The sequence below is a fragment of the Hyphobacterium sp. genome, assembly GCF_965228115.1.
GTDB lineage: Bacteria > Pseudomonadota > Alphaproteobacteria > Caulobacterales > Maricaulaceae > Hyphobacterium.
Map to the genome: position 1 here is coordinate 1,588,907 of NZ_OZ245794.1, position 113,375 is coordinate 1,702,281.

The following is a 113,375-nucleotide window of genomic DNA, read 5'->3' on the forward strand; positions in this document are numbered from 1 at the left end:
GCAACGGGATACGCAGCGAGCGTACATCGGGCATGCCATTGTCGGATTCAATAGCACCCGTCTCGGCCGCATTCTTGATCGGCGAGAGTGGCGGCACATACCAGACCATGGGCAGTGTCCGGTATTCCGGGTGCAGCGGGAACGCCACCTTCCAGTCAATCGCCATCTTGTAGACCGGCGATTGCTTGGCCTCCTCGATCCAGGCCTCGGGTACACCATCCTTGCGCGCCTGCTCCTGGATTTCGGGATCGTTCGGATCCAGGAAGATGTCGAGCTGGGCCTGATACAGGTCCTGCTCGTCCTCGGCAGAGGCCGCTTCCTCGATACGGTCGGCGTCATAGAGCATCACGCCGAGATAGCGGATGCGGCCGACACAGGTTTCCGAACAAACTGTCGGCTGGCCGACTTCGATCCGCGGATAGCAAAAGGTGCATTTCTCGGATTTGCCGCTGGACCAGTTGTAATAGATCTTCTTGTACGGGCAGCCGGACACGCACATACGCCAGCCGCGGCATTTCTCCTGGTCGATCAGGACAATGCCGTCCTCATCCCGCTTGTAGATCGCGCCCGACGGACAGGCCGCGGCACAGGTCGGGTTGAGGCAATGCTCGCACAGGCGCGGCAGATACATCATAAAGGTGTTTTCGAACTGGCCGTAAATCTCCTTCTGGACGCCCTCGAAATTGTAGTCTTCCGAGCGCTTGGAGAATTCACCGCCCAGGATCTCTTCCCAGTTCGGACCCCATTCGATCTTTTCCATCCGTTCGCCGGAAATAAGCGATCGCGGACGTGCCGTCGGGAAGGCCTTTGATTCCGGCGCACTTTGCAAATGCCCGTAGTCGAAAGTGAAAGGCTCGTAGTAATCGTCTATCTGCGGCAGGTCCGGATTGGCGAAAATCTTCGCCAGAATCCGCCATTTCGACCCCATTTTCGGGTGAAGGCTGCCATTCTTCGAGCGTTTCCAGCCACCATTCCAGCGGCCCTGGTTTTCCCAGTCCTTCGGATAGCCGACGCCGGGTTTTGTCTCGACATTGTTGAACCAGGCGTATTCAACGCCTTCGCGGCTGGTCCACACATTCTTGCAGGTTACCGAGCAGGTGTGACAGCCAATGCATTTGTCGAGGTTCAGGACTTTTCCGATTTGTGCGCGGATCTTCATTCTGCCGCCTCCATTGCATCGGCAGCCGGCCCTTCCAGCCAGTCGACCTTGTCCATCTTGCGGACGATCACGAACTCATCGCGGTTCGAACCGACCGTGCCGTAATAGTTGAAACCATAAGATTGCTGGGCGTAGCCGCCGATCATGTGGGTCGGCTTCAGCGTCGCCCGGGTCACCGAATTGTGGATGCCGCCGCGTTGCCCGGTCAGTTCCGAGCCCGGAACATTCACGATCTTTTCCTGGGCGTGGTACATGAACAGCGTACCCGGCTTGATGCGCTGGGACACCACAGCCCGAGCCACCAGGGCACCGTTGGAATTATACGCCTCGACCCAGTCATTATCGACAATGCCCGCGGCTTTCGCGTCATCTTCCGACAACCAGACAATCGGCCCGCCCCGCGACAGCGTCAGCATCAGAAGATTGTCGGTATAGGTGGAGTGGATGCCCCATTTCTGGTGCGGCGTGATGAAGTTCAGCACGACCTGCTGATTGCCATTCGGTTTGGAATCGATGACCGGGGCCACCGTCGCCGTATCAATCGGCGGCCGGTAGACACACAGCCCCTCCCCGAAAGCCAACATCCATTTATGGTCCTGGTAGAGCTGTTGGCGGCCTGTCAGGGTTCGCCAGGGAATGCGCTCATGCACATTCGTATAGCCAGCATTGTAGCAGACCTTCTCGCTCTCCAACCCGGACCAGGTCGGCGAGGAGATGATCTTGCGCGGTTGCGACACAACATCGTGGAAGCGGATTTTCTCGTCTTCCTTGGGCAAGGCGAGATGGGTGTGATCGCGGCCGGTATTCTTCGACAGCGCATCCCACGCCTTGACAGCCACTTCGCCATTTGTCTCTGGCGCAAGCATGAGAATCGTCTCGGCTGCATCGATCGCTGTCTCGATCTTCGGTCGGCCTTTCGACACGCCTTCCTCCAGCACCACACCATTCAGCGCGGCCAGGTTTTCGACCTCGTGTTCGGTGTTCCAGCTGATGCCCTTGCCGCCATTGCCCAGCGAATTCATCAGCGGGCCGAGTGAGGTGAATTTTCGGTAGAGGTCGGCATAATTTCGCTTGACCACCGTTATATTCGGCATGGTCTTGCCGGGCATTGCTTCGGTCTCGCCCTTGCGCCAGTCCTTTACATCAAACGGCTGGGCTATCTCGCCCGGCGTGTCATGCAGGATCGGCGTCAGGACGATATCGGTTTCTTCGCCCATTTCCTCGGGCGCGATATCCGACAGCTTCTTCGCCAGCCCCTTGAAGATGTCCCAGTCGCTGCGCGCTTCCCAGGCCGGGTCTACAGCCGCCGTCAGCGGATGGATGAAGGGGTGCATGTCCGATGTGTTGAGGTCGTTCTTCTCGTACCAGGTAGCGGTCGGCAGAACGATGTCGGAATAGACGCACGTCGTCGACATGCGGAAATCAATCGTCACCAGCAGGTCCAGCTTTCCTTCCGGCGCCTCTTCATGCCAGTCGACCTCGGACGGACGATGGTCAGCATCGGCTTCCTCGCTCATCACGCCATGGCGGGCACCGACAAGGTGTTTGAGGAAATATTCGTGCCCCTTGCCGGAAGAACCCAGCAGATTGGAGCGCCAGACAAACAGATTGCGTGGCCAGTTAGACGGATTATCAGGGTTCTCGCAGGACATGCGCAGATCGCCATTGATCAGGCTATCGACGACATATTCCTTGGGGTCCTTGCCGGCCGCTTCGGCAGCCTTTGTAATCTCGAACGGATTGGTCTGCAGCTGGGGCGCGGACGGCAGCCAGCCCATACGCTCGGCGCGGACATTCCAGTCGATCATCGCCCCCGACCAGTCACCTTCCGGTGCGGTGGGCGAGACGATCTCGGCCACATCCAGTGTCTCATAGCGCCACTGATCTGTGTGCGCATACCAGCAGGAGGTCGAGTTCTGGTGACGCGGCGGCCGGTTCCAGTCGAGCGCGAAGGCCAGCGGTTGCCAGCCGGTTTGCGGCCGCAGTTTTTCCTGTCCGACATAGTGCGCCCAGCCGCCACCGGACTGCCCAATACACCCGCACATCACCAGCAGATTGATGATGCCGCGATAGTTCATGTCCATGTGGTACCAATGGTTCAGACCGGCCCCGAGAATGACCATGGACTTGCCCTCGGTCTTCTCGGCATTGGTGGCGAAGGCCCGTGCCGTCGAGATAATTTTCTGACGGTCGACACCGGTGATCTGCTCAGCCCAGGCCGGCGTGTAGGGCTCGACCTCGTCATAGCTCTTGGCCAGATGATCACCGCCCAGGCCGCGGTCGAGGCCGTAATTGGCGCATAGAAGGTCGAACACGGTCACGACCAGCGCCTCGCCATCGGCCAGCTTCACCCGCCGGGCGGGCAGTTTGCGGCTCAGCAGATCCGGATGATCCGTGCCGGCAAAATGGTCATGGTGCTTGTTGCCGAAATACGGGAAGGCGACATCCACCGCCTCGTCATGGCGATCGTCCAGGATGAAGGAGAGCTCCAGCTCGACCTCGTCTCCCTTGCCATCCTTCTGCTCGAGATTCCACTTGCCGCTTTCACCCCAGCGGAAGCCGACCGAGCCTTGCGGCGCCACATAGCGTCCGCTCTTGCGGTCATAGGCAATTGTTTTCCATTCCGGATTATTGTCCTCGCCCAGCGCACCATCGAAATCCGACGCGCGCAGCAGCCGACCCGGCACCAGACGTCCGTCCTTTTCCTCCAGGCGGACAAGGTTGGGCATGTCGGTATTTTCGCGCGCATAACGTTCGAAATACGGGGCCTGCCGGTCAAGATGATATTCGCGCAGGATCACATGGCCCATTGCCATGGCCAGCGCGGCATCCGTGCCCTGTTTTGGGTTGAGCCAGATATCGCCGAACTTGGCGGCTTCCGAATAATCCGGGCAGATCACCGCGCTTTTCGTCCCGCGATAGCGCGCCTCGGTATAGAAGTGCGCGTCCGGCGTGCGGGTTTGCGGGACATTCGAGCCCCAGATCAGCAGAAATCCGGAATTATACCAGTCCGCTGATTCCGGAACGTCGGTCTGCTCGCCCCAGGTCTGCGGGCTGGCCGGCGGCAAATCGCAATACCAGTCATAGAATGACATGCAGACCCCGCCCAGCAGCGACAGATAGCGCGAACCGGCGGCATAGGAGACCATCGACATGGCCGGGATGGGCGAGAAACCGAATACCCGGTCCGGGCCATATTCCTTGGCGGTATAGGCATTCGCCGCAGCAATGATCTCATTGACCTCGTCCCAGGTCGCGCGGACGAAGCCGCCCGACCCGCGCTTTGAGACATAAGAGGCCCGCACTTTCGGGTCGGACTGGATGGACCGCCAGGCGGCCATCGGTGCCAGCGTTTCGCGTGCCTTGCGCCAAGCCTTCAGAAGGCGCGAACGGATCAGCGGGTATTTCAGGCGATTGCCCGAATACATGTACCAGGAATAGCTGGCCCCGCGCGAGCAGCCGCGCGGCTCGTGGTTAGGCAGGTCAGGCCGGGTCCGCGGATAATCCGTCTGCTGGGTTTCCCAAGTGACCAGCCCACCCTTCACATAGATCTTCCAACTGCAGGATCCGGTACAATTCACACCATGCGTCGAGCGGACAATTTTGTCGTGCTGCCAGCGCTTGCGGTAGGAGTCCTCCCATTGCCGGTCCTCGGTCGTGGTGATGCCATGCCCGTCGGAAAAGGTGTTGGTCTTACGCGTGAAAAACGTCAGGCGGTCAAGGAGGTGGCTCATAATATCAATCCTTTATGGGTTTTTCACATCGGCGCCGGGACGCAGGTAGAACCACCAGTTGATGGCGATGCAGATGGCGTAGAAAACAGCGAAACCGATCAGCGCGTATTCGGGCGTAGTGGCTCGGATCTGCTCGCCGAAAACCTGTGGAATAATGAAGGCGCCATAGGCAGCGACCGCTGAGGTCCAGCCCAGGACCGGGCCCGCCTGCTCACGGTCAAAAACGACGGCGATGGTGCGGAAAGTGGAGCCATTTCCGATGCCGGTCGCGGCAAACAGGATCAGGAAAAGGATCAGGAAAGGTGTGAAGTATTCTTCCGGCGTTGCTGAGCCATAGGCCTGTTTCATGAACCAGGCGACACCCAGTGCACATATGACCATGACGACCGAGATGATTTGCGTAACCAGTGCACCGCCGAATCGGTCAGCCAGCTTGCCGCCTATCGGGCGGATCAGCGCCCCGATAAACGGGCCTGTCCACGCGAACATCAACGCGCTCGGCCCGTTAGAGTTTACCGTGTCGTGGGTCATCACGCCATCGACTATCAGGTGCTGGAAGCCGAAGATGACTTTGATGGCGAGACCGAAGGCCGCAGCATATCCAATGAAGGATCCGAAGGTCATCGTATAGATCACCGTCATCGCCCAGGTGTGGTTGTTCCGGAAGATTTTGTACTGGTGATTGAGGCTTTTACGGATGGCGCCGGGAATAGCCTTCAGGGCGAAAACGGTGGCCGCGATCACAGCGGGTAAAACCAGCCATTTCGACACGCCCCAACCCGAACCACCGGTCTCGGCCGGCAGCATCAGCCACAGGCCAGCCGCTGCCGTGATCAGGCCGATGGCCAACATGCCGAGAATTTTGGCAAAAGCGGCTGGCGGCGAGCCGATATCCGGCGAGACATGCTCATCGCGGATATTGTTCATCCCGAACCACGCCGCGATCACAATCGGCACCAGGATCACCACCCAGATAAAGCCTGCATTGTGCAAGTAGGTTTCCGTGCCTGCGGGAATCCGCCCGATCAGCGTGCCGGACATATTCTCCAGCACCATTGGCGCGCCGCCGAAAATGCCAGCCGTCATCACCAACGGGATCAATATCTGCATGGTGGTGACGCCGAAATTTCCGAGACCGGCATTCATGCCGAGCGAATAGCCCTGAATCTTCTTCGGGAAAAAGAAGCTGATATTCGACATCGAGCTGGCAAAATTGCCCCCGCCAAAGCCGGACAGAAGTGCCATCAACTGAAACTTCCAGAGCGGTGTTTCTGGATCCAGTAGGAAGAATCCCGTGCCCGCTGCCGGAATGATCAATAGAGCTGTTGTCAGGAAGATGGTGTTCCGCCCGCCCGCCATCCGGATGAAGAAAGTAGACGGGATACGCAAGGTCGCGCCGGAAAGGCCAGCGATTGCGGCCAGGGTAAACAGTTCAGACTGGGTGAAATCAAAACCCAGATTGATCATCTGAACCGTAATTATCCCCCAATAGAGCCAGACCGCGAAACCGCAGAGCAGCGCCGGGATGGATATCCATAGGTTCCGGTTAGCAATTTTCTTGCCGGTGGATTCCCATTGCTCCGAATCTTCAGGGTTCCAGTCGTAGAGGTCTTTAGCCATTTTGGTTTCCTTGTATTTCAGGTGTGCCGTGGTAGCGCTGGCAGGGGATGACAGACCACCACGGCCCTGGCTCAGCTGGCCTTCGGCGCGGGGAGAGGCGCGTCAGGCACGTCGCTGAGATGGGTTTCATCAGCCAGTTGCGGGAATTTGCGGCGTTCCATCCGCCGAATGGCAACATGCATCCAGAGCGTGGAAACCAGCACGATGAGGAACATCAGCATGAAACAGCTGGTCCACACACCGGTGAGATCATTCATGATGCCGAAGCTGATCGGCAGCACGAAACCGCCCAACCCGCCAATCATGCCCACCAGACCGCCCACCGCGCCGACATGGTGCGGGTAATAGACCGGGATGTGCTTGTAGACGGCCGCCTTGCCAAGCGACATGACAAAGCCGAGACCAATAGTCAGAACGGCGAACGCAGTAACACCGATGCCAAAGCTAAATTCGATTGGTCCATCAATACCGCTGACGATGTAGCGTGTTTCCGGATAGCTGAGCACGAACAGGCAGATCAGAGAAATGATGAAGGTGAGGTACATCACGAAACGTGCCCCCCACTTGTCGGACATCCAGCCGCCGAGCGCGCGGAAAATGGAGGCCGGCAGAGAATAGGCTGCGGCCAGCATACCCGCCGACTGGAGGCTGAGATCATAGGCGCCGACATAATAGCGCGGCAGCCAAGAGGCGAGCGCCACAAACGCGCCGAAGACAAAGAAGTAATAGGTTGCGAAGCGCCAGACTTGCGGGTTTTTCAGCGGCTCCAGCTGCATCAGCGCTGAGGCGGGTTTGGCACCGGACTTCCGTTGCGCGACCAGAACCGGGTCATCCTTGGTAAAGACCCAGAAAATGATCGCCATAAGCACCAATACGCCGGCATATATTTGAGCCGTCATCTGCCAGCCAAACGCGACCACCAGAAATGGCGCGCCGAAATTGGTTACAGCCGCCCCCATATTGCCGACACCAAATATACCTAGCGCCGTTCCTTGGGATTTTGCTTCATACCATCGGGAGACGTAAGCGATACCGATGATGAAAGATCCGCCTGCCAAGCCGACGCCCAACGCTGCCAGAAGAAACAACGGGTAGCTGTCGGCCATGGACAGCAGAAACGCGGCAACAGCCGTTGTCACCATCTGGATCGGGAACATGATCCGACCGCCATATTGCTCGGTTAAGATGCCAAGAAATATGCGGCTGATGGATCCGGTCAGAACCGGGGTGGCGACCAGCAGGCCGAATTGCGTCTCGGAGAGTCCAAGTTCCTGTTTGATACGAACGCCGATAATTGAGAAGATCGTCCAAACCGCAAAGCAGACGGTAAAAGCCAGAAGGCTCATTCCCAGAGCCTGTCTTTGCCGACCGGGTGTGACGCCGTCGAGTGTGTGCATGATTGCCCCCAGATCGATACTGCTCACTTGAGCGAGTTGATAGGGGATTTATAGAAACCTTACTCAAGACAGGGAATTGCAATACTTGTCGCGCGTCAATGCAGCGCACATACAATTGTTGAATGGGAAAATTTTTATTTTCAATTTTCTACAAATCAATAAAGTATAGATAATTTATCAACACCTCACTTGATACAAATCAATTCGCGCGTTAACGGTGGAGGCATCATATTCTTGATGGGGCCAGAATTCCTTTATGCGCGATTCTGATAGAGACCTTGTTCGCAACCTACCGCTCTTCATGTCACTCGACGAAGCTGTTTTGGATGAGCTGCTGAAAGCGTCTTACGCACAACAATTTCCTTCCCATGTAGATCTGATCCGCGAGGGCGACCCGGCCGATTTTCTCCATATCGTTGTGGAGGGCAGTGTGGAGCTGTTCTCATCAAGCCATGACCGGGAAACATCAATGGCTATCGTATCGCCTGTCTCCACTTTCATTCTGGCAGCAACCATCAAGGACGCGCCATTCCTGATGTCTGCGCGAACGATCCAACCGTCCAAACTCGTGCTGATTCCGTCTGGCAATATCCGGCGTATTTTCGATAAAGACCCGGCTTTCGCACGGGCGATCGTTACCGAACTGGCGACCTGCTATCGGGGTGTCGTCAAATCCATGAAGAATCTCAAGCTGCGTACCTCGGTCGAGCGGGTCGGCAATTACATTCTACGCCTGCAGGACAAATCGGCGGGCAAGGAGCTGGTTGAACTGCCTTATGGAAAACGCAATCTTGCTTCCATTCTGGGCATGACACCGGAAAACCTCTCGCGCGCATTCGGAGCCTTACAATCTCACGGGATCCTGATGGATGGCGCGCGGATCGAGATTATCGATCGAAGCGCATTGGAAGCCATCGCAAAGCCGAACCGGTTAATTGATGACCCGGCCAGCTGATAAGCCATGGCTTGCCGGCATCATCCTGGCTGGAGGTCAATCCCGCCGCATGGGCGCCGATAAGGTTGAACTGGAATTTGATGGCCGCCGCTTGATCGACATCGCCCGATCGCTCTCGAGCAAAGCAGGGTGTGATGCGGTCTTTGTCAGTGGCCGGCCACAGGCGGAAAATGCGATTCCCGACAGCCAGTCCGGCAGCGGCCCGGCCCAGGCCATGCTGGACTGTCTGGACTTTCTGGGAAGCGCTTTCGAAGGTGCCCTCTTCCTGCCGGTCGACATGCCGCTGCTGCAGGCGGCCGATTTGACGGAATTGCTGGCCGGTCAGTCCGGGCATTGCCGGGCCTGGGAAAACCACCCCCTGCCGGTTTACATGCCGGCCGGGCTGTCCCTGCCGCCGCGGGACAAGGTGCATTCCATACGATCGCTGCTGGCGGCTCTGCCGGTGCAATGGCGAGATCTTCCGGAAGACCGGCTGGCCCGCTTCGCCAATCTCAATACCGCTGAGGAATTGACCGCAGCCCTCAAACTGCGTTGACCTGCGACCTCGCGTCGCTTGGCAAATGAACGGAATTGATGTTTGTCAAGCAAAGCAGCTTGGCGAGGAGTCCGTCATGGACCGCAATGTAGGGGTCAACCCCGCGCCCCCTTTGATCGACCGGTTCGGCCGGCAGATAACCTATCTCCGCCTGTCGGTGACGGATCGCTGCGATCTGCGCTGCGTCTATTGCATGAAAGCGCGGCCGGACTTCCTCCCGAAGGCCGATCTCCTCTCGCTCGAGGAGCTAACCATCCTCTGCGATGCCTTCATCGCCCGCGGCGTGACCAAGATCCGGCTGACCGGCGGCGAGCCGCTGGTGCGCAAGGATGTCCTGTCCCTGATCGAAAATCTGGGCACGCGGATCGGTCGGGCCGGGCTGAAGGAACTCTGCCTGACGACCAATGCAACCCAGCTGCCGCGCTTCGCAGATCGGCTCGCCGCCGCTGGCATCCAGCGCCTTAACATTTCGCTCGATACGCTGGATTCGGACGTCTACCGGCGACTGACCCGCGGCGGGGATGTCAATAACGCGCTGGCCGGTATCGCGGCCGCGAAAGCTGCCGGGCTGCAGGTCAAGATCAACGCCGTGGCCATGGCCAGCATCAATGAGGTCCACCTGCCCGAGCTGATCCGATGGGCCCATGGCGAGGGCCATGACGTGTCGCTGATCGAGGTGATGCCGGTGGGAGAAATCGGCGCTGACCGCTCGGCACAATTCCTCTCGCTGCGGGATGTGTGCGCGACCCTTTCCGACCGATGGACGCTGACCGATCTGCCCGACAATACCGGCGGACCAGCCCGCTATGTCAGGGTGGAAGACACGGGCGGCCGGCTCGGCTTCATCTCGCCGCTGACCGGCAATTTCTGTGACAGCTGCAATCGTGTCCGCGTGACCTGTACGGGGGAGCTTTTCACCTGCCTTGGCAAGAGCGGCCGCATCGACTTGCGTCACGCCCTTCGCAACGGAGGGCCGGCCGCGCTCGAGCACGCACTGGACGATGCCATGGCCGAGAAACCCTGGGGGCATGACTTTGATGTCTCGCCGGGGGCTGGCGCCGCCGTCGATCGCGACATGGCACGAACCGGGGGCTAGCGCATGCGGATTGAGCTCAAATTCTATGGCCCGATCCAGGACCGGATGGGCGGAGCGGGGCGCAGTGTCCAGATCGCGGAGCCGCCGGCGACCCTGGCCGATCTCATCCAACAGCTGGCGCAAACCTTTGAAGACAGCGCGATCCTGCAGGCGGATTACCTTCGGATCGCGGTCAATGACCAGCTTGTGAGCCGCCATGACAGGCTCGATCTCGCCGACGGCGACCGTATCGCTTTTCTCTCACCTTTTTCGGGTGGCTGATGGCGAATCTCCATGTGCATCTGACGGGCGAACGCCTCGATATTCCTGCACTCGACAGAGCGCTGCCGGACAATCTGTCCGTTGGCGGCATCGCCAGCTTTACCGGCCGGGTCCGCAAGTCTGAGGATCTGACCGCGTTGGAACTCCAGCATCACCCGGTCATGACCGAGCCAGCGCTCCGAAGCATTGGCGAATCCGCCCTCGACCGCTTCTCTTTGACCGCTCTGCTGATCGCGCACCGCCACGGGCGAATGCCGCCCGGAGAACCGATCGTACACATCATCGCGCAAGCCCCGCATCGCCGTGCCGCGCTGGATGCGGTGGCGTTCACGATCGACGTGCTCAAGACCGAAGCCCCGTTCTGGAAACGGGAATGGCGCGGTGACAGCGCCGTCTGGATCGAGCCGACATCCACCGATCATCGCGAGGCAAACCAATGGCTGGAGACGGGAACATGACCACCATTCCGGAATCGGTCGGGTTTGCGGTGATGACCGTATCCGACACGCGCGACACCCGGACCGACAAGACCGGCCCCTGGCTGCGCGAACAGATAGAGGCCGAGGGCCACACCGTTATCGATCATGCGATCGTCCATGACGAAGTCCCCGACATCCAGGCAAAGCTCAAGGACTGGATCGCGCAACCCGCCATTCATGCTATCATCACAACCGGTGGCACCGGCCTGACCGGCCGCGATGTAACGCCGGAAGCCGTGCGGCCACTGTTCGACAAGGAGATGGACGGGTTTGCTGCGGTTTTCCACCAAGTGAGCTTCAAGTCGGTGGGCGTCTCCACCATCCAGTCCCGCGCCATCGCCGGCATCGGCGGCGGCACCTATGTGTTCGCGATTCCGGGCTCCTCGGGCGGTTGCCGCGACGCCTGGAATTATATCCTGCGCGACGAGTTCGACCGCACCCACCGGCCCTGCAATCTGGTCGAGCTCCTCCCGCGACTGACGGAGACCTAGATGTCGAAAAAATTGACGCATCAGGACGAGCAGGGCCGGGTTCGCATGGTCGATGTCGGCGAAAAGGCCTCAACCGAAAGGCAGGCGACTGCCGGCGCTCATATCGCGATGTCGCCCGCGGCCTTCGAGGCCATCCGCAGCGGCCAGGGCCCGAAGGGCAATGCCATTCACACCGCCGAACTGGCGGGCATCATGGCCGCGAAGCGGACCACTTCGCTGATCCCCTTGTGCCACCCCCTGCCGCTAAGCTCGGTCCGGGTCAGCATCGAACCGGATTCCGCCGGGACCGGGTTCGATATCCGGGCGGCGGTCCGATGCAGTGGAAAAACGGGCGTCGAGATGGAGGCGTTGACGGCTGCATCCATTGCCGCTCTGACGCTCTACGACATGACCAAAGCCATCGACAAGGCGATGACAATTTCGCGGCTTGAATTGCTTAAAAAAACCGGCGGTACGTCCGGCGACTACCGGCGAAAGGACGCGAGCAGATGATATCGCTTGACGAAGCCTTGGAAATAATCGCTGCGAAGGTCCGCCCGCTGACCAGTGAGAGTATCGACATCATTGGCGCGCGCGAACGCATTCTGCACAATCCCGTTAAAGCACTGCGGACTCAACCTCCTTTTAATGCTTCTGCCATGGACGGTTACGCTGTGCGATCGGCCGATCTAACTGGCAAACCCGTGACTCTTTCCATCACGGGTGAATCGGCAGCCGGTCATGCTAGCCAGCGGCCGATCGAGAAGGACGAATGTTCGCGGATTTCGACCGGAGCGGTCATGCCGGACGGCGCCGACCAAGTGGTCATTCAGGAAAACTGTACGCGCAACGGCAACTCGATAATGACCGCACAGGCAGCAGAACCCGGAAAGCACATCCGTGTCGCCGGTATCGATTTCGAAGCGGGGTCAGAGTTACTTGCAAAAGGTATGCGGCTAACACCCGCAGCAATCTCTCTCGCGGTAAGCGCCGGCATTGGCCAGATTTTGGTCAGTAAACAGCCACGCGTCGGCATCCTTTCGTCCGGCAATGAACTGGTTGAGCCCGGCGCAAAGACCGCACCCGGACAGATTATCAATTCACTGGGTCCCGGCCTGTCAGCCCTCGTGGAACAGTGGGGCGGCATCCCGGTCTATCTGGGTATCGCACGTGACGATGCGGAAGATGTCCGTGCCAAGCTAGCGCAAGCAACGGATGTCGATCTCCTCGTCACGATTGGGGGTGCATCGGTTGGCGATCATGACCATCTCCGGCGTGTATTTGGTGAAATGGGCGGAAAATTATGGTTTGAGAAAATTGCCATCAAACCGGGGAAGCCAACCTGGTTCGGCGCGCTTAGCGAAACACGTGTGCTTGGCCTGCCGGGCAATCCGGTATCCGCCATGGTAATGGCACAGCTCTGCCTGAAACCGCTCTTGAATGGAATGCTGGGCCGCTCGAGCTGCGTATCATTCCACAGCGCCGCATTAGCCACAAACCTGCCACCGAATGGACCGCGCGAGAATATGTTACGTGCACGGTTGGACGAAAAATCGAAGACGATACGCGCGGTGAGCAATCAGGATTCATCCGCCCTGTCCGGCCTGGCATCCGCGAACGCGCTGATCCGTCGCTTGCCGAATGCGGTCGCGGCGGCAGTCGGTGATCAAGTCTCGTATTTGTGCCTGGATGATATGTGATGCCGGTCCTGGGGGTGCTGTCAGACGAAAGCGAAGCGGTCTGGGTTTTCCAGCACAGGCGTCTTTAGGCAGCCAGACCCCGCCATTCTTCCGGAACGGCTTGCCGGTTCTCCTTGAACCGGTCGCGGCAATCAACGTCGACTGAAGGATAGTGGCGGTGGATGGGAAACGAAAATCGAAATGACGGTAAGAATGCAATGTTAACCTGGTTGATCGTGTCATCAGTTCAGTGTCCGCAAGACCAATTTTTCACCGGCCGACTATTGAATTTCTCGCAAGAGAAGCGCCACGTGTGATGAAGTCCCGGTCGCAGCGCTCAACCAATTTCCTGGAAACGGTCCAACATTCGCCCACGCATGGATATTTTCAAACGCACTTTCGGGCGTCCCCTTCTATGAATATAGTCGGTCAACAGGGCCGAGATCTTGAACAGCGACCGATGCATGGTTACGGTTAGAACAAATCACGCTGCAATGCTGTCAGGCGAACGATAAATAGTCCCGCATGACAGGGGCTTTTCTTATCAAGCGACGAGTTGAAGCTACAAAGAGGTCAAAGGGCAATTATATATAACTCTCTCATTGCATAGAAAGTATACGTTTCAGATTGAACCGCTATCCAATCGATCGATTATTAGAAAAAAATAGATTAATTGAAATTGTTTTCCTGAAATCACCGTACGCCTACAAAAAATGGTGAAGCGCTATTCCTTTACTGCCCACAACATACATTGCTTTCTTGGATTGGTGGACACGGGACTGTTCCATAGGAGCAGAAGACGCAGCAATCGCCTGACTTCGGCTTCAGAAGCGTGTCGCACGACGGACAGTCTAAAAAGAACTGGCAGGCGTTGGTCGGCATCTCCAGGTCGGCGTGCACATAGCCACATTGCGGACAGGTGAGCGTTGATTTGATTTGGATATCAGCCATTGGATTTAAAGGAACGCTCCCGTCGATCGATTGAGCCAATCGGTCCTGGACACTCGTGATCGCGGATACCACACCCGGCGATACGTCCGATCAAGATCGGTATTGCGCGCATCTCGCAGCCGGGGGTTCCGAAGGCGGCAGCCAGGAGGAAGGACCCTCCGAAATGCAGATAGACATACAAGTTGAGCCAAAAGACGCTCGACCAAAGAGTAGAGTTCACCCGCTCGCCGGTTGACTGCAAGCCGACAACCGCGGCGCCGCTGCCAAGCTGCTGGACAGCAATATCGAAACGATCCGGTATTATGAAAACATCGGCCTAGTTGCCGCGTCCACGCGCTCGAAAGCAGGTCACCGGCTCTATACGCAGGCCGACATTGAACGCTTGCGGTTTGCTTTTCGGCTGCGACAGCTGGGCTTTGCACTCGCGGAAGTGAGGGAGCTGCTGACCATGACTGAAAGCCAATCATATTCCTGCAAACAGGTCGCGGAAATTGCAGAAAACCACCTGTTTCACATCCACCAAAAGATCGACGACCTAAAGTAGCTCGCTACATCTCTGGAAGAAATCACGGGCCAGTGCGAGCGAACAGACAAGCCAGATTGCGCGTTGGTTTTGTCGCTGAAGTCGTCAAAAACCGCACTAAACTAACTCGCCTGGAAACGCTCTACTCCATCGGCGAACCAATCTGAGCGAATACGCACCCAGCGGCACGATCCAGTGGTTCGCGTTGGACTACCAGTATCTCCGCACAGTTTCAGTGTATTGCTCGAACCTATCTCCGAAGGTTCGGCTCATGTGAGGCTCTTCGACCCAGGTGATGAACACATGGATGATTATCAAGAACGAGATTGCCGACAGAAGCGCGAATGTTGATCCGGCGGCCACCGCGCTGCCGACGAACATGGCCCCATAGCCCACATACTGAGGGTTGCGAGTGTGTTGATAGATCCCGTGTTGGATTAGTTCGTCTTCGAGCAGACCATAAACGCGCTCCTGAGAACCATAGGCGTAGCGTCCGAGAAAGATGACAATTGCGCCGCCAAGAAAGAGTGCGCTGCCCAGTGCAAGCGAGATCAGGTTCGGTTGGAACAAGCTGCCGCGATCGAGCCATGCGAGAGCAATCGTCGCGAGAAAATGCCCATGCATAATGAGGCCAGAGAAAAACGCTGTTGGCCGAGACCATTTCCCGAGGCGTTGAAAGTCTGCACGGGCTTGCAACGTGAACGGCACGGCGAGCACGGCGTTGATGATGACATACCCCACGACGATCATAAGCATTGGTGACATCTACGCGTCTCCGGCTTCAGCGATAGCGTGGTTGTGGCTTCGCAGCTCAGCGAGCGCCTGAGTGCAGATCAACCAAGCCGAGCGCGTGAAGAGCGCAGCCAATGCGAAGGCCAGAACAAGATCGGGCCATGCACTTCCGGTGAGGGCGACAAGGCCACCAGCGATCATGACACCGATATTGCCAATCGCGTCGTTGCGGGAGCAAAGCCACACCGAACGCACGTTCGCGTCTCCATCCCTCCATTTCAGGAGGATCAGGACGCTGGCGACATTGGCCAGAAGGGCAACGAATCCGACGATGCCCATGGTTTCGGCAATCGGCGGCTCGCCGGACAGGGTGCGCATCAAGGTCATGCCGAGTACGGAGATCGCAATAACGACCAAGAGGCCGCCTTTGAACAGCGCGGCCCGAGCACGCAGCGCCAGGCTCGAACCGATCACCAGTAGGCTGATGGTATAAGTCATTGTGTCACCGGCGAAGTCGAGGGCGTCGGCTTTAAGGGCTTGTGAGCCGGAGGCGAACCCAGCTGTAATCTCGACGGCAAACATCACCAGATTGATGAAAATGACGGCCCAGAGGGCGCGACGATACGCAACTGATGCGCCGTCGAATTTTTGGTCGTTTGAGCGGCAACTCATTTTCTTGACTCCTACCTTTGATTTGGAGTCTAATTTCTACAGTGACTGTAGAAGCAAGCGAAAAATGACAATTGAATTCAGTATCGGCAGAGCAGCGGAAATATCCGGCGTCAAAGTGACGACTATCCGCTATTATGAGAGCGTTGGACTGATGCCGGAACCCATGCGGGTAGAAAGCGGTCGCCGGGTTTACGATCAAACGTCAGTAGATTTACTTGGGTTTATCCGGCATGCGCGTGACCTCGGTTTTTCGATCGAGGCGATACGTGACCTGATCGATCTGCAGGAGAATCCAGGCACCGATTGTGCCCGAGCCGATGAGTTGGCTCGCCGGCACCTTGCGGCGACACAGAAGCGGATCGAACAGCTGCGCATTCTCGAACGAGAACTAAAACGCATGATCGACGGGTGTGCAGGCGGCAGAGTGGGCAGCTGCGAGGTCGTCACGAGCCTGTTCGATCATTCGCGGTGCCTGTCCGGGCACAAAGTTGGCCTGAATTGACGGCGACCGAGGCCGCCGTCATTTCATCTCGCTAGCGTCTAGGCGCGAACCATTTGTACACAGCAGGAATCACAAGCAACGTCAAAATGGTTGAGGTTGCCAGCCCGCCAATAACCACAGCGGCCAAGGGACGCTGAACCTCAGGCCCGATACCGGAAGCAAAGAGCAACGGCATCAGGCCAAGCCCAGTCGTCGTTGCCGTCATTAGAACTGGTTGGGCCCGTCGCGCTGCTGCCTCGACGCTGAAAACGTCGATGTCAGTGCGCTCTCTGGCGAAACGATCCAGAAAGGATACGAGCACCATCCCGTTCCCAAGAGCAATTCCGAACAGAGCGATGAAGCCAACCGATGCTGGCACTGACAGATTTTGTCCTGTCAGCCAAAGGGCAATGACGCCGCCTACCAGTGCGAGCGGAATATTGGCCAAAATCAAGAGTGCGCTTTTCAGCCTTCCGAAGCTGAACAAGAGCAAGAGGAAAACGATGCCCAGCGTCACCGGGATGACGATTGCGAATCGTGCGTTAGCCTGTTGTTGCAACTCAAATTGACCACCCCATTCAACGAAATACCCTGGTGGAAGCTCAATTTGAGACGCCACGGCATCCTGCCCCTCACGAACGAAAGTACCAATGTCGCGATCACGCACATTGGTTTGAACGGTGATGTAACGCTGACCGTTTTCACGTGTGATCTGCCGCGGTCCTTCAATGCGTTCGACGGCTGCCACCTGGCTTAGGGGGATCACCTCTCCACCCGGCCCGTTGATGATGATTCGGCTGATACGCTCTGCATTGAGTCGGTCAGCTTCACGGTAGCGGACGATGATGTCGAAGCGACGAACCCCTTCGAACACCTGCCCGGCTTCGCTACCTCCCACCGCCGTGCGGACCACTGACAACACGTCCTCAACATTGAGGCCGAAACGACTGATCGCTTCGCGATCAACGGTGATCCGCATTTGAGGTGCACCCGTCATTTGATCGGTTTGTACGTCAGCGGCTCCGTCAATTGAGCGAATGACTTCGGCGATCTCGCCGGCATAGGCCTCGAGAACGTTTGCATCTTCGCCGAACAGTTTGATCGCGAGATCAGCCTTGGTTCCGGTCAGCAGCTCGTCTGTTGCCGCGGCAATGGGCTGAGTGAAGTTAAAGCGAGCGCCCGCGAAGTCTTCAAAATGCTCGCTCATCAGGGATAGCAAATCGGCTTGGTTGGATGCGGACGTCCATTGGCTTCGCGGACGAAGGGCAACAAATGCTTCGGCACTGTTAACCGGGTCAGCATGGGCTCCGACTTCGCCACGGCCAACACGCGTAACGACGCGTTCAACTTCGGGAAAATCGTTCAACAATTGCTGTTCGAAGCGGGTCACGGTTTCTCTGGCCTCGGGCAAAGCAATGGACGGCGCCATTGTAAGCCTGACCAGGAGGTCACCCTCATTCATTCGCGGTGTGAACTCCGAGCCGAGACGCGGAAAGACGATGGCTCCAGCGAGCAGTATTGCTGCCGCCAATCCGAGCGCTATTGACCTGTGCTCCACGAAGTACCGTACGACGGGGCCAAATCTACTTTCGTAGAACCCGGTCGTGTCATTTTCGCGGTCGTTTTTCGCGGCATTGGCGCGCAATCCAGCAGCAGATGCAGCAGGGGCCAAGAACACAGCAAATACTAGCGAGCCCATCATGGCAAAAACGACCGCAAAGGCCAGCGGTCTGAATGTACGTCCCTCCACGCCTTGAAGCGTAAGGATGGGGACGAACACGACCATGACAATCAGAATGGCGAAGATCAGCGGTTGGAGAACCTCGGCGCAGGCTATAGCTACGACTCGGAGCTTGCTGTCGTCGCCGTTTGCAGCGGCAAGCGCTCGGTTCGCATTTTCGACGATCACCACAGCACCGTCGACCATCATGCCGATGGCAATGGCAATGCCACCCAGCGACATCAGATTTGCTGAGACCCCGAACAATTGCATCGCGACCAGAGCGAACGCGACCGAAAACGGAATGGACGCGACAACGATCAAGCTCGGCCTCCACCCTCTAAGGAAGAGAAAGAGGACGACGGCAACGAGTAGCGCGCCCTGCCATAGCGCTGTTGTCATTGTCGAGACCGCCGCATTGACCAGCTCCGACTGGTCATAATACGGCACCGCACGCACGCCGGGCGGCAGGGCGGCGTTGATACGCTCCATGCGTTCGTGCACCAACGAAATGACTTCGTTGGTATTGGCACCCATGAGCTTGAGAACCAGACCGGCGACGATTTCGCCTGTGCCGTTCATCGTTGCCAAGCCTTGTCGGGGAGCCCCTCCAATCTCAACATTGGCGACATCACGAATGCGGATAGGAATGGAATCTTCAACGGCGACGACGATGTCAGCAAGGTCGTGAACACCGCTGGCGAGTCCGACCGCGCGGACCGTGTATTGTTCGCTATTCTCGACGAGGAATTGAGCGCCGGCGTTGGCATTATTGGTTTCTACCGCGGAGATGATGTCCGCGATCGAAAGCTGATATCGGAGCAACGCTTCGGGCAGCACGTTGATCTGATATTGTTGTTCATACCCTCCAAGCGAGAGGATTTCCGTCACGCCTCTTACGGTCTGCAGGTCGAATTTTACTTGCCAATCCTGCAACGTCCTGAGCGCAACGCCATCAAGCGTTTCGTCGCTTGTTTCGAGAAAATAGAACAGGATCTGTCCCAATCCGGTCGTGATCGGCCCCATTTGCGGATCACCGAACCCGCCGGGTATTTCCTCGCGCGCCAACTGCAGGCGTTCGCCAACAAGCTGGCGTGCCCAATAGATGTCCACACCGTCCTCGAAGTAGATATTCACCACGGAGAGGCCGAAATTCGAGGTAGACCGGACTTCTCGGAGGCGAGGAAGGCCGTTCATTGAGGTTTCGATCGGGAAGGTCACATAACGTTCAACTTCTTCAGGCGCGAGACCTTCTGTCTCGGTGAAAACTTGAACCAGTGTCGGCGTCACGTCCGGGAAAGCATCGACAGGCATCGAACGGAAAGTCCAAACCCCTGCGACGACGACGAGCACGAACGCCAAGGCAGCCAATAGTTTGCCGCCGGATACACGTTTGAGAAACAGGGACATGGCCGAAGACGGGTTCGATTGATTAGTGGGCGTGACCATCATCAAACTCCTCTTTTTGTAGTTCCGCTTTCAGTGTGAAGGTGCCGCTGACGGCAATGGGTTCACCGTGCTGGAGGCCGGATAGAATTTCCGCGTACGTATCAGTGCGCTCGCCGATGCTGACCGTGCGGACGTCAAAGCCCTCATCGGTGCGAACAAACACCACCTGCTCGCCATCAATCGTCTGAAGCGCGGAAACCGGCACACGGAGTACAGGCCGCGTGTTTGCCGCAGCCGCCTCTACGGTCACAAAGGTTCCAGGTCGTAACCTGTCGCCAATGTCATCGACGATGATGCGTGCTCGCCCGGTTCTCGTCCGCTCGCCAAGCTGCGGACTTATGAAAGCAATTGTTGAATCAATCGGCAGCCCACCATCGGAAGGAGCGATCGTTACCGCGGCTCCAGCGCGCAGCCTGCCAAGGTCTGCGCCGTAGACTGCAGCGTCGATCCACACCGAACGGGTGTCGGCGATGATGAAGGCGGGTGGCTGCGAACCTTCTTCAACCACCTCACCCAGGACGGCGTGGCGTTCGATGATTGTCCCGGAAATCGGTGCCGTCACTTCATACTGCGTGAGCGGTCGATCCGTTGGCGTGCCAAGATTGGCACGTTGAGTATGGGAAATTCCCAGAGCATCGAGCTGTTGGCTGATATTGCGTACAAGTATGCGCGCTTCTTCGAGCGCTTGTTGCGCTTGCAGGAAGTCCTGTTCCGCGGAAATCTGACGCTCCCAGAGTCGTTCTTCGCGATCAAAGGACCGCTGCGCGAGATTGAGCCGAGTGCGAGCCGCCAGATAATCAGCGATTGTATTCGCCAGTTCCCGACTATCGAGCACAGCAAGGATATCACCCGCTTGAACGAGATCGCCTTCGGTGACTTCGACTGAACGTACGATGCCGGAAACGCGCGGCGTCACGTGTGCCAACCGGTCACGGTTAAAGCCGACTTCTCCTGGAAGTTCGATGATGCCTGCTACGACGCCCAGATCGGTCGGCTCGACAGAGATTCCAAGCTCGTCGATCTGCGCTTGGGTCAGGTGAAGCGATGCGGTTTCGGCATGCTCGTCATGACCGTCTCCCCCGCCTTCATGTGTGTCAGCTTCGGATGGTTGCACCGCCGCGGCGTTTTCCGACGCCGCGTCGTCTCCCGGAAGGCACCCGGATAGGAATATGGAGATCAGGCCGATTGCAAGAATTGCTTTGAGTGAATGTCTCATGATTAGCCCTCCTCACCATTTGCGGACGCCAATGCGTGCAGCATCGGTGCGCCGGCGAGCAGATCGATATCGATCGCGGCTTCGGCCAGTTCGGTTTGAGCTGAGATCACATCGATACGGACGTCGAAATAGGTGCGTTGGATGTCGAGCAGGTCGAGAATATCTATGGCACCTTCGCCATAGGCCTCTTGGGCTGCGACAAATGCCGAATTCGAAGCCGGAAGCACACTTTCTTCAAGCTGAACTAGAGAAGTTTGTGCTCTGGCCAATCGCGCGGCTGCACGTGCATAGCTGCCCAGAATCGTGCGTCTGGCAGCTTCCTCATCTAGTCGCGCGCCGTTCTCGCGGGAGAGCGCCGCCCTGATGCCGTCACGGTTTTGATTAAGAACGGGGATCGGTAGCTCGATGGTTGCCAGATAGGCGACTTCATCGCTCCCGCCGAAGCGGCGTATACCGGTTCCGATTGTGACATCAGGGATGGATTCCGCTTGCTCCCGGCGAACCTGGTAGCGGCTTGCTGTCGAAAGGGCTCGAAGCTGGCGAAGCTGAAGATTCGTTGCCAAGACACCGTCAGCGGTCATCGCTGAGACCTCGGTCAAGTTCAGCTCTTCTAGTGGTGAGACAAAATTGCCTACAAGAGCTGTCTCTGCCCATAGTGCCGCCAGATTTTGGATCGCTCCGGTTTGGGCCTGTCGGGCTTCTTCAAGAGCGATGGATGCTCTCGCCACCAATATTTCGGCGCGCCGTCGTTCAATGGGCGAAGCTCTGCCGGCATCGACGCGTGCATTGATGGCATTCCCCGTACGCTGGGCGGTCTCAAGTAATTCCTGTCTGACCACGAGTGTCTGTGAGGCGGAGTAGGCTGCAACGAATGCGCGCGCCGTGTCGGCCAACAGCGCAGCGCGAGCCTGCGCTGCCTCTATCGTCGCGGCGTCAGCCCTCGCGTTCTGGGCGCGGTAAGCCCATTGCCGGTCGCCTCCGAGTGGCACCGTCTGGCTAATTGAAAGCGTCGTATCCGCTTCGCTCAGCCCGCTTCTATCGCCGCCGAAGTCTTCGATTTCAGCGCCAAGCGTAGGATTATCCCAACGTCGTGCGAAGGCCGCCTCAGATTGCAGTGCATCGGCTTCCGCTAATGATGCAGCCACGACCGGGTTGTCGTGCACAGCTCTTTCGAGCACGTCAGATAGATAGATTGTTCGGTTCGGTGCAGTCTGCGCGAACGCCACATCGATTGGAGCGATGACAAGAAGTATCAAAGCCAAAGCTCCGCAGCCCGGCTGAGCATTCGGGTAATGTCTCATAATTTGGGATTCCGATTGTTGTTTTCAGTTCAGCTTTACGTTCAGGCTGAAACAAAAATCGGAGGGGTAAAGGGCGGTTCAGGCGGCCGGGAATTCATTCGATCATCAAACCGCTCGAAACGTACAGGAAGCTGCTGCTGATATGGCGATGAAATCGCAAGTCCAAAGCCTATCGCGTGATGGCACACACCGCAGCCATGAAGAGCGTGACGACCATGTTCTGAGTTCTCGTTTTTCTCAGGACGGTCCGAGGTGCCGCTCGAGGTGGAGCTATCGGCTTGGTCGTAAAGCCCCGACTCGACCACATGATGATCGTGTCCCGGCGTGACGGCCGAGGCCGTCTCAAACCCGAACCCAATCAAAAAGGCCAGAAATATGAATGATTTGAGAAATTTCATCTTGGCTAGTCTAGACATGATTCTCTAGTAAGTCGATGCGACTACTTGTCATGCTTTATTCTCGCGACATCTCTGGGCGTTCGCATTCGTGGATCGGACAAGCAACAACCAAGAGCACTTGGGACATCTCTCATATATTTTTGACCGGTCATCTAGCTGTTCCGAAAATTTTCTCTTTATCGATAGCACCGGCTCCTCGAAGTAGCTCATATACAGGGCCAAGATAGCAAAACTGATTGGCCGCGACCCAAGTCATACATGCATCAGCGCAGAATTACCGACAGGGTTGCCTGGTCGCTATGATAGTTGCCGCCCTGTTCGTCAGGCAGTGTGATCCAGACCGCCGAAATCAGGATCGCACCTGACCAATCGGCGTTGACCTCCAGCAATCCGTCCGAATTGGTCCTCACGCGTTCATGCTCACCGCCTGCGCTGTAGATGTCGACATCATGCATTGGGAGGGATTCGCCCTGCCAAAGTAGGCGGAAGGTCCGGTCACTCTGTGGCGAAGCTACAAACTCCAGTGCCTGGCCGACCGGCTCAGCGGCGAACGTGGCGCCCAGTTCGCAGGTTTCGACACACAGGAAAATCTTGGCGTGTTTCGTGTAACTGCGCATCATGGCAGGGTCGCCGGGCAAGGCGTCGAATGCGGCGCGCACATCCATGCCGGCTCCGATCTCTTCGAAATATTCCGACACATCTTCCGGCGCGATTTCGCCGGAATTTGGGTGGGTACTTAGTGACACTGTCGCGAATCCGACCGCTTGCGGTACGAACATTATCTGCAAAGCGGTAGGCGTTTCCGCATAGGCTATATCCTCAATCACGTCCTGACCGACCCTCACCAACGCGAACGCTATCCGGTCACGGGAGGGGCCACTCTCGATATACGGAAATTCAAGCGCGCTGGTCAGCGACACCGTGACGTTGGCGCCGGCGTCCCAAACCGTCTGATCGGAAGCAAGAAAGGTTTTGTGGCCATACGCTGAAGACGGCCAAAGTAGAAAAACCAGTAGGCCTGCGATCACCGTTCTTTTGCTATGGGCGACGGAATGAAACAATGGCGTAACTCCTGCAAATGGTTAGGGCAGATCCTACTCGATATCGGATTGGATTTCACGGATCTCCGCCGGCCACTGGCTTTTGATGAAAGCGAGCGTGGCGATGATTTCCTCATCGCTCATCACATCGCCAAACCCGATCATATCAGTCTCATAGCCGTCAGGCGCAAAGGCCGCAGTCCCGTATTTGGTGATGTTGAAGAGCGTCTCGTCGGAATGATGCCATGTGTGGCCGGTTGCATCATGCGGCGGCGCCGGCAGTCGGCCATTGTCGCGGCGTTGCCGCCAATTCTCTTCCCCCTCGAGATTGGAGCCGTGACAGGAAGCGCAATGCGCCGCATAGAGTCCCCGACCCTGCGCCACCAGGACATTGTTGCCGGCGTCGATCCGACTTGGATCGGTAGCGGCCTCCGGCTGCGAGCAGGCCGCGACTAAAAGCGGCGTCAGCGACATCATCATCCGAATTTTCATCTCAAAGCCCGTCTCCGTTCTTCCGGTTACCTATACCCGCGAGCCAGCGGCCCAGGGCGGCTTTCCGCGTCAGGCTCGGTTGCTCGATTAGATGCCAGGACAATGCGGCTACTAGGAGTGTCAATGGCACACCAAACGCGACCAGGAGGAGTTCTGACCGGGCAACGGCCATGGCCCAGAGGATCTGAAAGATCGGGTAATGCCAGATATATATGCCGTACGACCAATCGGGCATTCGCGAGAATGTCGGCAATCCACCGAGCTTTGAGAACGCCAACCAGAACAGGATTGAGGCAAGCGCCAGGTTGAGAAAAGTTTCGGCCAATGGCGACGATCCGAGGAGATACCAAGCGGGCAGAGCGAGCAGCGCTACAATCGGCAGCAGTGGTATTCTGTGCCGGGCTGAATAGATCAGCATTCCGAGTAGGAAGGCCGCACCCAGCCGCAGTGTGAGCGCAATGATTGCCGGGCTGTCTGGCCAATAGGCTTCAATGGCGAGATACCCAACCGTTGCCGCGACCAGAAGAACCAGATGGGCGAGCCAGCCGCGTCCAATCCCTGAAAAGAACAAAATGGCCGCGCCAATGTAGGCCAGGACTTCATAGCGCAATGTCCAAAGTGTTGCCGAGAACTCGCCCGGTGCAGGGTTGTTTCCGAACACACCTAGCGGCCCCTGCGATGTGTCGAGAAACAGCATGACATTGATCGGATAAAGCCAAGTCTGCGGGCTGGCCCAATAGTCCCGCACGGATGCCGTTGTAACCAATGGTCCAATCACCAGCACGGAAGCAATGGCAAGAACAATCAGCGCAGGAAAAATCCGAAGCGCTCGGGAAGCCGAATAGCTTGCGAGGTTCGCGCGATGTTCGAGACTTCCTGCTATCAGGAAGCCACTGAGAATAAAAAACCCGCTGACGGCGGCATAGCCTATCGACCAGCCATTGATGGCAACGGCTGGCCCATCAGCAATACCTCGCGGAACGACAAATATGTGTTCCACCATGACCGCCGAGGCGAGAAACAAGCGAATGAGTGTGAGTCGATTATCGCGCCCGGTGAAGGCGTCTCCGATTGTGTTCCAGTTTATGGCCTCGCCTCCCAGCCTGCCCTTTCAGGCATCTACGTGCGCGGCAATGCCATCCCTCATTTTCTAGAGAAACAAAATTGAGGGAGCCGGCCAATCGATTCGTAGATTTGAGTGATCATGAACACGAGGGAGGACGCCATGTCAGAAACAAACAACACACGCCTGCGGATTATTCCGCTGGGTCTGACCTTGTCGACATTCCTGTTGCTCACATACCTGATCTGTATTGTGTTCGGGATATTTGCTCCGGAACAATTCCACATGCACGAAGCATGGGCACCGCTTTTGCCCGGGTTTGAATGGTTGACACCAGCCGGCTTCGTGTTTGGCGCGCTAGGCGCATTTGCCTATGGCTGGTTCATTGCAGTTGTTTTTGTGCCGCTACACCAGTTTTTTCATCGCTAACTCAAGTGCTTCTTCGGGCGCGGCGCTTTCCGATTGGCCAGCGCCATCCGAAGTAGCCGCTGCATCCTCAGGATCAACAGCACGAATCCGGCAAAAACCGTCACCAGCGCGAAAAGTGCAGCGGTAATCACCAGTGGATTGTTGAAGTTCTCGCGCTCTTGGTAGTCCATGATGTGGAGCATCCAGAAGAAGTCATAGAGCCGCCAGGCGTCATTTCTGCGGGCGACGACCAGCCCTGACGTTTCCGAAACGTAGATCCGCGTGCCTTCGCCATCATTAAAATTGATCCGCCAGGTCGGCCCCGGGCGCCGCGATTCCCAGGTAGGTTCCTCGAAATACTCGACAGCGGATATTTCAGGGTCGCCGGCATAATCGGCAACCGCGATTTCGATCGCGCGATCGCGGCTGATCGGCGTGATGACCTCTCCTGTGACAGCATCCACCAACCGGCTGCGCCCTTCTTCCACGACGACATTCCAGACCGGCCGCCCTTGCCAGAGCTGAAGGTGCGCGGTGCGCACCGGGAGGCCCGGAAATGCTGCCTCTGCGGCCTGGCCGATGGCAATCACCGTGGCCGGATCAATCGGCGCACTGGCAGGCTCGGCGATATTGTGCTCACCGCGAACGCGTTCGATGGGGATGACACTCATCACGACGCCGCCAGTCACCCAGAGAATGATTTGGACGCCTACGATCAGCGCAAGCCACTTATGAATACGAATTGTCCAGCGCAGCAATGTCGTCATCGCCTTCCCCCCCTTTGCCAGTCCGCCGCGCAACCCAAGCCGGGTGCGCGGCGGTGCAGGCGCTCAATTCGTCTGAGCCGGTCAGTCGTGACCTTGATGAGTGCCGCTGTGACCCTCACCGCCGTCGCCATGATGCTCCTCGTGCATGGCTTGCATCATTTCGTGGCAAGCTTCGGCGCGTGCACGCTCTTCATCGGTCAAGCTCGCCATGATCGTGTCATGGTCCTCACCTGCCTCGTGGCGGGCCATCATGGCTTCGTGCATTTCCATGCAGGCCGAGCGATCCGGATTGTCGTTGGCGGCGTGATCACCGTGCTGGTCGGCGAGCGCCGATCCGCTGGTCAGAAGGAAGACAGCGCTTCCGAACGCGAGAGTAAGGTTGGCCATTACAAGGTACTCCTTTGGATTGAGAGACTTCAGAACCAGATACGAAGACCGGCCACGATCGCTGTGGATTCCGGGTCGGCGCCTGCAGCACGGGTGTAGTCAGCGGTCTCACCCAGCTGTCTCGTCCATTCAATCCCCACATAGGGAGCGAACTGCCTGACAAATTCATAACGCAGGCGTAGCCCGGCCTGGAGGCTGGTGAGTCCCGCCCCGGTCTCCAGTGACGGAATGTCTTCAGCCGACCAAGCCAGTTCGGCGCGCGGTTGAAGGATCAGTCTCTGGGTCAGCAGCAGCTCGTACTCGGCTTCAGCAATGCCGGTCAGCTCCCCGCGATCGGAGAGGTAGGCCCGCGAACTGAGCTCGAACCAGTAGGGCGCGAGTCCCTGAACGGCTGCGACGGCATGGGTGCGCTCGCTTCCCGAAGCAAAATCCTGAGCCACACCGGCTTGGACATCGAAATAGGGAGAGATCGCACGCGACCACAGTGCTTCCACGCGCAACTCTTCGAAAGCACCCGCGTCGAGGCTGTAATCGGCTTCGCTTCGAAGCCACATGCGGTTGAGCCGACCTCCGTACCAAGCGTTGATATCCCACAAACCCGCTTCCGATCCGTTGGCAGACCGATACTCAATGCGGTTCGCGATGAAAGAAAACTGGCGTTGTCCGCCGGTTTCGTGGCGCAACTCGTCCAGCGAGCGCTCCATCTCCTCAGGCGGATAGAATTGGTGCGCGTAATCCTGCGCGTGAGCAATGTTCACGGTGGCGAGCACTGCAACGGTACCAAAAAGGATCGCGCGCATCAGTGATCTCCGTGCTGCATGTGATGACCGGAATGTGCTGGCGGGGCCTCGCCAGCTCGCACCGAAACCACCTGAAACATGCCCGCATGCATATGGTAGAGCAGGTGGCAGTGGAAAGCCCAGTCGCCGAGATGCTCGGGCGTTACATCGACCGATAGCTTCTCGCCCGGCTTTACGTTGATCGTGTGTTTGCGCGGCTTGTGGGACGTTTCGCCGTTCACCACCTCGAAGAACATGCCGTGAAGATGGATCGGGTGAACCATCATCGTGTCATTGACCATCGTCAGGCGAAGACGCTCGCCCTGAATGAACTCGATCGGCTCGACGACCTCGCTGAAACGGGTGCCGTCGAACGACCACATATAGCGTTCCATATTGCTGGTCAGATGCACCTCGATCTCACGGGCCGGAGCGCGTTGATCCGGATTGCGGTCCAGACTGCGCAACTGGGTGTATGCGAGCGCCCGGTGCGGCACGTCCTCCAGACCCGCACCCGGCTCATGCAGGCGGCTGACCGGTTGCATGGCAACATTCGCCACGCCCGGACCGCGGCGATGGTCGTGGCGTTGCGGCCCGGAGTCCACGCCGCCCATGTCATGGCCCATTGCGACATGATCGGTTGGTGATTGCGGCGCAGTGCCGTGCCCCATGGCAACATGATCCATTTCGGGCGCCGCAGGTTCGGCCATGTCCACGCTACCATGGTTCATACCTGTCATAGCGCCGTGGTCCATGCCCATATCGCGCATCGTTGTCGTCGGGCGCGGACGCAAGGCCGGCACCGGTGCAACCATGCCCAAACGCGGGGCAAGCGTGCCGCGCACATAACCGCTGCGGTCGATCGTCTCGCACATCAGCGTATAGGCCCGGTCTCCACGCGGCTGTACGACCACATCATAGGTTTCAGCCACACCGATCTGGAATTCATCGGTTTCAACCGGCTGGACGTCCAGACCGTCGGCCTGAACCACCGTCATGGGCAGACCGGGGATGCGCACATTGAAGAACGTCATCGCCGAGGCGTTGATAAAGCGCAGGCGAACGCGCTCACCAGGCTCAAACAGACCGGTCCAGTTGTCGTCGAGACCATGCCCGTTCATCAAGAAATCAAGTGTCGCTCCCGTTACATCGGAGATGTCGGTCGGACTCATGCGCATCTGTCCCCACATCAAACGGTCGCGCAGTGCGGACCTGAACCCGTTCTGCGATGCATCGCGGAAGAAATCCGGAACGGTGCGCTGCTGAAAATTGTAGGTGTCGCTCGACACCATCAGGCGCTGGAAGACGCGATGCGGCCCCTCGAAGGTGTAATCGGACAGCACGATGATATATTCGCGGTCAAACCCTACCGGATCTGCGCCGCGCGGCTCGATGATGATGGGGCCGTAATGCCCCAGCTGTTCCTGCAGCCCGGAGTGGGAGTGATACCAATACGTGCCCGACTGCCGCAGCGGGAATCGGTAGGTAAAGGTTTCTCCCGGCCGGATGCCGGGGAAGGTCACGCCAGGAACGCCGTCCATCTCGTTCGGCAATAGAATACCGTGCCAATGGATCGACGTGTCCGTGTCAAGTGTGTTGTGAACGCGAAGAGTGATTTCATCACCTTCGCGCCAGCGCAATAGCGGCGCCGGCACTTGGCCGTTCACGGTGATCGCCGGACCTGTTCGTCCATCAATCGCCAGCTGGGACCGGCCGATCGTCAGGTCGAATACGGTTCCGGAAAGCGGTTGCAAACCGGACAAGTTGGCGGCGCCGGCGCCCTGCGCCCATGCTGGGGCGATATCGCCGACAAGGAGTGTGCTGCCGAGTGCTGCAGAGGTTTGCAAGAAATGTCGTCTGGAAAACAAGATTCGCTCCTAATGACCTGTGCGAGCGTTTGCGCCTGGGATACGGTTCGATCCAAGGGGGAGGGAGGAAACCGAAAACTCCAGCAGGCGCAAACTGTGTCTGAATACGTGGGGACTAATCAGCCCCCTCATCGTTTGCTGTAGTGGAATCTCGTAGCCTGGACCTTGCCCGATATATCCGCACTTCAACTGCTTTGGCCGTCAGGCCCATGACCGTGCCGATTTCCGCATGCGTCAGCCCCTCGATGGCCGACAGGAGCAAGGGTGTTTTCAGTCCCTCCGGCATTTCCCGGATTGCACCTTCGACTTGCTCGAGCGTCTGCCGGTCGGCGACTTCGATATCCGGTGCAGGTGCCGTGCTTGCATACTGCTCCATTGAATCTTCACCGCCCAGCCAGCGCATGGCCGTTCGCTTTCTCAAGGCGTCACGCCCCTTGTTGCGCGCCATGTGAAATAGCCACGCCACGAAAGACAAGCTTGGGTCGAAACGATGCAAATTGCGATGCAGGGCGACAAAAGTCTCCTGAGCCGCGTCATGGGCGTCATCCACGTTCCCGAGAAGGCGCGTCAAATACCGCACGACCATGGGTGAGTGACGCCGCATCAGCAGGTTGAACGCCTGATCCCTCCCTTTGCGGGCCTGAGCGACGAGATCAGCATCAGCAGCATTGTCATCGGACGCAGACGCATTACTGCCCGGCATCAAATGCGTCTGCCAGTCGGACATCGAAGGATGCGCGTTGATCGTCAGTAAGAACGGCCCGCATCGCCAGAATGTGGCTCAGCGTCTCGACTTGGAGCTCGCCCATCGCAGTGTGGATCGCCTGGGCATGCATGGAGACCCCTTCGGAAAGCTCTTGATCTTCCAGCAATGCCTCACCCATGGCTTGACGCGCCGCCGCCATCTGTGCCTCCAGCTCGTTTCGGCGAATGGCAAAAGCCGTTTCCAGCTCCTCAATCAAAGCGTCCTGCTCAGGTGAAAGGTGTAATTCGTGATGGACCATAGCGTGCAGGCTGGGCGTTTCGTCCTGATCGGACGCAAACAGCGTGATACCCATCCAGACCCCCGCAAGCCCGCCGAGAACGCCCAGGGCAACGGCAACGATACCGGCCCGCAGCATCAAGACCCCGCCTTGGGTAAATCTGCCAGAGCCGAAATCGAATAAGGCGCATGGCTTGTGAACACAGCAAGGTCGTCGACATCGCGATCAGTTGCCAGAGCCGCGCCGGATACACTGCCGACGACAAGTGCCATGGCCGCTGGGGCGGCCCGCCATGCGACACCGGGGCTGACGGATTTGAGTCCGTCCACAAATTCGCGCCATCGTTTCGGGCGGTGGTGAATGCGTTGCCAGACCGAAGCAGCAAAGGCTGGTTCGTCAATCTCTGGCGTCGTCACGGCCATTTTCTCGAGCTGTCGATCAACCGGATCAATCGTCATGTTTCAAAACTCCTCAGGATGTATGGAGATGGCGCAGCCGCCAGCCATTGTCAGTCCGCGTCAGGATTGCCGTGCCATGCGCGTCGCGTTCACGCGCCTCGCCATGCGACACATATTCCATCCGGATGGTGAATGTCGCAACCGCGAGGTCGCCATCAATCGCGATGTCGTAGCTGTGCCAGTCATAGACATCGATATCAAAACCTTCAGCGGCAAACTCTGGTGCCAGATGATGGTCGCGGTAGTCGGCCCAGCCGATATTGGTGCCCGAGCCTTCAAAGATCGTGAAGTCTTCACCCTCGGCCAGGACCCAGGCTTCGGCTTCTGTTACGTCTTCTGCAGCAAGCGCACCGGAATAGGCCTCGAGTGCCGCTTCGATATCATGTTCTTCGTGGGCGAATGCAGGTGCCGAGGCGAGAAGGCTTCCGGTGAAGGTCAATACAACAAATTTGATCATTTCAGTCTCCTTTGGAGCGCGCGACTGATTTCGCGCGATGGTTTGTGAGCCACGCATCGCCCCAGCGGCGGATGGCACGTCTTGATGGTTTTTCAAGCCATTCATAGGTGGCACTCGACGCTGCCAGCATGGCCACGATCATTGCCAAAAGGACGAGGGTCGAGATGGTGGCCCCGATCAGGCCAAACACGTCCTGCAGGAGATTGAAGGCGATCATGAAAAACGGAACATGGAGCATGTAGATCGCATACGATATCTCGCCGAGATAGCGTATCGGATCCCACTCCGGACCCCGAACGGAGTGGCGATCAAGCTCGGCAAGGAAATAGATCAGCGGCGCGCCGAGAAGTGCAATAATGCGGTCATCCCAAGCCCAATGCGCAGACAGCAAATATATGGTAGCATTCGCCCAAAAGGCCGCGAGCGCAGCATGCCTGCCAAGTCGGTAACGACATCCGATCTGGTACAGCGCGACCCCGATCAGAAATTCCGGAATGATTCTCAGAACGCCAAATCTTTCAGTCGCCATGGGCAGGCTCTCGGCGAACAAGGCCATGTGAAGCCGATCAAGCACAAGAAAAAATGCGATCGCGAGCACCAGTAGGCTTATGGGCCGGCGCGATAGCGCCAAGGCGATCATCAGATAGGCCGGAAAGGCAAGATAAGCGAACCATTCAGCGCTGATCGACCATGACGGGCCATTCCAGCCAGGATTGGGGGCAAAGCCCCACGCATGAACCATCAGGATATTGGCCGGCAAGTCAGCAAGCGGAAAGTCTTGCGGACTAAATGGGACGCCCGCGAACCAAGCGCCCAGCACCGCCAGCGCCAGTAGTGCTATTGTTGCAATGTGTAGTGGATAAATGCGGGCGAACCGGGCAAGAATGAAACGGGGAAAATCAAATCGCCCCTCCTCACGCGCTGTCAAATAGACATGTGCCAGCACGAACCCTGACAGGATGAAGAACAGGTCAACGCCGAACCGGCCCATCGCGAAAAAAGAGGTCACGGCGTCGACATCGACCGACCAGGGTTCACGCCAATGATAGAAGACCACCCACAGCGCGGCAAAGAAGCGGAGCCGGGTCAGTGATGGCAGATCGGCGGGATAGACAGACATTTTCGCCTAACCACCCATCAGATGCGCCAGTCCGCCATGCGCCAGCGATCCGCCGAGAAAAGCGTTTGTGAGAACGGCCAGAACGGCCAAGAACAAAATCAAGTTCATGGTCCAAAAAGCAACCGCGTTTTGGGTGCGCCGGTGCCACTCGACGCTGCCGGCTAAAGCGAATAGGCCGACCGCTAAACCACTGCCCAACCAGCGGTGAATCGACATGATACCTGTCTCTGTCGACGCGGCAGGTCCCGCATGAGCCCAACCCAGCACGCCTGCAGCGAAGCCTCCAAAGGCGGCTGTCCAGACAAGGAATCGAACGGTTTCAGCATATCCGGGGCGCCCCGTTGTCAGGCCTATCGCATGTGCCAGGGCCGCCACCAGAACAAGGGCTATAGGAAAGTGGACAGCAACCGAATGTAGCGCGCCCGCCTTGGCGATCGCTCTTTCGAGATCTGTTTGTGGACCATGATCACCCCAATGCGCATGCCCGCCGGCGACGTCTGCAGCAGCTTGTCCGTTCTGCACCTCATGGGCGCTAGGGTGATCTTGACGGTCGTCGTCTGGAGAGGCGGGGTGGTGAGCGTTTCGAGATTCAGGCTCGGACTGAGCTTCGCTCGACTCGCCGACTGCATTCTCGGTTTCGCGATGCTCGGCGGGAGGATGAGCCAGTACCGAAACCGGCACCAGGAAAAGGATCAACGCCAGCGCAAGGCCGGACAGAAGTCTTGTTGCAGTCACAGGGTCACTCCACACATTTAGAGGAAATGTTTACGCACTCATGACGGTATTCCCTCATTTCCAGGGCTTGAATCCGTCAGCTTTCGCCGTTCCTAAATGAGCGGGGGTATGAAAACTGCGCCTAATCCGCGTGTTCGCTTGGATGGGAATCGGTTCTGTTCCGCCAACGCGACAAATACAGCTTTTCAAACGTGAAGATTCCCGCAATCGCGCTAACCGAAATCAAGATGATCAGGGGGTCGCTCATGGCTTTCATGACCAGAAACGCACCCAGGGCAACAAGATCAAATAAAATGGCGCAAACCAGCACAGCCGGGTTCGCGCCGACATCCGCCCGCATCCGTCGCAAGACACCCCAGTGGATGATCACATCCATGACGAGATAGAAAATCGCGCCCATGGATGCGATTCGGCCGAGGTCGAAAAAGACGGCCAACACACTTGCCGCGACCACAGTGTAGACCAGCGTATGCGTCTGGATGTTGCCAGGCATTCCAAAATGCCTGTGTGGTATGAGATCCATGTCTGTCAGCATGGCAATCATCCGCGAGACAGCGAAAATGCTCGCAATGACACCGGAAGCTGTAGCAATGATTGCGATAATGACCGTGAACCAGACGCCGGCATCACCGAATGCCGGCCGAGCCGCTTCGGCGAGCGAATAGTCCCGGGCTTGAGAGATTTCCTCGATCGAGAGAGTCGAGCCAACGGCGAATGCCACAACCAGGTACACAACCAGACAAATCGCCAGCGAAATCGAGATCGCCCGACCTACATTCCGCTCCGGGTTTTTCACCTCATCGCCGCTATTGGTGATTGTTGTGAAGCCCTTGAAGGCAAGTATGGCGAGAGCGACGCCCGCCAGAAAACCTGTAACCGATGTGGTCGCGCCGCTGTCGGTACTTGCGGGCTGAAAGCTGAAACCGGCCGCCCAAAGCACAAGAATTCCGAACAGCAATATGCCGCCAATTTTCGCGACGGCGGCCACCTTCGAGATGCCACCAATGATCTGGTTGCCTGCTATATTCACGAGAAACGCAAATACAATGAGCCCCAGCGCCAGCAACGGAACTAACGCCTCCGTGCCGTCAAGATCAAACAGCCGAAGCGTGTAGGTTGCGAACGTCCGCGCTACGAGGCTTTCATTGATGATCATCGAGAATGCCATCAACAAGGCCGCGCCGCCGGTGACTGTGGCCGGCCCATAAGCCTTTTTCAGGATCATCGCGATCCCGCCGGCAGATGGGTATTTGTTCGATACCTTTATATAGGTGTAGGCACTAAATCCGCTGATAATTGCCGCCAGCAGGAATGCGAGCGGAAAAAACGGTCCCGACAGCTCGGCAACTTGGCCGGTCAGGGCGAATATCCCGGCGCCAATCATGACGCCCGTTCCCATGGCAATTGTCCCCGCGAGACTTAAGCTGCCAGCCGTATACGATGTCGGCACGTGACAATCCTTCCTTGCGGCTAGTCGTTCTTCAGTACAGCGCGGTAAAGTGAAATGGAACCGGTCGGTGTCGAAACAACCCGCGGAATGGTGACACTCAGCCCTGCCTCACACATCAAATCCAGCAAAACGCCGTCAGCATTGGGCTGCGTATCCCTGACACCATCCAACAACTGAACGGTCATGCGAAACAAGACGCGCATCAGAGCGTTTTGCGGCGTCCCGTAGTCCGCGATATGAATCTCGCCGCCTGTCGCAAGCAGGCTACACATGGCGCGAATTAGCTCTCGCTTGGTTTCCAATGGTGTTTGGTGAAACACAAGGCTGGAAACGATCGTAGTGGGTCTCCAGTGTGGCGGGAGAATGTTTCGCGACAAAAAGCCGTGGACGAACCGCAATGACGGGCTTTTACCATCTGCCTTGGTAACCGCACGCATAAGCGCGCGTTCATCGGGATCTATTCCGATAATCTCGGCCTGTGGCATCTGCTGCTTTAGCGCGATCGCTAACGAGCCAGTGCCGCATCCAACATCTAGAATCCTGTCGCCCGGTGAAGTGGCAATCTGTTCAATGAACGACGATCGCCAAACACGTTCACGCGTCAAACCGCGAATGGCCGCGTCGTAGAAAGGCGTTAGCCAAGCATGGCCAAGCGGTGGCGTGTAACTACCACCCCTGTCGGTCATATCCGCGCACTCCGCAACCGCAATGCGTTGACCACGACCGAAATCGATGATGCGCTCATCGCAAACGCAGCGAACATCGGACTGATGAGAATGCCGAAAAATGGGAACAGCAGGCCCGCGGCAACCGGCACGCCGGATGCATTGTAGACAAGTGCAAAGAACAGATTCTGTCGGATATTGCGCATTGTTGCGCGCGCCAGTCGTCGAGCCCGGACAATCCCGTCGAGATTACCTTTTACAAGTGTAATTCCGGCGCTTTCAATGGCAACATCTGCGCCTGTGCCCATCGCGATTCCGACATCGGCTTGGGCGAGGGCGGGCGCGTCGTTGACCCCGTCGCCTGCCATAGCGACTTTGCGGCCTTCGGACTGAAGATCGCGGATAATCGACGCCTTGTCCGCCGGCATGACGTCTGCCCGGATCTCGTCGATCCCGAGGCGCGCGCCGATGGCCTTCGCCGTGCGCTCGTTATCGCCTGTCGCCATGATGATACGAAGGCCGAGCGCATGGAGATTCTCTAGAGCCGACGGGGTCGTTTCCTTGATCGGGTCCGCCACGCTAACGAGGCCTGCGATCAACCCGTCCACAACAACGAACATGACCGTCTCGCCGTCGTCTCGGCGTGCATTGGCCGTCTCGACCAGCCTTGAGCTCTCAAGGCCCATATCCGACATCAGGCGGGCATTACCGAGCGCGACTTCGCGGCCCTCGACGACTCCCTTGACGCCCTTGCCGGTGATCGCCTGGAAATCATCAGCCTTGGCGATTGAAATACCGCGCTCTTCGGCACCCCGAACGATGGCTTCGGCCAGCGGATGTTCTGATCCGCGCTCCAGCGACGCAGCCAGACGCAAGACCTCCGCTTCATCATTTCGCGCTTCGGGCAGAATCGCGACGAGTTTCGGCTTGCCTTCCGTGAGCGTGCCGGTCTTGTCGACAATCAGCGTGTCGACTCTCTCGAACCGTTCGAGCGCTTCGGCATTCTTGATTAGGACACCGGCCTGTGCGCCGCGTCCTGTCGCCGTCATGATTGACATCGGCGTCGCCAGTCCTAGCGCGCAGGGACAAGCAATGATCAGAACAGCGACCGCCGATATCAATGCATAGGAGAGCGCGGGCGCAGGTCCCCAGATCGCCCACGCAACAAAGGCGATAAGCGCAATGATGATGACCGCCGGGACAAAAAATCCGGCGACCTGATCCGCATATTTCTGAATCGGTGCGCGGGAGCGCTGGGCATTGGCGACCATTTCCACGATCTGGGACAACATTGTGTCGGCACCAATGCGCGTAGCCTCCACAACCAAGCTGCCAGTGCCGTTGATCGTAGCTCCGGTCACTGTGTCGCCAGTGGTTTTCTCGACTGGCAACGGCTCGCCGGAGATCATGCTCTCATCAATTGATGAGCGCCCTTCAACGACCCTGCCGTCCACGGGCACTTTGTCACCGGGCCGAACCCGCAAATGGTCGCCCAACTGAACGTCTTCGAGCGGGATTTCGGCTTCTGAACCATCCGGACGAATGACGAACGCCGTCTTGGCGGACATATCCATCAAAGCCCGAATGGCCTTGCCGGTACCCTCGCGAGCACGCAGCTCCATCACCTGACCCAGCAAGACCAGGACAACGATGACCGCAGCGGCCTCAAAATAGACGCCGACATGACCGTCCGCGCTGCGGAAACCGTCAGGAAAAATGTCCGGCACTAGCACAGCAACCACGCTGAATATCCATGCCGCCGATACGCCCATCGCGATGAGCGAAAACATGTTGAGATTCATCGTTCGGAATGAATTCCAGCCTCGCTCAAGAAACGGCCATCCGCACCAGAGGACAACCGGAGTGCCCAGAACCAGCTCGATCCAGAGCGTGGCGCGTTCGCCGAAAATCTCGCGAACGCCGGGAAAGCCGGCCAATGGCCCCATGGTCAGGACAAGGAGTGGTAGGGTCAGGAATGTGCCGATCCAGAAGCGCCGCGTTAAATCGACCAGTTCCGGATTGGGCCCGTCTTCATCCATAGTGGCTGATTCCAGTTCCAGCCCCATACCGCAAAGGGGGCAAGAGCCTGGCTGGATTTGGCGGACCTCCGGATGCATCGGACATGTATAGACAGCGCCTTGATGCCCGGAAGGGACGGTATCGTACCGTCCGCCCTCGCCGCCCGTCGAATTGCCGGCGGCGGGTGTACACGCCGAATGATCGTGGCCTTGCGGCTTTGAGCTGCCGGCGGAGCCCGCGTTTTCCTGGCCGCCGCAGCATTGATGTGCCTGTTTGTCCTTGCTTGACATGACCCGTCCGCTCCTGGGTTTGAAACGAAAAAGCTTGCGTTACCGCTTGCTGATCCGCGGACCCTGCACCTTCCAGTAGCTGGAAGGTCAAGCCGATATTCTCAATTCACGAATCGTGTCGCCACGGGAACCGGATCACGCCTTCGCGCGATCGCCGGACAGGCTGTCCATAATCGGACAATCAGGACGGTGGTCGCCTTCGCAGGCGCTCACAAGTTCCGACAGAACGCGGCGGATTTCCTTGAGCTCCGCAAGTTTGCGATCAACATCCGCGATGTGGCGGACCGCGAGATCGCGAACATCGGCGCTGCTACGCTCATCATCGTCATAGAGCGAAAGAAGTTGCCGACAGTCGTCGAGCGAAAACCCGAGCGACCGTGACCGCGCCAGAAATGCCAGCTTGTGCAGATCCGTTTCGCAAAAGCTGCGATAGCCATTTTCGCCTCTTGCGGGTGAAACCAGGCCAATTTCCTCATAATAGCGGATTGTCTTGGCTGGCAGTCCTGTCGCCCGGGAAGCCGCTTTCATATTCATCAGTCTGCCCTTTCCGTAACATCACCCACTTGCCCGGTCCGCTTTGCCCATTTGAGCACAAGCGTCTGCCAAATCAGAAACGCTGCCGGAATGACGAGCAGGGTCAGGACGGTCGCACTGGTCATCCCGCCGACCATCGGGGCTGCGATCCGGCGCATGACTTCCGAGCCGGTTCCCGTACCGAACATGATCGGCAACAGACCGGCGATGATCACCGCTACCGTCATCATGATCGGCCGAACGCGTAGCAAGGCCCCTTCAACCACGGCCTCCCGCAAATCCTCACGGGTGAGCAGGCGTCCCTCACTGGCGGCAATCTCACGGCGCTTCCTCAAGGCCTGTTCCAAGTAGACAATCATGAGAACACCGATCTCGACGGCAACGCCGGCGAGCGCAATGAATCCTACGCCCACTGCCACCGACATGTTGTAACCGAGGATGTCGAGCAGCCAGAGACCACCAACAAGCGCGAGCGGCAAGGTTCCCAGGATCAGCAAAACAGGAATGATCCTCTTGAAGTTGAGAAACAGCAACAAAACGATGATGGCCAGCGTCACCGGCACGACCAGCGACAATCTCGCCTGCGCGCGTTGCATGAACTCGTACTGGCCTGACCAATTGATCGAATAGCCTGGCGGCAGGTCGATTTGTTCGGTCACAGCCCGTTGGGCGTCAGCGACATAGGTTCCGATATCCACGCCGGCTATGTCGATATATATCCAGCCGTTCAGGCGCGCATTCTCGCTTCTGATCACACCCGGCCCATCGGAGATGGATATGTCTGCGACGCGGCCAAGCGGGATCTCGGCGCCGGTCGGCGTGATTAGCGGCAGAGCCCGCAATTCATCCGGTGAACCGCGGTAATCGCGGGGATAACGCAGATTGACCGGATAGCGCTCAAGGCCCTCCACACTTTCGGTGATAGTCATCCCACCGATCGCCGTGCGGACGAAATCGTGGACATCGGCTATATTCAAACCAAAGCGTGCGGCTTCTGTCCGGTTCACATCGATATTGATGAAGCGGCCGCCGGTGACGCGCTCGGCATAGACCGATGCGGTGCCTGGCACATCACCGATCACGTCCTCGATCTGCTGGCCGATTTCGGCAATGACATCCAGATCAGGGCCTGAAACCTTGATGCCCACGGGCGTCTTGATCCCGGTCGCCAGCATGTCGATGCGGTTGCGGATTGGCATGATCCAGACATCGGTCAGGCTGGGTACATCAATGAGCGCATCTAGCTCAGCCCGAATGTCGTCCATGGTAATGCCAGGTCGCCATTCGTCGCGCGGTCGAAGCTGGATGGTCGTTTCGATCATCGTCAAGGGGGCTGGGTCCGTTGCCGTCTCGGCGCGGCCGGCCTTGCCATGGACGGTCAGGACTTCAGGCACAGTCATGATCAGCTGGTTGGTCTGTTGCAGAATTTCTGCGGCCTCGCTCGCTGAAACTCCCGGATAAGCACTCGGCATGTAAAGAAGATCACCCTCATCAAGATCCGGCATGAATTCACTACCCATGCGCGAATAGGGAATGACTGCGCTGGCCAGAGCAATCGCTGCGACAGCGATCATCAGCCAAGGGTGCTTGAGTACGCCGTTAATGAACGGCCTGTATCCGGCAATTAGCCCGCGATTGATCGGATTATTATGCTCTGGCGTGATCTTGCCGCGTACGAACCAACCCATGAGAACCGGCACAAGCGTGATCGATAATCCGGCCGCTGCGGCCATCGCATAGGTCTTGGTGAAGGCCAATGGATGAAAGAGCCGCCCTTCCTGAGCTTCCAACGCGAAAATTGGGACGAAACTGACTGTGATGATCAATAGCGAAAAGAAAAGCGCAGGCCCGACTTCGCCAGCAGCTTCGCTCACAATTCGCCATCGGTTCTCCGGTGTTAGCGGCTCACGCTCAATATGCTTGTGAAGGTTTTCAATCATCACAATGGCCGCATCAACCATGGCTCCGATAGCAATGGCGATTCCGCCGAGCGACATGATGTTCGCGTTGATGCCTTGCATGTACATGACAATGAAGGCCGCCAGGATTCCGACAGGCAAGCTGAACAGAACGACCAATGACGAGCGAAAGTGAAAAAGGAAAATCGCGCAGACAATGATGACGATCAAAAATTCTTCGATGAGCTTTTCTTTCAGGGAATCAATGGCGCGCTCGATTAATCCCGCCCGATTGTAGGTCACGACCACTTCGACGCCCTCTGGCAACGAATCCTGTAACTCGTGAAGACGTTCCTCGACGCGCTCGATTGTCGCCATAGCATTCTCGCCATAGCGCATGATCACGACACCGCCGACAGCTTCACCTTCGCCATTGAGCTCACCGACACCACGTCTGAGTTCCGGGCCAACTTGTATTTCAGCGATATCAGACAACAGAACGGGCGTGCCATTGTCACTGAGGCCGACGGGGATGGCACGCAAATCGTCCTCGCCCTGAATATAGCCCGATGCGCGGACCATATATTCGGCCTCCGCCATTTCGATGACGCGTCCGCCTGTTTCTTGATTGCCGCGCTGAATCGCCATCCGAACATGGGAAAGCGGAATGCCATAGGCGCGCAAACGGTCGGGATCAGCGATGACCTGATACTGACGCACCATGCCACCTATCGTGGCGACTTCAGAAACGCCTTCAATGGTCTGTAACTCGTAGCGCAGGAACCAGTCTTGAATGCTGCGCAATTGAGAGAGGTCATGCTGGCCCGTCCGGTCGACTAAGGCGTACTGGTAAATCCAGCCCACACCCGTCGCGTCCGGCCCTAGCGCCGGTGCAGCGCCTTCGGGAAGAGTGGGCGCGACCTGACTGAGATACTCCAGAACCCGCGACCGGGCCCAATACAGGTCAGTTCCGTCTTCAAAAATAACGTAGACATAGCTGTCATTGAAAAAAGAGTAACCGCGAACGGTCACGGCACCCGGCACAGCCAGCATGGCCGTCGTCAGCGGGTAAGTCACCTGGTCCTCGACGACCTGTGGCGTTTGGCCTGGATAGGTCGTCTTGATGATCACCTGCACATCCGAGAGGTCGGGGATCGCATCCAGCGGTGTGCGTGAAAGCGACCAAATTCCCCCCGCCGTCAGGAAGCCCGCCATAAGAATAACGATGAGCCGATTGCTGATCGACCAACGGATGATAGCGGCAATCATTGGTGATCTCCATGTCCGGCATGGGGATCGATTTCTGCTTCAGCCTCGTCGGGTGGCATCTGGTGTGCGCCATGATCCATCGCATCATCTTCACGTGGGGCAATTGCGCTGATCCGCCAGTTGCTACCGTCTTGGCTCAGCGAGAAGGCGACGCGATCGCCGACCACGATGCCGTCAAGCGACACGCCCTCAAGCGTTAAGAAGGACATGCGCATCGTTGGCCAGTCGAGCGCCTCGATCGGCTCGTGCGTAATGTCGATCATGCCGTGACCGGCCATGAGGGACTCAACCACGCCTACGCCTTCAACGGGGATGGCGCGCAAGGATGGGTCGGTCTGATGGCCTGAACCGGATATCTCGCCGGGCGGCGACATGCGAAGCATCACGCCTTGCAAGCTGGCTTCGGAATCAATTAGGAACTGGCTGGAAACGACAACCAATTCGCCAGCGGCAAGGCCCGAGAGGATTTCGACCATACCATCGGATTCCGCGCCCGTAACGACTTGGGCGGGCTGAAACCGACCCTCGCCATCCTGGATAATGACGCGCTCTGACTGGCCGGTGCGAATGACTGCTTCGCGCGGCACCATCAGGACATTGGAGCGGGGCTGCGCTTCAATCACCGCGTTGACATAGGTATCAGGACGCAAGCTCAGATCAGCGTTGTCCAGACGTATTCTGACCGGGATTGTGCGGCTCTGGGTATCGACTGTGGGATAGATATATTCGACCTCACCAATCCACTGGCGCCCGCGCTGGGCACCGGTTGTGATACGGACCGATTGACCGGGTTCAATCTGCGCAATCCGGTCTTCAAACACATCGACAATCACCCAGACTTCCGTGAGATCGGCAATAGTCATGATGTGGTCTCCAGGGCGGACAAACGCTCCCTCCCTGACGGTCAGTTCGGTCACAATGCCGGCGCGGGGCGAAAGGATGTTGGTCTGTGTCGATGGGCTGCCGCGACGGGCGAGCGCTTGTATCTGTCCTCGCGACATGCCCAGTGCCGTCAGGCGCGACGCCGACGCATCGATCAGCGCCTGTCGCCCGGTCCGTACCGCTTGAAGGTATTCGCTCTGGGCCGTTGCGATATCCGGCGCGTATATCGAAAACAGGAGATCACCGGCCTCAACTTGATCACCAATGGCGGCAACTGGCAGGCTTTCAATCCAGCCTTCAGATCGGACATCAACAACCGACGTCAAATCATCGACGAGACGGACATAGCCAACCGCGTTCACGGTTTGTGAGAAGGCTTGTCGATGGACCCGAGCCGTACGCACGCCAATATTATTGATGACGGCGGGGTTGATTTCGACATGGCTGCCGGACCCTGCCTCGCCTTCATAGACCGGAATGAGCTCCATCCCCATGGGTGAAAGGCCTGGCTCGTTGCGGCGAAAGTTCGGATCCATCGGCGCAACCCAATATAGAATGCGCGGCTCATGATTGGTGGCTGATCCGGTCGACGAACCGCCCCCCCCGCCTTCGGGGTGCAATATCAGCATGGCGCCAATGCCAGCTAGCAAACCCAATAAGAACAGCGAGACTCCAAATATCATCCAGGCCTGTTTCATTGGACATCTCCGGTAAGGTAGAGAATTCGCGACTGTGCCAACAACATGTCGACTTCAATGCGCAAAAGAGCGAGATCGGCATCGAGATGCGCAAGTTCGGACCGAACCAGTTCGGCAAAATCCGCACTTTCATTCTGATAGGCGAGGAGAACAGATTCCGCAGTTTCCCGGGCCCGCGGAAGAACTGTCTCTTCATACAGGCGTGCGCTTTCTCCCAACCGGTTCAGCTGGGCTAGTTCGCGCTCCAGGCGCTGCGCCATGTCCATGAGGGTTGCGGCGCGTTCCAGTTCAGCGGCGCGGCGAAGATCACGTGCAGAGGCGACCGTTTCATCTTGCCGATCCCGGCTGAACAGGGGCATTTGAACACTTACGCCAATGCTGGCGATATCCGACCGGCTGCCCCGTAGGCCATATCCGGCTTCAACACCCCAGGCAGGCCGGTATTCCTGGAGCGCTAGATCAATGCCCAACTCACGAGCGTCTATGCGCGCATTGTGAGACCGGATCATTGGGTGACCGGCAAGACGTTCCAGTGCTGTTTCTCTCTCGGGAACGGGTGGGAGCACGGGCAGAACCTCCGGTAGGGGCCGGCGCGCGACAGGCAAAGTGACAAAGCGCGATAGATCGGCGACGGCCAAATCTCGGCTGCGTTCAATATCAATCAAGCGCGCTTCAAGAATGCTTTGTTCGAGATCGACCCGCGTCACATCATGGCTATTATTGCGGCCTGCCGAATAGGCCGACAACGCCACCTCTGCGAGGTCTTGGACTACGGCGAGGCGCTCACGCGTCAGGTCAGCGGATTGATCCAGAAAAAAGATTTCAAGCCAGGCCTCCCGGACGGACAGGGTGATCTGCCTGTCGGTCATGGCGCGGCTGGCCTGCATGGCTCTGGCTTCTGCCGAACGCTGCGCACGTGTAAGCCGTCTGGTGTCACCACGTGGAAACATCTGGCGCACACCAATACGCGCCTGTGTCATGGGTTCGCGGTTCGGATCAAGATCGGAGAGCGGCACATTGGCGATACCGGCAGAGAATACCGGATCAGGCAGGGTATCGGCGGCAGCCCCCTGGCGTTCAAGCGCATCGGCGCGTGCATCGAAAACAGATGATGATGGCTCGCTCGCTTCCCGAGCGATCAACACCGCTTCAGGCAAGCTGAGAGGGCGCGGTTCGTCAACGGCAACGGCCGCGACCGAGGCTGCGAGAGCCAGAATTTGCACAAGCATGATTTTCTCCAGGCGTTATTCAAGGATGAGTGCCCCGTTCGGGCCGTCCATCAAACGCGTGGAGGTTTTCGCGGCGTGTCTTGGTTGGTGGAATTTTGTGTCAGGTCGCCCAGCAGCGTGTGCGTTCCAGAAATTCGCACGAGAGCCTCGGGCATTGCCCCTGCCAGGATGGTCAGGACGGGTCCAGTCGAACCGGCCGCGCAATCGGGCATGTCGCAATCTGAACAGCACGGATGTTGGTTCTGCCCGGTATTGTGATCAGGCTGCGGCGATGCCATTGCGGCAACCTCACCATGCTCACAGGGCGCGGACATCTGTATTTGGGCCATGTCCTGACCGTCGTCAGCCAACGCGCTCGCGCTACCAAGAGGCATGGCAATCACGACTATCGCGAGCCATGTCAAAAGGCGCATTGAGAAGAGCGCTCTCAAACTGATTGCCGGTTGTGCCATGCGGCGGTTTCGCACCCCTTCAACCACCCCGCAATTGCGAGGCTGAAACATATGTTACGTCGGCGAGCTTAAAACCCCTCAATAATTGGGCAAGGCGTCCGGGCGTCGCAGTCGATTGGTGGCTTGCCCGGGACTCGATCCGTCGGATCGCGTAATGAACATTATGCGCGAAATGTAGGAATCCTATTGCGCCTCAAGCTAACTTTGAAGGCCATTTCGCCGCCGCTTGAATGGTACGGCATTTCAATGCAAAAAAAATGCAATGATTTTGGAAAATAGGACGTCGCAGGCATTTTAATAAATCAAGTCTAACGCCAATTTCTGGCGGGCGTCACCGGAATGTGAGAACTTCGCCTTATGCGCTCGCGAACCAGCTCACATCTAGATGCTATGCCCATCATGGATTGATAGAAGGAGACCTACGTGGATCGGTCGATAGTCGTCGATGTTCGGGAGAATACATGGCCGGGCCCAGGTCATCTTCCAACCTTTCCTTCGACTTTTCATAGCGGCGTTGAAACTCATCAAATCAACTTTCCTTCGACCCTATTACTTATTGGCTATCTAACGACGCCAACATCGTCGACGGGAGTCTCTCTTAGCGAATTCTGGGCTTGGGTTCGCTATCTGGCCGCCGTAACTGACGACCAAGACTTACGGCTTACGCAAAGTTTTGCAGACCTAGATGCCCACCAGAAAACCATACTCAGCGATGACTTTGGAATGGGCATTCCCATGAATTGGCTTGGCCAGCGACTACGCTTCAGCCAGATTGTCGATGGTCGGTATTTTATGCAGCGAATTGCTGCTTCATTGGGTGTCTCTCAACGCCGCACTGCAAAACGTGGTCCTAATAAAACACCGGATTTTGTAGCTCGTGACACATCCGACGTTTGGCACATTATCGAATGCAAAGGCACACAATCAGGAAGTGGGTATGGAGAGTCGCAGTTGGGTGACTATGGCCCGCCAGCTTCCGGTGGCATAGCTCAAAAGCGATCAATCGAGTTCCCAGACGGCTACGCTGGGCAACGTTTAGTTTGTGGGTTGTGCATAGGTTTGGAGAACGGCGATCCCAGTCGAATGACTGTTATCGATCCGAAGTTAGACGAACCTTTTCGCCTAGATAGTTCACAGCTCGAATTAGCAGATGACGCGGCAGCGCGCGGTGTGATGTCAAAAGCCCTTCGGCTAGCCGGATTTGAAGCAACCGCGGAAGCCACGGCTGCACCCCTTGGAAATCATCCTGGCGCCAGAAGGTCGCGCGTTCGCCGAGTCGAAGAGGAACGCGAAAACTATGTAAATCTCCGAAACGAACGCGCGCGCGCAGAACTCAGTTTGGACAAACCTTCAGGAAAAGGCGGTTTTCAGGTTCGCGAGCTCAATTTCACTTTGCCAAGGTCCATATTCATTGGTGAGGAAGAAATCAGCCGTGTTATCGTTCGGCAGGCGATGAACAAAGATTTTCTCGCTCGACTGTCGGAGCAGCCGACGATTTCGGATCCGATCTTCGGCGCTTATCTAGAAACACCCGTGAACAAAATGTCTAGCGCTACAAATGGCGACGAGCGCACCGCTACGTTTGGCATCGGTGATTTATTCTGGTCGGAACTTATTCTAGATTGAAATAGCGATACTGAAATTTCGAATTGAGTGACATTGGCAGAAACGTGTTCTGACGCATCAACCGCGTGGGGCGAGGAAATATCTAACGAGAACTCAACGAGAATTTGTAGGCGACTCAGCTCATAAGGTCCCTAGAATAACGATCTGAGAAAGCAAATGCCTAGCTCCCGCTCTGCAATCGACGTCGTCCGAGTCTCACGGGCGGGTCATACCTTTCACGAAAGGTGGGCCGCGCGCCGCGCGCTTCAGCTTGTTTTCCCAAAGGACAATTTGCATTCGATTGTTGTAGAGGGACTATCACCGATAGACAGAGGCTCCCTTGGTGATGAGGCCGAAGATGTTGCTGACCTCGTCCTGTATTTCGGCCCCGGTGAAGGGTTTGACGCCTGTACGCATCAGCAAATCCTCCAATTCAAATACAAGTATCGCTCCGATCCTGTTACGGCGTCCTACCTGAAAAAGACAATCCAGAAGTTCGCTACGACTTTGCAGAAGCTTCTCGAAAAACATTCCCGCGATCAGGTTGCTCAAAAACTCAGCTTCGGATTTGTGACGAATGCGGACTTTTCTCAAGAGCTGAGCGAGGCAATTAGCGCCCTTAAAGTCGGCAAGAGCCCTGACAGTCCAGGTGCAAGGCAGCAGGCGAAGTCACTAAAAGACTGGTGTGCCGAAAAAGGTGTCGAGGCTAAAGATCTACTTCCGCTCGTCGATTTTCAGACTCAAACTGCAGATCTTCCAGCACAAGATCGCAAACTTCGTCGGAGTATCAGCGATTGGTCATCAGAGGCGTCAGGGCAGGCGGCGATCCGACTTCACGCCCTAGTCGAACTTGTCCGTCAGAAATCTCAGATCGAAGGGCAGAGAGACAACTCCATACGAAGGGAGGATGTGCTCGAAGCGCTTGGATGCGATGATGACGACTTGTTCCCAGCAGATACCCGCTTCATCGATGTTGGGTCTGTCATCACGCGAGCGTGTCTTGTCGAAGTTTCGGCTGCGGTAACGGCATCTCACTGTCCTGTATTCCTTCATGCTGACGGTGGTGTCGGGAAGACGGTATTCATTCAGAGTTTGGCTTCGCATCTTTCGACGAGATTTGAAGCGGTTATTTTTGATTGCTTTGGGGGTGGTTCTTACAGGTCGGAAGGGCAATCACGGCACTCAGCAAAAGTCGGATTGCTTCAAATCGTAAATGAGCTGGCAGCGCGGGGCCTTTGTGACCCACTGCTACCCTCAGACACAGACGATCTCGGCGTTATTAGGATTGCCCGAAAACGCCTGCAACAAGCAAGTAAAACAGTTCAGGACCAATCCAGCTTGGAAGGTATCTTGATTGTCCTGGATGCCGCAGACAATGCGCACCTGGAAGCCGACGCCAGGCACGAGCCGGCTTTTCCAGGGCTTTTGCTGGCAAACCTGAGTGAAACTCCGATCGAAGGCGTGCGCCTTCTTCTGACCGCGCGTTCGCATCGAATGGAAAAGGTGATCAGGAGGAGCAATGTTGAACGAGTTAAGCTGCCAACGTTCAACGAGGAAGAAACTCGTGTCTTCCTTGAGACGCGTCGAAACAAGGTTTCAGATGTTGAATTCTCAGTGGCGATGTCTCGCTCGCGAGGCAATGCGCGTGTACTTGAGTACCTTGTCAACAGCTGGGACAAAGTAGCTGCGAAAGATGCGCCTACGACCCAGATCGAGGTCGAACACTTAATCGCTCAAAAGTGCGATCAGATTATCGGCGAGCTTCATACAGTTGGATGGGATGACGAGGAGGTCGTGCGCCTCTTCGCAGCTCTTGCACTGCTCCCGCCACCCATTCCGCTTGAAGAACTTGCCGCAGCTTTGGGCTGGGAACTGGGGCAGGTTAGAAGTGCGACATCTGATTTGGCGCCAATGCTCGAAGTTCTCAATCACGGCGTCGTTTTCCGTGATGAGCCGACCGAAACCTACATCAGAGAAAACTACGCCGAAGAGGAAGCGGCGCAGACGTCGATAGCGGACCGCCTCCAAAGCCAGCAAAAATCATCCACCTACGCCGCAGAATCGCTTCCCCATTTTTTGGTCGTGATCGGTGATAGTGATCGATCTTACAAACTTGCGGCGTCGGCAGACTTTCCCAGCGCGGTTAACACCGAATCCGGAAAGCGAAGGCTCAGGCTGCTCAGGCTGATGTCCGCATTTTCATTAGCAACGCGCGACGGTGATGTAGACCGCAGCTTGTTGCTCACAATGAAGCTCGCGCAAGCAGCTGCTGCAACTGATCGCGGCGATGAATTCATCCGACAATCGCCTGAATTGGCGTTGAGCCTTGGGGATAAGGATACCGCAAGGCGCCTGTTCATTGACCGAGCAGGTTGGCGAGGTGCGCGGGACAGTCGATTAATTGTCGCTTACTGCTTTTTAAATGATCTCCATGAAGCCCGATTCCACCAACAAAGAGCGATTGGTTGGATCAATTGGTTCTTGCGACAGAAGGATGAGCTGAACCGCCTCAACCGAGAAGGCTTTGATGCCGACGACGTTGCTGCAATCCTATTTCTAGATGTTCTAGAAAAGCGAGAAGGACGCTTCTTGCACCGAGTCGGCTTATGGCGTTTCCGGTTTGCAACTTCAGTCGTCGATAGGCTCGTCGCGCTTTGCGAAGCGTATGAGAGTTTCACAGGGCAGAAGGCGCTCCAATCTCTTTTGGCGTTTGCCAAGTCAAAAGATTGCTCTTCACTTGCGCTTCTGATCGCGCTCCTGAATTCGGCTCACAAATTTGACCATGAAATGGTTCGGGGAATTGCAAGACGAGCGAGCACTCTAGCCGCCGCATTACAAGAGGATCTTTCAGGCGACCAATTCGACTTAAAAAGGGAGGCTCCAGGATTAGTTGCGGACGCTGCCTTAGTCAGCCTGCTGAAAAATTCAAAACAGTCAGCCAAACGGCTGTTACGCCTTACAAAAGCATCTCGTCCAACCGGCTACGATTACACTGAACGCCTCGGTACCAATTCGATTTGGACACCGGTCAATTATGCGTGTGTTGCTGCCTGGTCCGCAGGGAAAACGCTTGGCTATGCGCCTCTACTTCCCTTTGAGGCAAAGAGGGGTAGTGCCGCGAACGCAGTTACCTCACGGGAGGAATTGAAGAAGTATTTAAGGGCCCTCACCCAGCCTGCAAATCGGCGCAACCGAGGTCAACGAAGCCCCGTTCGTAAAGAGCGGGTTTTCTCCGACTACGACGTTGAACAGATCGCCGACGGCATCGAATGCATTCGCGATCTAGTTCGCCCGCTCGAAACTGCGGTTCTTTCTAAAACGTCTATCACAAGCGCCGCCCTCGCTGAGTTCCTTATCGCCTGGAAAAAATGGCTGCGTCCTAACCAAAACTGGAATGCAGAGGCAGGGGTCGACCAGGTCGCGCGGCGCGTTGGGCTAGGCCTCGCCTCAGTTTTGCTTCGCCACGCTCAGATGGTCTCGCGGACCGATGCCGAGGAGCTCATAGCGATACTGACAAGAAACCGGTTCGGCACCGGTGAACGTCAACGCATCTTCGAGCTTCTGGCGAGGCGGAAAGGCCTTGAGGATATAGTTGGGTCTTACGCCGCGCATCTCGCAGATGAGATCATCAAAGATGACTACATCGAGCAGCGTGGCGATGCCTTGAGAGAACTGTCAAAGGCCCTGCTTGCGATGAGCCGCGAGGAAGCGAGGGAGTACTACCTCAAAGGGCTTGCTCAGCTAGACAAAATTGGAAGTGGCGACTTCGACATTGTGTTCTCCGCCCTACACTACGCTTCAGATCAGGCTGGAGGGCATCTGAGCGCGCCTTCTGCACACCGACTCCTAGGCCTATGCCACTCCATCTTTCAGCACGAAGCGCACAAGTTCGGATGGACGCTTCTTGGCCGCGCAGCCGCTAACTCTATTGGGCTTTCTGCCGTCTACAAGCTTCTTCGCTGGGATGATCAAGATGTGGCAGACTTTTCGTATGGCTTGCCCCAGTTGGTTTGTTTTCTTGCGAAAGGCGGGCAACTTGATCCCCGGCGAGCGGCCGTAATTCTTACGATTTGCGAAGATCATGGATTGCATGATTGGAGGGTGGGCCGGGGTGTCCGCGACCTTCTATCAGTGGCTCGTCCCGAAGACCGCCCTGGCATTTTTGCGGTGATCTATCGAAAGCTAAGAAACGAACACAGCCGTGGAGGTTGGGATAGCGTTTGGGAAGGCCTCAGCGAATGCCTAGATGAATTCCCCGAGGCTGGTTCAACAGCGCTCCGCGATCAACTCCGTGCTCTTTTTGAGCGCGGGAAGGAAATGCGTGAGCGTGCAAACCGGCGGAACAACTCAAGCTATCAGGAGGATGCAACCGACGCCGGGCGCTCCGCAGCGGTTGAGAAAGAAAAAAAACTATCAGCACTGATCCAAGAGACTCTGAAGCGCCTCGACTTCACAAGTGCCGCATCCATCGATGAAGCCATTTTGAGTATCGAAGCAGGAGACCACTTTGGCGTTAGCCGCAGGCGCGCACTTCTTGAAGCCGTAACCGGCGAGTGTCCCTATGATCAAAGGTTAGATTTTCTCAAGGCTGTGTGCAGGTCTGAAACTATTGATTTCGACGGTGGGATCGAACTGATTTCGGACTGTTTTGCAACCTGGGGAAGGTCGACCAGGCACTTAATGAACAGCTCCAAGGACTTAATTGGAATCCTTTTCGCGCATAAGGGTTCGAGGCTCTTTGATCTGCGGTATTCAGGAATCTCCAGACAGGTGAGTTTACTCTCCGAATTGTCCGGTGATCCTGCGTTTACCGCCCAAACTCTGATGGAGACGATCTCGCGGGAGCGACTTGAGCTGTCGGCCAACGAATGGCTTCAGGTTGCAGCCTGCTTAGCGACTGCTGCAAAGCCAAAATCAGCGCTGGATGCGTTCGAAGACTTGTTATCTAGCCCCGCTGCCGAGGTTGGAGACGAGATTGGGGAAGGCGAGTTCCGTGGTGACTACGTTGGCAACGAAGATGAGGCGGAAGTCTTTGTTGATGTCGTCTGGCATCTACTAGGAGACACTGATGCGTATGCCCGTTGGCATACAGCGAGAGGTATAGAGGCGCTTATTGAGCTTGGTTTGACAAAGGACCTGGTGCGATTGCTGAATCGCTTTAGCGCGCCGCCGAACCCCGCGCTCAAGTCGGCAGAACAAGAGTTTGCGTTTCGAAATGCGCAACAATGGCTCCTGATAGGCTTGGCGCGAGCTGCCTTGCGGCACGGTGAGAAATTGCGTGCGATCAAGTCGGAGATTGAAGCGGTCGCACTAGAGTCAGGTATCAATGTCATTCACAAGCTCAATCTTCTCAGAACCCTAGAACACATCGGCGAAAACGATGGCTCACCCTCAATTGTGACGCGGCTACGAAAAGAGGTTTACGAGCCGCTGCATGGGATTGTGAAACGAGACGATTATCCAGCTCATGTTGAAAGCAAGGTCGATTTCGACTTCCACTATGAGTTCGGAAAGCACGAGATTGCAGGTCTAGCGAGGCTATTCGGTATCGCCGAAAATGAAGCAGCCGACGCCGTAGCCCAAGAAGTCCTTCGTAAATGGCCAAACAAGAAGAGTATCAGCGATTTTCCAGGAAACACGCCATACCGGCATGAAACGAACCAGCGTTTCGAAACTTTCCGCGAGCACGTCCAAAGACATGCTCTCTTAGATGCGGCGGGCTCGCTCGTTAGAGCGCGCCCTGTGGTTCGTGAAAGCTACTATGAAGATGATTATGATCCTTGGAAGGACTGGTTAAAGGAGCACGACGTCTCATTCGAAGATGGCTCATGGCTCGCAGATCATAAGTCAGATATTCCGATTGAGGCACGAGCCGAGCTGCTCAGCGAACGAGTTGATAACAAAGATTCACTCGACAACGCAGACGCTCAATTTGAAAAACTGGGACTGCGTAACGCTCCGTCACCCAATGGCTTTCTGATTTACGGTAACTGGACGTCCCCAGATGGCGTTAACGTCTACATACGATCAGCGCTGACTAGGTCTCATGGCGCGATCAAGCAATGCACTAAGCTTTCTAAAGCATCTAGCTTTGATTTCTGGCTCCCAACACTTGGCAATGATGGGAACACTGATCGCCACATACGACCATCACCATTCACGCCAATGATCTGGGCCCCGGAAGCCTATCCGATTGGAATTGATGACGCTGATGAGTGGGCGTCACGCCTGGCACTATGGCGGCCTAGGTTGGGTCGTGCATTAACGGCCTCCCTAGGGCTGGTTAGCGATCACTACTGCAAGTCTTGGCTAGATAGCCAGAACGAGGAAGTACTAACAAATCAGGCTTGGGGAGAGTGGAGACCGTCGCCGCATGGCCATCGCGAGCGCGAACAGGACAGCGGTACAATCCTTCGCGCTGAGCTGGCTTGGCTTAATACGACGCTAAGCGCGAATAAGTGGGGTCTTGTTCAAACCGTGAACTTCTCGAAGCCGAAGTCATATCGACACTATGACGACGCGCCGGGCCTTAGGGCCGATTTCGTTGGGTTGAAACTCGCTGAGAAGCCTTACAGATTTTGGCATGCCAAAAAGGCTTCCGATCGGCGGCACTAGCTTCGGTCTTGTCGAGGTCCAGCGTTAAAATTCAAGACACCTCAAAAGCAAATACCATCCTCTAATGTCGATCCGCCTTTGGGTAATTGGAATCTGCTGAATTTCTATTGCATTGTCATTGCCAAATTCGTTGTAGGTATCACTAAAAGGCTGACAACGATGAACTTTGGCGTCTCTACTTGCCGCTATGGCTTCATCCCTATGTGCAAAGTTTAGAACACCGCCGGTCAAGCCGAATTAGGTGTGATCAAACAATCATTGAACGAGCAAAAGACTCATGGCCCACAAAGTTCATGGATGAGCTAGTCAGAAATTGCATCGAGCGGCTTGAGCCAAAGAGGCCCGCTCGCGAGCCGGAATCCAAAGTTACGTATACGCCTTCGCCCGACCTCGAAATCAAAGCCCGCGCTGCTTGCTACGATGATACTGTTCCCCGCAAACTGGATGCCACGAAATTCAAACATGCCGTCCGGACATTCGGCAAAAAGCGACTTGAAAGCGCATACCTAAAGATTCGAGAGGAGGCGATTCAGTATAGGGCGAGCGCCGAATACTATTCCGATTTTAGTCGCGCCATCCGAGTACGAAATCAGCTTCAGTCCGCCAGCAACGCATTCAAAAAGTTCCAAAACGCTCTACTTGAAGCCTTGGAAAACATCCCAGCCGAACGCCATTCGATCTGGAACACGGTTGCGACGGAATCACTGAGCCACGAGTACGCGGCGCGATTGGTGCGCGACTTGTGCGCCGACAATTATCCGAATGTCGACTTGCCAAAAGGACCTGAGCAATTAGCAAGTGAATTTGCGCCGAACGTTGCCTGGAGCAATTCCTTTGCCGGCGCGATTGAGAACATCGGCGACGCTCTCAAAGCGACGACAGAACGAATTGATAAATCTATCCCCGATGGAAACAACTCAAACTACTGGCGGCAGTTTAGCATTGAAGCCGCCGTCCTCATTTGGGTCGAGCATTTCGGTGAAAGCGCGGACATAAAGCTTGACTTGCCGACAAAAAGAAACGGCGGGTTAGCATTCCTGATCGAAACACTGAAGACCCTTTGGACAAAAAGTCCGACCGGGGCCTCCTCCTTAGAGCCCGAAATTAGCCGCGGTAGGACCGAGCTTAAACGCATCATCGACGATGCCGAAATCGAACTTCGGCATCGAAAAGTGGACGTTGATGTTGACTTCTTCAACGATGGCAAACCCATCTCGCGCGATGATATAATCAAACGCGCGCGAAGACTCTTCCAAGAGAAGTGGGACAATCAGATCGAGCAACTGCCTGGATTCAAACTGACGACACGCGATCCGATGCCGGAGGATGTTTCGGATGCTGAATTCGTGGCTGAGTTTGGGTGTCTGCACTGGCCTATAGGCGCCGATCTACGTCGCTATTGATCGCTCTTTCCAGATTTTGACATTTTGACCGCGTCAGTTGACCGCGAATTTCCAAGCGAAAGTGGGTGCGCAACACTAGGTTATGCCATTAATGAGTCAGTTCGACGCGTCATTGCTCGGACTGATGTTCCCGATTCTCGATGACGCTCCTTTTCAAAGAAGCCTGCTTTAGGCGGACAGGAGCTAGAAATGCCAAAACCCAAAAAGCCGTCAATCTTCGCGATAAGGGACGCAATTTTTCTCAAAGGCCCCGCGAAAGCAGTCGCGTTCACTTTGGCGATGCGGGAAAACAAAAAACTCGGATACGCTTGGCCTTCCATACAGAAAATTGCCGACGATTGTGGCTATTCAACACGCAGCGTTCAGCGGGCGCTGAATAAGCTTGAACAACGCGGATTGGTTATCATTTATCGTCGCCGAGGCCGGTCCAATTGCTACAAGATTGATTGGAAAGTGTTCTATCGTCGCGATGAACAGGCCCGAGCGGCAATGGCGATTCTCACCGCTCAGGACGCAGGCGACCTAAACCTGGATTGGACTGACTGTCGCCATGGTACGTCAAGCCGGTCAGCAACCTTGGACTCTCTGACACCCAAAGAATCCAGAATCCCTATTAAAGATCTAGCTGGTTTCGATGAACTCAATGCGCTTGAAGAACATCAGCGGAAGTACGGCGTCGATTCCGAAATGGCCTTCATGGGGGTGCTTGAAAGAAGAGGGCATCATTCTCTAGTCCAGGCGTTGGCGCCCGAGGGCGTCCCCAATTTCAGAATTGAATACGACCCCTCTGAGCAATCCGCCGGCGACAAGCACGATTTCCATCTGATCTGGCATCATGCGTCAGTCGGAAAGTTCAAAGATCTTGGAAGAATCTTAGCTCCACTGGGCTTCAAGTCTGCCAATGTCTACTCAGCCGCAAGCTACGAGAATATGAAGGCTGGCATTAGTGTTCAAAGCTTCGCGCCTGTTCCAACCTCGGTATTGATTGAGGAGCTGGCGTCGCGATGACCAGATCGAACACCAAACGATCCACGGGTCCTTCCTGGCGCAATTCGGAATGCGGGGGGGCGAAGCGCTTAGATTCGCCAGACACACAGGATTCCAAAATGGTTGACGTTTACGTTGACAAGTTGACGTCTCGATTGACCGGAACCAACCCGTTGGCGGTCGATCAGGTCTCGACCGCTGAAAGGATCGCCGAGATTGGTCAGCTCCTGGCGATCGGCGCCGCCAGGGCTTTACACCCACAGACGCGTGACAATTCGACTGGACAATCCAGCGACGTCGAGCGGTGCTGTTCGCGGTGAATGATCCATGGAAACGACGTCTCGAACCCCGATCTCAAATCTCGGCAACCTCTCCTTCGCGGAGTTGAAGGATCGTTGGCGGAGCCTGTATGAAGTCCCGCCACCCGTCTTCAACCGACGCTCGCTTGAGGCGCGCCTTGTCTATCGCCTTCAGGAACTCGAGCATGGCGGGTTAAAGCCCCGGTCACGCAAACGGCTGCTGTCTCTCGCCGAAGAGCTGGATGGCGGTGACCACGCCAAGCGGCGCAAGCGAGCCGACAACAAACCCATTGCCGGCACTCGACTGGTCCGTGAATGGAAGGACGTCGAATATCACGTGACGGTTCGGCGAGACGGCTATGAGTTTAACGCCAAGCACTACAAATCTCTATCGGCGATCGCCTTCGCGATTACCGGCACGCGCTGGAATGGCTGGAACTTTTTCGGGCTGTCGGATTCCCGGGGGCGGCGATGAATTTTGCATCGCATTTGACCGGCCCGAAACGTTGCGCGGTCTACACCCGCAAATCGCGGGAAGAGGGACTCGATCAGGAGTTCAACAGCCTCGATGCGCAAGCCGAAGCTTGCCGCAACTTCATTGCCAGTCAGCGCCACGAAGGCTGGGTCGCGATCGAAGAGGAATTCCAGGATCCAGGCTATTCCGCGGGCACGCTGGAACGCCCTGCTATCCAGCGTTTGATCAAGCTAGTCGAGCGCGACGAAGTCGACATCATCGTCGTCTACAAGATCGATCGCCTCAGCCGGTCAATCATGGACTTTGCGCATCTGATTGAGCTCTTCCGGGCACATGATGTCAGCTTCGTTGCCGTAACGCAGTCGATCAACACCAGCGATGCGATGGGCAAGCTCTTGCTCAATGTGCTGATGTCTTTTGCTCAGTTCGAACGCGAGAACACGGCCGAGCGAATTCGCGACAAGATCGACGCCTCGAAGCGGCGCGGCATGTGGATGGGCGGACCTTTGCCCTTCGGATACATCAGTCGCGACAAGCAGCTGGTGCAAAAGCCGGCGGAAGCCCGAATTGTGCGGCACCTCTTCAAGCGCTTTATTGAGCTCGGTTCGGTCCAGCGCTTATCGGAAGAAACTCGGGCCTCGTCCTCGATGCCGGACTTTGCGAAAAGCCGCCTCTATAAGATGTTCTCCAACCCGATCTATTTCGGAAAGATCCGCCATAAAGGTGAGGTTTATGACGGACGCCATAAAGCCATCGTTGATGAGATAACCTGGGCGAAAGTTCAGGCAATCCTAAAAACCGACAATCGGCAAAGGGCCGCGCGAACACGCGCGCAAACCCCGGCCCTGCTGAAGGGGATCCTCTTCGGACCTGATGGCGCGCCCATGTCTCCCAGCCATACCAACAAGGGCAAGAAACGCTATCGCTACTATGTCAGCCAGACAGTGCTGGCGAATGGTGCTGGTGCCTGCCCGATCGGGCGCATCAGCGCAACAGAGATCGAAAGCCTCGTGATCGAGCGCATCAAGGGCTTTCTCCTTGAACCAGAGATCCTGTTCAGCGCATGCCGTGCGTCGAAAGTGATCGGGCTAACCGCCGGCGAGGAGGAACTCGCAGAGCTAATCCACGAGCTGACACCCATATGGGAGAATTTGTTTCCGGAGGAACAGGCCCGCCTGGTCAACCTCCTCGTCGAAAAAGTCGTCGTCCACCTCGAGCACGTCGAGATCACTTTGCGCCTTGATGGTCTGCAGCGTTTGGCTAGCGAAGCACGGGAGGCCGCCTGATCCATGGAACGCCAGGCCCGAATAGAAGGCGAACGCATCGGCAACCGGCTTATCCTCCGCGTGCCGGTCAGCTTTCGCAAGCATCGGGGCCGCAAGGAGATCCATGCGCCAGGCGCCAACTCTCCAGTCGCCGAGCCGGACCACACACTCCTAAAGGCGATCGCGCGCGCTCATCGATGGCGCGCCCTGCTCGACAGCGGACAGTTTGAATCTATCCGGCACCTGGCTCGCGCCGAGCGTATCTCCGAGACCTATCTTGCGCGCGTCGTTAGAATGACGCTGCTGTCTCCAAAGCTACTTGAAGCGGTTCTGGCCGGAAAGCCACCTGCTGGCTTATCGCTCAAGACTGCACTTGAGCCCTTTCCTCTGGACTGGTCAGAACAGGAAAACTGGTTCGCCTGAACCACTCGAGTTCGAGCCAAGTGTCCGAACCACCCAATGGATCGCTTCGAACGGCCGTCGCTTGACCTGCGAGCCCGCAATCCGAAAAGCCGTTTAGACTCAGCGGCCTGGATAGCGCTTGTCGACCGCCCGTACGAGATTCTCAGAGTCTTCAGGTTTTGAGAAAACCGCGCAACTTTGGTCAAAACCCTGCCACTTGATCCAAAACGCGAGTCTTAAGGTTTCGACCGATTATCCCGCATGGCTTGGGAATCTCGTCACTCGGGAACTGGGCTTTGAGACGGGTTCGAAGAGTGCAGTGGCGGAGAGAGAGGGATTCGAACCCTCGAGACGGTTACCCGCCTACACGCGTTCCAGGCGTGCGCCTTCGACCACTCGGCCACCTCTCCGCGGAGGCGCGCAAAATAGCCAGTTGACCCTTGCGGTCAAGCGCGCACGGCGGTCAGAAGCGGTATTGCAGCTGGGCGCGCAACGGCCGGTCACTGGCCGCGCGGCTGAGCGCCCATTGCGAGGTGACATGCCAGCGCCAACGCGCATTAAAAGATCCAAACAGGGCGGGTCCCGCAGTATGGCTTTGTTGCTCAAATCCCGGCAACCCGTCTGACAGGTTTCCAAACCGGCCAAAGGATTCCAGTCCGGCATTTACTTGCGGAGTGAAACGGCGCGACAGCCGCACGCGATGGCTGAGCCGCAGGCCATTCCGCGAACCAGCCCCGATCTGATGATCTGCCAGCACTACCCCCCGGAGCCGCCAACCCTCGCTGAAATCCAATTGCTGCACCCAGGCCAGGCGGAGATTGTGCGCCCCTTGCGCATTCAACCGCGCATCCAGGCGGAAAGCCGCCTGATAACCGGCCGCGGTTTCTTCCTGATATTGCCAGAGCAGCTCGGCGCGCGCGAAGTCGGCTTGAAAGCCATTCTGACCGTCCTGTTCAAACTGCCCCACGCCGCGCAGACGCAGCGCATCATTTAAAGCGTGCTGATAATGCAGGCGGGTGGCCCCGCTCCATTCCTCATCCTCGCCCAGAACGGCAATGACGCGCCACTCCCACAGACGGTCATCTGCGTCGACTGCCGGGCCGAACACATTGCCGCCCTGCGCAAGTGCGACCGGCGTCGCAATCAACAACAGGACCAAGTAGCCAAGAACCGTTTTCATGCGGGTCCGGCATGACCAAGCCGGGCAGATACGTCAATCCTTTTAGCGTGTGGCGCTAGAATTCCCGCGTGATCGTAAACTGCCAATCCTGATCATTGGCCCCATCGGATACGCCGATCTGAACGCCCGCATACCAGCCCCATTTGTCATTCAAGGGACCGCTGAGCATGGGGCCGACCGAATGTTCCTGCTGGTCGAACGAGCCAAAGCCGGCCTCGGTGTTCCCGAACTCACCGAAATATTCCACGCCCGTGCGCAGACCATTCGGCAGCCGGCGGGTCAGGCTGGACCGTGCGCCCACGAACACGCCATCGCTGCGGCCCGGCCCCAGATCGACATCCAGAAGCGCAATGCCCCGCAAGCGCCAGCCCTCACCGAACGACCATTGATGCGTCCAGTTCGCGCCGAACTGGTGCGGCGTATTATCGCCTTCGGCCAGGCGCGCGTCGAACCGGAAGGCCGAGACATGACCGCCCGGCGTTTCTTCCAGGAATTGCCACAACAGCTCGCCCTGAATAAAGCGCAGTTCCAGATCGCCATTGGCGGGTTTTGTGTACTGGATAATGCCGCGCAAACGCACGCTGTCATTCAAGGCACGCTGATAATGCAGGCGGGAGTTATAACGCCACTCATCCTGGGAATTCGGCGCAGCCCCGATACGGAATTCCGCCTCGTGGTCATCCTGGTCCACATTTGGCCCGAACACGCTGGAAACATTCTGCGCCAGCGACGGGCTGGCAAGCAGGCAAAAGGCGGCGAAACTCGCGGCGAAAAGCCGGATCATGGAAAACTCCCGAACTTGTGATCAGTCTTGGGCTGGCTAGCCAATCTTCCGCGCTTATCTATGATGCCCGACAACAAATTAAAGGGGGCCACCATGGCCTGGTTTGACAAGCGCTGGAAAACAGACCCGATCCCGCAAAGCGAAGCCCTGCCGGGCCGCGATGAGGCGATTCTCATGCCCAAACCGCATTTTGTGACCGGGGCGTCCCTGACGGAAGTGAAACCGGGCGAAGGCGTCATTTTCTTTGCGATGGGCTGTTTCTGGGGCGCGGAACGCATCTTCTGGGAAACCGAAGGCGTGTCGTCGACTGCCGTGGGATATCAGGGCGGTTACACCAGAAACCCGACTTATCAGGAGGTTTGCACCGGCGCGACGGGCCATACCGAGATCGTGCGCGTGGTTTACGACCCGGCCAAGGTGACCCTCGAAGCCTTGCTTAAACTGTTCTGGGAAAGTCACGACCCGACCCAAGGCATGCGCCAAGGTAATGATATCGGCACGCAATATCGTTCGGCCATTTACTGGACAACGGACGAACAGGAAAAAGCCGTCCGCGAGAGCGCCAAAATGTATGCCGGAGCTCTGGATAAAGCCGGACGCAAAGCGCCCACGACGGAGCTGGCGCCGGCGGGACCATTTTATTATGCCGAGGATGAGCATCAGCAATATCTCGCCAAAAACCCAGGCAGCTATTGCGGCATTGGCGGCACGGGCGTGGTCTGTCCGATATCCCCTGCCCCGGCTGATTGAATTTTTATAGACAGCCCCGAAAAAACTGATAGAGAGCGCGCGCCGAACAGGTCATCACCACGCTGCGTGGTACGAAAAGCCGATGACGGTTTGCCTTCATTCGCCCATCCTTTGCGAAAACAAGCAAAACGCGTATCGGATGAGCCCTGGTTCGGCCCTGCCTTTATGACTGACCCAACCAAGAAACGCTTTCTCTTCATCTCCACCGATGGCCTGCATGTCGATTGCGCCTGGCGCATTCTGCGCGAGGGCCATGAAGTGCGCTATTGCACCGAAAACAAGGCTGAGGCCGACATTGGCGATGGTTTTGTGCCCAAGGTCGAAGACTGGCAGAGCCATGTCGACTGGGCCGATGTGATCGTCTTTGACGATGTGCTGGGCCAGGGTGAGAAGGCCGCCAAGCTCCGCGCCCGGGGCAAAGCCGTTATCGGCGGAACGCCCTATACCGACCGGCTGGAAGATGACCGCTCCTTTGGTCAGGACGAGCTCAAAAAAGCCGGTGTTAACATCCTGCCTTATCGCGAGTTTGATAATTTCGACGATGCGATCACCCATGTCCGCGAAAATCCGCGCCGCTATGTGATCAAGCCGTCAGGCGAAGCCCAGAACATCAAACGCTTGTTATTCGTCGGTATGGAAGACGACGGCTCGGACGTCGCTCGGGTTCTGGAAGCGTATAAACGCACCTGGTCGGATACGATCAAGATCTTCCAGCTTCAACACAAGGTAACCGGCGTAGAAGTGGCCGTCGGCGGTTTCTTCAATGGCCGCGAGTTCATGGAGCCGATCAATATCAATTTCGAGCACAAGAAATTGCTGCCCGGAAATGTCGGCCCGGCGACCGGGGAGATGGGCACCAGCATGTTCTGGTCCAAACCCAACAAGCTTTATCGGGAGACACTGGCGAAGCTGGCTCCGAAACTCGCAGATGAAGGCTATGTCGGCTATATCGACGTGAATTGCATTGTGAACAGCCAGGGTATCTATCCTCTGGAATTCACTGCGCGTTTTGGCTATCCGACGATCCAGATCATGTCGGATGGCCTCAACATGCCGCTGGCCGATCTCTTTCATCAAATGGCGACCGGCGGACCGAAGGAATTCAAGGCCAAGAAGGGCTTTCAGATCGGCGTGCGCCTTGTGGTGCCGCCCTACCCGTTCAAGGACAAGGAAACCTTCGAGAGTTTCTCCAAGGATGCCGCTATTGTTTTTAAACGTCCTAACCATGAGGGCGTGCACATCCATGACGTCAAACGCGTCAATGATGAGTGGCTGGTCACCGGCGGCATGGGTCTGGCGCTGGTCGTCACTGGCGCGGGTTTAACCATGCGCGAAGCCCAGAAACAGGCCTATGGGCGCATCCAGAACATCCTGATCCCCAACATGTATTTCCGCGATGATATCGGCGATCGCTGGATTGATGACTCAGACCGCCTGCACACCTGGGGCTATCTACGGGAGAATTAGGCCGGCAGCTCGCGCCCGTCTTCCTTGAGGGCCTTGCGATAGGCTTTCGCCATCTTCTTATCCAGCCCGTAGAATTTAACGAATACGGGCCAGCCGCCGTTGGTGGTATTCGGCGCTTTGCCGTCAGCAATCTCGTGGATCTGATAGTAAAACCAGTGCACGCCAGACAGCGCATTCACGACGCGGATGATCGGAATGCTTGAGTTAGGACCAAACACGCCCGGCCCGATGCGGATGGTGTTTTCCCAGCGCGGCAGGGCGTCCACCTCACCAGACAAGAGCTTCTTCGGCGCGTCCGGATCGGCACAGAGCGGCCGGCCCAACCCGATCAGGTCGGCCTCGCTATTGGCCAGCGCCCCATTCATCGCATCAGCCGAACGAAAGCCGCCGGTCACCATCAAGGGAACCGAGACCCGCGCCTGCACCTTGGCGGCGTAGTCCAGAAAATAGGCTTCGCGCTTTCGCGTGGAATCCTTAACCGGCGGACCTTCGCCATCTTTCAGGCCTTCGGTATCGAACATGCGGGGCTGTTCATACGTGCCGCCGGAAATCTCGATGAAATCGAGACCTTGCCGGTCCAGCATGTCGATCACCGCCATGCTGTCGTCTTCCGAGAAACCGCCCTTCTGGAAGTCCGCCGAATTGAGCTTTACCGCTACCGCAAAACCCGGCCCCGCCTCATTTTTCACCGCATGTACGATTTTCAACAAAAGCCGCGCCCGGTTTTCCAGAGATCCGCCCCAGCGATCCGCCCGCCGGTTGGAACGCGGGGATAGAAACTGACTGACCAGATAGCCATGGGCGGCATGAATCTGCACGCCGTCAAAACCGGCCTCCCGGCAGATTCGCGCTGCCAGCGCAAAGCGGTCAATGACGTGACGGATTTCCGCTTCCGTCATCGCGCGCGGCTGGCCGGACAGGCCGCCCGGTAAATCCAGCGCCACATCGCTGGCCGAGACCGGGTGCGGATTGACATCCTTCGGCGTTTGCCGCCCGGCATGGGAAAGCTGCACCATCGCTGCCCCGCCGCCGGATTTCGCCGCCGCGGCCCAGGCTTTCAACTTTACCATCTGATCCGGTGTTTGTGGTCCATCAATCACCACATTGCCTGCCGCTTCCAGATTATAGCGGTCAATCTGGACATTGCCGGTGATCTGCAGCCCGACCCCGCCTTCAGCCCAGGTCTGATAGAGCCGCAAATGCCGGTCCGTGACATTGTTGCGATCATCCGCGAGGCGTTCCGTCATCGCGGCTTTCACCAGCCGGTTCGGCAGGGTGAGCCCGCTTTTCAGGGTGAGAGGAGAAGCAATTGTGGCGGTCATTTGTATTTCCGAAAGTTCTCGCAGGCTGAATGGGCGGCCAGTCTAGGCCTCGCAAATCACAAGGAAAGCCAGAGCGGCATGTTCAACGGACCCCGCCTCATCTGTTTTGATGTGGATTCCACCCTGCTGGCGGTGGAGAGCCTGGATTTCGTGCTCACCCGAAAGCTGGGGCCGTCTGCCGCCGAACAGATCGAACAGCTCACCACGGGAGGGATGAATGGCACACTCTCCTTCCGCCAATCCCTGATGGCGCGGCTGGATCTGGCCACGCTGACCCGCAGCGACATTGCCAGCGCCGCCGTTGAACTCCGCGATCATGTGACCCCCGGCATGGAAAACCTGCTCACCCGCCTGCGCCAGCGTGGCGATGTGGTTTGCGCCATTTCCGGAGGCTTTGAAGACGTGTTGCGACTGGCCTTGCGTGATCTGGGCTTTGCCCCGGATCAGATTTTCGCCAACGGGTTTTTGTGGGAAAGCGATAAAATTGCTGGCATCGACATTGCCAATCCCCTCTCCGCCAATGGCGGCAAGCCGAAAGTCATAAACGCCATTCGCGCCTTGCAGGATTTTTCCGCGGCCTGGATGGTCGGCGATGGTGTGACGGATCTGGAGACGCTGACCGCCGGGGCGGCCGATCATTTCATCGGCTTTGGCGGGGTGGTACGCCGCGACGCCGTCGTGGAAAAAGCCCCGGATTTTGCCGAGAATATCGACGATCTGCGCCGCATTTTATTAGGCTAGCCCGCAATCGCCCTCACGCGGATCGTGCCCTTCGCATTGCGCAAACCGTCCAGCACGTCTTGCGGCACATCCCCATCCACATCGGTGGAGACGTAACCGATCTCGCCCGCCGTATTGAGATATTGCGCCGCAATATTCAGACCCGCGCCGGAAATCGCGCCGGTCACCGTCGACAGATAACCCGGCGCATTGCCATGTAACGCCAGAATGCGCGTGCGGCCTTCGCGAAGGTCACCCGCCTCCAGCTCCGGGAAGTTCACCGATTTGGCCGAGCCGCCCGTGGTCGCATAACGCGTCAGCTTCATGCCCGCATCCATACCAATGGCCGCCTGGGCTTCCTCTGTAGAGCCGCCGATATGCGGCGTCAGCAAAGCCGTATCACAGTCCCGAAGCGGGCTGAGGAATTCCTCATCTTTGGAGGCAGGCTCTGATGGGAACACATCGATCGCCGCCCCGCCCAGATGGCCGGATTTGAGCGCCGCCGCCAGCGCCTCAACATCAACCAGATCGCCGCGCGCATGATTGATCAGAAACGCGCCCGGCTTCATCTTCGCAATGGCCGCCGCGTCCATCATCATCCGGGTTTGCGGGGTAGACGGCACGTGCAGGGTCAGCACATCAGAAATCGCCAAAAGCTCATCCAGTGAAGACACCGGGCGCGCATTGCCGTGCGCCAGCTTGGGTTCGCTGTCATAAAAATAAACATGCATGCCATGCCCGGACGCCAGCACGGACAGCTGCGAGCCGATATTGCCATAGCCGACAATACCCAGCTTTTTCGCCCGCACCTCGTGAGAGCCGGTGGCCGATTTCATCCAGCCGCCCTGACGGATCGCCGCGAGCTTTTCCGGAATGCCGCGCATCAACATCACCGCAGAGGCCAGCGTCAGCTCGGCAACCGAGCGCGTATTGGCAAAAGGCGCATTGAAAACCGCGACGCCACGCCGGGCAGCCGCCTCCAGATCGACCTGATTGGTGCCAATGCAAAAACACCCGACCGCCAGCAGGTCCGGCGCGGCCGCCAGAACGTCTTCTGTGATCTTGGTGCGGGAGCGGATGCCCAGAAGCTGGACGCCGTACAAAGCCGCTTTCAGCTCCTCGCCATCCAGCGCATGGCCGATGCGGGTGATCTCAATGCCGGGAATGCGGGCGAGCATCTCGTCCGCATCCGGGTGCACATTTTCAAGTAAAAGGGCCTTCATCGCGCCAACTCATCCCGGCCTGCTTCGCTGCACAGCAGCAAAACAGGATTCCGGGAGGAATTGAAGCAGGCTTAGCCGCCCGAGATGCGTTTTGGCTTACTCAGCCGCGCCCAACGCCCGCAGCGCCGCCAGAGACTGGTCGACATGCTCATACGGGCTCATCTCGGTGTATTCGAGCGCGATGGTCTGATCCGTGCCGATCACATAGGTGGTGCGCTGGGTCCAGCCCGGACGCATCATCAGGCCGACCTCATAATCGCTCATCATCCCATCGGAGATGGCGAACACCGGAAAAGCCGAGGCGCAATGCTGGGTCGAGAACTCGGCCAGACGGTCCGTATTGCCGGCTGTAATGCCGATCACCTGCGCGCCCAGCGCTTCGAACTCGCCAATGCTTTCGGCAAAGCTGGCGGCCTGGGCTTCACAGCCACCGGTAAAGGCGGCCGGGAAGAAGAAAGCGACGACCGGGCCATTGGCCAGAGCTTCGGACAGCGTAAAGCTCGCCGGCTCACCGGCCTGGAAGCCTTCAACGGTAAAGTCCGGAGCGGTTTCGCCGGCTTCAAGCTCGGCCAGAGCGCCACCGGTCAAAGCGGTGGTGGTCAGGGCAATCGCCGCACCCGCGGCCAGAAGTTTACGGATCATGTGGAGATCTCCGAAAAAAGTTTGGCTGTTGAGGGGAGATATAGGGCGGAATATGCACAGAAAACAGCATTGAGACTGAATTCATCCAAAAGTTGACCTGAACACCTATTCGCGGATTGAATGAACGGTGGCGAGATGGGAGAGGCACGAATGGCACGGTATACGCCAATGTACGAAATCGAAATTCGGCACTCAGGGCTGAATGCGTACAGACATATTCGGGGTCGTGACAAATGGGTTGTTGAGCAGAAGGCCGACGCTCAATTGGCGAAATGGAATGAACAATGGCAGCGGAAAAAGCAGATAGAGAAAAATAGGCAGGCGCGCGAGGCTGCTGCTGCTGCAAAAGATCAAAAAAAAGCTGAGGCCGAAACGCTCACTCAAGAAGCTCAGAACGAGCTAGCAGCACTTGAAAACATACTCGCCACAACTTTGGGTGTTGACGACAAAATTGAATGGGAATCCCTGAAAGACGATTCGAGTTTCGGTGAAATCAAGCCGAGAGCGCTGGCCTCACCTCCGAGCCCGCAGGAGCCCGATCCCAAAGATTACGCTCCAAAAATCGGCCTGCTTGGCTTCTTAATCCCTCCAATAAAGAAAAATAGAACCCAGGCAGCGGAAGGCGCGTTGGAGGTTGCAAGAGATCGCTGGGCTAAGAAAGTTAGAGAGCGCGAGGCTTTAATTAGAGAGCGAAAAGCTGATCATTCCAGTCGTGTTGAAGATTGGGAGGCGCGCAAACGCGCTTTTGAATACGACCAAAAGGCTCGCAACTCTGCGGTTGATGATTTGGCAAGCCGGTTTGAAAATTCCGACCCTACAGCCATCGAAGAGTATGTTGATCTAGTTCTAAGCCGATCATCCTACCCAGATTGGGTGCAACGTGATTGGGAATTGGAGTTCCAGCCCGAAACTAAAATTCTGATAATAAATCTGAATTTACCCTTACCAGATGAACTTCCGACCTTAAGAGAGGTGAAGTACGTCGCAACGCGTGACGCTTTTGACGAGAAACACATCACTGCGGCACAGCAAAAAAAGAGCTACGACCTCGTCATCTATCAAATCTGCCTGCGCACAATTCACGAAGTCTTTGAATCTGATCGGGAACAAAACAATATTGAGGCAGTTACGTTCAACGGGATCACAAGCTTTACCGATCCCGCTACCGGCCAACCGACAACGAACTGCATCTGCACGATTCAGACTAACCGCGAGGAGTTTGAAGCCATAAACCTCGCCAATGTGGAGCCAAAAGCGTGTTTTAAAGCATTAAAAGGGATTGCTGCTTCGCAGCTCCAAAACCTTGCACCAGTCGCACCCCTGATGAGCTTAAAGCGCGATGATGCGAGATTCATTCCCGGCGCCGACGTTACTTCAAAGCTCCAGGAGGGCGAGAACATCGCTGCCATGGACTGGCAAGAGTTTGAGCATTTGATCCGCCAAGTATTCGAATCGGAGTTCAGTGGAGAAGGGTCCGAGGTTAAGGTTACTCAAGGAAGCCGAGACGGTGGCGTAGATGCAATAGCATTTGACCCCGACCCGATCAGAGGTGGAAAAATTGTCATTCAGGCGAAACGGTACACGAACACGGTTGGCGTAGAAGCAGTTCGTGATCTTTACGGAACTGTTGTGAATGAAGGAGCTACAAAGGGGATACTCGTGACAACCTCACAGTACGGTCCCGATGCCCGAAAATTCGCCGCTGACAAGCCTCTCGCACTCATCGACGGTTCAAATCTTCTATATTTGCTCGGCAAACTAGGGGTGAAGGCTCGAATAGATATCGCTGAAGCGAAACAGCAATTCCGCGACGCAGCTGGTTAGCCCCTAATCCCCGTCCATCTTCAAGGCGGCGATAAACGCTTCCTGCGGGATGTCGACGCGGCCGAACTGGCGCATCTTTTTCTTACCCGCTTTTTGCTTTTCCAGAAGCTTGCGTTTGCGGGTGACATCGCCGCCATAGCATTTCGCGGTAACGTCCTTGCGCAGGGCGGACAGGGTTTCGCGGGCAATGATTCGCCCGCCAATCGCCGCCTGGATCGGGATTTTGAACATGTGGCGCGGGATGAGGTCTTTCAGTTTTTCGCACATCGCCCGGCCGCGCGCTTCAGCGCGGGAGCGGTGGACGATCATGGAGAGCGCATCGACCGGCTCGTCATTGACCAGTATGGCCATCTTCACGAGATCATTCTCGCGATAATCCTTCCATTGATAATCAAAGGACGCATAGCCCTTGGTGACCGATTTCAGCCGGTCATAGAAGTCAAACACCACCTCGTTCAGCGGCAGCTCATAGACCACCATGGCGCGCGAACCGGCATAGGTGAGTTCCTGTTGAATGCCGCGCCGGTCTTCGCACAGCTTCAAAACGCCGCCGAGATATTCATCGGGCACGAGGATGGTCGCGGTAATCCACGGTTCTGAGATTGTATCGACCTTAACCGGGTCGGGCATGTCGGCAGGGTTGTGGAGGTCGATCTCCGACCCATCCGTCATTTTCAGCTTGTAAACCACAGACGGCGCCGTGGTGATCAGCTCGACGCCATATTCTCGCTCCAGCCGCTCGCGGATAACCTCCAGGTGCAAGAGCCCCAGGAAGCCGCAGCGGAACCCAAAGCCCAGCGCAGCAGACGTCTCCATTTCAAACGAGAAGGAGGCATCATTCAGCGCCAGCCGTTCAATGGCATCGCGCAGATCCTCAAATTCGGCTGAATCCACCGGGAAGAGGCCACAGAACACGACCGGCACGGCGGGTTTAAAGCCCGGCAGAGGCGTCGCCGTCGGGCGTTTTTCATCGGTAACCGTATCGCCCACGCGCGCGTCGCGCACCTGCTTGATCGAGGCGTTTAGAAAGCCGATTTCACCCGGGCCCAGCACATCCGTGTTCTTCTTGGCAGGCGTGAAGAAACCAACACCATCCACACCATAGCTGGCACCCGTGCCCATCAGGCGGACGCGCATGCCCTTCTTCAATTGCCCTTCCATGATGCGGACCAGACAGATGACGCCCAGATAAGCATCATACCAACTGTCCACGAGCAGGGCTTTCAAGGGCGCATCCGGATCGCCAGCAGCTGGCGGCGGCAGTTTCTCGACAATGGTTTCCAGCACCTGTTCGACATTCAGGCCCGTCTTGGCGGAAATCTCGATGGCATCCTGCGCTTCAATACCAATGACATCCTCGATCTGCGCCTTTACGCGGTCGGGCTCAGCAGCCGGCAGGTCAATCTTGTTGAGAACCGGTGCGATCTCCAGATCGGCATCAATCGCCTGATAGACATTGGCCAGCGTCTGGGCTTCCACGCCTTGTGCCGCATCGACGACCAGTAACGCGCCCTCACAGGCATAAAGCGAGCGCGAGACCTCATAGGCAAAGTCAACATGGCCGGGCGTGTCGATCAGGTTGAGAATATACGTTTCGCCATCCTTGGCGGTGTATTCCAGACGAACCGTCTGCGCCTTGATGGTGATGCCGCGCTCGCGCTCGAGCTCCATATTGTCGAGCACCTGTTCCTTCATCTCACGCTCGGTCAGCCCGCCGGTGATCTGGATCAGGCGGTCGGCCAGCGTGGATTTCCCGTGATCGATATGCGCCACGATGGAAAAATTGCGGATGCGGTTCGGGTCGATTGTCATGGCGCGGGAAGTAGCACTGGCAGGGGGTTCCGCCAAGCATGTGATGCTGAACGCTGCACAATCTTGCCGCGCGCATTTCCTTCGCTATTATTCCCATACAAACACAAAGGTTTTTAGGTCTTTGAATTTTCGGGAGGGTGCCGTGGAACTATCGCGGCTGGTATATGTGTCTCAGGCCGTGGTGCCGATGCATGAAGGCGCGCTGGAAGATATACTCAGCGCCGCGCGCGACAATAATTCCAGACACAAAATCACCGGGTTGCTCCTGTTTGATGGGGCGCATTTCATGCAGCTGCTGGAAGGGCCCACAGAAGCCGTTGAGCAGACCTTCAGCGCGATTATCAAGGACAAGCGCCATAAGGGTGTGGTGCGCATCGCGTCGGAAACCGGCGTAAACCGTCAGTTCCCGGGTTGGTCAATGGGCTATGCCTTTACACGCGACGAAAACCTGCCGGACAGTTCGGGGTGGTTTCCCTTGACCAATGGGTCCCTGCAGGCGGCCCTGCCGTCAAAGGTCGACCCGTCCATGCGGGTACTGTTTACCAGCTTTTTGACCGTCAACGCACCGGCCTGAATTTGGTTCAAAGCAACCGGGCGGATTAACGCCGCCTAAACCGGATCGCCATTGTCTTGCCGGAATTGCCGGTCATATTGCCGGGCAATGCAACACCTTTGGGGTCCTGCCATGTTGTTCCGCAGCTTGATTGTAACCTTTATTGCCGCCCTCGGGCTTGCCGTACCGGCATTCGCTCAAGATGATCCGGATTACGGTCAGCCCAGCGACTATTCCGAAGGCGTCGACACCTATTCCCAGGAAGAAATGGTGGAAGCCGTTGCGGACTTTTTCGGCGTCACCGCCGAAGCCGCTGCCGCCGTGATTGAGCGGGTCTTCTCAGACCTCGGCCGGCCTGTTGGCTATGTCGCGGGCGAAGAAGTGGCCGGAGCGGTCGGCGTCGGCCTGCGCTATGGTGAGGGCTATCTGACCATGCGTAATGGCGAACGCGCCCATGTCTACTGGCAAGGGCCGTCCATTGGTTTTGATACCGGCGGCAATGCATCCCGCGTCTTCGTACTGGTCTATCAGATGGATGAAGCCGACCGCATTTATCGCCGCTTTCCCGGCGTCGAAGGCTCGGCCTATTTCGTCGCCGGTCTGGGCGTGAATTATCAACGCGCCGATGGCATTACGCTGGCCCCGATCCGTTCGGGCGTAGGCCTGCGCGCCGGCGCCAATGTCGGCTATCTCGCCTATTCGCGCCGCCGCAACTGGCTGCCCTTCTAATCCATGCAGATCCGCACCGCCGATGCGGGTGACTATCCCGGCATTCGCGATCTCCTGAACGCCGCCTTTGGCCAACCCGATGAAGCGAAAATCGTCGAGGCCCTGCGCGAAGATGATGCCGACAGCCTTGAACTGGTCGCCGAAGATCATGGCGATATCGTCGGCACTGTCATGTTCTCACCGGCGAGCGTCGGCCATGCCTCGGGCGAAACCCTGAACGGGTTGGGTCTTGGCCCTGTGGCCGTAATTCCCAAACATCAGGGTAAGGGCATCGGCGAGGCGTTGATAAAGGCCGGGCTGGAACATTTCGAACCCTATCCCGTCGCCTTTTTTTGCGTACTGGGAGAGCCGGAATATTATCGCCGCTTCGGTTTTACTGCGGCGATTGAGCGCGACTGGATGTGGGAGGCCGATGACGGTTCTGTCCCGGAAATGCGCCAGGCCTTTCAGATCATCATTCCGCGCGCCATACCCCCGGGCAAAGGCATTGTCCGCTATCACCCGGCCTTTGATGGTTGAACGCCGTTCCTTTCAGATTTCCGGAGAGTCGAGACCTATCTGATTTCCCGGATACTGCACTGCGTTGTGCCAACCGGATAGGTGGGTTGAAGGTTTACGTTCGCGGCGGCGGCGGGCCCCGACCAATTCCAACGTCTGTCAACATCATTACCTTCGCGGTATTCGACCATTGCCATTACTTGGCATTGCCCATTTGAGCGAACTGTTTGACAGACATGTGTGGTTAGATCATCTCCTACGCCGCCGACACGAAAGTCTTCACTCACCTCGCCGCACTGCTCCCATCCTATAATGCTGTTTGCGCGCGAGTTAAATTCGGCTGAATGAAACCAGCCTTCCACTTCAAATCTGCGGTCGGGATCGGTGTGTTCGCAAGCAGCCAAGCCAGCAAAAGCAACACAAATGCTGGCCGCTTTCCAAATATTTCCAACCATAGCAATTCCTCCCCTGAGAGTCGCTAAATACACTTTTAAGGTGTATAATGCAACCCTTAGTATAGTTTTCGAGAGTCGCGTTGAGGTCCGACATTCTGCCATTCGGCAAAATCTCATTGCCAACAAACCCATTCCGTGTGAGAGAGCGCCCGTCTTATGCACCGCGCGTAGAAATCCGGATAACGGAATGGCGGTGTCCCATAGGCCAAGTGGCCGCCAATTCCGGCGGTTGCGGTATGCCCCACCCGGACATTGATCCGGGCTCATCCGGCGGCTGGTCTACGCAAGCTTCCTAGTATTGAAACACCGCGATGCGGGTGCTGGCTCTGGCCGGCCCGGCAGCGCGCACATTTGAAAGTCTGAACTTGACTCATTTTTCTGATCTCGGCCTCGCCGAGCCCATTCTCAAAACCCTCACTCAAGAAGGTTATGAAACGCCGACGCCCATTCAGGCAGAAGCCATTCCGGCCCTATTGAAAGGCCGCGACCTGTTGGGCACGGCCCAGACCGGCACCGGCAAGACCGCCGCCTTTACCCTGCCCATCCTGCACGCTCTGGCGACGTCCAAACGGAGGCCTGAGCCCAAATCCTGCACGGCATTGATCCTGGCCCCAACGCGCGAGCTGGCGCTGCAGATTGCCGACTCGGTGAAAACCTATGGCCGCCATCTGCGTCCTCGCTTTGCGGTCGTCATGGGCGGGGTCAAACCCGGCGGGCAGATCCGCGCCATGAAGGGCGGCGTTGATATTCTCATCGCCACGCCGGGCCGCCTGCTTGATCATATGCAGACTGGCGCGATCCATCTGAACAACGTGCGCACGGTCATCCTCGATGAAGCCGACCAGATGATGGATCTCGGCTTCCTGCCGGGCATCCGCAAAATCCTGTCAGCCACACCAAAGGGCCGCCAGACCGCGCTGTTGTCAGCGACCATGCCCAAGCCGATCCGGGCTCTGGCACATGACTTCCTCAACGATCCGGCCCAGGTCGCGGTCGCACCGGTCTCCCGTCCGATCGAGCAGATCGGCCAGTCGGTTCAATTCCTCGATAAAGCGCAAAAACTGGAGCGTCTGGTGAAAGTCCTCAGCGAGGCTGGCATCACCAGCGCCATCGTCTTTACCCGCACCAAGCACGGGGCGGATAAGGTCACCAAGCGCTTGTTGAAAGCCGATCTGGCGGCGGTCGCCATCCATGGCAACAAATCCCAGAACCAGCGTCAGCGGGCTCTCGATGCGTTCAAGGCTTTCAAATCCAACATTCTGGTGGCCACCGATATCGCAGCGCGCGGGCTGGACATTGATGGCGTCTCCCACGTCGTCAATTATGAGCTACCCAACGTGCCGGAATCCTATGTCCACCGCATCGGCCGCACGGCGCGCGCCGGCAAATCCGGCACGGCGATTGCCTTCTGTGATCCGGAAGAGCGTGGTCTGCTGAAGGATATCGAGCGCCTGATTGGTTATCGCCTTGCCGTGACCGATGAAAATGGCAAGGAACAACACCCCTCCAAGCCTTTCACCGAAGAACCGCGCGGCCCCAAACCGCAAGGAAAGCCGCGTGGCCAGGGACCGAAAGGTCAGAACCGCGGCCAGGGGGGTGGCCAAGGTGGCGGTCAAGGCCGAGGTGGCCGCAGCGCCAGCCAGCGCCGCCGAAATCGCCGCCGCCGGGCGGCTGGAAATGGTGCGCCTACGCCTCAGGCAAAGGCGCAGGGATAAAATTGATCTCAGGCCAGAGCTTCCTCTGAGCCGCAATTTTCTCATTCCATTCAGCCGGTGTCGAAATATTTGGCACCGGCTTTACCGTCAGCGAAAAAAGTTCGTCCAACCCGTATGGCGCGATCAGTTCAGGCTCGCCGCACGCATCGAGCCGAATAGCCACCGAATGGGTCAGCGAGGCGAAGTCTTTCACCGCGTCCTCAGTGCTCAGGATGGGCTTTCGCTCAACGCCATATTTGGCGGAAAACCAGATCGGCACACGCGCCTGATTGCAAAGCTCAACCTCGGCTTCGAGATCAGCGAACGCCGCCTCCGTCTTGGCAACAAACGCCGCCTCACCCTCCGCGGTCAGATCTGTCGGATCGCAATAGGCGAGATCATAGTCATTGACGCCATAATCAGCCGGCCGCCCGGTCAGCACATTCCAGACAGCCTGATACACCGCCCCGGCCATAAGCGCCCAGTCTGGCAGGTCAAGCGAATGGGCGCGTTCCAGTACCGCTTTGGCGGTAGGGTTGGCCAGAACCGCCGCAACAACAAAAGCCCGCTGATCGTCTTCAGAGGCATTTGCCATTCGCTGCGGATCAAGCGCCATCTTATCCCCTCAAACTCGCGCCGGTCGCTTTTTCAACCGATGCGACGATTTTGGACGCGATGGCATCGATTTCCTTGTCCGTCAGCGTCTTTTCACGCGGCTGGATAACGGCCTCAAGCGCCAGCGAAACCTGACCCTCCGGCACGCCCTGCCCGGCATAGACGTCGAATACGGAAACCTCCGTGATCATCGCCTTGTCCGCGCCTTTGGCCGCACGCGTCAGCGTGTCGGCAGGCACATCATTGGCGACGAGGAAAGCAAAGTCGCGCTTCACCGGCGTCAGCTCGGCCCGGTCGAGTGCCGGACGCGCCTTGGTTGCCGCCTTTTTCTTCGGGGAAGGAATACCATCGAGGATGATTTCAAAGCCGATGACGCGGCCTTCGACTCCCAGCGCTTTCAGAACGCGCGGATGAATTTCACCAAACTCGGCCAGCACATTTTTCGGACCCAGGCGCAAAACGCCGGACCGGCCCGGATGCCACCAATTGCGAGCTTCGGCTGCGACCTGCAGCGAATCGACAGGCGCCCCCGCCGCGTCCAGCGCTGCCATCGCATCCGCCTTGGCATCAAACAGATCAGCTTCGCGTGCTCCCGCCCAGTGGCGGCCTGCCGCAACAAAGCGCACGCCAGACACGGCCATGCGCTGTCCATCGGGCTTGTCCGTCAGATAGACCGGCCCGGCTTCAAACAGGCGCGGATCGTCTACGCCTTTATCGGCATTGTCCTGGAGCGCCGTCAGGAGATGGATCAGCGCGGTCGGGCGCATCACATCCAGATCAGACGAAATCGGGTTTTCCAGCTCCAACCCCTCGCCATGACCGCCAAACAAGGCAGCCTGATTGCGATGCACGAAGGACCAGGTGACAGATTCATTATAGCCGCGCACGGCCAGCGCCCGGCGCGCAAAGCGGGCGCGGTTCTGCCCGGTCGTCGCCGTCGGTTCCCGGCGGCCGGGAAGACGCGGCAGGGAAATTGCTTCGATCTTGTCGAAGCCGTGAATGCGCGCGATTTCTTCCACAAGGTCGGTTTTATGCGTGCAATCCCGGCGGTAGCTCGGCACATCGACATGCAGCGAGCCGCCAGCCCCGGACACGCCAAAGCCCAGTTTCTGGAGGATGTCGGTGATGCGCTCCGGCGTGAGGTCAAAACCTGTCAGGCGTTTCACCTCACTGACCGGGAAATCAATCGGCGCCGGATTGGCGGGCGCTTCACCCGCAATCATGATCTCCGAGGCTTCCCCACCGCAAAGCTCCAGCACCCAATGGGTCGCCAGATCCAGGCCAAGCTGGATGGAGCCCGTATCCACGCCGCGCTCAAAGCGATAGCGCGCATCGGATTCAATGCCGGTGGCCCGGCCCGTGGCGCGGGTGATTTCCGGCTCAAACCAGGCGCTTTCGATGAAGACGTTCACGGTTTCATCCGACACACCGGATGCTTCCCCGCCCATCACACCACCAAAGCCCAGGCAGTTGGTTTCGTCCGCGATGACGCATTGCTCGGCGGACGGCGTGTGGGGCTTGCCATCCAGCGCTTCGAACGTGTCTGCCGCGCCCTTGCCACGCCGCGCGATGATTGTCTTGCCGATCTTATCGGCGTCATAGACGTGCAGCGGACGGCAGCGGTCGTAAGAAACGAGGTTCGAAATATCCGCGAGAATGTTAATCGAGCGCAGGCCAATCGCTTCCAGCTTGTGCTTCAGCCACGCTGGCGACGGCCCGTTTTTGACATTGCGGATCAAGCGCCCACCAAAAACCGGGCAGGCTTCCGGATAATCGATTTTGATCTTGATCGGACAGGGGAAGGCCCCTTTCAAGGGTTTGGGTTGTGGCGTGATCACCTGACCCATGCCTGCTGCTGCCAGATCGCGGGCAATGCCATCAACCCCCAGCCAGTCCGGCCGGTTCGGCGTCACCTCAAAATCAATGACCGGATCATTCGCGCCCAGCGCGTCTGCCGCGGGATCACCAACCTTCCAGTCGCCCTCCAGCTCGATAATGCCGTCATGATCCTCGCCGGCATTCAGCTCCTTGGCGGAACAAAGCATGCCGTGAGATTCCACGCCGCGAATCTTGCGCGGCTTCTTATCCAGCGCGAAATCCGCGCCCGGAATATAGGTGCCCAAAGGCGCATAGACGGCTTTCATCCCGGCATGCGCATTCGGCGCGCCGCAGACGATCTGCTTGATTCCATCTTTCGTCTCAACTGTGCAGACCTTCAGCTTGTCGGCATCGGGATGTTTTTCCGCTGTTTTGACGTGGGCGACCGTGAAGTCGGCGAGGGCTTCCGCCGGATTATCAATATCCTCGATCTCCAGCCCGGCCATGGTCATGGCCTCGGCCAGCTCATCGAGCGGCGTGTCGGTTTCCAGATGCTCTTTCAGCCAGGAGAGGGTGAATTTCATTGCTCGGCTCCCGCCGTTTGTGGGGGTTCAACTTCCGGAGAGGTGAAAGCCCGGAAGCCTTCAGAGCCATATTGCTCGAAGATATCGTCACTGGGTGCAGGACACGAATGAACCTGACGCCGCTCGCGAACCTGAACGGTTGCGATCCAGCAGCGATCAAAGACCGAGCAATAGCAGATTTCCGTTTCCCAGCGGTCCCATTCAGAGAACAGGGCTGCAATGGACTCTGCATTCACCGCCTCGCCGGGCCACGCCACCGAGATGGGGATGACAAGCTCTCCTGGTGCAACAACGCGCCCCGTCAGAGTGACCCAGGACCGATCCAGTTGCTCGGCCGGAAAGCTGTCAAACATGGCATCGATCTGGTCCACGGTTTCGCCATCGCGAAGGACGCGAACATGCTCGATCATCGCCGGGCCGACACCATTATTGGCGACGCGCAATCCGACCGACAGAATGCCGTCATCGGTATTGGTGAAGGCGTCAATCTGTAGCGCCGGTACGACGGCGCCATGCTGCTGCGCGCGCATCACGCGCGACTGATCCCAGGCCACATAAAGCGCCGCCAGACCGACCACCATCGCGCCGATAGCGGTAATCGCCTGATGATTGGATTTGAGCCAGTTGATCATCACAACACCCTTTGTCCTCCCCCGCCAGCGGGGGAGGTGGCAGCGAAGCTGACGGAGGGGGCTGAGGTGGCATTAGCCCCCCTCGTCCCTTCGGGACACTCCCCCCGCAAGCAGGGGGAGACATCGGAGAAAACGCGAGACATCAGCTTAACCCCGTCGCCAAATTGGCCTGCAACAGCGGTGAGAAGCCATAATGCGCAAGCCAGCGCGTATCATTGGCGAAATAATCGCGCAGGTCCGGCGCGCCATATTTCAGCATGGCCAGGCGGTCCACACCCATCCCCCAGGCGAAGCCCTGATACTCATCCGGATCGAGCCCGCAGGAGCGGATGACATTCGGGTGCACCATGCCGCAACCGAGGATTTCCATCCATTTATCGCCCTCACCAATCTTCACGGCGTCCCCGACGCGCGAATATTTCACATCCATCTCAGCCGACGGTTCAGTGAAAGGGAAATGGTGCGGGCGGAAACGCGCCTCGACATGATCGGTCTCGAAAAAGGCCGCGAGGAAGTCCATCAATATGCCCTTGAGGTGACCCATGTGAGAGCCCTTGTCGATCACCAGGCCTTCGACCTGATGGAACATGGGCGTGTGGGTCTGATCCCAGTCACAGCGATAAACCCGGCCCGGCGCGATAATGCGGATCGGCGGTTCCTGATTCATCATAGTGCGGATCTGGACCGGCGAGGTGTGCGTGCGCAGCACCATTTGTGAGCCATCCTCGCGCGGCTTCATGAAGAAGGTATCATGCGTATCGCGCGCCGGATGGCCTTCGGGAAAGTTCAGCGCAGTGAAGTTATGGAAGTCATCTTCCACATCCGGGCCTTCCGCGACGGTAAAGCCCATATCCGAGAAGATGACGGCCAGTTCTTCCATCACCTGGGTGACAGGGTGAAGCTTGCCACGCGGTTCCGGACGAACCGGAAGCGACACATCCGTGCGCTCGGTTGCCAGACGCGCATCCAGCGCCGCATCATCCAAAGCAGTTTTCTTGGCGCTGATCGCCTCGCCGATCTCGTTTTTCAGACCATTTAGCGCCGGGCCCATCACCTGGCGTTCTTCCGGGCTCATCTGTCCCAGCGAGCGCATCATCAGCGAGATTTGGCCCTTCTTGCCCAGCGCGTCCACGCGCAAGGCTTCCAGCGCGGCCTCATCACCGGCTCCGGCGACAGCGGCCAACAATTCGCCCTTCAGGCTTTCGATCTCTGACGCTTCGGCCATGCTAAATTCCTCGCCTTCATCCACGCGAACGGTTTCGCGTGCGGTCTACCGCCCGATTGGGGACTTGGCGAGGGTCAGCCGGGAATTTTTCTGCGTATTTGCCAGGCCACCCCTTGCCCCAACGGGCGAAGGTGAAAGAAAAGCGGCGTCCCCGCCATGGCAGGGACGACACTTTTAACGATGCTGTGAGTGACCGGCAGGAGACGCGTTAAGCGTCGAGCGCGGCCTGTGCCTGGTCGACCAGGGCTTTGAAGGCCTCGGGTTCCCGAATGGCCAGATCGGAGAGGACTTTGCGGTCCACCTCGATCCCGGCCTTCGCGAGGCCGGACATAAATCGGGAATAGGTCACACCATGCAAGCGGGCACCGGCGTTGATCCGCTGGATCCACAGACGGCGGAAATTGCGCTTCTTGGCGCGGCGGTCACGATAAGCGTACTGGCCGGCTTTTTCGACGGCCTGGACGGCAACGCGATAGATATTCTTCCGGCGGCCATAATAACCTTTGGCCTGGGAAATGACTTTCTTGTGGCGGGCGCGGGATACTGTGCCGCGTTTAACTCGTGCCATGGTTCAAACTCCTGAAAACGCCGTCAGCCTTAAAGGCCGTTCGGGATGTAATTCTTTTTCACGATCTTCTGATCGGGCTCGGACATCACTGTCGTGCCGCGCTTGTTGCGGATCTGCTTGTTGGTCCGCTTGATCATGCCGTGACGTTTTCCAGCCTGGCCAGCTTTCACCTTGCCAGTTGCCGTGAGCTTGAAGCGCTTTTTGGCGCCGCTCTTGGTCTTCATTTTCGACATTTCCGCTCCATTTCCGGTGGTCAAAGCCACCTTGCGTTCTTGCAGCTGTCAGGCATGTCGATCCGGCCCGGACAGCTGGGGTCTTTCAAAGAGCGGGCGTCATAAGGAAAAACCGCTGCGAACGCAAGTCCTGTTTGCGTGCGTCGCAGACTCGACAGGCCCCGGCCAGCCCCGCCATAAGCGTTACTTTATAACGTAGGGATAGTACATGATCCGCTGGCTGATCCGGCTCCATAAATGGGCCGCACTGATAATTGGTCTTCAGGTCCTCGCCTGGATTGGCGGCGGCCTTGTGATGACGGCCATTCCCATCGAGCGCGTGCGGGGTGAGCACAATATTGCCGAACAGGCGTCTCCGCCGCTCGTCCTGATCGGCCTCGTTCCCGCCAGCGATATCGCCAGAGACGCCAATCTCATCCCCCGTGGAGTGGAGATCCGGCCCTGGCTGGACCGGACCGTTTATGAATTTACGACATCAAACGGGTCGATAATCGCGGACGCCCGCACGGGAGAGGTGCTTTCCCCCATCGATGAGGACACAGCCCTGGCCGTTGCCCTCGCTGACTATGCAGGCGAACCGGACATTGCGGCTATCACCTATTTTGATGAACCGACCTGGGAGTCCCGCCGTCCTGGCCCGCAATGGCGGGTAGATTTCAATGACGGTGAAGGCACGCGTCTTTATGTCAGTGCCGCCACGGGCGAGGTAATTGCCCGGCGCAATGATGTCTGGCGCTTCTATGATTTCTTCTGGATGCTTCACATCATGGATTATTCGGAACGATCCAATTTCAACAATCCGCTGGTCATTTTCTCAAGCCTGTTTGCCTTGGGGATGAGCCTGTTCGGGTTTGTCCTGCTCTTTCCGTGGCTGGCGCGGATGATTGGGAAACAGCGATGACCCCGAAAATCATCGCCCGCGGCATCCCGCTGGATGCCAATTCCTCCTATCTGAGAGGCCCGGCAAAGGCCGCTCAGGCACTGCGCGATGAAATCGCCAGGGACTATGCCAATCTGTGCGCGGAAAACGGGATTGATCTGGCCGATCCGGCGGTCTTCCGCTTTGACCCGGACATCGACCTGAAAAATGTGGCGGGCGATGGTGATTATTCCGCCATTCAATCAGCTGTGCGGCACATTCTGAAAGCCGGATCAAAGCCGCTGATGATCGGCGGGGATCACTCTGTATCCCTGCCGATATTGAGAGAGATTGCCTCTGCGTCGGGCTCGCTGGCCATCGTCCATTTTGACGCTCACCCAGATCTTTATGATCAATATGACGGCTCGCCCTGGTCCCATGCCTGCCCGTTTGCGCGGATCATGGAGGAGGGCCTGTGTTCAAAACTGATCCAGATCGGCGTGCGGACGCTGAACGCTCATCAGCGCGAGCAAATAGCCCGCTTCGGGGTTCAGGCCTTTGACATGGCGAATCTGCCGGGCGCCTTGCCGCTAGAGGCTGATGAGCCGGTCTATATTTCTATCGATATCGACGGGCTGGACCCAGCCTTCGCGCCCGGTGTCTCGCATCCGGAACCGGGTGGTCTTTCCACAAGGCAGGTGATCCACTATTTGCAATCCATCCCCGGACCGGTCGTCGGCGCGGATCTGGTGGAATTCAATCCGGACCGGGACATAGGACGGCTGACGGCGGCGGTGGTGCTCAAGTTGTTCAAGGGGCTGGGCGGCGTGCTGGCGCGCTAGTCGGCGCAGGTGGCACACTCACGCGCATGGTCATGCCCAGCACGCTGACGCCGGCGCCAGTTCACAATATGCGCCCCCAGGAGCAGGCTGACACCCGACGCCGTCAACAGGGTTTCGCCCGGCTGCTCGACAATATGCGCCGCGCCCAACAGCATCAAGACAAGCCCGGATCCGGCCACCAGCATGGTCCACTTTCCGGCCCGCATGGTCCGCTCGCCCCCAAAAAAGGCGATCAGCGTGACCGGCAGGGCGGCGAGGAAGAAATAGAGATGCGCATGGCCTTCCAGAAGATGAAACTCTTCCGCCAGAGCCGGTGCCAGAGCGGGAGCCGCAACCGCGGCGGTCGGCAAGGCCAGACAATGCAAGAGGCAGAGAACCGCCAGGCCCGCACCCGAGGCATCGAAAAGTGTTTTTGTCCGGTGAGTCGTCTGGCGTCCGCCCCTGGATATGGTGACGATATAATGTAACGGCGCGGAAAATCCAACGGCACTGGCGCATATCCACGTAAAAAGGGCGGCCTTGAAGCCGCCCTTTCCACTCATCTTCTTTAGCAAAAACTAGTTGTCGCCGAAGGCGAGCTCCGAGATGTGGAGCGTCGCGGGTGGTGTGCCGGCTCCAGAGGAATACGTTCCCACCCAGATGTCGTAGACACCTGATTGCGGATTGACGAACTCCAGCCCCGGGTTAAGCCCGGCCGCCCCGTCATCATTGCAATGCCAGGACCCATCCGGTGTATTCACGATCAACACCGTATCGCGGTCAGATGTGGCCGAGATAAAGAGGTCAAACGCATTGCCGGCGCTGTAGGTCAGCTCGTAATCCGGAGCTGCCGTTACATAGCCCCAACACCCGTCCGGTCCGTTATCGCGGGCATCGACATCGCCGCCCGCCGCGATCTGGACATTGTGGGGATCAGGAATGAAGCCACTCTCGAGCGACACCGAGCCATAATTTGACGGCAGGGTGTAATCGAGCAGATTGCCGGACATGACCGGGTCGCCCCCATATCCCAGCTCGGAAATATGCAGGATCGCCGCAGGCGTGCCGGCAAAATCCGGTGAGGAATAGGTGCCCACCCAGATGTCATAGACACCTGATTGCGGGCTATCGAAAGTGATGCCCGGATTGAGACCTTCAGAGCCGTCATCATTGCAATGCCAACTGCCATCCGGAGCGTTGACGATCATCACCGTATCGGACTCCGATGTCGCGGACAGATAAAGCGGGAAGGTGTTCCCCGCCTCATAGGTCAGCTCATAGTCGGGTGCGGCGGTTGTATACCCCCAGCACATGTCGCCAATGCCGGTTTCCGACACATCGATATCGCCCCCTGCAGCCAGCTGGATATTCACTGGATCGGGAACAAAGCCGGTCTGCAGCATTTGACCGCCATAATTGGCCGCCAGCGTGTAATCCAGCTCCACAGACGGAATCGGACGCGGGCCGAAGCCCAGCTCGGACACGTAAAGTGTCGCCGGAGGCGTGCCACCGGAAGAGGAATACGTGCCGACCCAGATCGAATACAGGCCCGAAGCCGGACGCGAGATCTGGACACCGGGATTCAACGCCCCCTCACCGCCATCATCATCACAATGATAGGCGCCGTTGGGGCCGCGAATTACGAGTGTGGTGTCGGTCTGTGAGATGGCCGACAGGTAAAGGTCAAAACTGCCTGCCGTGTAATAGACATTATAGTCCGGCGCATTAGCGATATAGCCCCGGCAAACGCCGGAACCGTTGACATTGCCGGACACCGATATATCGCCACCGGCGCGCATCTGGACACTGTGCGGATCCGGCAGAAAGCCGGAATCCAGCGTAATAGAGCCATAACTGGGCGGTGCGGTGACGTCTTGTGCGGCTACGGACGCAGCGGCTAATGCCGCTACGCCCAGAGCCGGAAGAAGGGTCTTCATGGTCCTGTCTCCCTGGTCAGAATTTTTCCGAAAAATGGTGCTCTTAGTAAGAGCTCAACTCGGAAATCGCCAAGGTGGCATTCTGGAGAGACGCGTTGCCATAGGTGCCGACATAAATGTCGTACTGGCCGGACATCGGGGAGTTCCCGAAATTGATGGACGGGTTCAGGCCCGATCCACTGTCATCGTCGCAATACCAGCGGCCGTCAGGCGCATTAATGACGAGGGTCGTATCAGCACCGGAATCAACAGAGATAACCAGTGGCAGGCTGCCAGACCGGAAATTCAGACGGACATCCGGCGCGTTGGCGATATAGCCGCGGCAATTGCCGCCCAGGCCAGCCGCATTAATGCTACCGCCCGATTGCAGGCTGACATAGTAAGGATCCGGTGTGAAACCGCCATTCAGCGAAATCGTTCCATAAGTCGGGTTCAGGCTCCAATCCTGAGCCTGTGCGGTTCCGGCCATCGCCAGAACGGCAAGCGCGGAAACGGCGGTCGAAAGTGTGAGTTTACGAAGCATAATCTGTCCCCTTTGAAGACGTTGACGCCGGGAATCGGCAATCAATCCAAGAGCACCCGGTCCCTCCCCTGGTACTCGATAGGTAGAGACTATCATTAAAACGCCTCTCGATGTGAACCCCAGTTGAACGGAAAAAACGCCGCACCGGCAAAAATAGTTCAAATAATCGCCACGCTTCTTCCAGGAGGCGAAAAATAGACCGGATACGCCCTCAGCGCGCAGGCCTACGCGGCGTTAAAAATACCTTATAAACAGAAGGTTGGAGAGCGCTGACTAGTAAGAGGTCAGCTCTGAGATCGACAGCGTCGCCTCGTGATAGGACGCCGCCTGATAGGTCCCGACATAGATATCATACTGGCCCGATTGCGGCTGATCCCAGCGCAGGGCCGGATTGAGGCCGCTCCCGCTATCATCATCACAATACCAGCGTCCATCGGGTCCGTTGACGATCAAGGTCGTATCAGCGTCGGAATTCACCGACAGGATCAGTGGCCAGGTGCGCGCGATATAGGTGAGCCGGAATTGCGGTGCATTGGCGATAAACCCCCGGCAGCTTCCCCCGAGGGACACGCTCGCATCAATCGAACCGCCGGACTGCAAGGCAATTTCATGAGGATCCGGCGTAAAACCCGAACTCAGTGAGATACTTCCATAGCTGGGATCCAGGCTCCATTGCTGGGCTTGTGCAGGGCCGGCGGTGACCAGCGCGGCCAGTCCTGCAAACAAAGCAAACAAAACGGATCTCAACATCATGGGCGTGTCCTGAAAGGGCCATTCAACGCGTCTCATAAAGCCGGGTTCAAACTGAACCGCGCTTGAACGCTTGCCCCCTTTTGTCAGCGGGGGGCCAGCACCATCACCATTTGCCGGCCTTCCAGCTTCGGTGCGAATTCGACTTTGGCCACTTCCGCGAAATCATCCCGCACCCGGTTCATGACATCCATGCCCCGGTCCTGGTGCGCCATCTCACGTCCGCGGAACCGCAGTGTGACTTTTACCTTGTCACCATCCTCGAAGAAGCGCGTCATCGCCTTGGCTTTGACCTGATAATCATGCTCGTCGATATTGGGACGAATCTTGATTTCCTTGATGTCCTGCGTCTTCTGCTTCTTGCGCGCCTGAGCCCGCTTTTTCTGCGCTTCGTATTTCAGCTTGCCATAGTCGACGATCTTGCACACGGGCGGATCGGCATTCGGCGAGACTTCGACCAGGTCGAGTCCGGCTTCCTGAGCCGCTTCGATCGCGGCTTCGACGGGCATGACGCCCTGTTTTTCTCCTTCTTCATCGATCAGAAGGACGCGGGCAACGCGGATTTCTTCATTAACGCGGGGGCCCTCTTTTTTCGGGGGCGGCGCAGCATAAGGTCGGCGGGCTATGTAACTTCTCCACTAACAGCCAGAATTAAAAAACTACCACACGAAGCCAGAAACGCGAGACTCATTGCGTCATTGCGCGTCCTCGCCGCGAGCGGAGCCGAGTTATGGGGGTAAGTCCGGGAAAATCAAGCCGCACGCGGTGATTCCTCGAACCCGCCGGCGACGCGCATGGCCTGCAGCGCTTCCTCGGCGGTCAGTTGCGCCAGCACTGGCGCATGCAGCGTAATAACCGGGGAAGCCCCACGCGGAACGCGAAGCGCCGGGTTACGGCCTTCATCGACAGGAAACAGCGCCGCTGCGGGCGGTCCCGCGGCTACCAGCAAATGCAAGAGGTCGGTTTCCTCGCCAAACACAAAGCGCGTCCGGCGCGCGAGCCCGGCCAGCTGAACCAGCTTGGCTTTCCCGGTCACATCGCGTGCGCCCTCAACGGCGCTGGCAACAAACCGGCCGACATCGCGCGCGGAGGGCCCGCCGACAATGGCTGGCGTTACGCCGTGTTGCATGAGCGCCTGCGCCAGAGACGCCCAGCGTTCGCGGGGCCAACGCAGATTGGCTTTCACGTCTTCCCCGGCGGGCGCCAGCAGGGCATAGGGTCCGTTCAGACCGAAATATTCCGGCTCCAGCATGCGCGAGGTGCGGGCCAGATAATCCACCCAGGAAACATCAGGCGCTGGGGCTTCACCCAGCCGGAAATGATCTGGACCCAGCCCAGCCCGGCCAAGCGCCACGGCGGTTGCTTCCACGGGATGGGTCGCCGCTTCCATTCTGGGCGCCGCATCCAGCCATTTGATGCGCGAGAAACGCAATCCGCCTTTGATCCGGCGCGAATCCCCATCATCCACCAGGTCGTAAACCACTGCGGGTTTCATCGCCTTGATCCGTTTGGCGGTCAGCTTGGCCATGGCACCGGTGGCCGTGGCATCGGTTTCGACCTGGCTGAAATAGGGGCAATGCTTCAGCATCGATTCATAGTCAGGCGCGGTCAGCAGGATCAATTTAGCGCGCGGATGCGCCTCACGGATCCGCCGGCAGGAGGCCAGGCCGCGCACGGTCGATGGCAAATCGCCCCACAACAAGACGTAGATGATATCCTTGCCCGCCTCGGTCATGGCCTCACTCTAAAAGCTCGCGATAGACCCGCAAGGTGTTCGCCTGCAGGGCCTCGACCGTGAAACGTTGCAAAATTCGCGCCCGGCCTGCTTGTCCTATAGCCGCACGCTGCGCCTCTGTCAGCGACATCACAGCAGTTAGCGCATCCGCCAGCGATCCGGCATCCCCCGGCCTGGCCCGCCAACCCGTCTCGCCTGACACCACGACCTCTCTCGCGCCGCCATGATTGGCCACGATCACCGGCAGGCCTGCCGCACTTGCTTCTGCTGCCGTCCGTCCGAAAGCTTCGGGGTCTGTTGACGGGTTCAGCGCCACATCGGCCAGCGCAAAAGCAGCCGGCATGTCATCACAATGCCCGGCCAGCCACACATCATTTTCCAGACCATGCTTGCCGATCAGCAGTTCCAGCTCTTCGCGATAGTTCACGCGGCCCTGATCGCCGCCCACCAAAATTAGAACCGGCACGACAGCACTGTCGGACTTGATCCGGGCCAGGGCTTCAATGGCGACGATCTGGCCTTTCCATCGCGTCAGCCGGGCGGGCAGGATCGCGATAAACCGGTCATCCGGTAAGGACCAGTCGGCTTTCAGATCACGAGCGCGCTGGCGCAGGCTGTCGCTATCGGCGAAGCGGTTCACATCCACGCCACGCGGAATGACGGTGATCGCATCCGGATTCAGCCCGTGTTCTGCAACAATATGGTCGCGAATGAACTCGGAATTGGCGATGACCCGGTCCCCTTTAGTCATCACCGAATTATAGCGGCGCTTCAGACCAGATCGCGCATTATAAGTTCCGTGATAAGTAGTAACGAATTTCGCGCCCGTATCCCGCGCCGCTTTCAGCGCGCTCCAGGCCGGCGCGCGAGAGCGGGCGTGGACAATATCAATGCCGCGGTCCTGGATGACGCGCTTTAATGCCGAGGCATTCTGTAAGGCCGTGAGCGGATTTTTGGTCGCAACGGGCAGCCGGACCAGCTCACCGCCGACAGCTGTCAGATCCGCCTCCATTGCCCCGCCCTCGCTGGCAACCAGCGCCTCATGTCCCGCTGCGGTGAGGGCCTGCGCAATCTCGATCGTCGTACGCTCGGCTCCGCCGGTTTCCAGCTGTGGAATGATTTGCAGCACCTTCATGGGGCGCATCACCTCTCAACGATTCGCTTGACCCGGCCCGTCCAGAAGCGGGATAGATCGACAAACCTTGTTTCACAGGAAACACACCATGACAAACCCGTCCGGCATTGACTATCTCGACCGCCCTGATGGCGAAAAAATCGCTTATATCCGCCACGAGGGCGAGCCCGGCAAAGCCTGTCTCATCTGGCTGGGCGGGTTCAAATCCGACATGGACGGTACAAAGGCCATCGCGCTGGATGAGTGGGCGCGCAAATCCGGGCGCGGCTTTTTGCGGTTCGATTATTTCGGCCACGGCAAATCCTCAGGCGATTTCGAGGACGGCACGATTGGCCGTTGGCGGGAAGATGCCCTCGCGGTCATCGACGAGCTGACGACAGGTCCGCAAATCCTGATCGGCTCGTCCATGGGCGGCTGGATCAGCCTGTTATGCGCAAAGGAGCGCGCCTCGCGCCTTGCCGGCCTGTTGCTGATTGCTCCGGCACCGGATTTCACCTCCGAGCTGATGTGGCCGAGCTTTCCTGAAGCGATCCGCCAACAAATCCTGGAAACCGGCAAATTCGAGGAACCCTCGGCCTATGATGATGAGGTTTTCATCATCACCAAAAAGCTGATCGAGGATGGCCGAAACTGGTCTGTTCTGGGCGGTCCCATCGGATTTGAAGGTCCGGTCCGCATTCTACAAGGCCAGCACGATGAAAGCGTCCCGTGGCAACACGCGCAAAAATGCGCAGACGTCCTGACCAGCGAGGACATCGTCTTCACCTTGATCAAGAGCGGCGATCACCGGCTATCCTCCGAAACGGAAATCGCGCGGCTGATCGCGACCGCCGAAGCGCTCAGCGTTCAAACCGAAGCCGCGTAAATCGCCTCCAGCCCTTCACGATAGGTCGGATAGGCCAGTTCAAAGCCCAGCGCGTCGCGGGTTTTCCGCGAAGAGACCCGGCGCGAGGAAGAAAAAAAGCTGCGCATCATCGGGCTCATCTCTGCGGTTTCGAAATCCTCTTCCGGTGGCGGCGCGACGGCCAGCAAATCCGCCGCATAACCGATCACTTCAGCCTGGGAGGACGGAAGATCATCGGCCAGATTAAACGGGCCAGGCACGTCCTGGCGCTCCATCGAGGCCAGAAGCGCCGTTGCGATATCGTCCACATGCACGCGGGAAAACACCTGCCCTTGCTTAACAATCCGCCGCGCGGTTCCGGATCGGACCCGCTCCAGCGCACTGCGGCCGGGACCATAAATCCCCGCCAGACGAACTATCCGTGTCGCCTTCGAAAAAGCCTGCCAGCCCTGCTCAGCCTGCAAGCGTCTTTTCGATCGCTTTTCCGCCGGTTCAGGGCGGGTGTCTTCATCGACCCAGCCACCCCCAGCGTCGCCGTAAACCCCGGTGGTGGAGAGATAGCCCAGCCATTCCAGCGCGGGGGTTTTCAATCCCCGCAGCAACGGCAGAGCCGGATCCCCGTCTTCGTCCGGAGGGACAGACACCAGAATATGCGTCGCCGTCTCGACCGCCCCGCGCAGCTCCTCGCGGGTTGCATTGATCAGCGGGGAAATACCGGATAGCGCCATCTCCGAGGCTTTCGCCGCCGAACGGGTGGTGCCCGAGAGCTTTATATTTTGGCCGGAGAGCCGGGCTGCCGTGGCTTTTGCGACATAGCCATAGCCCAAAAACAGAAGAGAACGGGTGTGTGTCATGGACGCTTATCTAGCGTGCGCCTAGTCTGGCTCCAATGGGCGAGTGGGAGCTCACAAACATGACGCGTTTGTTTTTGACCGTAGCCGCCTGTGCAATCACGGCCTCTGCCGCCAATGCACAGAATCGCGACACTGAACGTTATCTGGCCTGTCTGGAACAGATCGAAGGTAATGCCGAGATGGCCTATGAGGACGGGCTTGCCTGGCGCTATGAGGGCGGCGGCTGGCCGGCGCGCCATTGCGTCGCCCGCGCCTTGATCGCCTTGGGCGAGGAGGAAGAAGGCGCCTTCCGCCTGCAAGCCCTTGCTGAAGCCCCCGATGGCGGCCCGACGGCCATGAAGGTTCTTTATCTGGCCGAAGCCGGTGAAGCGTGGATGGTGGCGGGATATCCCGATGAAGCGCGCCGCGCCTATTCGCGCGGCGTGGAATTGTCCCCGCAATCTGCCCCCATGTGGCTGGGCCGGGCGCGGACGGCAGCGCAGCTGGGCGAATGGGCTGCGGCTGAAGCTGATGCGGCGCAAGCCATCAGTTTCGAGCCCCAGAATGCGGAAGGCTGGCGGACACGCGCTGAGGCGCGTCTGGAACTGGGCGATCTGGCCGCGGCCGAGCGCGACATGACACAGGCATTGAATCTGGCTGCCAATGATGACGAGGCGGTTGCCGCACTGCTGATCCGTGGACGCATCAATGAGGCACGCCGGCTGGAGGATTAAACCGCCATAAGGCCCAGCGCGGCGATCACCAGAACAATCCCGATAATATCGGCGATAACGACCTTGCGCAGGGCCGCATTATAACCGCCAGTCGACCAGGCCAGCAGAATGAAGCTGGCCATGCTCAACACGCCCAGCACACAGGCGATCAGCCAGAGATTCCGGTCAAATGCGGCATAGATCATGAAGCCGCCAACAAGGCCGAACAGCACCGCACGATGGCGCATCAGGATGGAGAGGTCCGGCCCCTCCACCTGTATTTGATAGACGCGCTCGATCCGTTTGCGTGAAAGGGCCCCGAAAACGGGCAGGAAGTTGATCAGCCCCGCCAGCGCGATAAGCGCGGCAATGGCGATCTCCATCTAGCCCTCGCTTTCGTCTGTTTCCGCCTCTGCCTCGGCCGCGTCCAGCGTCTCGGCAATCCAGGCCTGTGTCCGGCTTTCCAGATAGCCCAGCGGCACCGCGCCTTCCGACAATAATTCATCATGGAAGTCACGGATGTCGAAATGTTCGCCTAGCGTCTCTTCCGCCTGTGCCCGCAGATCCCGCATCAGTAATTCGCCGGTTTTGTAGGCCAGCGCCTGACCCGGCCAGGAGATGTAGCGGGAAATTTCCGTGCGCACATTGTGCGGGGCCAGGGCCGAGTTTTCGAGCAGGCAGGCCTCGGCCTCCTCGCGCGTCCAGCCGAAATAATGGATGCCGGTATCCACCACCAGGCGGCAGGCGCGCCACATTTCATAGGTCAGGCGGCCAAACTGGTCATAGGGCGTACGGTACAGGCCCATCTCTTCCGCCAGAAATTCGGTGTAAAGCCCCCAGCCCTCACCAAAGGCCGTGATATAGGTGTTGCGGCGAAAATCCGGCACATTTTCCAGCTCTTGTGCCAGTGCGACCTGATGGTGATGACCGGGCACCGCCTCGTGCACCGTCAGAGCCGGCAGATTGTAAAGCGGCCGCTGAGAGAGGTCATAGGTGTTGACCATGTATCCGCCAGCCACGCCATTTTCCAGAGAGCCCGGCCAGTAACGTCCTGTCGTGTAGGTCGGCGCCAGCGAGGCCGGCACGGCCCTTACCCCATAAGGCAATCTCGGCAGGCGCCGGAAAAAACGCGGCATGGCATCATCGGCGAGGCGTGCCAGATAGGCGGCATACATCAGCAATTCTTCTTCCGTTTCGGCATAGAATTGCGGATCGGTGCGCAGGAAGTGCAGGAATTCGGCAAATGTGCCCTCAAATTCCAGCTCTTCGATAATCTCTTCCATTTCCCCGCGGATGCGCGCCACCTCGGCCAGGCCGCGCTCATGGACCTCCTCGGGCGAGGTATCCAGAGTGGTATGGAAACGCGTCAGCGCCTGATATTGCGCCCGGCCATTCGGCACTGACGAAATCCCCAGCTCCTCACGCGCGGCGGGCACATATTCCTCGTCCATAAAGGCAAGCAGATCGGCATAGGCTGGCAGGACGTGGGTTTCGACGGCCTCGGTCGCTTCCGCAAACAGCCGCGCGCGTTCCTCTTCAGACACGGTCGCGGGAAGCCGTTCGATCGGCATGACCATGCCGGTGTCTGCCACGCTCATGGCGGCAATCGTCGCAATCTGATCGCGGACACCCCCGATAATATTCGCGGGCTGGGTATACCCGTCCTCAATGCCCTGACGCATCCAGTAGATGTTCTCGTTCAGATAGCGTGGCAAATCTTCCAGCCGGGCGATCCAGTTTTCGGCAGCCTCGACCGTGCGTGGGCGCGTGGATGACGCCGTATAGAGCGGGGCCGAGAAGAAACCACTGTCATTTGTAAAGGCGGCGCGCTGCATATCAAATTGCGCCAGCTCGACCCGGAAGCGCAGAATATAATCCAGCGTCGCATGGTTGACGGCCTGTTCCTCTGGCAGGGCGTCGGCATCAATCTCTTGCAAACGCTCCAGAAACACGGCTTCCGCCGCCCGGTCTTCGGCAAAGCGTTCCGGCGAGAGATCCGCCCAGCGACGGGCCGCCTCCGGGTTTTCATCGGGATCATCGCGGTTTTCGAACGCCTCGAAATCGGCAATCAGGGCCTCAAAGTCCTCGACATCATCAGCCAGGGCCGGGGCCGAGAAAAGAACAGCAGAAGCAAGAAGCGCGCGCAGCATGAATGTCTCCCCAACAGGTTTGAAGCGGAGACTAGTGCGAATCTCGAAGATGTCAGCCCTTCTTGCGGGCGTCCGCCAGGTCTTCCGGCCGCAGGCCGAGGCGTTTGATGATCTGCTTATGGACCAGTTTTTCCGGCAACAGCCGTGGCAGCGTCCATTCGGTAAACCGGTTGGGCACCTCGGCAAATCGGAAATCCGGATCATCTGAGGTCAGACAGTGATGCACGCGTTCTCCAATCTGTTCCGGCGGCAGACCTTTGGGCCCGCGATCCATCATCCAGTTGAAGACGCGCTGCATGGCCTTTGCAAAGTCGGTGTGCCGGTATTTATCGACTTCCGAAGTGTCATCGGCCTTGTCCCAGATCGGCGTGGCCACAGCCCCCGGCCCGATCACATAAACGCCAATGCCGTAGATCGCCAATTCCTTGCGAAGGGATTTTGAGAGCCCTTCCAGACCGTGTTTGGACGCCGCATAGGGGCCCACAAAGGGCATGCCCATGACACCCGCCATGGACGACATCATCACGATGCGGCCCGGCTTGCCGGTCAACCCGTCTTCAGCCCCTAGCAAAGGCCCGAATGCCTGAACCGTCCGCAAGGCGCCCAGCACATTGATATTCAGCTGGTTTTCCACCTCCTCGATCGGGATGTGAAGCAGCGGCCCCGTTACGGCGACACCGGCATTGCAGACCAGGCCTTGCAGGGTCTGCCCGCCCAGCGCTTTGCGGACCTCTTCGCCGGCGGCCTGCATGGAGGCGGTATCGGTCACTTCCATCGTCAGCGGGGTGATGTCCGCGCCAAATTCCTGAGATAGACGTTCGGCGTCCTCGGCTTTACGGACGCCGGCAAAGACATGAAAGCCATTGGATATGAGTACGCTGGCACTGGCATGACCGATCCCGGTCGATGCGCCGGTCACAACGGCAGCAGGTTTAGTGATGGCGGTCATGGGCGGGGCTCCTCGCAAATCTTTCGTTTTCTTTACGCACAGCATGGCCGCGCGGATGGGTTTTGACCAATCTTGCAAACAGGCTAGCCTGTTTTCGCTTCTGGGGAGGGCAGGGATGATCTTAAGAACACTCACGATTTCGCTGAGCCTCGGCTTGGCGGCCACAGCGATGGCGCAGGATCGTCAGGCACTGGTCGGCGGCACGCTGATTGATGGCAATGGCGGCCCGCCCATCCGGAACTCCGTCATTCTGGTGGAAGGCGAGCGCATCCTGGCCGTCGGCAATCAGGACTCGCTGGACGTGCCGGACGACTATGAGATCGTCTCCACCGAAGGCATGACCGTCCTGCCCGGCCTGTGGGAAATGCACGCCCATCTGATGCTGACCGGCCACGCCAATTATTCACATTGGCACCCGTTTTATCGCGACCGCTTTGAAGACGAGATCATGCCGGCCTCTGCGGTGCAGCTCTTGCTCGCCGGCGTCACCACCGCCCGCGATCTGGGCGCACCTTTGGAAGAAAGCCTCTCCATCCGGGACCGCATCAATGCGGGCGAATTACCCGGTCCGCGCCTCTTTGTCTCCGGTCCTTTTTTGCAGAACGAGCCCTATCCCGGCACGGAAGACTATCGCATCGGCATCGACGGCGTCCGCGAAGCCCGCGAGCAGGTGCGCCGCCTGGTTGAAGCGGGTGTTGATGTCATCAAGCTGGTCGATCAGGACGAGATGGAGCTGGATGAGGTGCGCGCCCTCGTGGATGAAGCACACGCCCATGGCCTGACAGTCGTGGGCCATTCCCATCGATCCCAGGAGATACTGGTCGGCCTGGAAGTCGGCGTGGATAATTTCGAACATACCGGCCTCACCACCGCGCCGGAATATCCGCCCGAAGTGATCGAAGCGCTGCGCGAGCGCACCTCGCAAGGCCGGGTGCGCGGCGGGCCGCTTTACTGGACACCCACCATTGAAGGTCTGTGGAATTATGAGCGCACGCGCGATAATCCCGAACGGCTGGATAATGATTGCTGGCATCGCGGACTTCAGGCCGACACGATCGAGGATATCCAGCGCTCCCTCGCCTATGTAGAGCGCCTTTCCTACATGCAGCTGACCCCGCTGCGCCGGCCCACCCTGGCGCGCAAATTCGAGCAGCTGCGCGAGGCAGGCGTGGTCATGCTGATCGGCACGGACTCCGGCATCCCGACCAAATTCCACTGCCAGTCGACCTGGAATGAAATCGATATCTGGACGCGCGAGCTCGACGTACCGGTGATGGGTGTCATCCGCTCGGCCACCTATTGGCCGTCTGTCCTGATGGGCGTGTCAGAAGACTGGGGCCGCGTGCAGGAAGGCATGTATGCCGACATCATCGCGGTCGAAGGCGATCTCCTCACCTACCCGTCACTCCTGCAGAGCGTCGATTTCGTGATGAAGAGCGGGGTGATCTATGTCGAAGACGGTAATGTCATCGAAGAGCGCCTGCCGGAACAATTGCGGATGGAATAGTCGTTTTGGTTTGAATGGATCAAGCCGGGTGTTCTGCAACGATCTTCGGCTTCCCCTTAGGGACGAAAACGCCATTCCTTTCAGCTTTCATCCAACCACCCTCGCATCTCTCCGCCACCTGAGGCTCGAAACAGCCCTGCCTGTTGTGTATTAATGTATTAGCACATATTTCGACAAGGAGTATGTTGTGGTTGGGGCGGCGGCCTCGGAAATGATTGCTTTCCGATTAACAGCCTGTTCTGTTGGCAAGAAGAGGGGCGGGCAAGTTGATAGCACCGATGGGTTTAGGCTTGGCTGAAGGGCGATTGAGCCGCACCATTGCGGGCAGAGTGGCGTGAAGTGTTTGCCAAAAATGTTGGGGGTGGATTAACTAACGAACTTGAGGAAATACAGACGCGTTAGAGCCCCTGAGATGTTCGAATACCTGAAAAAAATAATTACAAAACTCAACCTCAGCATCGTGCTTTCCGTTGCAGGGCTCGTTTTGGCGTTAGCTGCATTCTACTTTGATATTTTTGGCTTCTCTCTTGACCGACAGGAAGCGAGGGAAACAACGGCAGGAATCGAAGAAAACCTTCGTCGGTTGGAAATGCTCGCAGAATCTCAGGTCTCTCACGATGTAGTGTTTATTCCCGGTGAACCTTCAGATTTTAACGCATTCGAGAATCTTCAGCCCAACGAGTATCTTGTTAGGCTGAATGCTGACAGAGATGGCCGAAATGCGTGCATCGTACTTTGGCGAAACAATCTAGAGTGGCAGGCGATAACGCGGATCTGGCCTTCCGACTCGAGCGCTCAGTCATCGAGGTACGAATGGGAGCTATACTTGCCACGATATGATTCGTATTTTTCATTTCTTGCTTATGAGAATTTAGCAGAAGACGATGACGATCACCTCTCTTGGTATATCGACCATGGAAACCAAGAGTTCAGAGTGCCGGGAGTTCATGTATCCGAGTCACGCGAATGCAATACGTCGCCGAAATTTGAGAGCGGCATGTGCTTAATCGTGCCTCAGCTGGACACCGAAACAATGCAGTATTTGGCGAGCATTGAAATTGAACTAATGTCGTTCGAACCGTCAGCTTCCGCCGAAGACTTAGTCTTTCAAGCGGCAGAGCCAAACGGTGAATTAGCTGATTTGTATGCAGACCGGGTCAGATGGGGTGATGAGGCTGTAGAAGAGTTCGATGAACTGTTCAGTTTGATTTCCAACAACCGTGGTATTTATGAGGCCGAGGAATCATTGTTTGGGACACTGCGGTCCGTCACCTATACAAACAATGAAACTAATTTAGCTCCGATTAATAGCCATAATCGGGAGATTCGCCGACAAGTCGAACAGGATACCGGTCAGATTACTATTACGGGCCGCAGGATTGACCGATCTGTAGTTCCCAGATCCGGACAAACCATCACGCGATGGGTTGCTGCGAGTGGCGGTATGTTGAACATTCAAAGGGTCGAACATAGACCTCTTATTTCACCGGTGCGGCAATGGCGCCCCTCACCGGATCAGGCAATTCCAGCCATTCGTTTTGATTCGAGCCGTTTCGAAGGGGCTTTGGCTGTCAGTCAGAGATGTGAAACGCTTTTAAATGCAGACGGTGAAGACTTCCGTGTAAATGTAATTGCGGAGTACCGATAACATACCGCATTGCCGCATTGATTTGGGGGCGGCGCGGCTTATTGTTTCCCACGAAGTCGGGAAGCATTTTTCAGGGAAACAGATATGGCCAGCGGAAACAGCAAGGCGCGGCCGCTTTCGCCTCACCTCCAGGTGTGGCGCTGGCATGCCACCATGCTCTCCTCCATCCTTCACCGGACCTCCGGTATCATCAACTATATCGGCGCGATTGCGCTGACGATCTGGGTCGTGTTGCTTGCCAGCGGGGCGGAAGAAAAAGTCGCGATCTTCACCTCCGGCGCGCTGTCGGGTCTCACCACTCTGGGCCTGATCGTGCTGACCTGGTCGGTGACCTATCACTGGCTCAATGGTCTGCGTCACCTCGCCTGGGATGCCGGCAAGGGCTTTGACCCGAAAGGCTCGAACACCCGCTCGGTGATCATCATCGCCCTGTCCTTTGTGCCGCCAGCGATCATCTGGTTTTTCGCCCTGACGGGAGGCGCCTCATGAGCTTCATGACCCCCGCCAAGCGCGTCAACAAGCTCGGCTCGGCGAAGTCGGGCGTGCATCATTTCGTCGCCCAGCGTGTTTCCGCGATTGCACTGGCAATTTCGCTGCCGCTTTTTGTCATCGCTCTGGCCTTTTCCGGCGCGCCAGACCCAGACGCTTCACGCGCCTTTTTCGGGTCGGCCTGGGGCGCCATCCTGACGCTGATCACGATGACTGCGACGCTCTACCACATGCGCCTGGGTTTGCAGGTCGTGGTGGAAGACTACATCCACGGGGCGGGGCCGAAGCTGACCCTTCTGATCGGCAACACGCTGGTTGCTTACGGGCTGTGGCTGGCTGGCGCCTATGCGCTCATCCGCCTCGCCGTGACGGGATAACAGGAAGATTTGAACACACATGTCCGAATATAGCTGGATCGATCATACCTATGATGTTGTGGTGGTGGGCGCCGGTGGCGCCGGTTTGCGGGCTGCCTTGGGCGCTGCGCAATCAGGTCTGAAAACCGCCTGCATCTCCAAAGTCTTCCCGACGCGCTCGCACACGGTTGCGGCCCAAGGCGGCATCTCGGCCAGCCTCGGCAATATGGGCGAGGATGACTGGCGCTGGCACATGTATGACACCGTCAAAGGCTCAGACTGGCTGGGCGATCAGGACGCGATTGAATATCTCTGCCGCAATGCGCCGGATGCCGTTTACGAGCTGGAACACTGGGGCGTGCCGTTTTCGCGCACCGAAGATGGCAAAATTTATCAGCGCGCCTTTGGTGGCATGACCCGCAATTATGGCGAAGGCCAGGTTCAACGCACCTGTGCCGCCGCCGACCGGACGGGCCACGCCATCCTGCACACGCTCTATGGCCAGTGCGTGAAGGAAGAGACCGAGTTTTTCATCGAGTATTTCGCGCTCGACCTCATCATGGATGATGAAGGCATCTGTCGCGGCGTCACCGCCTGGAAGCTGGATGATGGCACGCTGCACCGCTTCCGCGCGAAATCCGTCATTCTGGCCACCGGCGGCTATGGCCGGGCCTATTTCTCCTGCACTTCGGCACATACCTGCACCGGCGATGGCAATGCCATGGTCTTGCGCGCAGGTCTGCCGCTTCAGGACATGGAATTCGTTCAGTTCCACCCGACCGGCATTTATGGCGCGGGCGTTCTGATCACCGAGGGCGTGCGCGGCGAAGGCGGGTATCTCACCAATTCAGAAGGCGAGCGCTTCATGGAGCGCTACGCGCCGTCTGCGAAAGACCTCGCCAGCCGCGATGTGGTTTCACGTTCAATGACCATCGAGATCCGCGAGGGCCGCGGCGTCGGCCCGAAAAAAGACCATATCTATCTGCATCTGGACCATCTTGATCCGGACATCATTCACAAGCGTCTGCCGGGCATTTCCGAAAGCGCGCGGGTGTTTGCGGGTGTCGATGTCACCAAGGAACCCATCCCGGTTCTGCCGACGGTTCACTATAATATGGGCGGTATTCCGACCAATTATCATGGCGAAGTCCTGACCGTGAATGGCAAGGGCGAGGAAATCACCGTGCCGGGCCTGATGGCCGTGGGTGAAGCGGCGTGTGTTTCCGTACACGGGGCCAACCGCCTGGGTTCCAACTCGCTGATCGATCTGGTCGTCTTTGGCCGCGCTGCGGGAATTCGCGTGGGCGATACCGTCGATGCCGCCTCCAGCCAGCCAGATCTGCCGGTCAATGCCGGCGAAAATACGCTGGCGCGGCTGGATAAATACCGCAATGCCAAAGGCAATACGCCTACCGCCAAACTGCGCGACGACATGCAGGCGGCTATGCAGGAAAACTGCGCCGTCTTCCGCACCGGCGAGGTGATGAGCGAAGGCGTGGAGCGGATCAAACAGGTCTATGCCGGCCTGCCGGATATCAAGATCGCCGACCGCTCCATGATCTGGAACACCGATCTGATGGAAACGCTGGAGCTGGATAATCTCGTCGCGCAAGCCGCGGTTACCGTGAATGGCGGCGTCGCCCGTGAGGAAAGCCGCGGCGCCCATGCCCGCGAGGACTTCCCGGATCGCGATGACGAAGAATGGATGAAGCACACGCTCGCCTGGTGCGATGAGGACGGCAATATCCGCCTGGGCTATCGCGGCGTGCATAACTTCACGCTGTCCAACGACATCGCCTATATCGAGCCCAAAGCGCGGGTTTACTAGCGAGGCAAGTTGGTCGGCTAGGTATTCAAGTGAATATCGATACCGTTTTCGTTCGACACTGTTTTAAGCACTTCTCGTAACACTTCGGTTGTCATCCACGTCTTTTCGGTCAGATGGTAGACCCAACTAACCACTTTCTCAGGTGTGTCTATCCGACTGAGATGGATGTTATATTCGTATTTAACGTCAATAACTAAGTGGCCGTCCTCTACACGCACAGCTTTCGTCATGGAGTTTCTCCCAATCGATAACGCTTATGGCCGCTACGATCGCGCGGTCGGCCCGAGCGGTCAACCACAAGACGTGGTGCCTTTATGAGCACCAAAACATCACTCGAAGCCTATAGCCCCTCACCCTCGAAAGCCGTCCATTGTCATGGCCGCCTTCCTCTTCCCTCTCCCCTTTCAAAGGGGAGAGGGTAAGGGCGCGAAATCACCCTTGTGATGAGCGTCCGGGGTGAGGGGTTGAAGCCATTGCTATTGCGGCTAGCCTCCCTTCATGACCTACACCGTCGGCTATTCCGGAACGCCTCTCCCCAAAAAGCTCGGCCTGAAGGACGGTCAGGCGGTATGCTTTATCAACCTGCCGGAAAACCTGTTTTGGCTCAACGAGGCGGCGGAATTCATCGATCTGTCCGATGCACCCGAACCGGGTGGCGAGCTGGATGTCGTCCATCTTTTTGTCATGTCCAAAGACCAGATGAATTCGGCCTTGCCGCAAGCCCGACTGGCCATCGCCCAGACCGGTATGGTCTGGGTCAGCTGGCCAAAAAAGGCGTCCAGGGTCGTAACCGATATGAGTGAAGACGCCATCCGCGAGGCGGCCTTCCCGCTCGATCTGGTGGATATCAAGGTCTGCGCCGTCGATGAATTATGGTCCGGATTGAAACTCGTCATCCGCAAGGACAAACGGCTAGGGTAATCGTTAGAGGTTCCGCTCGCCTACCTCATCGCCTTTCGGCAAGGCGTCAATCGACTGCCGCCACAGCTTCATTGCCTCTTCCAGTCTTATCTCCCCGCGCACGGTCAGCCGCAAATCCTTGCGCCGCTTGTCGTCCGGGTGGGGGGCGGACAGGACCAGCCCATCGCGAATGATCACGCTGAGCGTCCGGGACAGGGTCGAGACGTCATGACCCGTTTTCTGCGCCATGGTTTTGAGGTTTTGCGTTCGGTCTGCCGCGATCGCGGCCAACAGGCTGAACTGTTCCGGTGTTAAATTCACGGGTTTGAGCGCACTTTCGAGATAGCGCGTCAGCAGCCGCGCACGGGTTCGCGCCTGCATGACGGGGCAATCTTCAAGCACCAAACTGGAGGGCGTGCTAGATTTCATAATATTGATTTGATTCGGCTTTCATTCTCACAAAACCCTAATAATTTGCATATACAATTAATATTTCCTTCGCCGATATCTAACAGCCACCCAGTGAAATTTTTATACTTGTATATACAATTATTTGACTTTGGCAAAACCATTTGGGCGAAATCGCCCCGCCCGCGCCGCATTTGCGCCGTCGCCGGCCCCTAACCGTCTTCGCGCTGGGGAGAGGGAAGGGAAATTCATGGCGCAATCACCACTCGCAGCCCGGTCACTCGGGCTCAAACTGCTGGCCGTTGGCTTTATTGTTATTCTGCTGGCCGTTCCGCTTTTATTTGTCAGCATTCTGTCCTGGGAACGCGCGGGCCGGGCCGATGAGGTCCGGGCCGAGGTCGGCGAAGCCTATGGCGGACCCCAACTGGTAAGGGGTCCGTTCCTGGTCCTGCCGGTGCAAATCGAAACGCCGGTCGAGATCCGCGAAGACGGCCAGACCCGCACCGAGATCCGGCGTTCAACCGAACACATTATCCTGTCGGCGGATCAGCTGCAGGTTGACATTGCCCAGGCCAGCACGCTGCGCCGCCGGGCGATTTATGATGTCCCGGTCTTTGACGCAGCAATTCAGATGGAAGGCCGGTTTGCTCTTCCCCCTCTGGGCAATCTGACCCCGCAATATGGCACCATTGACTGGAGCGGGGCCGAGATCGTCTTTGCCATCAGCGATCTGCGCGGCATTGGCGAAGATCTGGTGTTTGAAACCGGAATGGGGCAGCGGCTTCGGTTTGAACCGCAAACCGTGTTTGACCGGTTGAGCCCCCATGCGGTGATCGACAGCAATAATGCCGGAGACGCACAAGCCGGGCGCTGGCAGGGCGTGGCCGCCGGCCTGGATCGTCTTGCGCCGGAAGCCGGGTTTGATTTCACTGCCAGCCTGCAATTGAGCGGCGCGGATTTGTTGCTGGTCGCCGCCTCCGGGCGGGAAACGCAGGTGTCCCTGCAATCTGACTGGCCGCACCCCAGCTTTCTCGGCGCCTACCTGCCGCAAACCCGCGACATCAGCGACGGCGGCCATGCCGCCAGCTGGCAGGTGCCTTATCTCGCACGCGGCGTTCCGGGCGTCTGGCGTCAGAGCCAGTTTGATATCCGCAATGTAGACCGCACTGCTTTTGGTGTGCGCCTGTTTTCACCGGCAGATGGCTATACGAATGTCGGCCGCTCGCTGAAATATGCGATCTTCTTCATCGGCTTTTTGATGTTGATGTTTTTCCTGATTGAGGCCGCGACACGCGACCGCATTCATGCCGCGCAATACCTTCTGATCGGCGTAACTCAAGTCATTTTCTATCTGCTTTTGCTGGCCTTTTCAGAACATATGGCGACTTTCACCGCCTATCTGACGGCCTCTGCCGCGACGATCACGCTGACTGCTCTTTATGCGGCTGCGGCCTTTAAAAACCGCACCAAGGGCATGGCCGTTTTTGGCGTGCTCAGCGTTATCTATGCCATGCAATATGCGCTGGTTCTGTTGGAGGACTATGCCCTTTTGATGGGCGCGGTGCTGGCCTTCCTGGCCATGGCGATCACCATGTATGTGACACGCCGGCTGGACTGGTATGCACTGGGTCCAGCCACGGCCAAGACCTGAGGCGAATTGACCCGCCAGCGACTGAAGCTGGCGGGTCGACTTCCTTTACGGTCAAGATACATTCTGATGCGAAACGTAAGACCGGTTCCTCAAAAGGATTTCTGATGGTTGAGTTAGCGCTTCCGAAAGCTTCCAGACCCAAAAAAGGCAAGACATGGCCCAAGCCGGAAGGCGCGAAAAATACGCGCACCTTCAAGGTCTACCGCTATGATCCGGATGGCGGCGGCAATCCCACCTGGGATACCTACACCATAGACACGGATGATTGCGGGCCGATGGTTCTCGATGCCCTGTTCTGGATCAAGAACAATGTGGATTCCTCGCTGGCCTTCCGCCGCTCCTGCCGTGAGGGCGTGTGCGGCTCCTGCGCAATGAATATTGGCGGGCGCAACACCATTGCCTGCACCAAGGGCATGGATGAGGTCAGAGGCGACATCACGATCGCCCCGCTGCCGCACCAACCGGTAGTGAAAGATCTCATCCCGGACCTGACAGATTTCTACGCTCAGCACGCCTTTGTGCAGCCCTATCTGCAAACCAAAACCGCCGAGCCGGAAAAAGAGTGGAAGCAGTCTGAAGAAGACCGCTCCAAGATGGACGGGCTTTATGAGTGCATCATGTGCGCGTCCTGCTCGACCGCTTGCCCGTCTTATTGGTGGAATGGTGACAAGTATCTTGGCCCGGCAGCCTTGCTTCAGGCCTATCGCTGGATTGTCGACAGCCGCGATGAAATGACCGGCGAGCGTCTGGATGATCTGGAAGATCCGTTCAAGCTCTATCGCTGTCACACCATCATGAACTGTGCCCAGGTCTGCCCGAAGGGCTTGAACCCGGCAGAAGCCATCGCCGGCATCAAGCAGCTGATGGTGGAACGCGAAACCTAGGCGGAACAACCGCCAGAAGGTGAATATTCCAAAATTTAGGCTAGGGTTGCTCCCAACAACGGGAGGACGCAGTCATGCCGCTGGGCGCATTTTCAGTTTCGCTGGCCGTAAAGGACATCGAAGCATCCAAGAAATTCTACGAAATCCTCGGCTTTACGACGATGGGCGGGGATCAATCTCAGGGCTGGCTGATCCTGAAAAACGGGGACACGATTCTCGGTCTCTTCCAGGGCATGTTCGAAAAGAACACGCTGACCTTCAATCCCGGTTGGGATCAGGATGCGAATAACCTGGATGAGTTCGAAGATGTCCGGGCGCTTCAACAGAAGTTCAAGGACGCAGGTCTGGATGTGGGGGATCCGATTGACCCGGAGAGCTCAGGTCCCGCGCATTTTGCCTTGACCGACCCGGACGGAAACCCGGTCCTGATTGATCAACATCGCTAGGGCCGTCCCCAGGCGAGCTTCTCGCAGGCCTCACGAACGATAGTCGTCGCTTCCGCCTCGCTCTCCGGCAGGGATCTGGGATCAATCGCCTCGCCGAAGCGCAAAGGATAGGGCGCGCCTTTCTTGCCGATAAAGCCTTGAAACACCGTCATATCCTTCAGCTCGGTGTGGATTTGCGCCAGCGCGTAATATAGCACCGGCATTCTTTGCTGAACGCCCAGGGGGATGATCGGCTGATTGAAACGCCGGGCGAAGCTGACCGCAGTGGGCATCCAGGGTTTTTCGCGCAGACGGAATTGGCGCCAGTCCCACTCGGCCATGGCCCCGGCGGGGAAAATCACCACACAGCGCTCTGATTTGAACGCCTCCAGCGCCGAGCGCAGCGTTTCACGCGCATTTTGCCGGCTGCGCTGGTTCTGCCGCCATTCCACCGGAATAATGAGATCCGCCAGCCCCGGGCTGACCCGCAACGCGTCCCGGTTGGCGAAGAAACACACATCCGGCCGGCGTTCCCGCAGCGCATCCCACACCGCCACGCCATCGGCAATCCCGCCGGGATGGTTGGCGATCACCACACACCCGCCACGTTCGGGAATCCTGTCCAGATTCTCCGCCTCCGGGCGGAGATAGAGATAGTCGCTAACCCATTTCAGCGTCTCATCGCCGGACTTTTCCGCAATCGCATCGGCAATGCCCAGCGCCTTTTGATAGCCGAGCAGCGGATAGGCCAGCGCCTTGATCGCCGACCAGACGCGTGGCCGCTCGCGCAGCTTGGGCGCGCGCTCCTCGATCAGGCGATCGACGATATGCCGGTTCATATCCTCGTTCGGCGGGTCATAGACGTAATCCATACCGCATTGATCACAGCCCCGGCAAAACGTGCAAGCACCGCTCGCATTAACCTTCTGGCAAGACTTGGCACTCGCCTTGCGGGGGAATGCCCCAACGTTAACACACTGTACACGATTGGAACGCTTATGGCCGTCCTGGATACCGCGACCTCCCCGTCCCTTCTGTCCCGCCTCACCTCGCCCTGGCGCAAATTCAAGCGCACGGCCTGGCATCGCCATGCAGCCGCCGATCTGGTGCTGGAGGATTTTCTGGATGGTGCGATCCGGCCCGGCGACAAGGTGTTACAGCTGGGTGCCGCCAATCACGTCACGGCCTGCATGCTGGCGCGCGGCGCTTTCATGGCGCTGGTCGCCCCGCCGGCCTGTGCGGAAGCGGTGGATGCCATTTGCCAGCTTCGCGGCTGCTCTTCTGGGCGTTTGCGCCTGTTTGCAAGTATTGGCGGGTCAAGCAATGCCGGAGAAATGGATGCCGTCTGGCTGTCCCGAACGCTTTCGCTGGCGCAACTGGCCGCCCATTACCGTCATGCGCAATCCCGCCTCAACACGGGTGGCACGCTTTATCTGGACGGGCTCGATACCGCTCATGGAAAATCCCTGTTCAAACAATTGAACAAGGATGACGCCTGGCGGCTGGATGAGGTTCTGTCCGGCGAAATTGCGGTGTTCCGGACGATTTAGCGGAACGGTTATCAGAAACTAGTACGGCACGCCGCCGCCGGGTTGGCGCTGGCCACCGGGCTGGCGTGTCTCTTCGCGCCGCGGGCGTTGCGGGCGCTGGCGGGACCGTTCCCGGTCGCTGCGGATTGCATCCGCGCATTCCGCGCTGGACCGGCCGACCGACAGGGGCTGTGGCACAAAACGGGCCGCCGCTAATTCGGTTTCGGCCATGACGTCATCGCTGACGCCCTCCCGGATTTCAGCGATTGTGTCCGCATCCATGCGGGTCAGGCCCAGCGAAATCTCGCGCACATTATTGGTGTAGAGCAGCGCCCAATAAGCCGCCTGCTGCGCCGCACCGGTTTCATGAAAATGGTGCGCCAGCGCGGCCTGTGAAGCGCCCCAACCGGCCTCGCCAGACCGTTCAAGATAGTCTTCACCGGTTTCCAGATAGTCTTCGCTGCCCTCGACGCCTTGCGAAGCCAGTTCCAGCGCCGTTGTACCGGCATAATACCAGGCCACTTCATAGCCATTGCCGTATTCCGCCGCACAGACGAAATAATCGTGCGCCGCAGCGGTCTCGCCGCGTTCCAGAGATTGCAAGCCGCGGCCATAGGCGGCATCGCCACCGGTCCCGCCCCGGAACGCGTTTTCGTTATCCGTCGTGCCACAGGCGGCCAGAATGAGCGGAAACGCGAGAAGATAAGCTGTCTTTTTCATGGAACGGATCATCGCGCAGACCGCCCCGCCAGCGCAAGCCTTGAAGTCCGCAACCGGTACGGGAAAATGCTGACCGGTCCTCAAACCCTCTGGGCGGGGCCGTTTCGGCAGAACAGGACAGGCAGGGGATCGGATAGGGCCGTCCTGTCCGGGTGGGGCCGGTCAGCACATGAGAAACGAATCTGCATCTTATAATCCGTCGCAAACATCGCATTTGAACGCCTGGCAGAGGCGCGCCATATAGCGGGCATGCCGCATGATCACTCCCCCAGCGAAGCCGGGCCGGGCAAGCTGCCGCCGCAAAAGGCCAAGCGCATCACCTCGCGCACCACGACACTGTCCGTGTCGGTGGCGCTCATCCTGGTGATCACAAAGGCGGTCGCCTGGTGGGCGTCGGGCTCTGTTGCCCTGCTCGCTTCGCTGGCCGATAGCGCGCTGGACCTTCTCGCCTCGCTGATGACGTTCTTTGCTGTGCGCTTTGCCGCGGTACCCGCTGATGACGACCATCGCTTTGGCCATGGCAAGGCCGAGGCTCTGGCCAGCTTTGCGCAGGCGCTCTTCGTCGCGCTCTCGGCCGGGCTGCTATTACGCGAAGCGTGGATACATCTTGCTGTACCCCGGCCCTTGCTGAATGGCGAATGGGCCATTGGCGTGATGGTACTGTCCATCCTGCTCACCGCCGGTCTGGTCTGGGCCCAGACCCGCGCCATCAAGCAAACCGGCTCAGTCGCCGTCTCGGGTGATCGCGCTCATTACATGGCCGATCTGGCGGCCAATCTGGCGGTCATCACCGGCATTGCCGCCACCGCCTTTCTCGCGTTTCCGTTGGCTGATCCCCTCATCGGCGCGGGCGTGGCCCTCTGGCTGTTCTGGTCCGCCTGGCAGGTGGCGCAAGGCGCGTTCGATCAGATGCTGGATAAGGAATTGCCAGAGGCCGAACGGCAGAGAATTCTCGATCTTGCCGGCGATGACACCCGCATTTATGGCGTGCATCAGCTACGCACCCGCGCCGCCGGACCCCTGATCCATATCCAGATGCATCTGGATCTCGACCCCAACCTCACCCTCGAAGACGCGCACAAAATCGTCGTGGCCGCGGAAAAGCGCGTGCAGGCCCAATATCCCGCCGCCGACATTCTCATTCATCCGGACCCGCACGGTAAAGCCGAACCGCACGGGCTCAACTTCCTGCGGGGCGAAAGCGCCGATACGGCGAAAGACGCTTAATCTGCCGCGAAAATCACCCTAGCTTCGCATCATGCGCATTCTTCACCATTGGCCGCTTGATCCTGCTTCCCGCGCTGCGCGCTTTGCGCTGGCGGAAAAGGGGCTGGATTTTGACCTGCAAGAAGAGCGTCCCTGGCTGCGCCCGGAACCCCTGTTTGATCTGAACCCGGCTGGCGGTTTGCCGGTCTTGCAAGATAAAACCGCCACGATCGCTGAAATGCGGCCCATTCTGGAATATCTCGACGAAGCCTATCCCGGACAACCTTTGATGCCGCGCGGCGCGGTGGAACGCGCCGAAGTGCGCCGCCTGATGGGCTGGTTTGAACTAAAATATTCCGGCGAGGTGGATGCTTACCTCCTGCATGAAAAGCTGGAAAAGCGCGCACAGTCCTTGGGCGCACCGGACCCGCAAGCCATCCGCGAAGGCCGCGATCATTTGCGCTGGCATATGGATTATCTGACCGGCCTGCTCGAAACACGCGATGGGCTGGCCGGCCCGCGCTTTTCCCTCGCCGATATCGTCGCAGCGGCGCATCTGTCCTGTGCGGATTATCTGGGCGATGCCCCGTTTGACGAATTTCCGGCGGTGAAAACCTGGTATGCCCGGATTAAATGCCGGCCCGCCTTCCGTGGCCTGCTGGCTGACCGATTGCCGGGCCTGCCCCCGTCGAAGCAATATGATGATCTCGACTTCTAGGGAATCCTGGCGCGCCAAAGCAAAAGGGCTCGGCTTTTCCTCCCTTCGCATCTGCCGGGCGGATGAGGCGTGGGAGGCCGCCGCGCGGCTGGAGGCTTTCGTCGAGCAGGGCCATCACGGCACGATGGCGTGGATGAAGGACACGCTGGATCGCCGCAAACACCCCAACGGCATGTGGCCGCAAGCCAAATCCGCGATCATCGTCGCCATGAATTACGGGCCGGACGCCGACCCGCTGGAGGACCTGGAGAACACATCCGCCGGCAATATCTCGGTCTATGCCCGCCATCGCGACTATCACGATGTGATCAAGGGCAGACTGAAACAACTGGCCGGGCAGGTGGCGAAGGGCACGGGCGAAGAAGTGAAGGTCTTCGTTGATACCGCGCCCCTGATGGAAAAGCCGCTGGCCGAGAAAGCCGGGCTAGGCTGGCAGGGCAAGCATACAAACCTGGTCAGCCGCGAGCTCGGCTCCTGGTTTTTCCTCGGCGTCATCCTGACGACCGCCGCACTGGAACCCGACGCGCCCGGTCAGGACCATTGCGGGGCATGCCGCGCCTGTCTCGATATCTGCCCGACCAGCGCCTTCCCCGCACCCTACCAGCTCGATGCGCGCCGCTGTATCTCCTACCTCACCATCGAGCACAAAGGCCCGATCCCGGAAGAGTTCCGCAAACCCATGGGCAATCGCATCTATGGCTGTGATGATTGTCTGGCCGTCTGCCCGTGGAATAAATTCGCCAGCGAGGCCAGCGAAGCCAAACTCATCGCCCGCGAGGATCTAAAATCCCCGCCTCTCTCCGATCTGCTGGCGCTGGATGATGCCGCGTTTCGCCAGCTTTTCTCCGGCTCGCCCATCAAGCGCATTGGCCGCGATCGCTTCATCCGCAACTGCCTGATTGCGGCGGGTAATTCGGGGGACGCGTCACTGGTGCCGCTGGTTGAAGCGTTGCGCTCTGATCCGGACCCGGTTGTGGCGGAAGCCGCCAATTGGGCGTTGGGGGAGCTGTCGGATTAGTTTCGGCGAACCCCTACCCCTCCCCACAAGGGGGAGGGGATTCATTGTGCGTTCGAGTACACCTTCGTTAGGACACGTTAACTGGACAATCCAACCATCTTTCCCCTCCCCTTGATGGGGAGGGAAGGCGGCAAAGCCGCCAGGGTGGGGTGATCTAGTCTTCACTTTTCAATAGCGCGCTGCCGCTTCAATTCGCTGATCGCCTCGTGAATACGGTCAAGTACACCATCCAGGTTGTCTCGGACCTCGTTGTTCCAAAAACGCAATACTTCATAGGCTTCGCCACGAGGCCATTGATCGCGCTTGTCGTCTCGCTGGCGTTCACGGTCCCATCCGTGCTGGCTTCCATCAATCTCAATTGCCAACTGATACTTATGGCATGCAAAATCAACGATATAGGGGCCAATGGGCGCTTGCCGTCGGAAGTGAAAGCCCTGATCCCGCCAGGATCGCAAGGCGTTCCATATTCGGCGCTCTTCCTCCGTCATTTTCTTGCGTAGGGATTGTGCGCGGCTCGTCATCGCACAATCTTAGCATGAAACAGGCGAACCCCCACCCCTACCCCTCCCCACAAGGGGGGAGGGGAAAGAGCACCGGCTACAAAATCCCCAATACCTTCTCCGGTGGACGGCCCAGCGCGGCCTTGTCGTCGGAGATCAGCACCGGGCGTTCGATCAGCTTGGGATGTGAGACCATGGCTTCCAGGAGCTTCGTCTCGTCGGTCTCATCTTTCAAGGACAGCGCGCGGTAATCGGCTTCCTTGGTGCGCATCCAGTCGCGGGCCGTGTCAAAGCCCAGCTTGGCCAGCACCACCCGCAACTCTTCCACGGTCGGGACTTCATTGAGATATTCCCGCACCTCAAATTCCACACCCTTATCGTCCAGCAATTGCTTGGCTTCGCGGGATTTCCGGCAGCGCGGATTGTGCCAGAGCGTCAATGTCATTTTGTGTCCTCAACCTGTTTTAAAATCGCTTCGGCCTCGGCCAGATGCAGGCGTTCGGCCATTGTGCCTTCGAACGGGATCGCGCCCTTCTCCCGGTTTTCCGGCAATTCGAACGCGGCAATCAGGCGTTTCGCCCGGTCGAACTCGTCTTTGCTCGGACCAAAGGCGGAATTGGTCCCGGACACCTGAGACGGGTGGATCAGCGTCTTGCCAGCAAAGCCCATCGCCTTTCCAGATTGAGCCTCTTCCAGAAACCCGGTCTCGTCTTTGTAGGCGTTATAGACCCCGTCCAGCGGGGTCAGATCATAGGCGCGCGCCGCGGCCACAATCTGCGCCAGATAGGGTTCCAGCGGCGCGCGGCCTTGTGTTTTCAAAAGCTTGCCAAGATCATTCGTTCCGGCAATCAGGCCGGTGACACCCAGCTCAGACGCTACCTCGCCCATCTCGCGCAGATGAAACAGCGCCAGCGGGGTTTCAATCATCGCCCAGATCGGCTGGTCTTCAGGCAGGAACGCGCGGGCGGCTCTCAGATCAGAAACACCCTCGACTTTCGGCACCACGATGGCTTCCGCGTCAGACGCCGCTTTCGCATCCTCGGCTTCCAGACCCGTGCCGATGGCATTGATCCGCACCGCCCGCAGGGCATAGCACTCCGCCCAGTGCGCCATCGCTTCGGGCACGCGCATCCGGGCCCCGGCTTTCTCCTCCGGACCGGCGGCATCTTCCAGATCGAGGATCAGCATATCCGCGCGCAAGCCCACGGCTTTTTCAATCGCACGCGGGCGCGAACCCGGCACAAACAGGGACGATCGGATCGGGCGAATCGGGGACTGGTCTGTCATGCCCGCGCCTATAACATGGGCACATGCCGCACGTCCTGATTCTCTCCTCTTTTGTCGCCGGAAGCCGGGTGGGTGGCCGGGTCAGCCAATCGGCCTTTGAGGCGCGCGGCATTGATACTACCTTCGTGCCCACCACGTTGATGGGCCGTCACCCCGGCCATGGCGCACCGGGGGGCGGACCGGTCCCGGTGGAACAGTTCGGATCTATGCTGGAAGGCATCGCCGCGCATGGCGTTTTCGGCCTGTTTGATGCGGTTCTGACCGGATATTTCGCCAGCGTGGCGCAGGTCGAGATTGCCGCTGCGGCGATTGAGGAAATCCGCAAAGCCCCGCGCACACGCGGCGACATTCATGCCTTTTCAAATCAGGTCCGCATCGTGGTCGATCCCATCCTGGGGGATGCGGGCAGTCTTTATGTGAAAGAGGACGTGGCCGCCGCGATCCGCGATCTGCTGGTGCCATTGGCGGACATCATCACGCCCAACGCGTTCGAGCTGGCCTGGCTGAGCGGGGAGGATGTCTCGACACCGGGCGGGTTCATTGACGCCGCAGCACAAACCGCACCGGTCACCTTCATGACGTCGGCCCGCTTCGGCGATCGGTTCGGCACCGCCTATCACGCCGCCGGACAGGCTGTCCTGGCCGCGCACAAAGAGCTGGAAAACCTGCCCAATGGCACAGGCGATTTTTTGACCGCCGAATTGCTCGGCGAGCTCATCACGGGCACCGCGCCGGGTGACGCGTTTGAAACAGCCGTCACCAATACGCTGGATGTGGCGCTGAAAGCGTGCGCCTGGAACGCCTTCGAGCTTCCGGATATTTCAGCGCGCACCCATAGGCGTCATCCTGACGCGAAGATTGATTTAACGCCGCTGACAGCGTAGCTCCGCCGCCATGACCCAGACTCCAGAAATCAAGGGCCAGGTGGCGCCCGGTTTTGAACCCGTTGAAGAGGTGTTTGCCTCCCTCTGGGACGGTACGGATGATATCGGCGGCGCCTTTGCCATCGAGATCGAGGGCAAGCGCGTTATCGATCTTTATGCGGGCTGGACCTCGAACAAGCGCGAAGCCGACTGGTCAGCGGACACGATTGTGCCGGTCTTTTCCACCGGCAAGGCGATCACAGCGCTGGTCATGGGCTGGCTCAAGGATCAGGGCGCCTTTGCTTTCACCGACAAAGTCGCGGATCACTGGCCCGCCTTTGCGCAGAACGGCAAGGCGGACGTCACCATCGCGCAGGCGCTCTCGCATCAGGCGGGCCTGTCCGGCATCGCCGAACCCATGGAGGCCACCGACTGGTTTGATCGCGAGCTGATCGAGCAGAAACTTGCCGAGCAAGCCCCGCTCTGGCCGCTGGGACAAGGCACGGGCTATCACCCGCTAACCTTTGGGACGATGGCGGACGCCATCGCGCGGCGCACGGATGGCCGCACCATTGGCGAGATCCTGAAAGAAGACATTTGTGGCCCGCACGGGATCGATTTTTTCGTTGGCACGCCGGAAAGCGAACATGACCGCATCGCCGAACACCGCCTGCCGCCGAAACCACCGCATCTCGGCAAGATGAATACGATCAAAGAGCTGGCTTTTGTAAAGCCCTGGTCCAGCCCGGGCCGCCGCGGAGCCGTGGAATGGCGCAAGGCCGAATTTCCCGCCGCCAATGGCCATGGCAATGCAGCCTCTATTGCCACGCTGATGGGCGTGTTCGCGAATGAAGGCCGGTTGGGAAATGAGGCGCTCTTATCCCCGGACACCGTGACCGAGATCATGACAGAACAGGTTTCAGGCGAAGATCGCGTTTTGCCTTTTGACCTTTCCTTTGGCATAGGCGTGATGCGCAATCGGGACAGCGGTCATTATGGCCCGGAACCGCTCTGCGTAGGCCATTACGGGCTAGGTGGGTCTTGCGGTTTTGCCGATCCGGTCCGGCATATCTCCGGAAGCTATACCCCCAACCGCCTTCGCGAAACGCTCGCGGGCGATCCGCGCGCAGTCAGGCTAATCAATGCGGTTTACGGGTGTTTGTAGGGATAACCCAAACTTATTCTCGCCCTCTCATTCCCACGTACAATGTTCCCACCTCACACCTTATGGAGCAGCGGGCTGCAGGCCGTCTGTGAGTTCGGGTGAGAGGGGGATGCCTCGAGTGGGGGCGGTGTAACGAACCGAGCCCATGAAAGAGCGCCTGGGCGCGCGGCGTCTCCGGATGAACGGAGGCGTACGGGACACCCTTGCAGGACATGAGGATGGAATTAGGTCTTCAGACGAGTCCGGGAAGAAAACAGCGGACAGCGACTCTGGAGAAACCGGCCATCGGTTGAGGTGGAAACACACTCATGCGGTTCGGCGGGCTGGTTGAAGCCATACCCTAAGCGGTCCCGGACAGGCGATAAGACATCCCGCGCGGGAGGCCTCATAAGCCACCCACTAAACAATTCGACGAACGGCTTGCGAGATCCCTCCCGCGCGCTGCCTCTACTGTTTCAAACCTCGCGGCCAAGGCCGGCGGGGGTGTTATGCTTGGTTAAATGCGTCATCCCGGAAAGGCGTAAGCCTTGTCCGGGACCCATTCCGTAACGTTCAGTTTCCAGCATGGGTTCCGAGCACGCACTTTGTGCGCCCCGGAATGACGAAAAGAAAAACCTTACCCGAACCGCCGCTTCACCCATTCTTCAATGAGGGCAGAAAGCTCGTCGGGACGTTCCCACATCGTCCAGTGACCACACCCTTCCAGCACATGGGATTCCAGATCCGAGCACAGCGCCGGCATCCATTGCATCAAGAGCGGCGGCAACATGAAATCGGCATCCGCCGCGACCATCAGGCAGGGCATGGACAGACGGTGATCCACCCCGCCCATGCGCTCCCAGTTGCGGTCAAAATTGCGGTAGACATGGGTGGGCGTCACGGCCCCGGTCTTCGCATAGGCCTTGGCATAGACCGCGCGATCTTTGGCACCGACCACCAGCTCGTCTTCCGAACGCCCCGGATGCTTGGCGAAATTCTTGATGATGTGGGTGATGCCCGGAAAAAGGCTATCGAGCGCTTCCGCAGGGGGCGGCTTGGCGAAGATATAGTTGAAAAACGCGTCTTCCTTGCCCTCAAACGCCGCCTTCACCTTATCCGCGTCCTGGAATTGCAGGATATAATGATCCTCCCCGCCCATCAGCAGGAAAGCATCAGAGGGCGGCGTAGACGGTCGCGGCAGGTGCGGCGTGTTCACACCAATCGCGCCCAGGAACCGCTCCGGCACCAGACAGGCGGCCTGCCACATAATAATGCCGCCCCAGTCATGCCCGCACCAGACCGCCTTTTCGATGCCCAGCGTATCGAGAAGACCGGTCAGATCCGCCGTCATGTCATCAATGCCGTACTGATCCGGATCGTCCGGCGCCTCACTGCCGCCAAACCCTTTCAGATCCGGCGCGATCACCCGGAACCCGGCCTTCACCATATGCTCCCAGATCGGCTTCCAGGAATAGGAGAGCTCCGGCCAGCCATGAATGAGCAGCAAGGGCACGCCGTCTTCCGGCCCGTCGATCAGAACGGACAGCTCTATGTCTCCCGATTTCAGGCGTTGCGGTTCTGGCAGGCTCATCCGATCAGTCCCCGATTATTCAGCGCTTCAGCGATCTGCACCGCATTCAGCGCCGCGCCCTTGCGCAGATTGTCGGAGACAATCCACATGGCCAGCCCATGCGCAACGGTCGGGTCCTCCCGCACGCGGGAGACAAAGACGGCAAACTCGCCGACGCTTTCCGCCGGCGTGACGAAACCATCATCTTCGCGATTATCGACGAGCATCAGGCCCGGCGATTCCCGCAACAGGTCGCGTGCCTCCTTGGCGGAAATCGGCATTTCAAACTCGACATGGGCGTTGATGCCATGACCCACGAAAACCG

General features: G+C 58.0%; 110 protein-coding genes and 1 tRNA gene (2 of these 111 running past the window's edge). 46 read left to right on the forward strand and 65 right to left on the reverse strand.

Features of this window, described 5'->3' with window-relative positions; genetic code table 11:
• The 4 genes from narH to ACO079_RS08310 form a co-directional block, all read right to left on the reverse strand.
• Positions 1-1,159: the 5' portion of a nitrate reductase subunit beta gene (narH, locus tag ACO079_RS08295; RefSeq protein ID WP_421789169.1), read on the reverse strand. 368 nt of this gene lie to the left of the window's left edge; only the first 1,159 of its 1,527 coding nucleotides appear in the window; its start codon is at positions 1,157-1,159; its stop codon lies off the left edge, out of view.
• Positions 1,156-4,893, reverse strand: coding sequence for a nitrate reductase subunit alpha (locus tag ACO079_RS08300; protein ID WP_421789171.1), 3,738 nt, complete (start codon positions 4,891-4,893; stop codon positions 1,156-1,158). Before ACO079_RS08300 ends, narH begins: the two co-directional genes overlap by 4 nt.
• A gap of 12 nt (positions 4,894-4,905) precedes the next feature.
• Positions 4,906-6,513: an antiporter gene (locus tag ACO079_RS08305; RefSeq protein WP_421789173.1), complete on the reverse strand. Its 1,608-nt coding sequence runs from the start codon at positions 6,511-6,513 to the stop codon at positions 4,906-4,908.
• 71 nt (positions 6,514-6,584) lie between these two features.
• On the reverse strand, positions 6,585-7,910 hold the full coding sequence (locus ACO079_RS08310; RefSeq protein WP_421789174.1) for an MFS transporter: 1,326 nt from the start codon (positions 7,908-7,910) through the stop codon (positions 6,585-6,587).
• Between the two features lie 256 nt (positions 7,911-8,166).
• On the opposite strand from ACO079_RS08310, the gene ACO079_RS08315 reads away from it, so the two are divergent.
• The 8 genes from ACO079_RS08315 (at position 8,167) to glp (ending at position 13,406) form a co-directional block, all read left to right on the forward strand.
• On the forward strand, positions 8,167-8,865 hold the full coding sequence (locus ACO079_RS08315; RefSeq protein ID WP_421789176.1) for a helix-turn-helix domain-containing protein: 699 nt from the start codon (positions 8,167-8,169) through the stop codon (positions 8,863-8,865).
• Entirely contained in the window at positions 8,849-9,400 is a 552-nt protein-coding gene (locus ACO079_RS08320; protein ID WP_421789178.1) for a molybdenum cofactor guanylyltransferase, read from the forward strand. Before ACO079_RS08315 ends, ACO079_RS08320 begins: the two co-directional genes overlap by 17 nt.
• 76 nt (positions 9,401-9,476) lie before the next feature.
• The gene (gene moaA, locus ACO079_RS08325) at positions 9,477-10,496 is read left to right on the forward strand and encodes a GTP 3',8-cyclase MoaA (RefSeq protein WP_421789179.1); all 1,020 of its coding nucleotides are present in this window, start codon (positions 9,477-9,479) and stop codon (positions 10,494-10,496) included.
• Between the two features lie 3 nt (positions 10,497-10,499).
• The gene (locus ACO079_RS08330; RefSeq protein ID WP_421789181.1) at positions 10,500-10,757 is read left to right on the forward strand and encodes a MoaD/ThiS family protein; all 258 of its coding nucleotides are present in this window, start codon (positions 10,500-10,502) and stop codon (positions 10,755-10,757) included.
• The gene (locus ACO079_RS08335; protein ID WP_421789182.1) at positions 10,757-11,215 is read left to right on the forward strand and encodes a molybdenum cofactor biosynthesis protein MoaE; all 459 of its coding nucleotides are present in this window, start codon (positions 10,757-10,759) and stop codon (positions 11,213-11,215) included. Before ACO079_RS08330 ends, ACO079_RS08335 begins: the two co-directional genes overlap by 1 nt.
• The gene (locus tag ACO079_RS08340) at positions 11,212-11,727 is read left to right on the forward strand and encodes a molybdenum cofactor synthesis domain-containing protein (protein ID WP_421789184.1); all 516 of its coding nucleotides are present in this window, start codon (positions 11,212-11,214) and stop codon (positions 11,725-11,727) included. The genes ACO079_RS08335 and ACO079_RS08340 overlap by 4 nt, the downstream gene beginning before the upstream one ends.
• Positions 11,728-12,219: a cyclic pyranopterin monophosphate synthase MoaC gene (moaC, locus tag ACO079_RS08345; RefSeq protein WP_421789186.1), complete on the forward strand. Its 492-nt coding sequence runs from the start codon at positions 11,728-11,730 to the stop codon at positions 12,217-12,219.
• Positions 12,216-13,406 (forward strand): gephyrin-like molybdotransferase Glp, encoded by a 1,191-nt coding sequence (glp, locus tag ACO079_RS08350; RefSeq protein WP_421789188.1) that lies wholly within the window; start codon positions 12,216-12,218, stop codon positions 13,404-13,406. The genes moaC and glp overlap by 4 nt, the downstream gene beginning before the upstream one ends.
• Positions 13,407-14,117: 711 nt before the next feature.
• On the opposite strand, the gene ACO079_RS08355 is transcribed toward glp, so the two are convergent.
• Positions 14,118-14,336, reverse strand: coding sequence for a GDCCVxC domain-containing (seleno)protein (locus ACO079_RS08355; RefSeq protein WP_421789190.1), 219 nt, complete (start codon positions 14,334-14,336; stop codon positions 14,118-14,120).
• Between the two features lie 292 nt (positions 14,337-14,628).
• Between ACO079_RS08355 and ACO079_RS08360 the strand changes: the two genes are divergently transcribed.
• Positions 14,629-14,880, forward strand: coding sequence for a MerR family DNA-binding protein (locus ACO079_RS08360; RefSeq protein WP_421792933.1), 252 nt, complete (start codon positions 14,629-14,631; stop codon positions 14,878-14,880).
• A gap of 189 nt (positions 14,881-15,069) precedes the next feature.
• Here the strand turns inward: ACO079_RS08360 and ACO079_RS08365 are convergent, their stop codons facing one another.
• Positions 15,070-15,615, reverse strand: coding sequence for a PEMT/PEM2 family methyltransferase (locus ACO079_RS08365; protein WP_421789192.1), 546 nt, complete (start codon positions 15,613-15,615; stop codon positions 15,070-15,072).
• 9 nt (positions 15,616-15,624) lie between these two features.
• Positions 15,625-16,263, reverse strand: a complete 639-nt coding sequence (locus ACO079_RS08370; protein WP_421789194.1) for a cation transporter — start codon at positions 16,261-16,263, stop codon at positions 15,625-15,627.
• Positions 16,264-16,327: 64 nt separating this feature from the next.
• Between ACO079_RS08370 and ACO079_RS08375 the strand changes: the two genes are divergently transcribed.
• Positions 16,328-16,765 carry a MerR family transcriptional regulator gene (locus ACO079_RS08375; protein WP_421789196.1) on the forward strand — a complete coding sequence of 146 codons (438 nt, stop codon included), beginning with the start codon at positions 16,328-16,330 and terminating at the stop codon, positions 16,763-16,765.
• Positions 16,766-16,796: 31 nt separating this feature from the next.
• Here ACO079_RS08375 and ACO079_RS08380 read toward each other — a convergent pair whose 3' ends face one another.
• From ACO079_RS08380 to ACO079_RS08410, 7 genes are all read right to left on the reverse strand, one after another.
• Positions 16,797-19,913 (reverse strand): efflux RND transporter permease subunit, encoded by a 3,117-nt coding sequence (locus tag ACO079_RS08380; protein WP_421792934.1) that lies wholly within the window; start codon positions 19,911-19,913, stop codon positions 16,797-16,799.
• The gene (locus tag ACO079_RS08385; protein ID WP_421789197.1) at positions 19,897-21,129 is read right to left on the reverse strand and encodes an efflux RND transporter periplasmic adaptor subunit; all 1,233 of its coding nucleotides are present in this window, start codon (positions 21,127-21,129) and stop codon (positions 19,897-19,899) included. The genes ACO079_RS08380 and ACO079_RS08385 overlap by 17 nt, the downstream gene beginning before the upstream one ends.
• Positions 21,130-21,131: 2 nt before the next feature.
• A complete protein-coding gene (locus ACO079_RS08390) occupies positions 21,132-22,385 on the reverse strand; it encodes a TolC family protein (protein WP_421789199.1) in 1,254 nt (417 codons plus the stop codon).
• An 86-nt stretch (positions 22,386-22,471) separates the two neighbouring features.
• Entirely contained in the window at positions 22,472-22,828 is a 357-nt protein-coding gene (locus ACO079_RS08395) for a hypothetical protein (RefSeq protein WP_421789200.1), read from the reverse strand.
• 263 nt (positions 22,829-23,091) lie between these two features.
• Entirely contained in the window at positions 23,092-23,856 is a 765-nt protein-coding gene (locus ACO079_RS08400) for a DUF4198 domain-containing protein (RefSeq protein ID WP_421789201.1), read from the reverse strand.
• A gap of 66 nt (positions 23,857-23,922) precedes the next feature.
• A complete protein-coding gene (locus ACO079_RS08405) occupies positions 23,923-24,360 on the reverse strand; it encodes a c-type cytochrome (RefSeq protein ID WP_421789202.1) in 438 nt (145 codons plus the stop codon).
• A 1-nt stretch (position 24,361) separates the two neighbouring features.
• Positions 24,362-25,360 (reverse strand): acyltransferase family protein, encoded by a 999-nt coding sequence (locus ACO079_RS08410; RefSeq protein WP_421789204.1) that lies wholly within the window; start codon positions 25,358-25,360, stop codon positions 24,362-24,364.
• Between the two features lie 225 nt (positions 25,361-25,585).
• Here ACO079_RS08410 and ACO079_RS08415 point away from each other — a divergent pair, with 225 nt between their 5' ends.
• A complete protein-coding gene (locus ACO079_RS08415; protein ID WP_421789206.1) occupies positions 25,586-25,852 on the forward strand; it encodes a DUF5676 family membrane protein in 267 nt (88 codons plus the stop codon).
• Here the strand turns inward: ACO079_RS08415 and ACO079_RS08420 are convergent.
• From ACO079_RS08420 to ACO079_RS08500, 17 genes are all read right to left on the reverse strand, one after another.
• The gene (locus ACO079_RS08420; RefSeq protein WP_421789208.1) at positions 25,849-26,598 is read right to left on the reverse strand and encodes a PepSY domain-containing protein; all 750 of its coding nucleotides are present in this window, start codon (positions 26,596-26,598) and stop codon (positions 25,849-25,851) included. The genes ACO079_RS08415 and ACO079_RS08420 overlap by 4 nt on opposite strands.
• A gap of 81 nt (positions 26,599-26,679) precedes the next feature.
• Entirely contained in the window at positions 26,680-26,985 is a 306-nt protein-coding gene (locus tag ACO079_RS08425; protein ID WP_421789210.1) for a hypothetical protein, read from the reverse strand.
• Between the two features lie 29 nt (positions 26,986-27,014).
• Positions 27,015-27,785, reverse strand: coding sequence for a copper resistance protein B (locus ACO079_RS08430; RefSeq protein ID WP_421789212.1), 771 nt, complete (start codon positions 27,783-27,785; stop codon positions 27,015-27,017).
• Positions 27,785-29,632 carry a copper resistance system multicopper oxidase gene (locus ACO079_RS08435; RefSeq protein ID WP_421789214.1) on the reverse strand — a complete coding sequence of 616 codons (1,848 nt, stop codon included), beginning with the start codon at positions 29,630-29,632 and terminating at the stop codon, positions 27,785-27,787. The genes ACO079_RS08430 and ACO079_RS08435 overlap by 1 nt, the downstream gene beginning before the upstream one ends.
• A gap of 115 nt (positions 29,633-29,747) precedes the next feature.
• Complete coding sequence (locus tag ACO079_RS08440) at positions 29,748-30,359, reverse strand: RNA polymerase sigma factor (protein ID WP_421789216.1); 612 nt, start codon at positions 30,357-30,359, stop codon at positions 29,748-29,750.
• On the reverse strand, positions 30,322-30,753 hold the full coding sequence (locus ACO079_RS08445) for a periplasmic heavy metal sensor (protein WP_421789218.1): 432 nt from the start codon (positions 30,751-30,753) through the stop codon (positions 30,322-30,324). The genes ACO079_RS08440 and ACO079_RS08445 overlap by 38 nt, the downstream gene beginning before the upstream one ends.
• Positions 30,753-31,073 carry a hypothetical protein gene (locus ACO079_RS08450; RefSeq protein ID WP_421789220.1) on the reverse strand — a complete coding sequence of 107 codons (321 nt, stop codon included), beginning with the start codon at positions 31,071-31,073 and terminating at the stop codon, positions 30,753-30,755. Before ACO079_RS08450 ends, ACO079_RS08445 begins: the two co-directional genes overlap by 1 nt.
• A 13-nt stretch (positions 31,074-31,086) precedes the next feature.
• Positions 31,087-31,530 carry a nuclear transport factor 2 family protein gene (locus ACO079_RS08455; protein ID WP_421789222.1) on the reverse strand — a complete coding sequence of 148 codons (444 nt, stop codon included), beginning with the start codon at positions 31,528-31,530 and terminating at the stop codon, positions 31,087-31,089.
• 1 nt (position 31,531) lies between these two features.
• Complete coding sequence (locus ACO079_RS08460; RefSeq protein WP_421789224.1) at positions 31,532-32,650, reverse strand: acyltransferase family protein; 1,119 nt, start codon at positions 32,648-32,650, stop codon at positions 31,532-31,534.
• Between the two features lie 6 nt (positions 32,651-32,656).
• On the reverse strand, positions 32,657-33,385 hold the full coding sequence (locus tag ACO079_RS08465) for a DUF2231 domain-containing protein (protein ID WP_421789226.1): 729 nt from the start codon (positions 33,383-33,385) through the stop codon (positions 32,657-32,659).
• Positions 33,386-33,506: 121 nt separating this feature from the next.
• Complete coding sequence (locus tag ACO079_RS08470) at positions 33,507-34,784, reverse strand: APC family permease (RefSeq protein ID WP_421789227.1); 1,278 nt, start codon at positions 34,782-34,784, stop codon at positions 33,507-33,509.
• 71 nt (positions 34,785-34,855) lie between these two features.
• On the reverse strand, positions 34,856-35,521 hold the full coding sequence (locus tag ACO079_RS08475; RefSeq protein WP_421789229.1) for a class I SAM-dependent methyltransferase: 666 nt from the start codon (positions 35,519-35,521) through the stop codon (positions 34,856-34,858).
• Complete coding sequence (locus tag ACO079_RS08480; RefSeq protein ID WP_421789231.1) at positions 35,518-37,809, reverse strand: copper-transporting P-type ATPase; 2,292 nt, start codon at positions 37,807-37,809, stop codon at positions 35,518-35,520. Before ACO079_RS08480 ends, ACO079_RS08475 begins: the two co-directional genes overlap by 4 nt.
• Positions 37,810-37,944: 135 nt before the next feature.
• A complete protein-coding gene (gene cueR / locus ACO079_RS08485) occupies positions 37,945-38,343 on the reverse strand; it encodes a Cu(I)-responsive transcriptional regulator (RefSeq protein WP_421789233.1) in 399 nt (132 codons plus the stop codon).
• On the reverse strand, positions 38,343-41,510 hold the full coding sequence (locus tag ACO079_RS08490) for an efflux RND transporter permease subunit (protein ID WP_421789235.1): 3,168 nt from the start codon (positions 41,508-41,510) through the stop codon (positions 38,343-38,345). Before ACO079_RS08490 ends, cueR begins: the two co-directional genes overlap by 1 nt.
• Positions 41,507-43,090: an efflux RND transporter periplasmic adaptor subunit gene (locus ACO079_RS08495; RefSeq protein WP_421789236.1), complete on the reverse strand. Its 1,584-nt coding sequence runs from the start codon at positions 43,088-43,090 to the stop codon at positions 41,507-41,509. Before ACO079_RS08495 ends, ACO079_RS08490 begins: the two co-directional genes overlap by 4 nt.
• Positions 43,087-44,319, reverse strand: coding sequence for a TolC family protein (locus tag ACO079_RS08500; protein ID WP_421789238.1), 1,233 nt, complete (start codon positions 44,317-44,319; stop codon positions 43,087-43,089). The genes ACO079_RS08495 and ACO079_RS08500 overlap by 4 nt, the downstream gene beginning before the upstream one ends.
• An 875-nt stretch (positions 44,320-45,194) precedes the next feature.
• On the opposite strand from ACO079_RS08500, the gene ACO079_RS08505 reads away from it, so the two are divergent.
• The 8 genes from ACO079_RS08505 to ACO079_RS08540 all read left to right on the forward strand — a co-directional run bounded on the left by ACO079_RS08505 (position 45,195) and on the right by ACO079_RS08540 (position 57,843).
• On the forward strand, positions 45,195-46,397 hold the full coding sequence (locus tag ACO079_RS08505) for a hypothetical protein (RefSeq protein ID WP_421789240.1): 1,203 nt from the start codon (positions 45,195-45,197) through the stop codon (positions 46,395-46,397).
• A gap of 156 nt (positions 46,398-46,553) precedes the next feature.
• On the forward strand, positions 46,554-52,991 hold the full coding sequence (locus tag ACO079_RS08510) for a dsDNA nuclease domain-containing protein (protein ID WP_421789242.1): 6,438 nt from the start codon (positions 46,554-46,556) through the stop codon (positions 52,989-52,991).
• A gap of 293 nt (positions 52,992-53,284) precedes the next feature.
• Complete coding sequence (locus ACO079_RS08515; RefSeq protein WP_421789243.1) at positions 53,285-54,394, forward strand: hypothetical protein; 1,110 nt, start codon at positions 53,285-53,287, stop codon at positions 54,392-54,394.
• 189 nt (positions 54,395-54,583) lie between these two features.
• Positions 54,584-55,402 carry a helix-turn-helix domain-containing protein gene (locus tag ACO079_RS08520; RefSeq protein WP_421789244.1) on the forward strand — a complete coding sequence of 273 codons (819 nt, stop codon included), beginning with the start codon at positions 54,584-54,586 and terminating at the stop codon, positions 55,400-55,402.
• A gap of 98 nt (positions 55,403-55,500) precedes the next feature.
• A complete protein-coding gene (locus ACO079_RS08525; RefSeq protein ID WP_421789246.1) occupies positions 55,501-55,701 on the forward strand; it encodes a hypothetical protein in 201 nt (66 codons plus the stop codon).
• A 7-nt stretch (positions 55,702-55,708) separates the two neighbouring features.
• Positions 55,709-56,155 (forward strand): DUF2924 domain-containing protein, encoded by a 447-nt coding sequence (locus ACO079_RS08530; RefSeq protein ID WP_421789248.1) that lies wholly within the window; start codon positions 55,709-55,711, stop codon positions 56,153-56,155.
• The gene (locus ACO079_RS08535) at positions 56,152-57,441 is read left to right on the forward strand and encodes a recombinase family protein (RefSeq protein WP_421789250.1); all 1,290 of its coding nucleotides are present in this window, start codon (positions 56,152-56,154) and stop codon (positions 57,439-57,441) included. The genes ACO079_RS08530 and ACO079_RS08535 overlap by 4 nt, the downstream gene beginning before the upstream one ends.
• A 3-nt stretch (positions 57,442-57,444) precedes the next feature.
• Positions 57,445-57,843, forward strand: a complete 399-nt coding sequence (locus ACO079_RS08540) for a hypothetical protein (RefSeq protein WP_421789252.1) — start codon at positions 57,445-57,447, stop codon at positions 57,841-57,843.
• A 299-nt stretch (positions 57,844-58,142) separates the two neighbouring features.
• On the opposite strand, the gene ACO079_RS08545 is transcribed toward ACO079_RS08540, so the two are convergent.
• The 3 genes from ACO079_RS08545 to ACO079_RS08555 form a co-directional block, all read right to left on the reverse strand.
• Positions 58,143-58,232, reverse strand: a tRNA-Ser gene (locus ACO079_RS08545).
• Between the two features lie 53 nt (positions 58,233-58,285).
• On the reverse strand, positions 58,286-59,002 hold the full coding sequence (locus ACO079_RS08550) for a transporter (RefSeq protein ID WP_421789254.1): 717 nt from the start codon (positions 59,000-59,002) through the stop codon (positions 58,286-58,288).
• A 55-nt stretch (positions 59,003-59,057) separates the two neighbouring features.
• Complete coding sequence (locus tag ACO079_RS08555) at positions 59,058-59,786, reverse strand: hypothetical protein (RefSeq protein WP_421789256.1); 729 nt, start codon at positions 59,784-59,786, stop codon at positions 59,058-59,060.
• Between the two features lie 93 nt (positions 59,787-59,879).
• Here ACO079_RS08555 and msrA point away from each other — a divergent pair, with 93 nt between their 5' ends.
• The gene (gene msrA, locus ACO079_RS08560) at positions 59,880-60,536 is read left to right on the forward strand and encodes a peptide-methionine (S)-S-oxide reductase MsrA (RefSeq protein ID WP_421789258.1); all 657 of its coding nucleotides are present in this window, start codon (positions 59,880-59,882) and stop codon (positions 60,534-60,536) included.
• A gap of 165 nt (positions 60,537-60,701) precedes the next feature.
• Positions 60,702-62,003 (forward strand): phosphoribosylamine--glycine ligase, encoded by a 1,302-nt coding sequence (locus ACO079_RS08565; RefSeq protein ID WP_421789259.1) that lies wholly within the window; start codon positions 60,702-60,704, stop codon positions 62,001-62,003.
• Here ACO079_RS08565 and ACO079_RS08570 read toward each other — a convergent pair.
• On the reverse strand, positions 62,000-63,325 hold the full coding sequence (locus ACO079_RS08570; protein ID WP_421789261.1) for an NADH:flavin oxidoreductase/NADH oxidase family protein: 1,326 nt from the start codon (positions 63,323-63,325) through the stop codon (positions 62,000-62,002). The genes ACO079_RS08565 and ACO079_RS08570 overlap by 4 nt on opposite strands.
• Before the next feature lie 78 nt (positions 63,326-63,403).
• On the opposite strand from ACO079_RS08570, the gene ACO079_RS08575 reads away from it, so the two are divergent.
• Entirely contained in the window at positions 63,404-64,066 is a 663-nt protein-coding gene (locus tag ACO079_RS08575) for an HAD-IB family phosphatase (protein ID WP_421789263.1), read from the forward strand.
• Here the strand turns inward: ACO079_RS08575 and serA are convergent.
• Both serA and ACO079_RS08585 read right to left on the reverse strand, forming a co-directional pair.
• Complete coding sequence (gene serA / locus ACO079_RS08580; RefSeq protein WP_421789264.1) at positions 64,063-65,268, reverse strand: phosphoglycerate dehydrogenase; 1,206 nt, start codon at positions 65,266-65,268, stop codon at positions 64,063-64,065. The genes ACO079_RS08575 and serA overlap by 4 nt on opposite strands.
• 96 nt (positions 65,269-65,364) lie before the next feature.
• On the reverse strand, positions 65,365-65,910 hold the full coding sequence (locus ACO079_RS08585) for a peroxiredoxin (protein WP_421789266.1): 546 nt from the start codon (positions 65,908-65,910) through the stop codon (positions 65,365-65,367).
• A 150-nt stretch (positions 65,911-66,060) separates the two neighbouring features.
• Between ACO079_RS08585 and ACO079_RS08590 the strand changes: the two genes are divergently transcribed.
• Positions 66,061-67,734 (forward strand): restriction endonuclease, encoded by a 1,674-nt coding sequence (locus ACO079_RS08590; protein ID WP_421789268.1) that lies wholly within the window; start codon positions 66,061-66,063, stop codon positions 67,732-67,734.
• A 3-nt stretch (positions 67,735-67,737) separates the two neighbouring features.
• On the opposite strand, the gene lepA is transcribed toward ACO079_RS08590, so the two are convergent.
• Positions 67,738-69,546, reverse strand: coding sequence for a translation elongation factor 4 (lepA, locus tag ACO079_RS08595; protein WP_421792935.1), 1,809 nt, complete (start codon positions 69,544-69,546; stop codon positions 67,738-67,740).
• Between the two features lie 142 nt (positions 69,547-69,688).
• Here lepA and ACO079_RS08600 point away from each other — a divergent pair, with 142 nt between their 5' ends.
• The 3 genes from ACO079_RS08600 to ACO079_RS08610 all read left to right on the forward strand — a co-directional run bounded on the left by ACO079_RS08600 (position 69,689) and on the right by ACO079_RS08610 (position 71,347).
• Positions 69,689-70,120 carry a BLUF domain-containing protein gene (locus ACO079_RS08600; protein WP_421789270.1) on the forward strand — a complete coding sequence of 144 codons (432 nt, stop codon included), beginning with the start codon at positions 69,689-69,691 and terminating at the stop codon, positions 70,118-70,120.
• 111 nt (positions 70,121-70,231) lie between these two features.
• Complete coding sequence (locus tag ACO079_RS08605; RefSeq protein ID WP_421789272.1) at positions 70,232-70,828, forward strand: DUF1134 domain-containing protein; 597 nt, start codon at positions 70,232-70,234, stop codon at positions 70,826-70,828.
• Between the two features lie 3 nt (positions 70,829-70,831).
• Positions 70,832-71,347: a GNAT family N-acetyltransferase gene (locus tag ACO079_RS08610; RefSeq protein ID WP_421789274.1), complete on the forward strand. Its 516-nt coding sequence runs from the start codon at positions 70,832-70,834 to the stop codon at positions 71,345-71,347.
• A 35-nt stretch (positions 71,348-71,382) separates the two neighbouring features.
• Here ACO079_RS08610 and ACO079_RS08615 read toward each other — a convergent pair whose 3' ends face one another.
• A complete protein-coding gene (locus ACO079_RS08615) occupies positions 71,383-71,781 on the reverse strand; it encodes a hypothetical protein (RefSeq protein ID WP_421789276.1) in 399 nt (132 codons plus the stop codon).
• A 311-nt stretch (positions 71,782-72,092) separates the two neighbouring features.
• On the opposite strand from ACO079_RS08615, the gene ACO079_RS08620 reads away from it, so the two are divergent.
• Positions 72,093-73,496 (forward strand): DEAD/DEAH box helicase, encoded by a 1,404-nt coding sequence (locus ACO079_RS08620; RefSeq protein WP_421789278.1) that lies wholly within the window; start codon positions 72,093-72,095, stop codon positions 73,494-73,496.
• On the opposite strand, the gene ACO079_RS08625 is transcribed toward ACO079_RS08620, so the two are convergent.
• The 6 genes from ACO079_RS08625 to rpmI all read right to left on the reverse strand — a co-directional run bounded on the left by ACO079_RS08625 (position 73,468) and on the right by rpmI (position 79,150).
• Positions 73,468-74,091: a nucleotidyltransferase family protein gene (locus tag ACO079_RS08625; protein ID WP_421789279.1), complete on the reverse strand. Its 624-nt coding sequence runs from the start codon at positions 74,089-74,091 to the stop codon at positions 73,468-73,470. The two genes, ACO079_RS08620 and ACO079_RS08625, sit on opposite strands and share 29 nt — an antisense overlap.
• 1 nt (position 74,092) lies before the next feature.
• Positions 74,093-76,492, reverse strand: coding sequence for a phenylalanine--tRNA ligase subunit beta (gene pheT, locus ACO079_RS08630; protein WP_421789281.1), 2,400 nt, complete (start codon positions 76,490-76,492; stop codon positions 74,093-74,095).
• The gene (locus tag ACO079_RS08635; protein WP_421789283.1) at positions 76,489-77,124 is read right to left on the reverse strand and encodes a hypothetical protein; all 636 of its coding nucleotides are present in this window, start codon (positions 77,122-77,124) and stop codon (positions 76,489-76,491) included. The genes pheT and ACO079_RS08635 overlap by 4 nt, the downstream gene beginning before the upstream one ends.
• Before the next feature lie 142 nt (positions 77,125-77,266).
• Positions 77,267-78,349, reverse strand: a complete 1,083-nt coding sequence (pheS, locus tag ACO079_RS08640) for a phenylalanine--tRNA ligase subunit alpha (RefSeq protein ID WP_421789285.1) — start codon at positions 78,347-78,349, stop codon at positions 77,267-77,269.
• 208 nt (positions 78,350-78,557) lie between these two features.
• A complete protein-coding gene (rplT, locus tag ACO079_RS08645; protein WP_421789287.1) occupies positions 78,558-78,917 on the reverse strand; it encodes a 50S ribosomal protein L20 in 360 nt (119 codons plus the stop codon).
• A gap of 29 nt (positions 78,918-78,946) precedes the next feature.
• Complete coding sequence (rpmI, locus tag ACO079_RS08650) at positions 78,947-79,150, reverse strand: 50S ribosomal protein L35 (RefSeq protein WP_421789289.1); 204 nt, start codon at positions 79,148-79,150, stop codon at positions 78,947-78,949.
• A gap of 208 nt (positions 79,151-79,358) precedes the next feature.
• Here rpmI and ACO079_RS08655 point away from each other — a divergent pair, with 208 nt between their 5' ends.
• Positions 79,359-80,051 (forward strand): PepSY domain-containing protein, encoded by a 693-nt coding sequence (locus ACO079_RS08655; protein WP_421789291.1) that lies wholly within the window; start codon positions 79,359-79,361, stop codon positions 80,049-80,051.
• On the forward strand, positions 80,048-80,851 hold the full coding sequence (gene speB / locus ACO079_RS08660; protein ID WP_421789293.1) for an agmatinase: 804 nt from the start codon (positions 80,048-80,050) through the stop codon (positions 80,849-80,851). Before ACO079_RS08655 ends, speB begins: the two co-directional genes overlap by 4 nt.
• Here speB and ACO079_RS08665 read toward each other — a convergent pair.
• The 7 genes from ACO079_RS08665 to ACO079_RS08695 form a co-directional block, all read right to left on the reverse strand.
• Positions 80,848-81,393, reverse strand: a complete 546-nt coding sequence (locus ACO079_RS08665) for a MerC domain-containing protein (RefSeq protein WP_421789295.1) — start codon at positions 81,391-81,393, stop codon at positions 80,848-80,850. The two genes, speB and ACO079_RS08665, sit on opposite strands and share 4 nt — an antisense overlap.
• 15 nt (positions 81,394-81,408) lie before the next feature.
• Positions 81,409-82,767, reverse strand: coding sequence for a hypothetical protein (locus ACO079_RS08670; RefSeq protein ID WP_421789297.1), 1,359 nt, complete (start codon positions 82,765-82,767; stop codon positions 81,409-81,411).
• A gap of 43 nt (positions 82,768-82,810) precedes the next feature.
• Positions 82,811-83,290, reverse strand: a complete 480-nt coding sequence (locus ACO079_RS08675) for a peptidase S1 (RefSeq protein WP_421789299.1) — start codon at positions 83,288-83,290, stop codon at positions 82,811-82,813.
• Positions 83,291-83,563: 273 nt separating this feature from the next.
• Entirely contained in the window at positions 83,564-84,043 is a 480-nt protein-coding gene (locus tag ACO079_RS08680; protein WP_421789301.1) for a peptidase S1, read from the reverse strand.
• A gap of 83 nt (positions 84,044-84,126) precedes the next feature.
• Positions 84,127-84,666: a translation initiation factor IF-3 gene (infC, locus tag ACO079_RS08685; RefSeq protein WP_421792936.1), complete on the reverse strand. Its 540-nt coding sequence runs from the start codon at positions 84,664-84,666 to the stop codon at positions 84,127-84,129.
• Positions 84,667-84,791: 125 nt separating this feature from the next.
• Complete coding sequence (locus tag ACO079_RS08690; RefSeq protein WP_421789303.1) at positions 84,792-85,775, reverse strand: glycosyltransferase family 9 protein; 984 nt, start codon at positions 85,773-85,775, stop codon at positions 84,792-84,794.
• 4 nt (positions 85,776-85,779) lie between these two features.
• Positions 85,780-86,910, reverse strand: coding sequence for a glycosyltransferase family 4 protein (locus ACO079_RS08695; protein ID WP_421789305.1), 1,131 nt, complete (start codon positions 86,908-86,910; stop codon positions 85,780-85,782).
• Between the two features lie 88 nt (positions 86,911-86,998).
• Between ACO079_RS08695 and ACO079_RS08700 the strand changes: the two genes are divergently transcribed.
• On the forward strand, positions 86,999-87,775 hold the full coding sequence (locus ACO079_RS08700) for an alpha/beta hydrolase (protein WP_421789307.1): 777 nt from the start codon (positions 86,999-87,001) through the stop codon (positions 87,773-87,775).
• On the opposite strand, the gene ACO079_RS08705 is transcribed toward ACO079_RS08700, so the two are convergent.
• Complete coding sequence (locus ACO079_RS08705; protein WP_421789309.1) at positions 87,757-88,608, reverse strand: SDR family oxidoreductase; 852 nt, start codon at positions 88,606-88,608, stop codon at positions 87,757-87,759. The two genes, ACO079_RS08700 and ACO079_RS08705, sit on opposite strands and share 19 nt — an antisense overlap.
• 59 nt (positions 88,609-88,667) lie before the next feature.
• Between ACO079_RS08705 and ACO079_RS08710 the strand changes: the two genes are divergently transcribed.
• The gene (locus tag ACO079_RS08710; RefSeq protein WP_421789311.1) at positions 88,668-89,321 is read left to right on the forward strand and encodes a hypothetical protein; all 654 of its coding nucleotides are present in this window, start codon (positions 88,668-88,670) and stop codon (positions 89,319-89,321) included.
• Here the strand turns inward: ACO079_RS08710 and ACO079_RS08715 are convergent.
• From ACO079_RS08715 to ACO079_RS08725, 3 genes are read right to left on the reverse strand one after another with little or no spacing between them, the layout of a single operon-like run.
• Positions 89,318-89,683 carry a phosphopantetheine adenylyltransferase gene (locus tag ACO079_RS08715; RefSeq protein ID WP_421789313.1) on the reverse strand — a complete coding sequence of 122 codons (366 nt, stop codon included), beginning with the start codon at positions 89,681-89,683 and terminating at the stop codon, positions 89,318-89,320. The two genes, ACO079_RS08710 and ACO079_RS08715, sit on opposite strands and share 4 nt — an antisense overlap.
• Positions 89,684-91,450 carry a DUF885 domain-containing protein gene (locus ACO079_RS08720; RefSeq protein ID WP_421789315.1) on the reverse strand — a complete coding sequence of 589 codons (1,767 nt, stop codon included), beginning with the start codon at positions 91,448-91,450 and terminating at the stop codon, positions 89,684-89,686.
• A 52-nt stretch (positions 91,451-91,502) separates the two neighbouring features.
• Entirely contained in the window at positions 91,503-92,399 is an 897-nt protein-coding gene (locus ACO079_RS08725; protein WP_421789316.1) for an SDR family NAD(P)-dependent oxidoreductase, read from the reverse strand.
• A gap of 115 nt (positions 92,400-92,514) precedes the next feature.
• On the opposite strand from ACO079_RS08725, the gene ACO079_RS08730 reads away from it, so the two are divergent.
• The 5 genes from ACO079_RS08730 to sdhA all read left to right on the forward strand — a co-directional run bounded on the left by ACO079_RS08730 (position 92,515) and on the right by sdhA (position 98,227).
• Positions 92,515-93,906 (forward strand): amidohydrolase family protein, encoded by a 1,392-nt coding sequence (locus ACO079_RS08730; protein WP_421789318.1) that lies wholly within the window; start codon positions 92,515-92,517, stop codon positions 93,904-93,906.
• Positions 93,907-94,318: 412 nt separating this feature from the next.
• Complete coding sequence (locus ACO079_RS08735; RefSeq protein WP_421789320.1) at positions 94,319-95,554, forward strand: hypothetical protein; 1,236 nt, start codon at positions 94,319-94,321, stop codon at positions 95,552-95,554.
• 84 nt (positions 95,555-95,638) lie between these two features.
• Positions 95,639-96,043, forward strand: a complete 405-nt coding sequence (gene sdhC, locus ACO079_RS08740) for a succinate dehydrogenase, cytochrome b556 subunit (RefSeq protein WP_421789322.1) — start codon at positions 95,639-95,641, stop codon at positions 96,041-96,043.
• Positions 96,040-96,420: a succinate dehydrogenase, hydrophobic membrane anchor protein gene (sdhD, locus tag ACO079_RS08745; RefSeq protein WP_421789324.1), complete on the forward strand. Its 381-nt coding sequence runs from the start codon at positions 96,040-96,042 to the stop codon at positions 96,418-96,420. The genes sdhC and sdhD overlap by 4 nt, the downstream gene beginning before the upstream one ends.
• Positions 96,421-96,439: 19 nt before the next feature.
• The gene (gene sdhA / locus ACO079_RS08750; RefSeq protein WP_421789326.1) at positions 96,440-98,227 is read left to right on the forward strand and encodes a succinate dehydrogenase flavoprotein subunit; all 1,788 of its coding nucleotides are present in this window, start codon (positions 96,440-96,442) and stop codon (positions 98,225-98,227) included.
• A gap of 17 nt (positions 98,228-98,244) precedes the next feature.
• Here sdhA and ACO079_RS08755 read toward each other — a convergent pair whose 3' ends face one another.
• Positions 98,245-98,457, reverse strand: a complete 213-nt coding sequence (locus ACO079_RS08755) for a hypothetical protein (protein WP_421789328.1) — start codon at positions 98,455-98,457, stop codon at positions 98,245-98,247.
• 268 nt (positions 98,458-98,725) lie between these two features.
• Here ACO079_RS08755 and ACO079_RS08760 point away from each other — a divergent pair, with 268 nt between their 5' ends.
• Complete coding sequence (locus tag ACO079_RS08760) at positions 98,726-99,148, forward strand: DUF3052 domain-containing protein (protein ID WP_421789329.1); 423 nt, start codon at positions 98,726-98,728, stop codon at positions 99,146-99,148.
• A gap of 3 nt (positions 99,149-99,151) precedes the next feature.
• Here ACO079_RS08760 and ACO079_RS08765 read toward each other — a convergent pair whose 3' ends face one another.
• Positions 99,152-99,508: a MarR family winged helix-turn-helix transcriptional regulator gene (locus tag ACO079_RS08765; protein WP_421789330.1), complete on the reverse strand. Its 357-nt coding sequence runs from the start codon at positions 99,506-99,508 to the stop codon at positions 99,152-99,154.
• A 277-nt stretch (positions 99,509-99,785) separates the two neighbouring features.
• Between ACO079_RS08765 and creD the strand changes: the two genes are divergently transcribed.
• The 3 genes from creD (at position 99,786) to ACO079_RS08780 (ending at position 102,516) form a co-directional block, all read left to right on the forward strand.
• Complete coding sequence (creD, locus tag ACO079_RS08770; protein ID WP_421789332.1) at positions 99,786-101,186, forward strand: cell envelope integrity protein CreD; 1,401 nt, start codon at positions 99,786-99,788, stop codon at positions 101,184-101,186.
• A 104-nt stretch (positions 101,187-101,290) separates the two neighbouring features.
• Positions 101,291-102,070 carry a succinate dehydrogenase iron-sulfur subunit gene (locus ACO079_RS08775; protein WP_421789334.1) on the forward strand — a complete coding sequence of 260 codons (780 nt, stop codon included), beginning with the start codon at positions 101,291-101,293 and terminating at the stop codon, positions 102,068-102,070.
• A gap of 74 nt (positions 102,071-102,144) precedes the next feature.
• On the forward strand, positions 102,145-102,516 hold the full coding sequence (locus ACO079_RS08780) for a VOC family protein (protein WP_421789335.1): 372 nt from the start codon (positions 102,145-102,147) through the stop codon (positions 102,514-102,516).
• On the opposite strand, the gene ACO079_RS08785 is transcribed toward ACO079_RS08780, so the two are convergent.
• Positions 102,513-103,367, reverse strand: a complete 855-nt coding sequence (locus ACO079_RS08785) for a 1-acyl-sn-glycerol-3-phosphate acyltransferase (protein WP_421789337.1) — start codon at positions 103,365-103,367, stop codon at positions 102,513-102,515. The two genes, ACO079_RS08780 and ACO079_RS08785, sit on opposite strands and share 4 nt — an antisense overlap.
• Positions 103,368-103,493: 126 nt before the next feature.
• Here ACO079_RS08785 and ACO079_RS08790 point away from each other — a divergent pair, with 126 nt between their 5' ends.
• Positions 103,494-104,045, forward strand: coding sequence for a hypothetical protein (locus tag ACO079_RS08790; protein WP_421789339.1), 552 nt, complete (start codon positions 103,494-103,496; stop codon positions 104,043-104,045).
• A gap of 18 nt (positions 104,046-104,063) precedes the next feature.
• On the opposite strand, the gene ACO079_RS08795 is transcribed toward ACO079_RS08790, so the two are convergent.
• Positions 104,064-104,744: a hypothetical protein gene (locus ACO079_RS08795; RefSeq protein WP_421789341.1), complete on the reverse strand. Its 681-nt coding sequence runs from the start codon at positions 104,742-104,744 to the stop codon at positions 104,064-104,066.
• Positions 104,745-104,993: 249 nt separating this feature from the next.
• On the opposite strand from ACO079_RS08795, the gene ACO079_RS08800 reads away from it, so the two are divergent.
• The 3 genes from ACO079_RS08800 to queG are packed head-to-tail and all read left to right on the forward strand — an operon-like array spanning position 104,994 to position 107,686.
• Complete coding sequence (locus tag ACO079_RS08800; protein ID WP_421789343.1) at positions 104,994-105,971, forward strand: cation diffusion facilitator family transporter; 978 nt, start codon at positions 104,994-104,996, stop codon at positions 105,969-105,971.
• A gap of 31 nt (positions 105,972-106,002) precedes the next feature.
• On the forward strand, positions 106,003-106,668 hold the full coding sequence (locus ACO079_RS08805) for a glutathione S-transferase family protein (RefSeq protein ID WP_421789345.1): 666 nt from the start codon (positions 106,003-106,005) through the stop codon (positions 106,666-106,668).
• Positions 106,652-107,686, forward strand: coding sequence for a tRNA epoxyqueuosine(34) reductase QueG (queG, locus tag ACO079_RS08810; protein ID WP_421789347.1), 1,035 nt, complete (start codon positions 106,652-106,654; stop codon positions 107,684-107,686). Before ACO079_RS08805 ends, queG begins: the two co-directional genes overlap by 17 nt.
• A gap of 161 nt (positions 107,687-107,847) precedes the next feature.
• Here queG and ACO079_RS08815 read toward each other — a convergent pair whose 3' ends face one another.
• The 3 genes from ACO079_RS08815 to ACO079_RS08825 form a co-directional block, all read right to left on the reverse strand.
• The gene (locus ACO079_RS08815) at positions 107,848-108,207 is read right to left on the reverse strand and encodes an endonuclease domain-containing protein (RefSeq protein WP_421789349.1); all 360 of its coding nucleotides are present in this window, start codon (positions 108,205-108,207) and stop codon (positions 107,848-107,850) included.
• Positions 108,208-108,283: 76 nt separating this feature from the next.
• A complete protein-coding gene (gene arsC, locus ACO079_RS08820; protein ID WP_421789351.1) occupies positions 108,284-108,631 on the reverse strand; it encodes an arsenate reductase (glutaredoxin) in 348 nt (115 codons plus the stop codon).
• Positions 108,628-109,473, reverse strand: a complete 846-nt coding sequence (locus tag ACO079_RS08825) for an HpcH/HpaI aldolase/citrate lyase family protein (protein ID WP_421789353.1) — start codon at positions 109,471-109,473, stop codon at positions 108,628-108,630. The genes arsC and ACO079_RS08825 overlap by 4 nt, the downstream gene beginning before the upstream one ends.
• A gap of 23 nt (positions 109,474-109,496) precedes the next feature.
• Between ACO079_RS08825 and ACO079_RS08830 the strand changes: the two genes are divergently transcribed.
• Together ACO079_RS08830 and ACO079_RS08835 are read left to right on the forward strand one after the other, a co-directional pair.
• Positions 109,497-110,357 carry a bifunctional hydroxymethylpyrimidine kinase/phosphomethylpyrimidine kinase gene (locus ACO079_RS08830; protein WP_421789355.1) on the forward strand — a complete coding sequence of 287 codons (861 nt, stop codon included), beginning with the start codon at positions 109,497-109,499 and terminating at the stop codon, positions 110,355-110,357.
• Positions 110,358-110,367: 10 nt separating this feature from the next.
• Complete coding sequence (locus tag ACO079_RS08835; RefSeq protein ID WP_421789357.1) at positions 110,368-111,501, forward strand: serine hydrolase domain-containing protein; 1,134 nt, start codon at positions 110,368-110,370, stop codon at positions 111,499-111,501.
• Positions 111,502-112,117: 616 nt separating this feature from the next.
• Here the strand turns inward: ACO079_RS08835 and ACO079_RS08840 are convergent.
• Together ACO079_RS08840 and ACO079_RS08845 are read right to left on the reverse strand one after the other, a co-directional pair.
• Positions 112,118-113,071 carry an alpha/beta fold hydrolase gene (locus tag ACO079_RS08840; protein ID WP_421789359.1) on the reverse strand — a complete coding sequence of 318 codons (954 nt, stop codon included), beginning with the start codon at positions 113,069-113,071 and terminating at the stop codon, positions 112,118-112,120.
• On the reverse strand, positions 113,068-113,375 hold the 3' end of the coding sequence (locus tag ACO079_RS08845) for an aspartate-semialdehyde dehydrogenase (RefSeq protein WP_421789361.1). The gene runs 709 nt beyond the window's last position; only the last 308 of its 1,017 coding nucleotides appear in the window; its start codon lies beyond the right edge, outside the window; its stop codon occupies positions 113,068-113,070. Before ACO079_RS08845 ends, ACO079_RS08840 begins: the two co-directional genes overlap by 4 nt.

Excerpts from the sequence above, each read along its gene's own strand:
- ACO079_RS08475 (WP_421789229.1), bottom strand. The coding sequence starts at position 35,521 with ATGACCGACAGGGGTGGTAGTTACACGCCACCGCTTGGCCATGCTTGG.
- ACO079_RS08450 (WP_421789220.1), bottom strand. The coding sequence starts at position 31,073 with ATGACGATTGATCCGGTTGATCGACAGCTCGAGAAAATGGCCGTGACG.
- ACO079_RS08305 (WP_421789173.1), bottom strand. The coding sequence starts at position 6,513 with ATGGCTAAAGACCTCTACGACTGGAACCCTGAAGATTCGGAGCAATGG.
- ACO079_RS08700 (WP_421789307.1), top strand. The coding sequence starts at position 86,999 with ATGACAAACCCGTCCGGCATTGACTATCTCGACCGCCCTGATGGCGAA.
- ACO079_RS08335 (WP_421789182.1), top strand. The coding sequence starts at position 10,757 with ATGGCGAATCTCCATGTGCATCTGACGGGCGAACGCCTCGATATTCCT.
- glp (WP_421789188.1), top strand. The coding sequence starts at position 12,216 with ATGATATCGCTTGACGAAGCCTTGGAAATAATCGCTGCGAAGGTCCGC.
- ACO079_RS08470 (WP_421789227.1), bottom strand. The coding sequence starts at position 34,784 with ATGGGAACGGGCGTCATGATTGGCGCCGGGATATTCGCCCTGACCGGC.
- ACO079_RS08575 (WP_421789263.1), top strand. The coding sequence starts at position 63,404 with ATGTTCAACGGACCCCGCCTCATCTGTTTTGATGTGGATTCCACCCTG.
- ACO079_RS08500 (WP_421789238.1), bottom strand. The coding sequence starts at position 44,319 with ATGCTTGTGCAAATTCTGGCTCTCGCAGCCTCGGTCGCGGCCGTTGCC.
- ACO079_RS08330 (WP_421789181.1), top strand. The coding sequence starts at position 10,500 with ATGCGGATTGAGCTCAAATTCTATGGCCCGATCCAGGACCGGATGGGC.
- ACO079_RS08655 (WP_421789291.1), top strand. The coding sequence starts at position 79,359 with ATGATCCGCTGGCTGATCCGGCTCCATAAATGGGCCGCACTGATAATT.
- ACO079_RS08340 (WP_421789184.1), top strand. The coding sequence starts at position 11,212 with ATGACCACCATTCCGGAATCGGTCGGGTTTGCGGTGATGACCGTATCC.
- ACO079_RS08520 (WP_421789244.1), top strand. The coding sequence starts at position 54,584 with ATGCCAAAACCCAAAAAGCCGTCAATCTTCGCGATAAGGGACGCAATT.
- creD (WP_421789332.1), top strand. The coding sequence starts at position 99,786 with ATGGCGCAATCACCACTCGCAGCCCGGTCACTCGGGCTCAAACTGCTG.
- sdhD (WP_421789324.1), top strand. The coding sequence starts at position 96,040 with ATGAGCTTCATGACCCCCGCCAAGCGCGTCAACAAGCTCGGCTCGGCG.
- ACO079_RS08800 (WP_421789343.1), top strand. The coding sequence starts at position 104,994 with ATGCCGCATGATCACTCCCCCAGCGAAGCCGGGCCGGGCAAGCTGCCG.
- serA (WP_421789264.1), bottom strand. The coding sequence starts at position 65,268 with ATGAAGGCCCTTTTACTTGAAAATGTGCACCCGGATGCGGACGAGATG.
- ACO079_RS08790 (WP_421789339.1), top strand. The coding sequence starts at position 103,494 with ATGGCCGTCCTGGATACCGCGACCTCCCCGTCCCTTCTGTCCCGCCTC.
- ACO079_RS08780 (WP_421789335.1), top strand. The coding sequence starts at position 102,145 with ATGCCGCTGGGCGCATTTTCAGTTTCGCTGGCCGTAAAGGACATCGAA.
- ACO079_RS08460 (WP_421789224.1), bottom strand. The coding sequence starts at position 32,650 with ATGTCTGTCTATCCCGCCGATCTGCCATCACTGACCCGGCTCCGCTTC.
- ACO079_RS08775 (WP_421789334.1), top strand. The coding sequence starts at position 101,291 with ATGGTTGAGTTAGCGCTTCCGAAAGCTTCCAGACCCAAAAAAGGCAAG.
- ACO079_RS08310 (WP_421789174.1), bottom strand. The coding sequence starts at position 7,910 with ATGCACACACTCGACGGCGTCACACCCGGTCGGCAAAGACAGGCTCTG.
- ACO079_RS08385 (WP_421789197.1), bottom strand. The coding sequence starts at position 21,129 with ATGAGACATTCACTCAAAGCAATTCTTGCAATCGGCCTGATCTCCATA.
- ACO079_RS08620 (WP_421789278.1), top strand. The coding sequence starts at position 72,093 with ATGCGGGTGCTGGCTCTGGCCGGCCCGGCAGCGCGCACATTTGAAAGT.
- ACO079_RS08805 (WP_421789345.1), top strand. The coding sequence starts at position 106,003 with ATGCGCATTCTTCACCATTGGCCGCTTGATCCTGCTTCCCGCGCTGCG.
- queG (WP_421789347.1), top strand. The coding sequence starts at position 106,652 with ATGATCTCGACTTCTAGGGAATCCTGGCGCGCCAAAGCAAAAGGGCTC.
- ACO079_RS08665 (WP_421789295.1), bottom strand. The coding sequence starts at position 81,393 with ATGAGTGGAAAGGGCGGCTTCAAGGCCGCCCTTTTTACGTGGATATGC.
- ACO079_RS08315 (WP_421789176.1), top strand. The coding sequence starts at position 8,167 with ATGCGCGATTCTGATAGAGACCTTGTTCGCAACCTACCGCTCTTCATG.
- ACO079_RS08355 (WP_421789190.1), bottom strand. The coding sequence starts at position 14,336 with ATGGCTGATATCCAAATCAAATCAACGCTCACCTGTCCGCAATGTGGC.
- ACO079_RS08695 (WP_421789305.1), bottom strand. The coding sequence starts at position 86,910 with ATGAAGGTGCTGCAAATCATTCCACAGCTGGAAACCGGCGGAGCCGAG.
- ACO079_RS08490 (WP_421789235.1), bottom strand. The coding sequence starts at position 41,510 with ATGATTGCCGCTATCATCCGTTGGTCGATCAGCAATCGGCTCATCGTT.
- ACO079_RS08680 (WP_421789301.1), bottom strand. The coding sequence starts at position 84,043 with ATGATGTTGAGATCCGTTTTGTTTGCTTTGTTTGCAGGACTGGCCGCG.
- moaC (WP_421789186.1), top strand. The coding sequence starts at position 11,728 with ATGTCGAAAAAATTGACGCATCAGGACGAGCAGGGCCGGGTTCGCATG.
- ACO079_RS08835 (WP_421789357.1), top strand. The coding sequence starts at position 110,368 with ATGACCCAGACTCCAGAAATCAAGGGCCAGGTGGCGCCCGGTTTTGAA.
- ACO079_RS08370 (WP_421789194.1), bottom strand. The coding sequence starts at position 16,263 with ATGAGTTGCCGCTCAAACGACCAAAAATTCGACGGCGCATCAGTTGCG.
- cueR (WP_421789233.1), bottom strand. The coding sequence starts at position 38,343 with ATGAATATGAAAGCGGCTTCCCGGGCGACAGGACTGCCAGCCAAGACA.
- ACO079_RS08430 (WP_421789212.1), bottom strand. The coding sequence starts at position 27,785 with ATGCGCGCGATCCTTTTTGGTACCGTTGCAGTGCTCGCCACCGTGAAC.
- ACO079_RS08540 (WP_421789252.1), top strand. The coding sequence starts at position 57,445 with ATGGAACGCCAGGCCCGAATAGAAGGCGAACGCATCGGCAACCGGCTT.
- ACO079_RS08445 (WP_421789218.1), bottom strand. The coding sequence starts at position 30,753 with ATGCTGCGGGCCGGTATCGTTGCCGTTGCCCTGGGCGTTCTCGGCGGG.
- ACO079_RS08395 (WP_421789200.1), bottom strand. The coding sequence starts at position 22,828 with ATGAAATTTCTCAAATCATTCATATTTCTGGCCTTTTTGATTGGGTTC.
- ACO079_RS08420 (WP_421789208.1), bottom strand. The coding sequence starts at position 26,598 with ATGACGACATTGCTGCGCTGGACAATTCGTATTCATAAGTGGCTTGCG.
- moaA (WP_421789179.1), top strand. The coding sequence starts at position 9,477 with ATGGACCGCAATGTAGGGGTCAACCCCGCGCCCCCTTTGATCGACCGG.
- ACO079_RS08765 (WP_421789330.1), bottom strand. The coding sequence starts at position 99,508 with ATGCAGGCGCGAACCCGTGCGCGGCTGCTGACGCGCTATCTCGAAAGT.
- ACO079_RS08375 (WP_421789196.1), top strand. The coding sequence starts at position 16,328 with ATGACAATTGAATTCAGTATCGGCAGAGCAGCGGAAATATCCGGCGTC.
- ACO079_RS08495 (WP_421789236.1), bottom strand. The coding sequence starts at position 43,090 with ATGAAACAGGCCTGGATGATATTTGGAGTCTCGCTGTTCTTATTGGGT.
- sdhA (WP_421789326.1), top strand. The coding sequence starts at position 96,440 with ATGTCCGAATATAGCTGGATCGATCATACCTATGATGTTGTGGTGGTG.
- ACO079_RS08570 (WP_421789261.1), bottom strand. The coding sequence starts at position 63,325 with ATGACCGCCACAATTGCTTCTCCTCTCACCCTGAAAAGCGGGCTCACC.
- pheT (WP_421789281.1), bottom strand. The coding sequence starts at position 76,492 with ATGAAATTCACCCTCTCCTGGCTGAAAGAGCATCTGGAAACCGACACG.
- ACO079_RS08565 (WP_421789259.1), top strand. The coding sequence starts at position 60,702 with ATGACTGACCCAACCAAGAAACGCTTTCTCTTCATCTCCACCGATGGC.
- ACO079_RS08550 (WP_421789254.1), bottom strand. The coding sequence starts at position 59,002 with ATGAAAACGGTTCTTGGCTACTTGGTCCTGTTGTTGATTGCGACGCCG.
- ACO079_RS08365 (WP_421789192.1), bottom strand. The coding sequence starts at position 15,615 with ATGCTTATGATCGTCGTGGGGTATGTCATCATCAACGCCGTGCTCGCC.
- rpmI (WP_421789289.1), bottom strand. The coding sequence starts at position 79,150 with ATGTCGAAAATGAAGACCAAGAGCGGCGCCAAAAAGCGCTTCAAGCTC.
- ACO079_RS08515 (WP_421789243.1), top strand. The coding sequence starts at position 53,285 with ATGGATGAGCTAGTCAGAAATTGCATCGAGCGGCTTGAGCCAAAGAGG.
- ACO079_RS08405 (WP_421789202.1), bottom strand. The coding sequence starts at position 24,360 with ATGAAAATTCGGATGATGATGTCGCTGACGCCGCTTTTAGTCGCGGCC.
- rplT (WP_421789287.1), bottom strand. The coding sequence starts at position 78,917 with ATGGCACGAGTTAAACGCGGCACAGTATCCCGCGCCCGCCACAAGAAA.
- sdhC (WP_421789322.1), top strand. The coding sequence starts at position 95,639 with ATGGCCAGCGGAAACAGCAAGGCGCGGCCGCTTTCGCCTCACCTCCAG.
- ACO079_RS08415 (WP_421789206.1), top strand. The coding sequence starts at position 25,586 with ATGTCAGAAACAAACAACACACGCCTGCGGATTATTCCGCTGGGTCTG.
- ACO079_RS08300 (WP_421789171.1), bottom strand. The coding sequence starts at position 4,893 with ATGAGCCACCTCCTTGACCGCCTGACGTTTTTCACGCGTAAGACCAAC.
- ACO079_RS08380 (WP_421792934.1), bottom strand. The coding sequence starts at position 19,913 with ATGGTCACGCCCACTAATCAATCGAACCCGTCTTCGGCCATGTCCCTG.
- ACO079_RS08675 (WP_421789299.1), bottom strand. The coding sequence starts at position 83,290 with ATGCTTCGTAAACTCACACTTTCGACCGCCGTTTCCGCGCTTGCCGTT.
- ACO079_RS08610 (WP_421789274.1), top strand. The coding sequence starts at position 70,832 with ATGCAGATCCGCACCGCCGATGCGGGTGACTATCCCGGCATTCGCGAT.
- ACO079_RS08795 (WP_421789341.1), bottom strand. The coding sequence starts at position 104,744 with ATGAAAAAGACAGCTTATCTTCTCGCGTTTCCGCTCATTCTGGCCGCC.
- ACO079_RS08615 (WP_421789276.1), bottom strand. The coding sequence starts at position 71,781 with ATGGTTGGAAATATTTGGAAAGCGGCCAGCATTTGTGTTGCTTTTGCT.
- arsC (WP_421789351.1), bottom strand. The coding sequence starts at position 108,631 with ATGACATTGACGCTCTGGCACAATCCGCGCTGCCGGAAATCCCGCGAA.
- speB (WP_421789293.1), top strand. The coding sequence starts at position 80,048 with ATGACCCCGAAAATCATCGCCCGCGGCATCCCGCTGGATGCCAATTCC.
- ACO079_RS08705 (WP_421789309.1), bottom strand. The coding sequence starts at position 88,608 with ATGACACACACCCGTTCTCTTCTGTTTTTGGGCTATGGCTATGTCGCA.
- ACO079_RS08830 (WP_421789355.1), top strand. The coding sequence starts at position 109,497 with ATGCCGCACGTCCTGATTCTCTCCTCTTTTGTCGCCGGAAGCCGGGTG.
- ACO079_RS08635 (WP_421789283.1), bottom strand. The coding sequence starts at position 77,124 with ATGATCAACTGGCTCAAATCCAATCATCAGGCGATTACCGCTATCGGC.
- ACO079_RS08425 (WP_421789210.1), bottom strand. The coding sequence starts at position 26,985 with ATGGCCAACCTTACTCTCGCGTTCGGAAGCGCTGTCTTCCTTCTGACC.
- ACO079_RS08590 (WP_421789268.1), top strand. The coding sequence starts at position 66,061 with ATGGCACGGTATACGCCAATGTACGAAATCGAAATTCGGCACTCAGGG.
- ACO079_RS08725 (WP_421789316.1), bottom strand. The coding sequence starts at position 92,399 with ATGACCGCCATCACTAAACCTGCTGCCGTTGTGACCGGCGCATCGACC.
- ACO079_RS08525 (WP_421789246.1), top strand. The coding sequence starts at position 55,501 with ATGGTTGACGTTTACGTTGACAAGTTGACGTCTCGATTGACCGGAACC.
- ACO079_RS08530 (WP_421789248.1), top strand. The coding sequence starts at position 55,709 with ATGGAAACGACGTCTCGAACCCCGATCTCAAATCTCGGCAACCTCTCC.
- ACO079_RS08710 (WP_421789311.1), top strand. The coding sequence starts at position 88,668 with ATGACGCGTTTGTTTTTGACCGTAGCCGCCTGTGCAATCACGGCCTCT.
- ACO079_RS08730 (WP_421789318.1), top strand. The coding sequence starts at position 92,515 with ATGATCTTAAGAACACTCACGATTTCGCTGAGCCTCGGCTTGGCGGCC.
- ACO079_RS08585 (WP_421789266.1), bottom strand. The coding sequence starts at position 65,910 with ATGATCCGTAAACTTCTGGCCGCGGGTGCGGCGATTGCCCTGACCACC.
- ACO079_RS08320 (WP_421789178.1), top strand. The coding sequence starts at position 8,849 with ATGACCCGGCCAGCTGATAAGCCATGGCTTGCCGGCATCATCCTGGCT.
- ACO079_RS08455 (WP_421789222.1), bottom strand. The coding sequence starts at position 31,530 with ATGATCAAATTTGTTGTATTGACCTTCACCGGAAGCCTTCTCGCCTCG.
- ACO079_RS08480 (WP_421789231.1), bottom strand. The coding sequence starts at position 37,809 with ATGTCAAGCAAGGACAAACAGGCACATCAATGCTGCGGCGGCCAGGAA.
- ACO079_RS08670 (WP_421789297.1), bottom strand. The coding sequence starts at position 82,767 with ATGAAGACCCTTCTTCCGGCTCTGGGCGTAGCGGCATTAGCCGCTGCG.
- pheS (WP_421789285.1), bottom strand. The coding sequence starts at position 78,349 with ATGGCCGAAGCGTCAGAGATCGAAAGCCTGAAGGGCGAATTGTTGGCC.
- ACO079_RS08625 (WP_421789279.1), bottom strand. The coding sequence starts at position 74,091 with ATGGCGCTTGATCCGCAGCGAATGGCAAATGCCTCTGAAGACGATCAG.
- ACO079_RS08760 (WP_421789329.1), top strand. The coding sequence starts at position 98,726 with ATGACCTACACCGTCGGCTATTCCGGAACGCCTCTCCCCAAAAAGCTC.
- ACO079_RS08510 (WP_421789242.1), top strand. The coding sequence starts at position 46,554 with ATGCCTAGCTCCCGCTCTGCAATCGACGTCGTCCGAGTCTCACGGGCG.
- ACO079_RS08785 (WP_421789337.1), bottom strand. The coding sequence starts at position 103,367 with ATGGATTACGTCTATGACCCGCCGAACGAGGATATGAACCGGCATATC.
- ACO079_RS08555 (WP_421789256.1), bottom strand. The coding sequence starts at position 59,786 with ATGATCCGGCTTTTCGCCGCGAGTTTCGCCGCCTTTTGCCTGCTTGCC.
- ACO079_RS08840 (WP_421789359.1), bottom strand. The coding sequence starts at position 113,071 with ATGAGCCTGCCAGAACCGCAACGCCTGAAATCGGGAGACATAGAGCTG.
- lepA (WP_421792935.1), bottom strand. The coding sequence starts at position 69,546 with ATGACAATCGACCCGAACCGCATCCGCAATTTTTCCATCGTGGCGCAT.
- ACO079_RS08720 (WP_421789315.1), bottom strand. The coding sequence starts at position 91,450 with ATGCTGCGCGCGCTTCTTGCTTCTGCTGTTCTTTTCTCGGCCCCGGCC.
- ACO079_RS08825 (WP_421789353.1), bottom strand. The coding sequence starts at position 109,473 with ATGACAGACCAGTCCCCGATTCGCCCGATCCGATCGTCCCTGTTTGTG.
- ACO079_RS08715 (WP_421789313.1), bottom strand. The coding sequence starts at position 89,683 with ATGGAGATCGCCATTGCCGCGCTTATCGCGCTGGCGGGGCTGATCAAC.
- ACO079_RS08605 (WP_421789272.1), top strand. The coding sequence starts at position 70,232 with ATGTTGTTCCGCAGCTTGATTGTAACCTTTATTGCCGCCCTCGGGCTT.
- ACO079_RS08535 (WP_421789250.1), top strand. The coding sequence starts at position 56,152 with ATGAATTTTGCATCGCATTTGACCGGCCCGAAACGTTGCGCGGTCTAC.
- ACO079_RS08735 (WP_421789320.1), top strand. The coding sequence starts at position 94,319 with ATGTTCGAATACCTGAAAAAAATAATTACAAAACTCAACCTCAGCATC.
- ACO079_RS08755 (WP_421789328.1), bottom strand. The coding sequence starts at position 98,457 with ATGACGAAAGCTGTGCGTGTAGAGGACGGCCACTTAGTTATTGACGTT.
- ACO079_RS08815 (WP_421789349.1), bottom strand. The coding sequence starts at position 108,207 with ATGACGAGCCGCGCACAATCCCTACGCAAGAAAATGACGGAGGAAGAG.
- ACO079_RS08440 (WP_421789216.1), bottom strand. The coding sequence starts at position 30,359 with ATGTCCGACTGGCAGACGCATTTGATGCCGGGCAGTAATGCGTCTGCG.
- msrA (WP_421789258.1), top strand. The coding sequence starts at position 59,880 with ATGGCCTGGTTTGACAAGCGCTGGAAAACAGACCCGATCCCGCAAAGC.
- ACO079_RS08690 (WP_421789303.1), bottom strand. The coding sequence starts at position 85,775 with ATGACCGAGGCGGGCAAGGATATCATCTACGTCTTGTTGTGGGGCGAT.